We start from the raw sequence: 112,007 nt of genomic DNA on the forward strand, positions 1-112,007 counted from the left end.
CAGCTTGCTGGCTTATCGAACCGGCGCTGACTCGCTCCCAGCTCGACAGCCCCTTTCGCCGCGTCCATGCGGCTCATTCGGCCTGCAATCTTTGTCGGCAATTTTTCTGATTGCGCTCAAGGTCAAAAGACCCAAGACCCAAGACCCAAGACCTAAAAATCATGGTGTTGACCTTGAAGTTTAAAAGCACATTTGAGCTGCCGAGTGAAGAGAGAAGGCAAGGAAAACGGGCAGGACGCCCGTTTTAGGCGCCATGAGCAGGGATGCGAATAAAGCCGTCCGTCAGCCGAAACGATGAGTGAGGGAACCTGCGAAGCAGGCAAGCGATACGTGCGAAGCGCGGGTTTCCAAAGGGGCCACGCTTATGGCCCATTTGGCGGTTGAGGCATCAGAGGTAAGGTAAACACTGAAGCTATAACAACCGAACCGATCACCAAACCGAATATCAACCGAAACTAGATCCGGTCATCTGTTGAAGTATTAGAGCTAAAGTAAACACTGAAGCTATAACAACCGAACCGATCACCAAACAAAACAACCAGAATCACCTGCGAAGCAGACAATCGATCACCAAATTTATCCCCCCAAAACCCCCTTCACTATCTGCACATCCTGAACCCCTAACCCCGTTAAATCCGCTAACGTAAACTGCTGATCATCATCCCGGAAAGAGGCATTTTGCGCCAAAACAACCCCGATCTCCGTCAACGTGTGGTGTGCTAAAAGCTGCTGCTGGAAAGCAGATGAAATTTCACCAAACTCAGTACATTGCGCCCATGAATCCACCAAAATTTTATCGGCCTTTGCCACTAATTCAGGGGCTAATTCATGTTTACCCGCGCCATCTGCGCCAACGGCGGTAATATGCGTGCCGGGCTGAATATCCGCAGCTTGTAAAATCGCCTCGCGGCTGGGCGTGGTGGTCACGATAAACTGGCAGTGACTGGCGAGTTCAGCGGCATCTTGCGTCGTATTGACCTCAAAACCTTCCGTTTGCGCAAATTGCCGATACTCCTCTAATGCCGTTTCTCTGCGGCCCCAAACCCATAACTGGCGGCACGAAATCACACTTTTCAGGTACATCAGATGCAACCGCGCTTGCATACCGGTGCCGATGATACCGATATTGTGGATATGCGCCGGCGCGCAAAGCTCAGCCACAATACGCCCTGCCAATGCGGTACGCAGCGCAGTCAGCCAGCCCTCATCAAGCAAAAGGGCTTGCGGCTCACCGGTCTGGGCCGAAAATGCCATCATCAACCCTTGATTACTGGCCAGCCCCTGAGCGGGATTATCATAAAATCCACCAGAAACTTTCACCACGAACAGGTCATCGCCCTGTAAATAGCCGCTTTTAATACAGCAATCGCCATTGGATTGCGCAAAAAGTAAATGCTGAACCGGTGGCATCTGCACCTGCTTTTGGCTAAACGCAATAAAACCCTGCTTGAGCAACAACGTGATGGCATCTGCATTAAACTTGTCGAGAATTTGTTGCTTGTTCAGGGTCATCATTCGCTAACGGCTCCTAAGTATTTTTCCAGCACAATATTTTTCCCGCACAACACCACCGCAACTTTCTTACCTTGCCATTGTGGTGCCAGCTTCAATGCGGCGGCTAATGCCACACCTGCCGCACCTTCTATCATCCAGCGGTCAGTACGGGCAATCAAACGCATTGCCTCTTTAATTTCTTGCTCAGTCACTAATACTTTCTGATCGATTAACTGCTGGCACAACGAGAACGTTATTGCTCCCGGCTCGACGCCGCCAGCGGTGCCATCCGATAAGGTCTCTTGCTCTTCGACTTCTTGAATCTGCCCTTTTTGCAGGCAGGTATACATGCTGGTGGCATTCGCAGGCCAGCAACCAATCACCTGTGTTTTATCTGAGAGCTTCTTCAATACCGTCGCAATGCCAGAAATCAGGCCACCGCCACCAACAGCAACAAACACAGCATCGAGATCCGGTTGTTGCTCAACCATTTCCATGCCGCAAGTGCCTTGTCCGGCAATAATCTGCGCGTCGTTATAAGGGGAAATATAGGTTTTCCCTTGCTGCTGTGCAGCGGTACCCGCAGCCAACTCTGCATTTAACGCATCCCCCGGTATCAGTTCAATGTGACCACCCAGTGCGCGGATCGCCTCTAGTTTGATGGCGGCGGCTTGTTCTGGTGCATAAATGGTGGATTTAACCCCTGCCAATTTCCCCGCCAGCGCCATTGCCTGACCATGATTACCGGTGGAAGCGGTGATCACCCCTTGCTGACGCTGCTCGTTCGTCAACAACCGCAGCTTATTACTGGCACCACGAAATTTAAATGACCCCGTGTGTTGCAGATGCTCACATTTGAGGTAGATGTCGCAACCACTGTGTTGCGATAGTAACGGACTGAATTCCAGTGGCGTCACTCTCACTTGTGGCCGTAATACTTGGTGGGCCTCTTTGATGGCCTCAAATAATGTATTCATATTGATTCCTTAAATTCTTCAGCAGTTTTTTATTGTTTTTAGCTGGTTGTAAACAGTTGCTCGGCCGATGCCAAGGATTTTTGCGACGTAACCTGCCGCATTCTTGCCGTTAAAGGCCCCTTGCAAGTAGAGCGCTTCGATGAGTTTTCGGCGGTGAACGTTATTCAGTGTTGCTAAGGTTAGCTGCTGTTGTTGCAGCCAGTGATGGGTATAAGTATTGATACGTTCCTGCCAGTCATCCTGAAACAACACCTCAGGCTGGGGCTGTAATGGGTGGCCTGATAGGAACATGTCCAGCGCCGCTTTGGCACTTTCAAATACGGTAATATCCAAATTGATGCACATTAGACCGATAGCTTGCCCATGGTCATCGCGCAGCACGGTACTGATTGAGCGAAGTTGGCGGCCATCCCAGTTACGTTTCTGGTATGGGCCAATCACTTGTGAATGCTGATCAAATTGCAGCTCGCTGAGATTGGAGTCTTCGCCTAATTCACGCTGCGAATAGTTATTAGCGATATAAACCAGCGTCTGGCTGGCTAAATCATGGATAGCGACTTCCGCATAGGGGGAAAAAAGGGTCGCAACGGCATCAGCAATGGGTTGGTATCGGCTAAGCATAGGTCGCATCGATTAGAATAAAAAATCTATATTAGACATTTTATTCTAAATAGCTACCGCTATAGTGATAGCTATTGATTTTGGAAAGCCAGTGATGAGTGTGATGACCAGAATCTGGCGCGGGTAGTAGTGATATAATCCTGATTAATAACCCAGCCCGTTATATTCGCCGGAGCCAGCATGATTAGCCAGAAAGATGCTTCTTATCAGGAACAACAGCTTACCTTTGATCCCCGAGGGCATCAGCTCACTAACATCAATGTCTGGACGCCGGACAGCCAATGGCTGGTATACGATGTGCGGCCGAATGGCGCGACGTTTAGCGGCTTAACAATTGAGCGAGTGAATTGTGCCACTGGACGTATTGAGGTGATTTATCGTGCTCAGCAGGGCGCTCATGTTGGGGTGGTGACGGTTAGCCCAGACCTGCCCGCACGGTATGTGTTTATCCATGGGCCTGAACATCCTGATAGTCATTGGCATTATGACTTTCATCATCGGCGAGGGGTGATCGTCGCAGAACCAGACAGAGAGCTGGCGGTCACACTGGATGCCATGGATATCACCGCACCTTATACACCTGGCGCCTTGCGTGGTGGGACACACGTCCACGTTTTCAGCCCTGATGGTAGCCGCCTCAGCTTTACTTATAACGATCATGTGCTGCATGAACTAGACCCCGCGCTGGATTGCCGCAATGTCGGTATTGCCTTGCCGCTGCACGGCGTTAACCCGCCCAAACAGCATCCCCGTGAATACGATGGTAGCCACTTTTGTGTGTTGGTCAGCCGGACTACGCCCAAGCCGCAGGCGGGTAGCGATCAAATCAATCGCGCTTATGAAGAGGGTTGGATTGGCACGCAGGGATATCTGAAAACAGAGGGTACTCGCCAACGTTGGGCGATTGCCTTTATTGGCGATACCCTTTCAGCGCAGGGGGAGAAAATCCCTGAAATTTTTATTGCTGATTTACCCGAGCATGACCGAGATTATGCTCGTGCTGGCGACGCTCCGCTGGAAGGGACATCCATGACCCTGCCAGCGCCCCCTGCGGGCGTTCACCAACGGCGCGTCACCCATACCGCTGCACGGCGTTTTCCCGGTCTAGCGACCAGTCCGCGCCATTGGCTACGTGCGTCACCCGATGGCAGCGCGATTGCTTGCTTGATGAAAGATGATAATGGCGTTGTGCAGTTGTGGCTGGTTTCCCCTAATGGCGGTGAGCCACGGCAACTAACATCTAGCCCGTGGGGGATTCAATCTGCTTTTAACTGGCATCCGCAAGGCCATTGTTTGGCGTTTGTTTGTGATAATAGCGTGATGCAGTGTGATCGCTCGACCGGTCAACTTCAGCGGTTGACTGAACGCAGTGACATCGCACCTTTAGCGGATGCGGTGGTCTTCTCACCTGACGGCACTCAAATTGCTTTTATGCGGGAAATTGAGGGGTTCGCTCAGATTTTTACCGTCAATGTAGCGTAGGTTATTGCACTGGTGTATCGGCCACGTGAGCTGTTGATTGATTCTCCGTCTCTGATTGGCGCACGCGTTCACGCGGGGAATTGGTCATTTTGTCTTCTTTATCTGAGCGCAAATAATCGTAGGGCAGCAACAGGGTATCCATTACTGCCGAAAAGGGCAGGTCCACCGCCAACAAGGGGCGCAGCGCCCAACCGGTATTATCATCTTTTAGCATCGCCACATTGGCTTCCGTGCCTGAGTAGTAACCCTGACTGCTGCTAGTGTGCGTCATAATGCTGGAGCAACCGCTGGATAAAAGCAGTGAACAACCGGTAACAAACGGGATAACAGTATTTCTCATTGTTTTTTCAGCTCTTATCATCATGCTTGGCAGTGACACACCACGATTGTCAGGTTTTGTCGTAATCTTTTACACTCTCTTACAGACAGTTCTGATGGTCAAAGATTCAATTCTATGGCGGGATTTAACTTAAGTCTAAGTGATAACAGCAAATTTATCGAATGTTAGTAACGGGAAACCCTATAATGGGATTTTTCTCGAAAATTTTTATATTTTTACGCTTGAAAAGAAGTAAACCGACGCCATATTATTATCGAGTCAGAGAGAATACGCCGATAGGGTATTCTGACGAATGGCCGGTCCATATATGGAGGGCTTATTAAAAAACAAGATAACATCCTTGCTAATCTATTTAGGAGGCAGTTTTTATGCGTAATACTGAGCTTGCTCCACTGTATCGTTCAGCGATTGGTTTTGACCGTTTATTTAATCTATTAGAATCTGGACAGAATCAAACTAATGGGGGATACCCTCCTTATAATGTCGAATTAGTTGATGATAACCACTATCGCATTGCTATCGCGGTGGCGGGTTTTCCAGAAAAAGATTTAGACATCACGACACAAGATAACTTGTTGATTGTTCGTGGTTCTCGTGCTGGCGAGCCTGTGCAACGCACTTACCTATATCAGGGTATCGCAGAGCGTAACTTTGAGCGTAAATTCCAGTTGGCTGAACACGTTAAAATTAAAGGTGCCAACTTGGTAAACGGCTTGCTGTATATCGATCTCGAACGTGTTGTACCCGAGAATTTAAAACCACGTAGAATTGAAATTAAATAATTAGCCTCTATATAGAGAGTAAGTTATTTATTTAATGGCGACTGTCTAATAACGTTGTTTTATGACAATGGCTTTATAATGATAGTCGAGTAGTCGTGTTCAGCCTGCCGTAATCGGGGGCTAACCAGCCACGGATTGAGAGATGTAAATACGATAACGTCAGTATTTTGCGTTAGGGGTTTTTATATCATTCATTCGCGGCTGCATATTATCTTAATACCCAAAATATTCTAACTTGTCGGCATCGGCACGTTGAAAATGATGGGGATATCTCGCTTCAAAGAAGGAGTTATATCTATGCGTAACTATGATTTGTCACCCTTACTTCGTCAGTGGATTGGTTTTGATAAACTGGCTAACTCAATGCAAGGCGCTCAGGATGCTCAAGGCTTCCCGCCATATAACATTGAAAAAACGGATGATAACCACTATCGCATCTCACTGGCATTGGCCGGTTTTAAACAGAGCGATTTGGACATCGAAGTTGAAGGTCCACGTTTGACCGTTCGCGGTAAAACCGCACCGGCAGATAAACAGGTTGAATACCTGCATCAGGGCTTAGTCCGTAAAGAGTTCTCACTGACCTTCACATTGGCTGAGCATCTGAATGTGGATAATGCTCAGTTTGAAAACGGTATGTTGCACATTGATCTGCTGCGTCAAGTACCTGAAGCGCTGCAACCACAGCGTATTACTATCGGCAGTGCAGCTCCTCAAGAGCAGAAAGTGCAAGAGCAGCAAGTGATAGAAAGCTCGGTAGCCACTGAGCAGCAGTAATGATGATGACCGATACCTCTGCGTGGGGTATCGGTAACGATAATCCTCTCCTTGTTTTGTCTTTTTAGCGTTTAGCTTTTCCTCGTTAACTTTTTCACCGGAGAGATTCCCCGCTCTCCGGTGCATTTTGTGGTGTATCCCACATTCAACCGTTCCCCCTTCTGACAGAATCCTTACTAATTGTAAGAATTTAAGGCCATGTTTGTATCGCGACACATTCCCGATGGCCGACCCGTTTTTAAACTTAGGCAAGGAAGTGATTTATGAGTGCTATCGCCCTTACCGTCAGTATGTTGGCGCTTGTCGCCGTATTGGGGTTATGGATCGGTAATTGGAAAGTCTATGGTGTTGGGTTAGGTATTGGTGGGGTGCTATTTGGCGGCATTATTGTCGGCCATTTTGCACAAACCTATGACGTGGTGTTGAACGCAGACATGCTGCATTTCATTCAGGAATTTGGCCTGATTCTGTTTGTTTACACCATCGGCATTCAAGTCGGGCCGGGGTTCTTCTCTTCCTTACGTGTTTCGGGGCTACGGCTAAACCTCTTTGCCATTCTCATGGTCGTGGTTGGCGGGATAGTGACGGCGATTATCCATAAACTGTTTGCTGTGCCGCTACCGATCATTCTCGGGGTGTTCTCGGGGGCGGTAACCAACACGCCTGCACTGGGGGCAGCACAACAAATCCTCACTGATTTAGGTTCTCCGCCTCAATTGGTCAGCCAGATGGGGATGGGCTATGCGATGGCCTACCCATTTGGTATTTGCGGCATCTTGTTGGTGATGTGGCTGATTCGCTTATTCTTTAAGGTCAACATTGATCGTGAAGCAAAAGAGTTTGATAGCAGCCACGGGCAGAATCGTGAATTGCTGCAAACCATGAACGTGGCGGTCCGTAACCCCAACTTGAATGGTTTATCCATGCAAGATGTCCCCTTGCTCAACAGTGATGAGGTGGTTTGCTCACGCTTGAAACGCGGTGATCTGTTGATGGTGCCATTGCCTGGTACCGTGATTGAGCTAGGCGATTACCTGCATTTGGTTGGGCAGCGTGAAGCCTTAGATAAAGTGCGATTGGTGGTGGGGGAAGAGGTGGATGTCACCCTCTCGACAGCCAGCACGATATTGCAAACCGCCCGCGTGGTGGTCACCAACGAGGCGGTGCTGGGCAAAAAAATTCGCGACCTTAATCTGAAGCAGAAATATGACGTCGCGATCACCCGTTTGAATCGTGCGGGTATCGAACTGGTGGCCAGTAACAGTGCGAGTTTGCAATTTGGTGACATTCTGAATCTGGTGGGCCGTCCGGAAGCGATCGAGGCCGTGTCTGCCGTGGTGGGTAACGCCCAGCAGAAACTGCAACAAGTACAGATGCTGCCAGTCTTTATCGGTGTCGGTTTGGGGGTGTTGCTAGGGTCAATCCCCTTGTTTATACCGGGGTTCCCTGCGGCACTACGCTTAGGGTTGGCCGGTGGCCCGCTGGTGGTGGCACTGATACTCGGGCGCATTGGTAGCATTGGTAAGCTGTATTGGTTTATGCCGCCGAGTGCGAACTTGGCGCTGCGTGAACTGGGGATTGTGCTGTTCTTGTCCGTTGTCGGATTGAAATCGGGCGGTGACTTTATCAATACCTTGGTCAATGGTGATGGGCTGGCGTGGATTGGTTATGGTGCGATGATTACCGGTATTCCACTGTTGACGGTGGGGATTCTGGCGCGGATGCTGGCGAAAATGAATTACCTGACCTTGTGCGGTATGTTAGCCGGTTCCATGACAGACCCACCGGCGTTGGCCTTTGCCAATGGCATTCATCCCACCAGCGGCGCAGCCGCATTGTCTTATGCCACGGTTTATCCGTTAGCGATGTTTTTGCGGATTATGTCGCCGCAGATCCTCGCGGTACTGTTCTGGACAACGATGTAATTGAGTCGGTGAGTGGTGATCATCAGATTTTAGGGCAGCCAATACGCTGCCCTTTTGACGTTTACTACGTGCCGATTACTGCGCTTCTTGGAATGCCAGCTCAATCTCTTCAGCCAGAATGGCCACCCCTTTTTCAATTTCTTCCGGCGCGGGGACGTAATTCATGCGCATGCATTGATGGGTATGTGGCCAGTCATACTCTAGCCCTGGGAAGAAGTAGTGGCCCGGCACCATCAACACACCGCGTTTTTTTAGGCGTTGATAGAGCAGCTCGGTACTGATGGGTAGGTCTTTAAACCATAACCAGAGGAAAATAGCCCCTTCTGGTTTGTGAATCAGGCAACGTTCTGGCGGCAGGTATTTACGCAAAATCGCGATAGTTTGCTGTACGCGCTCAAAATAAAATGGCCGAATAACCTCGTTGGATAAGCGTAATAAGTCACCACGCTCAATCATCTCAGCGGCGATGGCCGGCCCCATACTGCCCGGCGATAAGCTGATGATGCCATTCATATTAGTGATGGCAGATATCACTTTTTCATCGGCAATAATGATACCGCAGCGTGAACCGGGTAGACCGAGTTTTGATAGGCTCATGCACAGGATGATATTGGGGTTCCACAGCGGTGTTGCGTCGGTAAAAATGATACCGGGGAAAGGCACGCCATAGGCATTATCAATCAATAGCGGGATCTCACGCTGCTGAGCGATAGCATCAAGGCGAATCAGTTCTTCGTCCGTGATGACGTTACCGGTTGGGTTGGTTGGCCGTGAAACGCAGATCAAACCAATATCATCGGTAATATTGAGGTGGTCAAAATCAACGTGGTATTTGAATTGGCCTTCCGGTAGCAGCTCAATGTTAGGTTTGGCGGAGACAAATAAGTCTTCATCTAGACCGGCATCCGCGTAACCGAGGTACTCAGGGGCCAGCGGGAACAATACCCGACGACGGCTACCATCAGCATAGCGGCCTGCGAACAAGTTAAATAAGTAGAAAAATGCGCTCTGACTACCATTTGTCAGTGCAATATTCTGTGGCTCAATGTGCCAACCCAGCTCGTCACGCAGCATTTTCGCCAGCGCTTTTAACAGAATATCTTTGCCCTGTGGCCCATCGTAATTACACAATGCCTCGGTCAATTGCCCACGTTCCAGCATCTCCTGACAAAGCTGTTGGAAGTACGCATCCATCTCTGGGATATGTGCCGGATTTCCGCCGCCGAGCATGATTGAACCTGGGGTTCTCAGTCCGTCGTTAAGGTCGTCCATCAGTCTGGTAATCCCCGCGTAGCGGGTGAATTTGTCGCCGAAAAGTGAAAACTTCATAAATGAAAATTTATTGTTATCCGTAAGTGAACAAGTACCATACTCGCAGATAAAAGCGGGTGCAATGCGGAAAGATTTCTTCCCACCGACTGATAATATCGGTGGGGTTTTTTTTTGCGGGATAATCCGCTGCTTACTCTTTTTTATCGCCCACCCAAACGACTAACACTTTATCGCCCTGATGTTGGCGGCTAAAAGCATAGTAATCAGCTGTTTGTTGTGATTGCTGTTCACCCGCACCGATGGCCGGATGGCGAGCGCGGAACTGACTGACTTTTTGCCAGTGCGTCAACAAGGCACCTTTATCCCCCGCGAGTTCTTGCCAGTTCATATCTGATCGCGTGCCTTGCAAGGGGTCAGAACCGGTTGAGCCGAACGCGCGACCGCTTTCATCACCGTAGAAGATTTGTACCGCTCCCGGTGCAAGTAGCAGCAGATCCCCCGCCCGTTGTTGTTTAACCAATGACTGCTGTGCATCATCGTTAAAAAACAGCCGAGTATCGTGCGACGATATATAGCTCAACACATTGAAACCTTGCAGTTTTTCGGCCATTTGTTGGTAAGTACCGTCAATGGAAGAGAAGCAAGTGAGCGCCGCTTTGGCTTGATCCTGAAAATCAAAATTAATCATGGCATCAAAACCGTTTTGGTAATAATCGCTCTTCATCACGCCATGGCCCCAAGCTTCGCCGGTCATCCAGAACGGTAAGTCATCAAGTGCCTGATCGGGATGAGCCGCTTTCCATGCTGCCAATGCGGCGGTGGCTTGTTGCTTCAGTTGCTGCCAAGCGGGTTTCTCCACATGCTTGGCGGTATCGACTCGAAAACCGTCAATCCCATAATCACGCACCCATTGGCTCAACCAATGCGTCATGTAATCACGTGGTGTGGCGTTAGGTATTTCCCGTGCGGCGGTATCCGGTTTATGGCGGTAAAACACCGGTAAACCGCTGGGTTGAGTCGACTCTGTTTTGATGTCCGGAAGAAAAGCCAGCGACATGGTTAAATCGTCATAACCCGGCGAATCGTAATCGCCAATATCGGTGCGGATCCACTTTTTACCCCACCAATTATCCCATGCGGCTTTATCACCGAAGTTGATGTAATCATTAAAACTATGCCATGTTTGGCCGCTGCCTGGTGTCCAGTCAGTCCAGTTTTTCCCTAAGGTTTTTGTGAGGTTATCGCCTTGCAGATAGAGCGCACCGAATTGATAGCTCTGCATATCTGCCAGCGTGGCATAACCCACATGATTCATCACCACATCAAAGAGAATACGAATGCCGCGCTTATGCGCTTGCTCAACCAGCGTGCGAAGCTCTTGTTCGGTCCCCATATTGGCATCGAGGCGGGTCCAATCTAGCCCGTAATATCCGTGGTAAGCATAATGTGGGAAGTCACCTTTGGTGCCACCACCAACCCAGCCATGGATCTGTTCAAGTGGGGAGCTTATCCACAGGGCATTGACGCCAAGCTGTTGCAGATAATCCAGTTTTTCGGTTAATCCGGCTAAATCACCACCGTGAAACGTGCCGATCTCCTGCATGCCATCACCATGGCGGCCATAGCTATGATCATTGGTGGGATTACCATTTTTGAAGCGATCGGTTAGCGCGAAATAGACAGTGGCATTTTGCCAACTGAACGGCGCAGTTTGCTGGGTTTGCGCGGATTCCAGTAGCAGTAACCCCCCGCTTTCAGGGACTGGCTGCAAGGTGATTTTGCCGAGGGAAACTTTTGCCGTTTGGCCGGAGTAGAAATCCCGTACCAGCTCACCTTCAGCGAAGGTTTTTCGTACATCAATCGTCACTGGCTGGCCATCCCAGCGTTGGCAACTGTGGGCCACGACGCGAACGGTTTCTGCCACCGGTTCTTTGAGGCTTAGCGTCAAGGTTGGGGTGCCACTGCGGGTATCAATGCGTGCTTGATACTGACCATCACGGAACAGCCGCCATTGGATGTCAGCTTGATTTTGGCAAGGTTGCAGCGAAAAAGTTTGGTTTAGCTTCACCGCACCAGTGGGTTGCCAGCACTGTTTATCCTGATAAAACTTGAGCGGGTATTCGCCTTTGGTCAATGTACTGCTACTGAGAAAAACACCGCTATCGTGCTCAGTAAAGGCTGGGAAATGCTGAAGTGACCAATTCGCCATCGCGGTGGGTGCGATAAGGAGTAGCAAAGGAACCGTGAGTTGCCGCATTGCACATCTTCCCTAGATTTGAATAAAGTTTGATGAGTATCAGTCTGCCTTTTGCTGAAGAAATAGCCTCATCCCTGCGTCATCTTTACAGGGAGGAGAACGATGGAGGAGAGGAGATTTGGCCCGCAAGCAGGCCAGTGCAATTATTTGCTGAGCTTACGCTTGCTGCAAAACCTGCGGGTTAACACAGTTTTCTTTGACGGTGCCAGTCAACGCGGCAATCAGGTTATCCACGGCGCAGGCCGCCATGTTATAGCGGGTTTCGTGGGTCGCGGAGCCAATATGCGGCACGGCCACCACATTACGTAAAGCCAGCAGGGGTGAATCCACTGGTAGCGGCTCTTGCTCAAACACATCTAATCCTGCCCCATGCAGAGTGCCGTCTTGCAGGGCCGCAATCAGCGCCTGCTCATCCACTACTGGCCCGCGGCCAGCATTAATCAAAATGGCGCTGGACTTCATTTTGGCCAGTTGTTCACGGCCGATCATATGGTAGGTCTGCTCGGTCATGGGCAGCGTAATGCAGAGGAAATCAACTTCTGCGAGCAACGTATCTAAGTCACAACGGCGCGCACCAAAGCGCGTTTCGGCTTCTTCATGGGGGCGACGACTGGTGTACAGCACCGGCATACTAAAACCGAAGTGTGCCCGTTGGGTCAGTGCCATACCAATCCGGCCCATGCCGAGAATCCCGATGGTTTTATGGTGAACATCCACGCCATACCAATCATCAGTAATACTTTCTCGCCACTCACCGGCTTTGACTCGCTCGGCCAACTCCACCACGCGACGGGCAGTAGAAAGCATCAGCGCCATCATGGTATCAGCCACAGTTTCGGTGAGCACAGTGGGGGTATGCATCAGCGCTACACCACGCTGATTGAGTGCTTCCACATCAAAATTGTCATAACCGACTGAAATGGTTGAGGCGACACGCAGGCGCGGCGCTAATTGCAAAAAGGCGCTATCAATTTTACCGCCAGAACCAATTAGCCCCTGTGCTTGCGCGAGTGCTGATAATAGCTCGGGCTGATTATCCGGCGTTAAGCCTTCAAAACTGTTGACGGTAAAATGTTGCGCTAATCGTTGATGCAGGTCGTCTGGAATACTCTTGTACAGCACAATAGAAGGCTTCATCGCGAACTCCAATTCATTTGGACTGGTGATATCTAAAGCCAGCATAACAGCGAACACATCCGTGTGATCAAGCACTAATCTCCCTGATAATGTTACGGCTTATGAAAATATCACGCCTCGTGACTGACCGTATTCTTGACGGCATGACTCTGCGAGCGGATCGCGGCACAGCGTAGCGCGGTGATCATTGCCAGCGCCGGCGCAATGGCGAACAGGGTAAATAACCAGTGAGCGGTATTCTGTGCGCCGACCACACCGCCGGGAAGATTCAAACCGGAGAGATTGGCGACCATGCCCGCCATCGCGGCACCGACGGCCGTTGCGAACATTTGTACCGTGGTAATGGACGCGCCGGCGATGTCTTTATCTTCGTCAGCAGCCACTTGCAGAATACGGGTCAGCAGGTGCGGCCAGCCAAAACCGATACCAAAGCCCACCATGGTGAGCGCGAGCGCGATAGGCGCCATCTGCTGCCAACCGCCCAGTGAAGTGGCTGGCATCAAGACTGCAAGCCCCACGATCCCCGCGAGAACAATCAGTGGGCCGCTAATGATGGCCCAACGGATACCGGATTTCTTCCAGCCTGCGCTCATCATTTCAGAAATCGTCCAACCTGCCGCCATCGTCGCGGCAATATAACCGGAAATCAGTGGCGATTGGCCGTGTAGTGTTTGCAAGAAGTAAGGGACGAAAATTTCGCAAGTAATACCGACTGCCAACAATGAGATGGTGATGTAAAGTGCCGCCAACGGTGAGCTAAGGCGCAAGGCGCCTTTTGGCAGCAAGCGAGCGGCGGCGCGGGATTCTATGCGGAATAATAGCAGTAACAACAGGATAGCTAGCACCATCCCCGCCATGTTAACCACACTGCTACTCGCAATGCTGCTGGCGGAAATTGTCAGGACAATGGCGGTTAAAAGCACTAATTGCGTGACCGGCAGCGCTGACGCTGTGGTGCTGGATTTGCCCGCAGGCAAGATACGCCAAGTAAAAATGGCATAAATTAGGGTGACGGGTAGCAAGGTCCAGAATGCGAAGCGCCATGCATCCATTTGGGCAAAAATACCGCCGATAGCCGGGCCAATTAGGGTCGCCACCCCCCACATCCCCGATATCAGCGCCATGGCCCGTGGCCATAATGATTGCGCAAAAACCAGATTAATCATGGCGTAAGAGAGGGCAAACAAGAATCCGCCCCCTAGACCTTGCACCGTGCGGCCAATCAGCATCAGCGGCATGTTCGGAGCCATGGCACAGAGTGCGCTCCCTAACATAAAGACCAGCGAGGCAAAAAGGTAGGCGCTGCGCGGGCCGTAGCCACTTAGCAGGCGTGCAGAAAGGGCCGAACCGAGGATGGACGCCGTCACGAATAAAGTGGTATTCCAAGCGTATAGGCTCAGGCCGTCAATCTCGAGAACTACGGAGGGCAAAATGGTGGTCGCGATATAAATATTGATCGCATGTAATACGACACCCCCTGACAGGGCTATGGCAAAAGCCGCATTCTTACCGGAGAACAAGTCACTCCAACGGCTCGCATCATTTGTTATCACGTTTCCATCCTGCCAGTAGTCTGGTTGTTGAGTTAATTTTTTTGTTACGATAAAGTTAAACAAGTAAATTCTTTGAATAAGGTAGGCCAGTCATCGATAATAAGTCAAGCATCTGCTTGGAAAATGTTATGCTGGTAATTATTCATCATAAATTAAAGTTCGCTATGCTACCGGGGAAGATATGAATATCGACCATTCGCCCAGCCCGCCACAGTCTGTTGCCCAGCGCTTGCTCATGCTGCTCAAAACGCGCGGTCCGTTGCAAGCCAGTGATGCGGGGATACTACTGGGAACGACCGGTGAAGCCGCCCGACAACAGTTTGTCAAACTGGCCAAAGAGGGATTGGTGGCTGCCGAAGCGAAAATGCAAGGTGTGGGCCGCCCCATCCAGCTATGGCAGTTGACCGCAGCCGGTCATGCACATTTTCCTGATGCTCACGGCGAATTGACGGTGCAATTGTTACGTCTGATTCGCAACCAATTAGGTGACAGCGCCCTTGAACGGCTGATTGATAGCCGCGAGCAGGAAACCCGCCATCAGTATTGTGAGGCCATGATCGGTGCCGATAGCCTGACTGAGCGTGTGGCACGGCTGGTGGCTATCCGTACCCGTGAAGGTTATATGGCTGAAATGAAGGTCGAGGCTGATGGTACGCTGCTGCTAATCGAAAATCACTGCCCAATTTGTGCGGCGGCGACCCAATGTCAGGGCTTTTGCCGTGCCGAGCTGGCCGTATTCCAGCAAGTACTTGGCGCGCCCGTTGAACGGGTTGAACACATCTTATCAGGGGCTCGTCGCTGTACTTATCGCATCAAACCAGAATAATGCCCGTCCAACCAGAATAATGATGACCGGAAGGTTTGCTGCCCATAAAAGTGCGGATAAACCGGAGTTTTTTATCCGCACGGTCTGATGAGGTTCGCAGTGAATTCACATTACAGCGGGCTTAAGGTGATTTCTACTCGGCGGTTTTGGGCTTTACCGGCAGCCGTGCTGTTGCTTGCCACTGGGTTATCTGGGCCCGCACCGCTGGTGCGGATGCGATTAGCGGCCACGCCTTGCACAATCAATGCGCTGCCAACACTGTCAGCCCGTTGCTGAGAAAGCGTCATGTTATGGGCTCTAGTACCGCTGCTATCGGTAAAGCCTGTCACATTCACGGCAGTTTTATCGTACTCTTTCAATACCATTGCCACGCCCGTCAGGGTATTCGCGCCAGCCGGTTTCAGGTTGCTGCTGTCGGTATCAAACGTGACATTGTTGGGCATGTTCAGCACGATATTGTCGCCTTGTCGAGTCACGCTAACACCCGTACCACTCATTTTGTCACGCAGTTTGGCTTCCTGAACGTCCATGTAATAACCCGCGCCACCGCCCAATGCCGCACCCGCAGCGGCACCAATTAACGCACCTTTGCCACGGTCATGTTTGGAGGATGACAACATGCCGATCCCTGCACCTAAAACGGCCCCGATCCCTGCACCATAACCGGATTTCCCTGCTTGTGATTCGCCGGTATACGGATTGGTCGTACAGGCAGAAAGGGTCAGTGCAACAGTAACGGCGGCCACAGTGGCCAGAATGCGTTTTTTCATCAATTTTTCCTTAAATGGCATTCTATTTCGGCGAAAATCTCAAAATGTCGCCCAATAGCTAACTAAAAAGTCGCGCCTAAATCTTACTGACTGATTTTTGCGAGCCATCGTTATCCGGTAAAAAGGGGGCGAATACCATTGAGAAAACTCTCATAGTGTTGGTCCATTGACTTGCTTGCAGGGTTTATCAGCAAAATCCGCACGTAAAGGCTGTTGGTTGGGGCGTCGCTTGATACAACCCCTATTCATGGCGCAATAGGGGGATACCATTAAGCCGCTAAAGCTCCGAATGAGGCGGAGGTGTCGGGGAGGTGTTATAAAGCCCGTAGACTTCAGGGATGAAAACAAAACCGATGCGTTTTTTCACCATGGCCGATGGAGTCGAAATCACTTCTGCATGAACCACAGAGACACCGTTTACCTTGAGATGCTGAAGCATGGCGTGCAGTGCAGCAGAGCCTGCACCTCTGATAGTGCCTTCAGCTTGAGGCGTTAAGACAAAAGCAGGATCCGTGAGTGTTGCGCTGATCGTGCTGTGTTGTCTTTGCGGGTCGCCCCCAGCAAAATAGTTGTGAGCGAGGCTGGTACTGACAATCCGGTTATTCAATCTCACCACAATAATGATGTTGTCCGAACGAGGATATTGGACGTGACTTCTAATGAGTTGGCTGGTGATTTGCCCTGCATATCTGTTGGTTTCCATGGTGTTGGTGAATTGGCCATGACGATTACAGTAAACCCGCCGTTCGTAATAGGTGTTTTCCCATGCGGCAACAGTTTCGAGCAAATGATAAATACTCTGGCGAGTTTGTTCTCGTGTGCCCTGAATCACTTCAATATCGAATCTTTCTGACGCGACTTGCCATTCGCCATTGATCAGTATGCGGGGTAATACATCTTGATAATCATAAGTAGCAAGTTGCATCTGATAGCTCCCCAGCGGATATTGCTGAGCTTGTCGTGGTGAAGCCGCGCCGCTATCAGAGTCATTTTCGCTTTCACTCTCAACCTCACTCTCATCGTCACTTTCACTGTAGCAGCTCATATCAGCTTGATCGTTGCTGGCACCTTGCGGCTGACTGTTTAGGGCGTATTGCGCGTAATTTTGTTCGGCGTTCAGAAAGGAGTGCGTGATGTGCTCGATGAGCGCTGTACGGTCTTGTTCTTCAGCAACATCGGTAATGGTCTGGATTAAGCGATTACCGACATTTGGCTTTTGAATAAAGGCTTCCATTGCATCACGGTCAGTATCTAAGGCTCTCCTATCCAAAATGCCATTAATGGTCTGAATTAAATATTCCGTTGACCAAGTACGTAAACTGCTCCCGAACAACATCGTAAAATCAGCCAATACTGATGACAACCAAGTCGTACAGGAATATCTAGTCTGGCGGGGATAACGGGCTGCAATCACATTGTCTATCGATGTTTGGCAATATTTTGACACGGCAGGTAGGGTCAGTGATTGACCATGGAGATCAGTTTTTAATTGGGTTAACACGAGTGTCGGGTTTGTGTTTTCCTGTGGCGATTTCTCTGAGTGTGGGGTGGGTTTAAGCGGTTTTGCTGTACCTGCCACGATGCGATTTGACGGATCTTTCCCACTGAAAACCGTCTTAATTTGATGCCACGCAGATTCAACCTGATCACAACGACCTTGGGTGACAACATTGTACAGCGCCAAAGGGCCATTCAGGAAACAGCCCGCGATACCTAACGCCCCGCGTTTGTCTCTATGAGCCTCGCGATGTGTCGCCAGTAGAACTTTTTGCAAGATCAGCGGTTGCCGATCATCACTATTGAAGATCGCTAAATCAATCTCCTCTTGATTAATTGAGTATTCAGACTGCATCGAGATCTGCGGGGATAGATAACGTAATTCACCGTTCACTGTCTCTAAATAGTACAGCGATAATTCTTTCTCATACCAAGAGAATAAAAATGAAATATGTGTTGTATCTTGATGTAATGAAAAGTCAATTTGTGGTGAGTTTGGCGGCAATATTGAAATAAGCCCATTATCGACAGTCACATCCATCAAGTTATTAAACGTGATATCAAAGTTATTATCACGTCTCTCGAAACTCAGTAATAGAGATCTTTCTTGCTGCTGGGTGTCATTTATATCATGAGAGAAAATAGTAGAAATAGGAATGATACTTCTCTGTGTGATAATACATTGTGTATCACACACTAGCGGTTTTTTATCGGTGGCAATAATTTGAGTAATGCCGCCCATGCTGGCTAATTTTTTCCATGCATCCCGTAATATACTGCCTGTTAAGGTAAAAAACCGATCTCCTTGATATACAGTTAGTTGGCTGTTTTCGGGGAGGCGAATAGACTGAATGTCATTAGCACGAACACCAATATTATTTTCTAATGTGAAATCAATCATCATAGGCGGTGTTAAACAAAAAATCTTTTCCTCGAAGAAATCCTCCTTATAGAAACAAGCAGATGACGTTTTATCCGACATTTTTTTAAAATGAGCGGTTATAATACCCATCGAATTTGATAGGTTACCTGCAGCGCAGGATATTTCAGATAATAACAAAATACTCAAAGGTAATAATAGAAATCGCTTATGCTTCATAGCATTCCCCTCTTATTTTAATTGGGCGTTATATTCAACAACAGAGTAATGCTATTGCTAATCCAATGCGTTATTAAAATTTATCAGAGGAGGCTTGAATAAATAGGGTCTATTAATAAAATGCGCGTTCCCAATGCAGCGTTAAAATAGAAGCGTCAGTTTCGGCGTTATAGGTTTTCCCTACCTCAATAAAACCCTGCTTACGATAAAAGTGATAGGCGCGCAGATTCTGTTGGTAAACCTCTAATGTTAACGCGCGGTAGTGCTGTTGCGCGTGGTCCATTAACGCTTTACCCACGTTATGACCATGATAAGGCTGTGCGACAAATAATGCCCCTACCAGTTTTTCTTCCAAGATACTGATAAACCCAGCAATGGGGTTGTTCTCGTCGCAGGATGCTGATAACCCTTCCTGCGGGCAATAAACCCACGTTTTTGCCGCAGGAAGGTAGGTATCGCGTACCAACGGGGCGCTCTCGTGCCAGTACTGCTCTGCCACAAAAGGATGGGCGGCAATGGTACTGGACAGCCACAGTTGCATGAGGGCATCAAGATCGTCCGGTTGATAATCTCTAATCATTTTGCTGTGTTATCTGGGTGGCAGAAACAGCTTGCTAGATGATCGTTCACCAAACCACTCGCCTGCATAAACGCATAACAGATGGTGGAACCGATAAACTTAAAGCCACGTTTTTTAAGGGCTTTTGACATAGCATCAGAGGCAGGTGTGTTGGCCGGGCACTCTGACAGGGTCCACCAATGATTCACCTTGGGTTCACTATCGACAAAACTCCAAATAAAGCGCGAGAAATCCTCACCGTTCGCTTCCATCGCCAAATAAGCTTGGGCATTGGTAATAATGGCCTGAATTTTACCTCGGTGACGAATAATGCCACTGTCTTGCACTAAGGCTTCAATGTCATCCGGCCCCATTTTTGCCACCCGAACGGGGTCAAAATGATGAAAGCACTTGCGATAATGTTCACGTTTCTTCAGCACCGTTATCCATGAAAGCCCAGCTTGTTGGCCCTCTAGACAGAGCATTTCGAACAGCGCTTGGTTATCGGTGCGCGGTATTCCCCACTCGGCATCATGATAAGCAAGATAGAGTGGATCAGAGGTAACCCAACCGCAGCGTTGTAACTCCATAGTCGTACTCCATTTTGGTGCTGAATTTGGCAACGATAGTCGCTGTTCAGTGAATGATATGCAACCTCTCTATTTTATTTCTGACGTTTCTTGCTGAAATAGGCATTTGTACAATAATTGATCTGAGATTGGTTTTGAATTCTGTTTTTAATCAATTAATTAGCACTATTATGAGGTACATATATGAATGTTAGAAATCTTAGTCTAGCCACGATTATCGCTATTGCGCTGTCTGCTATTTTATTTATGGGTATCAGTCCTGCTTCTGCGCAGCATTGTGCGGGTTACCACGACATCATTGATGATGATTGTGTGTTGGAACCCGGTATGGACAGTTGCGAACCTGATATTTTTGGTAAAAACGCCAAAATAGGGCCGGTCATGGCATCTAACAGCGATATTCCGCGTTTTTTATCGCCGCCACCAATTGTTTGGTAGCGGGAAAATTGAATCGTTAGCGCTATTTTTCACGTCAATTCGTATGTGTGACTGGATTCTGGCTGTATATCTTACGGTCAACGGGTATACTGCCTCATTCTATTTTAATCCACTTGTTCGCGTGCGAATCCAACATGCAAAAGTTTGATACCAAGACCTTTCAGGGCCTGATCCTGACGTTACAGGACTATTGGGCGCGCCAAGGCTGCACCATCGTTCAACCACTGGACATGGAAGTCGGTGCGGGTACATCTCACCCAATGACCTGCTTGCGCGCACTTGGCCCAGAGCCAATTGCTGCCGCTTATGTACAACCTTCACGCCGCCCGACCGATGGTCGCTACGGTGAAAACCCAAACCGCCTGCAACACTATTACCAGTTCCAGGTGATCATTAAGCCATCGCCAGACAATATTCAGGAGCTGTATCTAGGCTCGCTGAAAGAGCTGGGTCTGGACCCAACTATCCATGACATTCGCTTCGTCGAAGATAACTGGGAGAACCCAACCTTAGGGGCTTGGGGTTTGGGCTGGGAAGTGTGGCTTAATGGGATGGAAGTGACGCAGTTCACTTACTTCCAACAAGTGGGTGGTTTGGAGTGTAAACCGGTCACAGGTGAAATCACCTATGGTCTGGAGCGCTTGGCGATGTACATCCAAGGCGTAGACAGCGTTTATGACCTGATCTGGTGTGATGGTCCACTGGGTACCACCACCTACGGTGATATTTACCATCAGAATGAAGTGGAGCAATCCACCTATAACTTCGAATATGCCGATGTGGACTTCCTGTTCTCCTGCTTTGAGCAGTATGAGAAAGAAGCCCAGTCGCTGCTAGCACTAGAAGTTCCGCTGCCATTGCCGGCTTACGAGCGTATTCTGAAAGCAGGCCATACGTTTAACTTGCTGGATGCGCGTAAGGCCATCTCAGTGACTGAGCGCCAGCGTTACATTCTCCGTATTCGCACACTGACCAAAGCTGTCGCCGAGGCGTATTATGCCTCCCGCGAGGCATTAGGTTTCCCGATGTGCAAAAAGAATCAGAACTAAGAGGCTGTCATGACTCAACAGACTTTCCTGGTGGAAATCGGTACGGAAGAGTTGCCGCCGAAGGCTCTTCGTTCTCTGGCCGAAGCTTTTGCTGCTAATTTTACCGCCGAGCTGGATAACGCTAATTTGCCTCATGGTGAGGTGATTTGGTATGCCGCACCGCGTCGTTTAGCGGTAAAAGTGATGAACTTAAGTGCTGCACAAGCGGATCGAGAAGTTGAAAAACGCGGTCCAGCCATTGCACAAGCATTTGATGCAGAAGGTAAACCGAGCAAAGCGGCTGAAGGTTGGGCGCGCGGTTGTGGTATTACCGTTGATCAGGCTGAGCGTCTGGTAACAGATAAAGGCGAATGGCTGCTGTATCGCGCTCATGTCAAAGGGCAATCCGCACAGCTTCTGTTAGCGGATATGGTCAATGCTGCACTGAGTAAGTTGCCGATCCCTAAACTGATGCGTTGGGGTGATAAAGAAACGCAATTTGTTCGTCCAGTTCATACCGTCACCCTGCTATTAGGCAGCGAATTAATTCCTGGCACTGTTCTAGGTATCGATTCAGACCGCATTATTCGTGGTCACCGCTTTATGGGTGAAGCTGAATTTGCGCTTGAGAGTGCCGATCAATACCCGCAAGTCCTGTTGGAACGCGGCAAAGTGATTGCCGACTATGAATTGCGTAAAGCGATGATTAAGCGTGATGCAGAATTGGCGGCGCAGAAAATTGGCGGCGTGGCTGATCTGAGCGAAAGCTTGTTGGAAGAAGTGGCATCACTGGTGGAATGGCCGGTGGTACTGACGGCCAAATTTGAAGAGAAATTCTTGGCTGTCCCTGCGGAAGCGCTGGTGTACACCATGAAAGGCGACCAGAAGTATTTCCCTGTGTATGACACAGCCGGTAACCTGCTGCCAAACTTCATTTTTGTGACCAACATCGAATCCAAAGACCCTCAGCAGATCATTTCTGGTAACGAGAAAGTGGTGCGTCCACGTCTGGCTGATGCGGAATTCTTCTTTAATACCGACCGTAAAAAACGTTTGGAAGATAACTTACCGCGTCTGGAAACCGTGCTGTTCCAACAGCAACTGGGTACGCTGCGCGATAAGACGGATCGTATTCAGGCGTTGGCAGGTTGGGTTGCTGCTCAAATCGGTGCTGATGTTAGCCATGCTACTCGTGCTGGCTTGCTATCCAAGTGTGACCTGATGACCAATATGGTCTTCGAATTCACTGACACCCAAGGTGTGATGGGGATGCACTACGCTCGTCACGATGGTGAAGCTGAAGACGTCGCGGTGGCGTTGAATGAGCAATATCAGCCTCGTTTCGCGGGTGATGATTTACCGTCAAATCCGGTTGCCTGTGCACTGGCGATTGCCGATAAGATGGACACGCTGGCCGGTATCTTCGGTATCGGTCAACACCCGAAAGGCGATAAAGATCCATTTGCGCTGCGCCGTGCTGCTTTAGGTGTGTTGCGTATTATCGTCGAGAAGAATTTGCCACTGGATCTGCAAACGCTGACCGAAGAGGCCGTGCGCCTGTACGGTAGCAAGCTGACCAACGGGAAAGTGGTCGATGAAGTGATTGAGTTCATGCTGGGCCGTTTCCGTGCTTGGTATCAGGATGAAGGTCATAGCGTCGATACCATCCAAGCGGTACTGGCTCGTCGCCCAACCAGACCGGCTGATTTTGATGCTCGAGTTAAGGCAGTAACCTATTTCCGCACACTCGATGCTGCTGCCACGCTGGCTGCGGCGAACAAACGTGTCTCGAATATTCTAGCGAAATCGACAGATACGCTGAATGACCACGTTCGTGCCTCAGTGTTAAAAGAGCCTGCTGAACTGAAACTGGCGACTCATCTGGTTGTCTTGCGCGATAAGCTTGAACCGGTCTTTGCTGCCGGTCAATATCAGGAAGCACTGGTAGAACTGGCTGCGCTGCGGGAAACGGTCGATGAATTCTTCGATAGCGTGATGGTGATGGCAGAAGACGATGAAGTTCGGGTTAACCGATTGACATTGTTGAGTAAGTTACGCGAATTGTTCTTGCAGGTTGCCGATATTTCGCTGTTACAGTAAAGCATGTACTTGGCTCGTCACAGGGGAGCGTATATCGCTCCCCTTAGCTATTCTTATCACTGGTATGAGGTGATAAGCGTGGAATTTTGTGAAGATAAGTACCCATTACAGGAGTAGTTTCACATGACTTTTACATTGAATTCGGTTCGTTATTCACGTTGGTTAGCGCCATTTTTAGCGTTACTGGTCGTGTTTCAACTCACTGCTTGCGGGGATAAAGAGCCAGAGCAACGTAAGGCATTTATTGATTATCTGCAAAACACGGTGATGCGTAGCGGGATGAAGCTACCCACGCTGAGTGAAGACCAGAAGCAGAAGTTTGGCCCTTATGTCAGTGATTACGCGATTTTAGTCACTTTTTCGCAGCAATTGACGAAATCTGTGGATGCGAGCCTGACGCCAGCTATTGCACAAATCAATGAGATTCGTGTGGCGCAAGATTATCTTAATAAGCGTGATGCGTTGCAGCAGTCAGCAGGGGCGTTAAACCTGTTGGTGCAACAGATTCGCACGGCGAAAGCACAAGCTGATAACGCGGTTGCCGCGTTGAAACAGCCTGATGACTTGAAAGCGGTGTTTAGCAAAGCCTTTGATAATGTGGTGACTCAGCCTGCCAATGTGCTGATTCCTGCGATTCCGGTGGTTTCTGCTTTTGTGCAAGATTTAGTGCAAGTCGGGGATTTCCTGCAACAGCAGGGGACACAGGTCACCTTTAATAATGGTGGTATTCAGTTCCAGACCCCGCAGCAAGCCGCGTTGTATAACACGATGATGACTAATTTGGTTGCTAAGTATCCAGCGATGATGGCGGCACAAAAGAGTGTGATGAGTGTTATTCAGTGAGGGGTTTAATTTGATTTAATTGAATTAACTTAAATTGAATTGAATTTTTGATCGGATCTGGTTTTCGAACGGTGATCGGTTCGGTTGTTATCACTTCAGTGTCTACCTTGCCTCTGATGCCTCAACCGCCAATGGGGTCACAAGCGCGTGACCCCCTTGGAACCCCCGCGCTAGCGCACGTATCGCTTGCCTGCTTTGCAGGTTCCCTCACTCATCATTTCGGCTGACGGACGGCTTTACGCGGGTCCCTCCGCGCGACGCCTAAAACGGGCGTCCTGCCCGTTTTCCTTGCCTTCTCTCTTCATTCGGCAGCTCAAATGTGCTTTAAACTTCAAGATCAAAACCATGGTTTTTGGTTTGTGTGTTATGTCTTTTGACCTTGAGCGCAATCAGAAAAATTGCCGACAAAGATTGCAGGCCGAATGAGCCGCATGGACGCGGCGAAAGGGGCTGCCGAGCTGGGAGCGAGTCAGCGCCGATTCGATAAGCCTGCGAGCTGCCGGAGGGGATGGCGAAGCCACAATATTTCGCGCAAAGGCGCGGGTGTTGGGCCGCCGCCCTGCGGCCCGACTCGGTTGAGGCGACACAGGTAAAGTGATCACCGAGCGAATATCAACCGAAATCAGATCCAGTCCTCAACCGAACCGTTCACCTAACATCAACCGAAACCAGATCCAATCCTCAACCGAACCGATCACCGACGCCTATCAACCGAAACTAGATCCAGTCCTCAACCAAACCATAATCCGCCCCAACAATTCCCCTCCCTAATGGTTGCCATAAACATATATTGACGGCAAAATAGCCGACCTGACACGCTCTTACTGGCATTCTGCCTGAGCGATGCCCTTTTTTTACGTTTATAATTAATAGCTTAATCTATGCAAACTTCATTATCACCCGCGACGCGTTTAGGTCGACGGGCGCTTTTATTTCCTCTTTGCCTGGTATTATTCGAATTTGCCACTTATATCGCCAACGATATGATTCAGCCGGGAATGCTGGCGGTAGTGGCCGATTTTAATGCCAGCGTTGAGTGGGTGCCGACCTCTATGACCGCTTATCTGGCCGGTGGTATGTTCCTGCAATGGCTGCTTGGCCCGTTGTCAGATCGCCGTGGGCGTCGTCCCGTCATGTTGTTCGGGGTCGCCTTCTTTGTGGTCACCTGTCTGGCTATTTTGCTGGTCAATAGCATCGAGCAGTTTATCGCCATGCGCTTCCTGCAAGGGATTAGCCTGTGCTTTATTGGTGCGGTCGGTTACGCCACGATCCAAGAGTCATTCGAGGAAGCGGTGTGTATCAAGATCACCGCGCTGATGGCGAATGTGGCCCTGATTGCACCATTGCTTGGCCCGCTAGCCGGTGCGGCACTGATCCATGTCGCGCCTTGGCAGTGGATGTTTGTGCTGTTCGCCGCCCTCGGTGCCATTTCATTTGTGGGGCTGTGGCGTGCCATGCCAGAAACGGCATCGCTGAAAGGCGAGAAATTGTCAGCCGCCGCCATGTGGCACGATTATAAGCAAGTGCTCGCGAATCGCCGTTTCCTGTGTGGCTCGCTCGCGTTAGGCTTTGCCAGTCTGCCGTTGCTGGCGTGGATTGCACAATCGCCGGTTATCTTGATCAGTGGCGAGCGGTTATCGACTGTCGAATACGGGGTCTTACAGGTGCCGATTTTCGGTGCGCTGATTATTGGTAACCTGACGCTGGCGAAGTTAAGCGGCAAGGTCAGCATTCCACGGCTGATCCGCTACGGCGCTGGCCCGATGATTGTCGGTTTGGTGATTGCCGCAGCTTCCACGCTTTATTCATCCCATGCGTATCTGTGGATGACCGCAGGGCTAAGTCTGTATGCCTTTGGTATTGGTTTGGCGAATGCCGGTTTAGTGCGACTGACGCTGTTTGCCAGCGATATTAGTAAAGGAACGGTGTCTGCTGCGATGGGGATGATCAGTATGATGGTCTTCACCTTCGGTATTGAGTTTGCCAAACTGGCTTACCTGTGGGGCAACAGCGGTATCTTCAATTTGTTCAATCTGATCAGTGGATTGCTGTGGTTGAGCTTGGTGATGATATTTATTCGTCGCCAACCAGAAACATTAGCCACAGAATAAGACGGCGCGACATCGTCAGTTTCCCCTCGGAATAGATGATATTCCGAGGGGAGCCCCCTGCTTACGATTTTCTCGATAAGCAGGCCGAGCCATACTTTAATGCATGGCCGAAAACAGCCCGCTATCGCGTAATATATGGTCGTTTCCTCGCCGGCGGGTAAACCCACTGCGGTCAAAGAATTCGAGGATTTGAATCGCCAGTTTACGGCCGACCCCCAACCGATCACGAAAATCGGCTGCGCAGGCGCTGCCTTGAGTGCTATCCAGCTCACGGACCAAATCGGCAAACTGCTCAATGCGCTGACTGAGATAGTAACGATCTGGCACGATGGCGGTGATGTGGCCCAGTTGCGCGGCTTTACGCAGTAACGTGCGCATGTCGCCTTCATCCATATGCAGTTCAGCCGCTAAATCACGCACCCACCAAGGGGCATCGGCGAAATAGGGGGCAACTTGCTGCCATTGCGCCTCTTCCTGAGCGGTAAAGCCTAGCCCGTGTGTGGGCAGATGCAGCCAGCCACGGGTATTTTTTAATGTTCCCTGCACGAGCAGGTTATCCATTAAGCGAAAGACCAGTCCTTCGTCCAGCGTCGGCAATGCCATACGCCGCAAACGCGCTCGCCCAAGCCCCATTTGATCGCCATGCTGTTGATGATAAAGACACAGAACGTGCAGTAGGGTTTGCTGCGCCTGTTGCGCATGGGGTTGTGACAGGATGATATCGCCAGCGACAATGTTATCCGTATCAGCCAGTAATGCCGCCATATCCACATCAGTCAGTTGGCGTGCCCAACTGAAACTGCGTAAAGAAAGCGGCCCTTGCGCCAAATGCAGATCGAGCACATCACGGTCAGTATGCGCCTGTGCTAAAGCCGTTAACCAAGCCAAATAGGCCGGTTGCCGCTTACCGCGTTTGGGCACCGCCAGATGAATCACCCGCGCGCCACCCAAGGTTTTCTTCGCGGCAATGTCACGCAGAATCAGGCGATCATTCTCCGCCAGCCACAGTGGGGTATCTAATAGCAGCTCAGCTAAAATCAACGGTGGGGAGTCAGTGACGCTATTCCCATCGGCAGGGAGGCCGTTAGAAAGATCGGTATCATGTGGTGCCGTGAGCAGTGAAAAACGCCCAGTAATATGGCTAGCCGCATGATGTAGATGCAAGGGCTGCCAGTGTTGTATGGGGACATCAGCATCGACGACAACCAATACACGATCCACTGGCTCGGGGGGCTGCTGGGTTAACAACCAGTCGCCACGATTGATCTGCTCTTTGCTGATATCACCGCTGATATTCAGGGCAATACGTTGGCCTGCTTGCGCCTGTTGAGTATTTTGATTTTGAGCGTGGATCCCCCGCACCCGCACGGGGCCATTGCTGCCGGTCAGCCACAAGGTATCACCCACGGCGACTTTGCCCGCCAGCGCAGTACCGGTGACCACCAAACCAGCCCCTTTCACGCTAAATGCACGGTCGATAGCCAGACGAAAACGCCGTTGTAACCGGTTATTGTCGGTATTTTGCTGGTGACAATGGGCCAAATGATCGCGCAACGCACTGATACCCAGATCAGTGGTGGCGGCAGTGACAAACAGGGTGACTTGCTCTGCTTGCCAGCCTTGGGCAGTCAGTTCAGCCATGACTTGCTGGCGCACCTGTGCAATACGGTCATCATCAACCCGATCCGCTTTGGTCAGTGCCACCGTCAGTGTGGGGTGACCCGTCAGCCGTAAAATCGCCAAATGCTCGCGGGTTTGCGCCATAACGCCATCATCGCAAGCCACAACCAGCAACGCATGATCGATACCGCCCACACCGGCCAGCATATTGGCTAAGAACTTCTCATGGCCGGGGACATCAATAAAACCGAGAATATTGCCATCAGGTTGCGGCCAGTACGCGTAGCCCAGATCAATGGTCATCCCGCGCTGTTTTTCTTCCGGCAAGCGATCGGCATCAACCCCAGTAATCGCCTGTAAAAGTGTGGTTTTGCCATGATCGACATGGCCTGCTGTCGCAATAATCATCGAGCCAATTCCCTGAGCAACGCCGTTTCATCCTCCAAACAGCGCAAATCTAACCATATCCGCCCGTCAGCCACACGGCCAATAACCGGCTTATTTAACCCGCGCCAATGTGTGGTCAGCGCTTCTAGCCTGCGCCCGCTGCCGTCGTTAGGCGTAAAGGTGACGGCCCAACTGGGTAACCGGTCAACCGGTAACGAACCGCTGCCTATCTGGGACCAACAAGGCTCCACCGCCAACGTAAAATCAGCCGCATAATGGGGTGCCAGCGCGGACAGGACTCGCTGTGCGCTTTCGGCGATAGCCTCGGCTGGACGAGTCAATAACCGCAAGGTCGGTAGCCTTTCGGCCAGTTTATCGGGTTGTTGATAAAGGCGTAGCGTGGCATCGAGTGCGGCTAGCGTCATTTTGTCCACCCGCAATGCGCGTTTAAGCGGATGCTGCTGTAAGCGCTCAATCCACTGTTTTTTACCGAGAATAATCCCCGCTTGCGGCCCACCCAGCAATTTATCACCCGAGAAGGTGACGAGATCGACACCGGCTGCAATCAGTTGCTGCGGCATCGGTTCTGCCGGTAAGCCGTAACGGGTCATGTCCACCAGCGAACCACTGCCGAGATCTGTCGCCGTCGGGATGGCAAACTCCTGCCCCAATGCCGCCAATTGTTGCTCGGCAACGGCGGCGGTGAAGCCCTCGATACTGTAATTGCTGGTGTGTACTTTCATCAGCAGGCCAGTGTGTTCATTGATAGCCTGACGGTAATCTTTGAGGTGCGTGCGGTTGGTGGTGCCGACTTCAACCAGCTCACAGCCCGCTTGGCGCATCACATCAGGGATACGAAACGCGCCGCCAATCTCCACCAGTTCACCGCGCGAGACGACAACCTGCTTACCTGCCGCCATGACCGTGAGCATCAAAAAGACCGCTGCCGCATTGTTATTGACGATACAGGCATCTTCCGCGCCGGTCAGTTCGCAAAGTAAATCCGCCACTGCCCGATCGCGATGACCACGACTCGCGCCACTCAGGGAATATTCCAACGTGACTGCACCGCGCATAGCATCATTCACGGCCGTAATGGCGGATTCGGCCAGCGCCGCACGACCCAAATTAGTGTGCAGCACGGTACCAGAGAGGTTAAAGACGGGTTTTAACGCGGGTTGACGTTGGTTCAATCGTTGGCGCAGCGCGGTTGGCCAATCTGCACACCAATCCGCCAGCGAATGAAACTGGCTGATGTATTCACGGGCTTCGCTTTGCATCTGGCGCAAAGTCTCGGTCAACAATGCGGGGCCATATTCATCAAGCAAAGGAGCCATTTCTGGCTCCCGTAACAGCCAGTCAATGGCCGGTAACTGTCGGTAAAGAGTGTGCGGTTCAGTGCTCATCATCACGCCGGTCGCCAAGTCGGGAGAGTCGGTTATTCTCCGGGAAACAAGAATGGATTGATACTGCTGCGCGCAAAACCTTCGCCTTCCATTTTAGCGTCGAGAATGAGCGAGGCCAGATCGTCCGCCACAGCTTCGACCAACGGGTCTTTTTCCTGATACAGAATTTTCAGGTAAGTCCCGCAATCACCACAGCTTTCTGCTTTCACGGCCGCCTGTTCGCTGTCTAGCGACCAATAGTTCAAATCCCGCGTTTCTTCGCAGTTGCTGCACTTAATCCGTACCACGTGCCACTCGCTTTCACACAAATTACAGTGCAAATAACGCAAGCCATTATTCGTGCCAATATGGACCACACTGGACACCGGAATGCTGCCGCACACGGGGCAAAACTGACGATGCTCGCCATATTCCGCGCGTGCTTTACCAGGGATTTGGCTCGCCATCTGCGCCCAGTACAATGATAACGCGGCCCAGATAAATGGCGCTTTTTCGCTGCCGATCTGGCCAAATTCGCGATTTAGCAGCGCATCGGCGTAAAGTTCCAGCTCATTGACTGACGCTTTTTCCAGATTATCCAGCACCGCCAAAATATGATCAGGGGCATCGGGGCGTAGTTCAGCAATCAACGCGGACAGCAGCGTGCGCCAATGTTCCGTACGTGGAAAGACGCTGACATCCAGTGGCGGTTTACCGCTGGCCGCTGATTGTTCCAACTCAGCTTTCATGTCCAACACCAGCGGGTGGTCATACAACGCTTTTTGCTGTGCTTGGGTAATTTTCGCCGCGAAATCCAGATAATCAGACAGGGGGTTATCCAACGCGAGTTGCTGTAAACGTTCGGTGCGCCGGGTATACAGGCTTTTTAAATTCGCGAAAAGTAACGGCGGGATATTCCCCGCCGTCGTACCTCTTTCGCTTTGTTTGCCCAGTTGATCTTTAGGGACAATGCGAATACTCATCAGGGTTTCTCTTCCTGTTTTTTCTGAAGTTGCCGTTTGGCATTCACCTCACGATACCAGCGAGGATGGTGTTTTTTCGCCCATGCCGCTGGCACCCAACCTTCCACCATCGCAGTAATGGTGCCCTTCACCCACAGAGCAGCATAGATATGCACCATAATCACGAGAATCAAGCCCACCGCCGCCAGCGAATGCACTAACAGCGCCAGACGAATCAGCGGGATCGGGAATGAAGGCGCAAAGTAAGGCCGCCAAATCACTACGCCACTGAGCAGCAGCAGTACCAGACTGATAATAGCAGCCCAGAAGACGCATTTCTGCCCAAAATTATAGCGCCCCGTGTCGCCGACTTCCTCATTCATGGCGATTTTGTGGATATTTTTAGCCCACTCCAGATCTTCCCTGTTAATCAGGTTGTGTTTCCAGTAGCGGAAAAACATGATAAGGAAAGCGGCGAACATAATCACCCCCGCGAAGGGGTGAAGGATGCGCGCCAACTGTGGCGTACCAAAAATATTCATCAGCCAGTTAAATGACGGGAAGAAGAACCCCAGTCCACTGATCGCTGCCAACATAAAGCAGAAGGCGACGATCCAGTGGTTGATACGCTCCGGCGCACTGTAGCGCTGGATCCGTTTTTCTTTTTTCATTTGCGTGTCTCCCCGTCGTCAGCATGCTCCGCGGTGGTCTGCTCTGGTGCCTTGTCGGTCGTGTCAGAAGGTGTGGCATCTGGCTTATCGCCTTCGTCCTCTTCTTCTTCCTCAACCCGATTCGGACCCACTCCCACGTAGTGGAAGATACTGGCGGCAAAGGTGGCAGCAAAGCCGACCGCTGCCAGCGGTTTCCAGATGCCCTTCCAGAAGGTGACGGTTGGGCTAATGGTTGGGTTTTCTGGCAAGCCATGATAGAGCTGAGGTTTATCCGCATGATGCAGGACATACATCACGTGCGTACCACCCACGCCCGCGGGGTCATATAACCCTGCGTTTTCAAAGCCACGCGTTTTCAGTTCTTCGACTCGACCAGCCGCCACTTCTTTCATCGACTCTTTGGTACCAAAGTGAATCGCGCCCGTCGGGCAGGTCTTCACGCAAGCAGGTTCTTGGCCCACACCCACACGGTCAACGCACAGGGTACATTTGTACACCCGATTGTCGTCTTTGTTCATGCGCGGCACATCGAACGGGCAACCGGCGATGCAGTAGCCACAACCAATACAATGTTCTGATTGGAAATCGACGATACCATTCGCATATTGAATGATAGCCCCTTCCGACGGGCATGCCTTCAGGCAGCCCGGATCAGCACAGTGCATGCAGCCATCCTTACGGATGAGCCACTCCAACTTGCCGCTCTCTTCGTCTTCAACTTCAGAGAAACGCATGACCGTCCATGATTTCGCGGTCAAATCGGCGGGGTTATCGTACACCCCGACGTTATGGCCCACTTCATCACGGATATCGTTCCACTCCGAACAGGCCACCTGACAGGCTTTACAGCCAATACAGGTGGTGACGTCGATAAGCTTCGCCACCTCTTCTTGATGGTTACGATCCTGTGGCGGCGGCGTAAGGGAGTTGGTGCCGGAGCGCCGGATAATGTCTTGTGTTTGCAGTGACATAGGTTCTCTCCGTTACACCTTTTCCACGTTGACCAAGAACGCCTTGAACTCTGGCGTCTGCGTATTGGCATCACCGACAAACGGCGTCAGTGTGTTAGCCAGGAAGCCTTTTCTCGCCACACCCTCGAAGCCCCAGTGAATCGGGATACCGATGGTGTCCACTTCCTGTCCGTGGACATTCAGCGTGCGAATACGCTTAGTCACGACTGCCTTGGCTTTGATATAGCCACGGTTAGAGCTGACTTTCACGGTATCGCCCTGCTTGATACCTTTCTTCGTCGCCAGTTTTTCGCCAATTTCGATAAATTGTTCCGGCTGAGCGATGGCATTGAGCAACGCATGCTTGGTCCAGTAATGGAAATGCTCGGTCAAGCGATACGTCGTACCGACATACGGGAATTGCTCATGCGATCCCATCGCGGCCAAATCGTCTTTAAAGACGCGAGCGGCCGGGTTGGAAACCACATTCGGGTGCAGCGGGTTCGTCCCCAGCGGCGTTTCGAATGGCTCATAGTGCTCAGGGAACGGCCCTTCCGCCATTTTGTCGATGGCAAACAGGCGGCCCATCCCTTCAGGCTGCATGATAAACGGCCCAACATCACTGTCCGGCGCGGCTGCGCTGTAGTCAGGGATATCAATGCCGGTCCACTTGGCACCGTCCCACTCCAACAGCTTGCGTTTCGGATCCCAAGGTTTACCTTGTGGGTCAGCAGACGCACGGTTGTACAGAATGCGGCGGTTAAGCGGCCATGCCCATGCCCAACCTAGCGTGTTGCCTAAGCCTGACGGATCGGCGTTATCACGGCGTGCCATCTGATTACCGGCTGGCGTCCAGCTACCAGCAAAGATCCAGCAACCACTGGCGGTGGTACCGTCATCACGCAGGTGTGCGAAGGTACTGAGTTGTTCGCCTTTCTTGACCAGCACTTTGCCATCAGCATCAGTGATATCGGCCAGCGCGCGACCATTGCTCTCCATCGCCACTTCTTCTGGCTCTGGGTTGTCCGGTGTCAGGTAATCCCAAGTCATATTGAGCACTTGTTCTGGCACTGCACCCCCTTCGCGGCGGTACATCTCACGCAGACGGCTAAAGATACCCGCCAGAATGGCACCATCGTTCAGCGCTTGCCCTGGGGCATCTGCACCTTTCCAGTGCCATTGCAGCCAGCGACTGGAGTTAACGATAGAGCCGTTCTCTTCCGCAAAGCAGCTTGACGGCAAGCGGAACACTTCCGTTTGAATTTTCGATGGATCGACATCGTTAAATTCGCCGTGGTTTTGCCAGAAGTTCGCGGTTTCCGTATTGAGCGGGTCAATCGTTATCAGGAACTTCAGTTTCGACAGGGAAGCCGCCACTTTGTTTTTGTTCGGGAACGAGGCCAACGGGTTAAAGCCTTGGCAGATATAGCCATTCACTTTGCCCTGCGACATCATTTCGAAATACTGCAAGACGTCGTAGCCTTTATCCCACTTCGGCAACCAGTCGTAGCCCCAGCCGTTTTCCTTCTGGGCGTTATCACCATAGAAACTCTTCATCAAACTGACGAAGAATTTCGGGTAATTACCCCAATAGTTTACCTGCCCCGGTAACAGGGTTTTCGGCGTATTCGCCTTCAGGTAAGTCTCTATATCCGGCTGTTTTTCTGATGGCAGGTTCAGGTAGCCTGGCAAGCTTTGTGACAGCAAGCCAAGGTCAGTTAACCCTTGAATATTGGAGTGGCCGCGCAAGGCGTTAATACCGCCGCCTGCCATCCCCATATTGCCCAACAATAGCTGGATCATTGCCATGGTGCGGATGTTCTGCGCGCCGATGGAGTGCTGTGTCCAGCCTAATGCATACAGGAAAGTGGCCGTTTTATTGGGCGCGCTGGTTTCGGCGAGGTATTCGCAAACCTGCAAGAAGTCCTCTTTCGGCGTACCACAAATGCTGGATACCACATCAGGCGTATAACGGCTGACGTGCTCTTTGAGCAGGTTCCACACACAGCGAGGGTCTTGCAGGGTGACATCTCGTTTGGCAAAGCCGTTCTCGTCCAACTGATAATTCCAGCTGGTTTTGTCGTATTTGCGCGCATCGGCGTCATAACCGCTGAATAAACCGTCTTCGAAGGTATAGTCTTCTCGCACCAGCAAGCTGGCGTTGGTATAGGCTTCAACGTATTCACGGTTAATTTTTTCGTGGGTCATCAGGTACAACAATACGCCGGACAGGAACGCGATATCGGAACCGGAACGGATTGGCGTATAGAAGTCAGCCACCGAAGCAGTTCGGGTAAAGCGCGGGTCTATCACCAGCAGCTTAGCATTGTTGTGGATTTTGGCTTCCATCGCCCAGCGGAACCCCACCGGATGCGCTTCTGCCGCATTACCGCCCATGACGATAACTAAATTCGCGTTCTTAATGTCAACCCAGTGGTTGGTCATCGCACCGCGACCAAATGTTGGAGCAAGACTTGCTACCGTTGGTCCGTGTCAGACACGTGCTTGGTTGTCTACGGCAAGCATGCCGAGAGCGCGACTAAATTTTTGGGTCAGATAACCCGTTTCGTTGCTGGATGCTGACGCACACAGCATACCGGTACTCAGCCAACGGTTGACGGTCACGCCAGCATCGTTGGTCTTAATGAAGTTAGCGTCCCGGTCTTCTTTCATCAGCTTGGCAATGCGGTCAAACGCATCATCCCAAGTGATTCGCTGCCATTTGTCAGAACCTGGCGCGCGGTATTCAGGGTATTTCAGGCGGCCTTCACTGTGGATGAAATCCACCAGCCCCGCACCTTTCGGGCAAAGTGCGCCACGGTTGACCGGATGATCCGGATCCCCTTCGATGTGGAAAATACTTTCTTTGGCGTTTTTCGCGCCGTCGCCGAGGCTATACATCAACAGCCCACAACCGACAGAGCAATATGTGCAGGTATTTCGCGTTTCACGGGCGCGCAGCAATTTGTAATTGCGCGTTTCCGCCAGCGCCACTGCCGGCGCAAAGCCGAGTGCCGCAACCGTGGTTCCTGCCATACCGCCAGCACAGATCTTAAAGAACTGCCTTCTGCTGACCTGCATGGGTCTCTCCTTCATTCATCGTCACATTGTTTTACCCTTCATCTTTCAAGTGGCAGGCAGGTGGGCTTACTCGTTCATCCCGATCACTTACCGAGACAAGTTCATCGAGATTTTCTTGTTTACCGCCGTCCTGCATCCTGAAATCGATGGGGTATAGAGTTGCTATTAACCAATTTGGAATTCACGCTTCCCTCAACGAAATAGGAAGCGCTAAAATCGCTGACGCGATATCACGCTTTGCCGTGTGGGATACATATCTTTAAATAGCGATATATAGCCACACGATTCTTAATGTGAATGTTACCACATTGTGATTATGGGTTATAACTTTCAGGACCGCATAGTGAGCCAGATCAAACCTTCAGGAAATGACATCGCTAGCGAAATCTGCGGTGCAAAACAACTTAACGTGCTACAGCGCCACCAAATGGCACAGCCGCAATTGGATTGGCTGGCAGAAGAAGTGCCGGTTGCACTGGTCTACAATGGCATTTCCCATGTTGTGATGATGGCAACACCCAAAGATTTGGAGGCTTTCGCGCTGGGGTTTTCCCTATCAGAGGGCATTATCCAAACCCCACAAGAAATCTATGCGATTGATGCCACTCGCGGCTGCAATGGCATAGAAATTAACATTGAATTATCAAGCCGCCGATTCGCCGGATTAAAAGAGCGCCGTCGAGCGATGGCAGGGCGCACGGGCTGTGGTGTCTGCGGCATAGAGCAACTGGATGATATCTTCCGCCCCATCACGCCACTTCCCTTCACGCAAACCTTTAATCTGAATCAATTGGATAGCGCTCTTGCGCAGCTCAAGCAGGTACAGACGGTGGGTCAACTGACTGGGTGTACTCATGCCGCAGCGTGGATTAATCCGCAGGGTGAGTTATTAGGCGGCTGCGAAGATGTGGGTCGTCATGTGGCGCTAGATAAATTGCTGGGCATACGAGCCAAACAGCCGTGGCAACAAGGCGCAGTGCTGGTATCCAGCCGAGCCAGCTACGAGATGGTGCAGAAAACCGCTATGTGCGGCGCAGAGATTTTATTTGCCGTTTCCGCTGCCACCACCCTCGCGGTTGAGGTCGCCGAACGCTGCAATTTGACGTTGGTCGGCTTCAGTAAGCCCGGTAGAGCAACGGTCTATACTCATCCACAGCGTATTATGGAATAGAAAGACCACACAATTAGTACGGCATTGATAATCATTTTCAATATCATTTAATTAACTATAATGATCCGAATGCTTACGCGGTGCTTACTTTTTTTGCGCCGCCCTACACCTACGGAGACGATGATTATGAGTTACTCACTGCCATCCCTGCCTTATGCTTATGATGCTTTAGAACCCCATTTCGATAAGCAGACGATGGAAATCCATCACACCAAACACCACCAAACCTATGTTAACAATGCAAACACGGTGTTGGAGAGCTTCCCTGAGCTGGCAAAACTGAGTGTTGAAGAACTGATTCAAGACTTGGATAAAGTTCCTGCTGAAAAGCGCACCTTTATGCGCAACAACGCGGGTGGCCACGCTAACCACAGCCTGTTCTGGAAAGGTCTGAAACTGGGTACCACCCTCACAGGTGACCTGAAAGCCGCTATCGAGCGTGACTTCAAATCTGTTGACGATTTCAAAGCAACATTTGAACAAGCAGCAGCAACCCGTTTCGGTTCAGGCTGGGCGTGGCTGGTACTGAAAGCTGACGGCAAACTGGCAGTCGTTTCTACGGCTAACCAAGATAGCCCATTGATGGGTGAAGCTGTTGCTGGCGCATCTGGCTTCCCAATTATCGGTCTGGATGTGTGGGAACACGCTTACTACCTGAAATTCCAAAACCGTCGCCCAGACTACATCAAAGCATTCTGGAACGTGGTTAACTGGGATGAAGCTGCCGCGCGTTTCGCTCAAGCTAAATAATATCACCCATACTCTTCCTATGCCTTAAACGGCGGGGAGTCGGGATTGAATCAATGCCAGCAAGGTCATTCTTGCTGGCATTTTTTATTGTTAAAGTTTAACCAAAGCCTGCCGATAGTTTGTTCAAGAGGGATATGGGTATTTATGGCATGAATATCTGGACTAGAGTCTGGAAATGAAGCCATAAAAACGTTAGGGATAATACTCTTGCCAAGATGATCCCACGTCCAACCCGCCTCTCAACTCCTCTAATAACTAGACCTCCCCCGTTCACCTACGCTGACTAATTTGCAGCAAAGACACCGCATAATGGAGAAGAACATGGCAGCATTGAGCAGAGTTTTTAGTCACTTTGAAAACGTGAAAGTCGGTAAGAAGCTGGGATTAAGCTTTTTCCTGATGTTGTTGTTGGTTGGGCTTATCGCGGGCACAACCGCTTATCATTTTTTCGTCATCGAAGAGCATGCTTACAAAGTCGACCTGAGCTACAAAATTAATAATGAAGCCAATCAGGCAAAATATAATCGTGCACTCTATGAACGTACTTATGATCTAAAGTATATCGGCGAAAACTCACAGCACATCAACAATATAAAAGACCTTCTCGTTCAGAGTGAAAAACTTAGCTGGTCGGAATATAACCGTAAGACCATCAGCAGCATTACTGATGTGGTCGATGAATACCTGCAACAGCAGCGTAATTTTGTTAACGCTGTAGCGCATAAAGACGATGTGCGCAAAAGCTGGAACATTTCTGAAACCCAGAAAAACCTCAATGAGTTACAGCAAAGTCTGCTTAATGAAGGCGCTGATACCAATACGCAAATCCTGTTGGCGGAGATGAATCAGAAACTCATGACCGTGCGCTACAACGCGCGTGGCTTATTGCTGGATCGCAATAAAGAATCGGAATCATCGCTTCTGACATCAATCAATATTGCTAACAGTGCCGCGAATGCGTTTATGCCGGTGTTGTCCGCTGAACAGCAAAAAATATTAGCACCAGTGATAACGAGCCTCAGCACCTACAAAGATAACGTGTTGGCCTATTTACCGGCTTATCAGCAAGAGCTGGAAGTGGGGAAAGTGATGGAAGCTAACGCCAACGAGTTGAATCGGCTGGCAACGTATCTGTTTACCCAAGAACTGCAAGGCACCCACGATGAAATCGATAACGCGCAATTGCAGTTAACTCTGACAGCCATTGCCGCTCTCCTGTTTGGTTTGCTGATCTCTTGGTGGATGACTCGCCAGATTACCGTGCCATTACGTACCACGCTGGCCATGGCCGAGCGTATCGCCACCGGCGATTTAACGGCTGCAACCACGTCGAACCGCACTGATGAATTAGGCTTGTTGATGAATGCGGTGGCCCGAATGAATGAAAACTTGCGCACCATGATAGATGATATCCGCATCGGTGTGAGTCAGGTTTCTCATGCCTCTGGCGAAATTGCAGCGGGGAATACTGATTTGTCCTCCCGTACTGAAGAACAAGCCGCTGCCGTTGAAGAAACCGCTGCCAGCATGGAGCAGTTGAACGCCACTGTTAAGCAGAATGCCGATAATGCTCATCACGCCAATCAGTTGGCGACAGAGGCATCACAGACAGCGCAACAAGGTGGCAAACTGGTAAATGATGTCGTGCGCACCATGAACGATATTTCCGGTAGCTCCAAACGCATTTCTGAAATTACGACCGTGATTAACAGTATTGCATTCCAGACCAATATTCTGGCACTTAACGCCGCGGTTGAAGCCGCGCGGGCTGGCGAACAAGGCCGAGGTTTTGCGGTGGTCGCCAGTGAAGTGCGTAATCTGGCTCAACGTAGCGCGCAGGCGGCGAAAGAAATCGAAGAGTTGATTGGTGAATCTGTCTCTCAAGTGGATGCAGGGACTTCACTGGTGCAAAACGCCGGTCAGACGATGGAGAATATTGTCCGCTCTGTCACCCATGTGCGCGATATCATGGCTGAAATCTCCTCGGCATCTGATGAGCAAAGCCGTGGCATCACGCAAGTGAGCCAAGCGATTTCCGAAATGGACAGCACGACGCAGCAAAATGCCGCCTTGGTGGAAGAGTCTGCCGCTGCTGCTGATTCATTGGCAGAACAGGCTATTCTGCTGGCGCAGGCTGTCGCGGTGTTCCGATTGTCAGATGCGGAAACAAACGCCACTCAAGGGAATATCAGCGCATCAGCAACGAAAAGTCATGCGCCAACCCTACGCCCTGGCACAGACACTCGCCGTGTCAGCCAGCAAGATAATTGGGAAACATTCTAATGATCGGCTGAGCCATGTTTTGAGTGGGAGCATTTGTGAGCAGGAATAGTCAATACGCTTATTCCTGCTCATGCCATCGCGGTACTCGAGCAATCCATATTCCCTTTTACAGCGCCGCTATTAGGCAGGTATTCTGGCTCTCCCCTCTGAACGCAGGCAAGGAGAGCAAATGAAGTATCCGCAGGTTTATATCGGTAATATCGAGCCTTATCACGGCAGTTCCCCCAGTGCGATTGGTAAACGCCAAGTTCAAGGTGGGATCATGCTCACCCCACTAGGATTAGAGGGGGATGAACAAGCGGAAAAGCGCTTTCACGGTGGTCCTGATCGCGCGTTGTGCCATTATCCACGAGAGCATTATGCTTACTGGGCGCAGCAGTTTCCTGAACAAGCCGATCTCTTCTCACCACCGGCCTACGGTGAAAATATTTCGACCCTCGGCATGACCGAACAGAATGTGCATATGGGGGATATCTACCGCTGGGGCGAAGCCTTCATTCAGGTTACTCAACCACGCTCACCTTGCTACAAACTCAATTTCCATTTTGCTATTGAGGAGTTATCCGTTTTGATGCAGCAAAGCGGCCACTGTGGCTGGCTGTATCGCGTGATTTATCCCGGTAAAGTGAGTGAAAGCCACCCGTTAGAGTTGTTAGCCCGCACCAGTGATATTTCCGTCGCTGAAGCTATTGGTATTGCGTGGCATATGCCGTTCGATGAAGAGCAATATCATCGCTTGCTGGCCGTTTCCGGCTTATCGGCCAGTTGGAGCAAAACCATGTTGATGCGAATTGCGGATGGAAAAATTGAAGATTTTAACCGGCGTTTGCTGGGGAAAAGTTAGGTATCAAAGCGCAGTCAACGGCGGCTCTCAGTGCGATGGGCCTTTCAGTGTCTGATGCGGTGCGCTTATTTTTGAATCGTATCGTTACAGATCAAGCATTTCCATTCGAGTTGAAAGTGCCAAATTCTCAAACACTTGCGGCTATGCAGGAAGCAGAAGAGATTGTTCGAACAGGAACACACTCAGAACTTTTTGATTAAAAATCTTCATCAAAACCGGGTGGCGATTTTATCACCCCCCGGATTGATTAACGGCTGTGATCAGAATGCTTTCTTTGCGTAGCCGGTCACTTCTTTCAGGCCCATCTCACGACCCAATGCGGTCATTGGATGAACCACGATGATACCGCGCACGGCTTTTTTCAGCGTGCCCATATCTGCCTGCTCTTTCTTGGTAATCGCACGGCTAAACGGCAGTTTTGCCAATTTCTGGGCTTCAGCACTCAGGTTTTTAACCCGCACTTCTTTCAGGCGCTGAATTTCAGCCGCCATTTTCTCTTTTTCTTTCATGTGCTGCGCGATCAAATCCACATTGCCTTGTTGGATGACGCTAGTGTCTTTGTGGTTCATCGCATCCAGCAAATCGCTTAGACGTTTAATTTCTGCATGTTCTTTCATGGTATTGGCCCGTACATGCCACTGATGGGCACGATATTCGCTAAAGTTGGAGATAGGATAGCACTGATTGTGCTCCGATATGGAGAGTGTATACCCAAAGAAAGTGGAATTGCAGATAGGTGAGGGCCGCAACCCCCCTGCCATACCACGTAAAAAGGGAATATCAAGATACTGGCTTTTCCGCCATTTCAGCCTCTAACGATGGCCACCGCATCCCCGCCGGCAATCCACTGATGTCACAGGCAACAGCCCCCAGCCTTGCCAGCGCTTCGGTATAGCGTTGGTTGAACGGATAGCAGCAGGAGAGGCGAAACGCGTGGCGATAACGGCCGCTGGGCGAATACAGTGTCCCCGGTGTCAGGCAAATCTGTTCTTTCAGCATTTGATGGAAGAGTGCAACGGTATCCACGCTGTCGGGGAATTCGACCCAAAACACGAATCCGCCAGCCGGTTGGGTCACTTTGGTGCCATAGGGAAAGTGGCGGGTGATCAACTGCTGGGCTTGTTGCACCTGTTGCGCATAGCGGCGGCGCAAGCTGCGCAAATGGTGGTCATAGCCGCCAGACTCAAGGAACAGCGCTAGCGTTTCCGATAATAATGTCGATTCCGCCATCGAAGAGACGGCTTTTAACTTATGTAAATCCTCCGTGAAGCGCCCTCCATCTATCCAACCCACGCGGAAATCTGGGGCCAATGTTTTGGTGAAACTGGAGCAAAACAAGATCCAGCCATCGCTATCAAAGGCCTTTACCGCTGGGGATAAGGTCGAGCCAAATTGAATCTCGGCATATAAGCCATCTTCAATCAACGGCACTTGGTGATCGTTCATCAACTGAGCAAGGCGTTTTTTAGCGGCCAATGGCATAGTAAATCCCAACGGGTTTTGCACCGTTGGCATGGCGATCAGTGCGTTTAATCGCCCTTCTTTAAGCAACAACTCCAGTACGTCCAACGATAAACCCTGCTGCGGATCGGTTGGGATTTCGACCGCTTTCAACCCCAGACTGGCTAGCAGTGGCATCAGATAGAAATAGGTTGGCGATTCTAACCCGACGCAATCTCCCGGTTTAGTGGTGACGCGCAATGCCAATTGTAACGCTTCCATGCAGCCATGAGTAATGGTGATATCCGCCGGATTCGCCAACATCCCTAGCGTTATGGCACGGCGGGCGATTTGCTGGCGAAGGCGTTGACTACCAGGAGGCAAGGCGTATTGGCTGATGAGCTGCGGCTCACGGCGCAGTAACGAGGCCATAATACGGCCCAACTTGGCACTCGGATAAAAATCACCCGTCTGAGGACAGGCCAATGAGATATTGGTGAAGCGCGCATTTTGTTGTGCGGCAAAAACGGTATCAATCAAGTCCAGTACTTCATCCACCGGTTTGCCCACGGTGGCGGTCGGCACCACGGCAGTCGATGGGCTACACACGTAGAACCCTGATTGCGGACGCGCCTCAATCAAACCGCGGTCTTCCAACGTCCGGTAGGCGGCCACTACCGTATTGATGCTCACTTGCTGGTTTTGGGCGTAGCTGCGTACTGATGGCAAACGGCTACCGGCCAATAAGCTGCCTTTCTCGATGGCTTGCGCCAACGTCTCTGCCACCTGTAAGTAGCGAATTTCATTCATAACCAGCGACATGGTGACAGTTCTCCACAAGATCAATGGGTACAGTTAGGAAGCAATTAAACTGTACCCATAACAATAGATAACTTCTGCTTCTGACGCCATCACGGATTGATGTTTATGCTGAATCTCTTGGCCGCAGAAATAATATTTCCAACGTCATTGGGGGGTTGTAGGCGGGTGAAACGTGAATTCATCGACAACGCCAACTTACGAGGAAATAAGAGGATTTTTATTATGTTAGACAGCGCTTTCATCAGTTACGTTACCGTCATGTCGATCACCCCTGGCCCGAATAACCTGCTATTGGCGGCATCAGGCGTTAACTTTGGCTTACGTCGTACCTTTCCGATGATGCTGGGGATTACCTTTGGTTGTGCCTTGCAATGCGCATTGATGACCACGCTACTGGCACTCATCCTCAGTTGGATCGGGGTGATTCGCCTGCCGTTGGTGACGCTGGGCTGTGGTTACTTATTGTGGCTTTCATGGAAGATTTATCATGCGGGTAGCCCCAATACTCGAGATGGTGAGCAGCCGATGGGGTTTATTCAAGGGGCGTTATTTCAAGCGATTAACCCGAAAGCCTGGTTGATGGCCATGAATGTCGCCATCTTATTTACTCCTCGGGAAGGGGCGACACTCAGCCACACCTTGTTGATTGTCAGTGGTTTTGCCTTATTGAATTTGCCCTGTGTGGCCGTTTGGGCGGTGATGGGCGATCAGTTACGCCATGCATTACGGGTGAATTGGAAATTACGGTTGTTTAATGGCGTGATGGGTGGATTGATGGCCATCACTGCATTGTGGCTGCTGGTGGATGAATGGCTTAGCGTGTTGCGCTAATTCAGGCATGGCCGAGGGGGGAAAGTTTGGACACTTGTTTCTGGCTGATACGGGAGAGCAGTTCGGTGATCGACAGCACCATGGTTGAACGCACCATTTGTTGATAACGCTGACGTTGCATGGCGATCAATGAAGCGTCTGCTTCATCGGGGCGCAAAAAAGTGGGGACAGGGGGTAACTCAGCAACACAATGTAATTCACCAAATGGCCCGAGGATTTCGTCGTCGGTAAAGCGATACTCGGTGCCATCGTGGTTGAGTTCTTCACGTAGCGCCATCAATAGCTCAGCATCTTCATATTCGTGACGCGTAATCACACCTAAGGCATAAACCAGTTTTAACCGGACAGATAACTCGCCCAACGGCCCATCGCCGACCAACAATGGCTCCACGGCATATTTCACCGCATAGTCATCTTTACGAAACACCTGCACCACGAGAATATTCAGCGCTTCTGCTAATAATTCAACAGCAGCCATCAAGAAACTCCGAACCGTCTTTCCGGCGTTCAGATGTTCAAGTACCCGATTCTCAAATGCCTGTGTTTTTTCAATCATCGCTTGTCACTGGGGTGGTTGGTGAATGCTAAATGCGTCGTCATAGGCCTGCTAGAGGCAACAGGCCAAGACTGAGAATCAGTGCGCCAGCTTATCCTGCATGGCGTTATACACATTCACCGCCTGTTCGACAACCTCGCTATCGGCAGGCAAGCCTGAAATTTGCGCTAACGCAGCTTTCGGCCCTAATTTTGCCAGTAACTCCACCAATTCCTGCGCTTGTGGATCTTGCTCACTGCGATAGCTCATGGCCGCGGCGATGCCGGTCACCAAGTTATCGTGCGGTAATTGATACTCCAATGTCCCCAACAGCGGTTTGATCAAACGGTCACCGGCACTCAGTTTACGCAACGGCTGACGGCCGACGCGCTCAACATCGTCATGCAGGTACGGGTTCTCAAAACGGGAGAGGATCTTATTGATATAGGCTGCGTGTTTCTGTGGATCAAAGGCATAGCGTTTAATCAGTACCGCACCACTTTCTTCCATCGCGCCTTTCACTGTCTGGCGCACTGCTGGGTCAAGAATGGCATCGCGAATAGTCTGGTGACCGGCAAGCTGGCCCAAATAGGCCGTAATGGCATGACCGGTGTTCAGGGTGAAGAGTTTACGCTCCACAAAGGCCATCAAATTATCGGTTAATTCCATGCCCGCGATTTCCGGCGGCTGCCCTTTAAACTGGGTGCCATCGACAATCCACTCGCTAAAGGTTTCTACCGTAACGGCTAAAATATCTGTGCTGCCCGCTTCTGATGGTGGCACAATGCGGTCAACCGCAGAATCGACGAAACCAACATGCTGCTCAACCCACGCTTGCTCACTTTCAGGTAAGGCAGCAAACACATGTTGTTTTAGCTGGCTGGTGCCACGCACCATGTTTTCACAGGCAATAATATTCAGTGGGCGGGTGTTACCTTGTTGATGGCGGGTGATGAGACCCTGTGCCACCGTACCGGCGATGCGGGCGAGAATTTGTGGGCCAACTGCGGTAGTGACAATATCTGCTTCTGCTATCAGGGCAACGACTTCTGGGCTACCACTGTTGACTGCGCTGACGTTGTTAACGTCTTCAACTCTTGCCTGTTCGCCTACCACATTGACCTGATAACTTTTGCGCTTATTCAGTTCATCCAGCAGCGGCTGATTAACATCAGCGAAGGTCAATTGCGCACCGGCATCAGCAAGAAGTTTACCGATAAAGCCTCGGCCAATATTACCTGCGCCAAAATGTAATGCTTTCATAGTTATTTACCTTTAACTGTTTGCTGTAAAAGGGCCGTTTGCTCCCAACGGCCCTATTCAGATTACGGCAACTACCCGACATTGTCGGGTAGTACTTAATGCCATTCAGTTATGACTTTTTGCCACCGAGCAGATCCAAAACTTCTTGCACGCTGGTGGTTTTGCTTAAGCGTTCAATCACTGATTCATCATCGAGTGCGTTTGTCAGGCTGGTAATCACTTGGATGTGCTCATTGTTGCGAGCAGCGATACCAATCACCAAACGGGCCACTTCGTCTTCGTCATCGCCAAAACGCACGCCTTCAGGGTATTGGCAGAACACCACACCGGTTTTCAACACGCGGTCTTTGGCTTCAATCGTCCCGTGAGGCACAGCAATGGATTCACCCAAATAGGTCGAGGTCAGTTTTTCACGTTCTAACATCGCCTCAACATATTCTGGCTCGACATAGCCCCCTTTCACCAACTGCTCACCGGCGAAGCGAATCGCTTGTTCTTTCGCGCTAGCATGTTGGTTGAGGAAAATATTTTCTGCGCTCAAACGGAACAGGTTAGCTTCCGATGCTTCGAAGCTATCGTCCAGCGTTTCAATCACTTTCTGTGTCGTGGCTGTCGCAATACCGGCTTCCACCAAACGGGCAGTCAGGTTGGAATACAACTGGCTGTCGAGGAAGTTAGTCAACGAAATATGCTGCGCTTGTGGTGCATGACGCATCGCACGCTCAGTCAAATCACGATGCGTGATAACCAAGTCCACATCGTCTGGCAAATTGTTGATTGCACAGTTAGTGACAGAGATATGTTTCAGGCCAGCATCTTGCACTTTTTTGCGCAACACACCGGCACCCATTGCACTGGAACCCATGCCAGCATCACAGGCGACGATGATTTTACGCACGGTGCTTAAATCGCCCGCAGCGGCAGCAGCATTCGCCGCTTGTGCGCCTTTAGACTGTGCTTTCATGTCTTGCATACGACGAGTGGCATCTTCCAGACTGTCTTCCTCGTCGTCTTTGATTTTAGAGCTTTTCAGCAGGATGGCTGACACCACGAAGGAGACCGCAAACGCCGCTGCAACCGCCGCAATATTGGCAAAATAAGCGCCTTTCGGGGTCATCGCCAGTACGGCCAAGATAGAGCCTGGTGAAGCAGGAGAAACCAGACCGCCGTTCAGCAGAGTCAGTGTAAACACGCCAGTCATACCGCCCAGAATCACCGCCAGCAATAAGCGTGGGTTCATCAGCACGTATGGGAAATAGATTTCGTGGATACCACCGAAGAAGTGGATGATCGCCGCGCCGCCAGCAGACTGCTTCGCGTTACCTTTACCGAAGAACATGTATGCCATCAACACACCCAAACCTGGACCTGGGTTGGCTTCGATCAGGAAGAAGATAGACTTACCGGTTTCAGTCGCTTGCTGGATACCCAGTGGCGAGAAGATACCGTGGTTAATCGCGTTATTCAGGAACAGGATTTTTGCAGGTTCAACGAAGATAGAGGCCAATGGCAACAGGTTGTTCTGCACCATGATATGCACGCCGGCAGCCAGTACTTTAGACAGTACTTCGACCAGTGGGCCAATCGCCATAAAGGCCAGAATCGCCAACAGCATACCGATGATACCGGCTGAGAAGTTGTTAACCAGCATCTCAAAGCCGCTTTTGATTTTACCGTCTACCCAGCGGTCAAAGCGCTTAATTGCCCAGCCACCCAGTGGGCCTGCAATCATCGCACCGAGGAACATTGGCATGTCCGCACCAACGATCACCCCCATGGTTGTGATCGCACCTACGACACCACCACGATCACCACCGACCAAACGGCCGCCGGTGAAACCGATCAGCAGAGGGAGTAAGTAGGTGATCATTGGGCCAACCAGTTTGGCTAACGTTTCATTTGGCAGCCAGCCGGTAGGAATGAACAGTGCGGTGATGATACCCCAGGCGATAAATGCGCCAATATTGGGCATAACCATATTACTGAGGAATCGGCCAAAATTTTGAATTCTGACCTTTGCGTCTGGTGAAAACATAAAACACCCCTATTGGTACGCGCTAACAATAAGAGCGCGATATAATTGTTTTGTTGAGGCAGTTCTGCAAAACCCGCCGGTGCTATCGAATACAAACACGCTGTATGCAAAACAAACTCTAGCACGCTCCTTTATTCACGCGTAGCTCACGGGTTTTGTGTGATGCATATCACATCAACACCCCCTCCATACGGGTCAATTTGTTGATGGCGATCACACTATTGGGCTGTAAGAAAGTCACATCGGCGTTTTTTTGAGCTAGAAAGTCAATAAAGAGTGACTTAAATCACATTTGTGATGGGTTGGTTTGTTTTGAAAATGTGATGTTAATCACAAGTTATTTTTGCTCGTCGGGACGAGATGTGACATTCGTCTGCTCAATATTGTGTGGTGTAGTTATTTGCAGGATGGAAATGTAAGAAAATGACAGAGGCGGTGATCGGGAATCAAGAAACTGGCGATGAATTTGGTTAAGTTTCGATCCATTCTTCTCTCAGCCGAAACCTGATCCAACACTTAACCGAAAGCCAGTGCGCCATCTAACCCCTCTCTGTGTCTATATCCCAAAACTTACGTTATTATTCGTGCCGTAATTGTTTTCAGACTCACTTTAAGGCAGTCGAGAGTATGCATGACCAATAAGATTGGCTGGATTGATAATCTGCGGGCGGTGGCTTGCATTATGGTAGTGATGATCCATGCCACGACCTATTACGTGACCAGTGGTGCGCGGGTAGGGGAAGTCAATTGGGATGCTGCCAATCTGCTGAATTCCCTCTCCCGTGCCTGTGTGCCGCTGTTCTTTATGATCTCGGGCTACCTGTTTTTCGGCGAAAAAAGTGCAAAGCAAAAGCACTTCACCCGTATCGGGTTGTGTCTGCTGTTCTACAGCGTGGTTGCATTGATCTATATCTCGACACTGACCCCTATCGACGGTTGGGCATCGCTGAAAAATATCCTGCAAAAACCGGTGTTTTATCACCTGTGGTTTTTCTACGCCATCATCGTGGTTTATCTGGTATCACCGCTGATTAACGTCAAACCCGTCACTGGTCGTTATCTCGCTGTGCTCATTTTGCTGCTCGCCGTGTTCGCCAATCCGCAGACCACTAAGTTTTCGATAGGCGGTTTTCATATCCTGCCGATCAACCTCTATATCTACGGTGATACCTTTTATTACTTGCTCTACGCCCTTTTAGGGCGGGCGATTGGGATGCTGGAAACACAGGGGCGAATCATCAGTTGGAGTGCGGCTGCGTTGTTTATCCTGAGCGTCATATTGATTGCGATCTCAACGGAAAAGCAGACGCGGATTAATGGCAGTTTTGCGGATACTTTCTATATGTACTGCGGCCCACTCGTCTTTGTGGCGTCGGTATCGTTACTGGTATGGTTTAAAAACTGCCTTAATCAGCAAATTAGCTGGCTAAGTTGGCTGGCAGGACATTCATTGGCGATTTATGGTTTTCATGCGCTGATTATTCATTTCATTCGCACCCATCATTACGACTTTACCGCCTATCCGATACTGGATATTTTCTATGTCTTCGCGCTGGCACTGGGCTTGAGCACCTTACTGTCGATGGGATTGCAGCGCATTGACCGGCGGCGTTTGGTCAGCTAATCCCCGCCTGTCCGCGCTGTTGTGCGCGCCGTAGCTGGCGACCGGAGGAAAAACCGGCTGCCAGTGCGGCTTTTTCAACATTAAACCCTTCTTGCAGTCGCACTTGCGCGACCGCTACCCGCAATTGCTCGTGGAACTCACGCACGCTGATACCGACATGTTCGCGAAATAGGCGGGTTAAATGGCGGCTGCTGACATGGGCTTTCTGCGCCACTTGCTGTAATGACCACTCCGCTTGCGGCTCCGCTGACATCACATCTTGCGCGCGGTGTACAGCGGGATGGAGATGATTACGATAACGCAGCCAAGGTGAAAGCTGTGGGTCATCGCCAGAACGGCGAAAATAAACCACCATCTCCCGCGCGACCTCTAGTGCGACTTGCGGGCTGCAATAACGGCTAATCAGATGCAATGCGAGATCAATCCCTGCCGTGATCCCCGCACTGGTATACACGCTGCGATCTTCGACAAAAATACGGTTTTCTTTGGTTTGCGCCGCAGGTGCCTGTTGACGCAAACGCTCAAGCACATGGTGGTGAGTGGTGCATTGATAACCGTCCAGTAACCCTGCTTGCGCAGCCAGCAATGACCCAGAACACACACAGACCAATATCGTTTTTTGCTGCGCAATGGCTGTTTTCTGCTGTTGTAACCACTGGCGTGCTATCGCCGCCGTTTCTGTCGCAAAGTAGTGGCGAGAATCGCTCACCCCTGGCACCACCAGTAAACTGCCTTCTGGTAAGTGGTCGGGGAGTGGTTGCAACTGGCCCAACAGCATTCCAGTGGAGGACATGACCTCTGGTAGTGGGCTGATGTAGCAAAGATTAAACGACCCTGCCAGCCGTAAAGTTTCAGCAGGGCCAGTTAAATCCAGCGACAGCACGCCGGGCAGCAAGAGAAAATAGACATTTCGTTGCATGGTTAATCCACAGTCACCGTCAAATAGCGGTTCATATAGGCCGGAATATCCGGTTTATTCTGTAGCAAAGTATCAACAAATGCGTCGCGCTCAAAGGCCATTACTTGTAAATCCCACACACAGAATGATTCATCCCGCGCTGCTCGCCAAATTCCTTGCTCTTGCACCCAAACTTTCACCCGCATTTCATTCTCGTTATCCCACCATCCGACAATCAAGTAATTCAGTGTTTTTCCCTGATGTTCAATCACTAAGCCGACTCCGGGGCGATTAACGGTTTCGGCCTCAGTCGGTAACCATTGTCCGACGAGCTGATAAGCGGGTGTGTAATCCGGTGTGGCACCTTGTGCCTGCGAATAGCGAATTACATAACGCTTTAATTGCCATTGATTAAGAATTTTAATGCCAGCAGGCGTGATAGCCCGAGGTAAATAAGGTTGTGGTTGCCAATGGACGGCTTTGTCTGTCGTGGCGACAACAGGGTGTGAATCCAGAGCGTCCAGTGTCTCGGCAACAGTCCGAATGGCAGCAAACCGATCGACTAACACCGTTTCCGTCCGCAGTTTCAATTCTGAGCTGCTTAGCACCACGCCATTGGGCTGTGTCATGGGGAAGGTCAGGGTGGCCTCGGTCACAAAAGTCACCTGATAACCCAAGTCTGATGCGACTCGCGCGGTGGTCTCACAACATTGCTCTGTACGCATACCGGCAATAATCAAATGGTCGATATTTCTTTCTTTTAACCATTCATCCAGCCCTGAATCGGTCAGCGCATTATGTACCCGTTTTTGTACCGAAATATCTGCCTGATGGGAAACCAGTGCCATCGGCTTAACATAGCCTGATGCCAGTGAGAATGGGCCTTCAGGTGCGACATGAAACACATCCACCAGTGCGACCCCGCGCAGCTTGCAGCCCCTAATGAGCTGATTGAGCGCAGTAGAAAATGCGGGCACATCTTGCTGCTGCCAAAAAGGTCTATGTTCGAATGATTGTTGGACATCGATTATCAAAAGTGCGCTGTTGGTCATTTTCGGCCCTCCGCCGTGTGGGTGTGGAACCATCATGCAAGGGTTCTCACTCAAACGGAATGCCAAATCCGGCCATCATAGGGGAATAAAAGGACTCATTTCCCATTTTCGTTTGTTGTTCTATACTTCTTATACAATGATCTTATTTATATCTTCGACTATATTCTATTTAATAACAAGTGTAGGAATATTCATACAATAAAATCGCATCGTCTTGTTTTATTATGTACGAATATTCCGCCACCCAGAAAGATTGCTCTGATTTATCGATCTGGTTACGATTATATAAATATCTGTGATTACAAAACTATTTGAACTATAACCTCGCTCAATGCCAATCAATCAGAGATAAAACCCAATTCAATAGGGTGTTTATGGAATAAATCACCATTTAAAATGAAATGGACGGTCTATTCGGTCGTAAAGACACGCTTTACTAGATAAAAAGATCGCGTATATTTCACTCGCATAGAAAATGTGTGAAAGAAAATAACAAAAGCGAACTTCATTCACTTTTAAATGATATTTCACCGAGCCAAATTAATGGTTATTTAAGAGGTTTATCTCTTTTAAATTCTTAAATTTCATTTTTGGCCGGCTTTTCTAATTGATAATTAATATTATTTGATGATTTACAATCATGTCATTGTTAATTTGTATTAATAGAATTCTCATGGCTGTTTTCTTCAATAATAACGACGTGTCGTTGGTAGTCATTTATCAACGTACTTCTTCATATGTGGTGTTTAAATAAAGGTTTTTAATATGTTCAATTTCAAGAAAAGTGCATTAGTTATTGCGTTGGCATCTTCAGCTTTCATTTCTCAGGCATTTGCTGCGGATGAAGGTAATGGCCGTATCCATTTCACTGGTACTGTAATTGATGCACCTTGCTCCATCGCACCAAACTCTACTGACATCAACGTAGATATGGGACAAGTGGCGAATAAAGTATTGGAAACAGGGAATAAATATTCTCAAAACGTTCAGTACAGCATCGATCTGCAAGACTGTGATTTGACTGAACAAACTGCGGGTTCAGTGACCTACCCAGCACAATCAAAAGTCAGCGTTACTTTCGGCGGTGTTTCTGATGCCACTTCTCCTGCATTGCTGGCTAACACCGGTAGCGCTGGTGGCGCGGGTATTCGTCTGATTGACACTAACGGCGCACTGCTGAAAGTGGGCGATAAAGGTGCTGATGTGAACCTCGTCACCGGCCCTAACCAGATCGTATTTGCTGCGCGTGTTGAAGCAACTGGTGCTCCAGTGACGACAGGGACAATCGTATCTCAAGCAACTTACGCATTGAACTATAAGTAATATTAATTCTTTGTGCTGAAACTACAGCATGGATCGCTGTTTATTCTAGTTGTAACCAAAGGGGAGGAGACTCCCCTTTATTGACTATTTTTCCATAAGACATTGATTTATTTATGAAATACAATTCAAAAAGAAAAGAGATGATCTTTCGGATGGTGCGAATATTTGTATTGGCAGGCATGGGTCTATTTTTGCCTCAATGGGCTGAGGCCGTAGAATTTAATACCAATATTATCGATGCAAAAGATCGCGATAATATCGATCTCTCTCGATTTGAAGTTAGTGATTACACCCCACCAGGGAATTACTTGCTCGATGTTTTTATTAATGGTCGATTATTACCCAATAGTTATTTAATCACTTATTTACCTATTGATGAGGGAAAATCAAGCAGAGTATGTCTGTCCCCAGAATTAGTTGACCAATTAGGTCTATCCCCCGCTGTGCGTGAGTCACTGACATTATGGCACGACGGTCAATGTGTTGCTCTTGATGAAAAAGAAGAAATAACCGCAACCTACGATAAAGAGAAGCAATATTTAATTATTTCCATCCCGCAGGCTTGGTTGGCTTATAGTGATCCGAATTGGGTGCCACCTTCACAATGGGATAACGGTGTGACGGGTGCACTATTAGATTACAACCTTTTTGGCAGTCGCTATGCACCGAAACACGGTGATAGTTCGACAAACTTTAGTAGCTACGGAACGGCGGGGGCCAATATGGGTCCATGGCGTATTCGTGCTGACTACCAATATATTAATAATGAAACTAGCGGTTCGCAATACAGCAACTTTAACTGGTCGCAAGTTTATGCTTTTCGCGCCATCCCTTCGATAGGGGCTAAATTTGTCGGGGGCCAAACTTACCTGAGCTCCAGTATTTTTGACTCATTTCGTTTTCTTGGCGCATCGCTTTCCAGTGATGAGCGCATGCTGCCACCGACGATGCGCGGCTACGCGCCTCAGGTCATCGGGATTGCGCGGACCAATGCCAGAGTGGTGTTGAGCCAGAATGGCCGTACGCTTTATCAAACCAATGTTGCGCCGGGTCCCTTTGCTATTCAGGATATTAGTGAAGCGGTACAGGGCAATATTGATGTTCGAGTTGAAGAGGAAGATGGTCGAGTCACCACTTTCCAGGTTAGTGCTGCGACAGTGCCATTTTTAACCCGAAAAGGGGCTATTCGCTATAAAACGGCGTTGGGCCGCCCAACGCAGGGCAGTCATAACTCGGTTAGTGACCCCAACTTTTTCAATGGTGAGGTGTCGTGGGGGGCATTTAATGATGTTTCCTTGTATGGCGGGCTGATAGCGACATCACAGGATTACACTGCCGTTGCTTTGGGTGTCGGACAGAACTTGCATGAATTTGGCGCATTGTCTGTCGATGTGACGCACTCGCGCGCTCAGTTACCCAACGAAGCGAAAAAAAGCGGCGAAAGTTATCGCGTTAACTATTCCAAACGTTTTGATCAGACCAATAGTCAGATTACGTTTGCCGGATACCGTTTCTCGGAAAAGAATTTCATGAGCATGAACCAGTATCTGGATCAGCTCAATAATAATGATTATCTACAAAATGATAAGCAGACATACACCGTTACCGCTAACCAGTACTTAGCGTGGCCAGATATCACGATGTATCTCTCGGCAACCCATAAAACGTATTGGAATGATGCTTCCAGTAATAACTACGGTGTTTCTGTGAGCAAAATATTCGATATTGGTGAATTTAAAGGAATTTCGGCAACGCTTTCTGCCAACAAAGTGAAATACCAATACGAAAATGAGAATCAGGTTTTCTTCTCATTCAGCCTGCCCATTGGGACGGGGCAGCAAGTGAGCTATGACGCGCAGCACGATAAAAACAATGGCTACTCGCAAAACGTTTCTTATTTCAACAGCCAAGATCCACGAAATATTTGGCGAGTCAGTGCCGGTGGTGCCAGCCCAGAAGTGCAACAAGGGAATGGCGTTTTCCGTGGTGGATATCAGCACCGCTCTCCTTATGGTGAGTTTGGTATTGATGGTAGCCATAAAAATAATGAATACAACTCAGTGAATACTAACTGGTACGGTTCGATAACGGCGACAGCCCACGGTATTTCCGCTCATCAAAACAAATCAGGTAATGAGCCACGGATAATGATCGATACCGGTGATGTTTCAGGCGTGTCTCTGAATAATAATTCCGCAATGACTAACCGATTTGGTGTTGCGGTTGTGAATGGCATTACAAGCTACCAGCAGTCAGATGTTCGAGTCGACGTACAAAGTTTGCCGGAAGATATTGAGGTTTACAGTACGGTTATTCAAAAAACGCTGACTGAAGGAGCGATAGGCTACCGAGAAATAAGAGCGGTAAAAGGCCAACAAATTATGGCCATTATCCGCCAAAAAGAGGGCAGCTTCCCACCATTAGGCGCATCGGTTATTGCCGATAAAAATGGTGCAGAGGTGGGTATTGTCGGTGACGGTGGATTAACTTATTTAGCTGGATTAGAAGAGAGCGGAAACTTAACCGTTCAATGGGGCAAGCAGCAGTGCAAGATAGTCTTACCGAAAAATAGTGACATGAATTCAGGAAAGATTTTGCTTCCATGTCAGTAAGGTAAAATTACTTTGAAATTTGACTCATTATTTCCAGCGTTTGACCGAAAACTAAGATTGATGACAATTTTTAATCACAGCATAGCCGTAAAAATTAGAGTGAAATAGAACATGAAAAATATGAATAACCCTACCTGTACCCGAAAAAACGGGCCATTGAGTACCGCCTTGGTCGGCGTCACATTATTGTTGACCTCCCTAGTGAGTGAGGCCGCGATAAATCTGGATCGCACGCGGATTGTTTTTAATGATACTGACAAATCTGCCAGTATTATTTTGGTGAACCAGAGTACTACTTCCCCTTATCTGGCGCAGTCTTGGATAGAAGACAGTGCAGGGCAGAAAGTGGATAGTCCGCTGGCGGCATTACCGCCGATGCAACGAATCGATGCCGGGCAAAAAAGTCAGGTTCGCATAATGAAGCTCGCTGACGTCAGTAAACTACCGACGGACCGTGAAACATTATTCTATTTCAATGTGCGGGAAGTGCCGCCGAAAAGTGATATGTCTAATGTGGTACAAATTGCTATCCAAAGCAGAGTGAAATTATTTTACCGACCGTCAGCAATCAAAGCGGATTACAACAATGTCTGGCAGGAAAAATTACAACTCACTAAGCAAGGTGAAAGCCTCAAAATCAATAACCCGACGCCGTATTACATTACGTTGGGCTATTTAAGTCAGGACAATCGCGGCAATTTCCCGGGCTTCGATAGCGTTATGATTGCGCCTTTTGGCACCGAGACGGTTAAGACGCCAGGTTACAGTGGTAGCCATTACACCATTGGCTATATGGACGATTTTGGTGGCATGAAAATGCGCACGTTTAATTGCTCTGCGGTCGATTGCCAAATTCAGCCCGCTGAAAAGAAAAAATAACAGATGCGATCCGTCTCTGGCCCAGAAAAGGAATAACAATGACTCATGTGATTTTAAATAAAATGGGCCAGCTAGGCGGCTTGTTCGTGACTTTATTCGCGGCACTGCTGTTTTCACAAGCCGTATATGCGCTCGATTGCGTTGAGAAAGGCACGGGCACTGTGATTAAGCCGGCTATCCCTATCGGGCAATTAGCCATCCCTTCGAATGTGCCCGCAGGGACGAAAGTTTGGCAATCAAATGATATTACGGTCACGGCCTATTGCGATAATGTTTTAGGGTCAGTAACCGATCAGGTGTGGTTTTACTTTAATCCGCTACACCAATCATTAGGACAGGGTTTGCAATTAGGTGTCAGTTATAATGGCCAAGACTTAGAAACCAACTCGGCCCGCTTAAATACCAATACAACCCCAATAAGAACAGGGCAAAACGTCACAGTGACGGTAACTTTCCGGTTATACATTAAAGTTACCGGTAATCCGCCTTCAAGTGGTTATTATGTTGGCGCAGATAATTTTACGGTATTCCAGCTTGATGGTTCAGGCGGTTTGAATCTATGGCCAGGCGCGAAGAATTTACGTTATGCTTTGTCGGGATTAACGGGAGCACGCTTTATTGCCTGTGGTGCGGATTTAGTGGTTTCTCCGGCATCACAAATTGTGAACTTTGGCGTTTTCAATCGGACGTTACTGCAAAACACGGGGAATAATATTAGTCAGCCTTTTTCCATCACGGCAGTGAAGCAAGGCTGTTTATCCAATTTTTCTATTCAAGCCGAATTTACCACGACCAATCCATTAATTGGTAACAATGCGGTTGATATGCGAAATGGCACCAAACTCACGATATATAACGATGCTAATCAGGCGATTGTTTACAATCAGTATGCGAATTTTGCTGAGTTAAACAATGTTACTCAGGTGACAAAAGGGTATACCGCCAGCTTAAATTCAATTGCAGGTCAAACCGTGCAATTGGGCCAATTTGATGCGACGGCCATTGTGAAGATTAACTATTACTAATATTCACTATTCCTGATGTAAACAAGGGGCAGAGAGAGGATATCTCACCGCCCCTTGTCGTTATTGGTCTATTCAGTTATTGATGTGCCTCGTGATGTTCATCGACCTAAAAGCATAATGGCTCCAATTGTTGATAGAGCTTTTTAAAGATTATCCGACGAGCAGCGTAGTCTTGATGTCGTTGTGTATCCGGAATATGGGTCTGTTCCAGTGGCAGTGCGGGTAATAAATCCGCTAAAGATTGGTGCGGATTCAACGCAATTTGTGCCAGCCGTGCTGCACCTAGCGCTGGGCCAACATCACCACCAGTGCGATATTCCAGAGTCTGACCACTGATATCGGCTAGCATCTGCCGCCAATAGGCGCTACGCGCACCACCGCCTATCAAGGTGACCGATTTCGGCTGTAACCCACTGGCATGCAAGGCATCCATTCCATCGGCCAAAGCAAATCCTACCCCTTCCAACACCGCTCGGGCTAAATCTGCTCGGCCATGTTCGTGGGTAAAGCCCCAGAATGCCCCTTTGGCATTGGGATTGTTATGTGGTGTGCGCTCGCCCGAAAGATAGGGCAGGAACCAAACTGGGGTCGTCGCGGGAAGGGTATTTTCCACTTCATTAATGAGGGCGGGCACACTCTCGACGCCCGTGAGTTGGCAGGCCCAATCCAGACAGGAGGCTGCACTGAGCATCACGGACATCAAATGCCATGTATTTGGCAATGCATGACAAAAACTGTGAACGGCACTGGCCGGATTACTGAGAAAACCGTCGCTAACCGCGAAATAGACGCCAGATGTTCCCAATGACAGCATCGCCTGACCTGCCTGGTACAAACCAACGCCTATCGCACCCGCTGCATTATCGCCACCACCGGCGACAACCGGTATGGTGTTAATGCCCCAACGCTGCGCAATTTCAGCGCGGACATGGCCCGTAATCTGGCTACCTTCAAACAGCATTGGCATGTGCTGCCGGCTTAAATCGCAGGCGGCCAGCATGTCATCACTCCAGTCACGCTTAGCCACATCCAGCCACAGGGTACCTGCGGCATCCGACATATCGCTGGCAAAGTCGCCACTGATCAGAAAACGCAGATAATCTTTGGGTAGCAGGACTTTATTGATGCGGTTGAAGACCTCGGGTTCATGCTCTGCTAGCCATTTTAGCTTCGGTGCAGTAAAGCCCGGCATCATTAGGTTGCCCGTAATTTGGCGCGACGCGGGTACTGCGGCCTCTAATGCATGGCACTGCGCAAAACTGCGACCATCATTCCACAAAATAGCCGGACGCAGCACTTGATGCTGCTTGTCCAGTAAGGTCGCACCATGCATTTGCCCCGTCAGCCCAAGGGCTTTTACCTGTTGTAAATCATGTGTGGCGGCAAGTGATTGCATCGCCTGATCGGTTGCCTGCCACCAATCGGCAGGGTTTTGTTCAGACCATAAAGGATGGGGGCGCGAGACAGACAATGCCGCACTTTGGCTCGCAATGACTTGACCGTTTTCGGCCAGTAGGATGGCTTTGACGCCGGAAGTACCCAGATCGATGCCAATATACATGTAATCTCCTCTTCTGAAATGCCCTGAACAAATCCGTTATCGATTCATCAAATCGTTCGTCCAGAACTTGGCGCTGCCGTTAACTCACGGCAACGCCAAGCTCGAGAGGAATATCTGCCGGTCACCGATCGAGCATTAACCGAAGATATAGCGGTTAACTTGATTTTCCAGTAACTCCTGATGACCGCTTTGGTGACGAGGATTCAGATTTTGTTGAGCAGCATAACGCGCCAGATCTTCTAGCGACATTTTCCCTTTCAGAATCTGTTGGCCCAACTCAGTGCTCCAACCGGCATAGCGCTTGGCAACTTGTTGATCTAATTGGCCATCTTCAATCATTTTGGCGGCAATTTTCAGTGCCAATGCCATGGTATCCATCGCCCCAATATGACCGTAGAACAAGTCATATTTATCCGTACTTTGGCGGCGCACTTTGGCATCAAAATTCAAGCCACCGGTGGTAAAACCACCTGCCTTGAGAATTTCGAACATCACTAGCGCATTTTCTTCCACGCTGTTTGGGAACTGGTCGGTATCCCAACCCAATTGTGGATCGCCACGGTTAGCATCGACGGAACCGAAAATACCCAATGCAATCGCACTGGCAATCTCATGATGGAAAGAGTGCCCAGCCAAGGTGGCATGGTTGGCTTCAATGTTAACTTTAATCTCTTTTTCCAGCCCGAACTGCTTGAGGAACCCGTAAACCGTTGCGACATCATAATCGTATTGGTGCTTGGTCGGCTCCTGCGGTTTTGGCTCGATCAGCAGCGTGCCTTGGAAACCAATTTTATGCTTATGCTCAACCACCATCTGCATAAAGCGGCCAATTTGCTCACGCTCTTGGCGTAAATCGGTATTTAGCAGGGACTCATAACCTTCACGGCCACCCCATAACACATAGTTTTCGCCGCCGAGTTTTTGCGTTGCATTCATGGCAGTGAAGACTTGGGTTGCCGCCCAACTGAAAACTTCGGGATCTGGATTCGTGGCAGCCCCTGCACCATAACGTGGGTGGGTGAAGCAGTTAGCGGTGCCCCATAATAATTTTACGCCGCTGCTTTCTTGTTTCTCAGCCAATACATCGGTCATGGCGGCAAAATTACTCAGATACTCTTTTAAGGATGCGCCTTCAGGTGAGACATCCACATCATGGAAGCAGTAGTAAGGCACATTGAGTTTATGGAAAAACTCAAAAGCGATATCGGCTTTGTGTTTTGCCAGCGCGAGTGCATCGCCGGGTTGTTGCCATGGGCGATCAAAGGCATTACTGCCGAACATATCGGCTCCGCCCCAGCAGAAGGTATGCCAGTAACAGGCCGCGAATCGTAGGTGGTCGGCCATACGCTTACCAAGGATAATTTCATCCGGATTGTAGTGATGAAACGCCAATGGATTAGCGCTTTGGCTGCCTTCGTAACGCACTTGTTCTAATTCATCAAAATAAGATTGCATGCAATACTCCTTGGAAGCTGGCCCGCATAATTGGGCTAGTGAGCTTTTATCTTCGGAGTTGTTTGTTATTCTCTCAATTACGTTATTTCACACTCAAATTCAGAGAATTATTAATTGTGGCGTAGATCTCATAAATAACCGAATAATGATAAAAACGGCTTAATAATCATTATGTGGATAACATCTCTTTGCCGAATTATGCATTTCACAGGGAAGAAAACATGATCGTTATCATAAAATTAACATTAAACCAAAAAACATAATTGGTGGATGAAAATCTGTAATTGCCGATGTGCAAATAAGCGTCAACAATCCCTATTGCAGTTGATGTTTACCGTTTCTCTTACCCTGCTTGCACAATAAGAAAGGTACCGAAAGATGAAATTTAAGAACATTTTACTCTCCGCATGTGCCGCACTGGTGATGTTTAGTCAGCCAGGATTCAGTAAAGAAATTAAAATCGGCATGGCGATAGACGATCTTCGTCTTGAGCGCTGGCAGAAAGACCGCGATATTTTTGTTAACAAAGCTGAATCACTCGGCGCTAAAGTATTTGTTCAATCCGCAAACGGCAATGAAGAAACACAAATGTCGCAGATTGAAAATATGATTAACCGTGGTGTCGATGTGCTGGTTATTATTCCTTATAACGGGCAAGTACTCAGTAATGTGATTGCTGAAGCTAAACGGGAAGGGATAAAAGTATTGGCCTATGACCGTATGATTAATAATGCGGATATTGATTTTTATATCTCATTCGATAATGAAAAAGTGGGTGAATTACAAGCCAAAAGTTTGGTTGAACGGGTGCCACAAGGTAATTACTTCTTGATGGGGGGATCACCGGTAGATAACAACGCCAAATTGTTCCGCCAAGGGCAGATGACAGTACTTAATCCACTGATTAAAGAAGGTAAAATCAAAATTGTCGGCGACCAATGGGTTGACGCATGGTTACCTGAGAATGCGTTAAAAATCATGGAAAATGCGCTCACGGCCAACAATAATAAAATTGATGCGGTGGTGGCATCGAATGACGCGACTGCTGGCGGGGCTATTCAAGCATTAGCCGCACAAGGTTTGGCGGGTAAAGTGGCTATTTCTGGTCAGGATGCTGATCTGGCAGCAATAAAACGTATCGTTGCCGGTACGCAAACCATGACCGTCTATAAGCCCATCACTAAGTTAGCCAATGACGCGGCTGAAATTGCCGTCAGTTTGGGTAAAGGTGAGCAACCTAAAGCAAACAGTCAATTAAATAATGGCATTAAAGACGTGCCCGCTTATTTGTTAACACCGATCCAAGTCGATAAAAATAATATTGACAGTACCATTATCGCCGATGGATTCCACAAAAAAACAGATGTTTATTAATTAACGACGCGGAAGTTATTTTCAATAAACAGCCGATGAATTGAACGATTAACGTAATTAATAGATTATTGCTAATCAGATAGACCATTAATCTGTCAGATATTAATCTAACGGGCTGAAAATCTAATACGCTGTTAATCGAATGGATTATTCATCTGGTTATTGCCAATAATATACCCTGCGAACTTGAAGCCGCAGGGTATATGGGGGAATTATGCCCTACCTACTCGAAATGAAAAATATCACCAAGCAGTTTGGTGTCGTTAAAGCCGTTGATAATATCAGCCTGACACTGGAGGCTGGGCAGGTATTATCGCTATGCGGCGAGAATGGCTCGGGGAAATCCACACTAATGAAAGTGTTATGTGGTATTTACCCTACAGGTACCTATCAAGGGGAAATAATTTTTGCGGGTGAAACGCTTCAGGCCAAAAATATTCGTGAAACCGAGCAAAAAGGTGTTGCGATAATTCATCAGGAATTGGCGTTAGTGAAACAAATGTCCGTGCTGGAGAACATGTTCCTCGGCTCAGAATGGGGTCGGTACGGCATCATGGATTTCGACGCCATGTATCTCCGCTGCCAACGGATGCTGGCACAGGTTAAATTAGCCGTCGATCCCTATACGCCGGTCGGTGAATTGGGCCTTGGACAGCAACAGTTGGTCGAAATTGCGAAAGCACTGAATAAGCAAGTTCGGCTGCTGGTGCTGGATGAACCCACGGCCTCACTGACGGAAAGTGAAACGGCTATTTTGCTGGATATTATCCGTGACCTACGCAATCACGGTATTGCTTGCATCTATATTTCGCACAAACTTAACGAAGTGAAAGCGATATCGGATCATATATGTGTGATCCGCGATGGCCGCCATATCGGCACGCGTTCTGCGGCCAGTATGAGCGAGGATGACATCATCGCGATGATGGTGGGCCGCGAGCTAAAAGAGTTGTATCCCCATGAAGCACACAACATCGGCGAGGAAATTCTTCGGGTGGAAAATCTGTGCGCTTGGCATCCGGTCAACCGCCATATTCGCCGAGTCGATGACGTCTCTTTCTCCTTGAAAAAGGGGGAGATATTAGGGGTGGCAGGGTTAGTGGGGTCGGGCAGAACAGAAACAGTACAATGCCTGTTTGGCGTCTATCCGGGCCGCTGGCAGGGCGATATCTTTATTGATGGCAAAGCCGTCACCGTCAGCAATTGTCAGCAAGCCATGAAATTGGGTATTGCCATGGTGCCGGAAGACCGCAAAAAAGATGGCATCGTGCCCGTAATGGGGGTTGGGGCCAATATCACACTGGCGGCATTAGCAGATTTTACCGGCACGTTGAGCGTGTTGGATGATGCTAAAGAGCAATCCACCATTGTGCAGTCTTTGGCGCGGCTAAAAGTCAAAACCTCTTCTTCTGAGCTGGCGATAGCTCGGCTCAGTGGCGGCAACCAGCAAAAAGCCATCTTGGCGAAATGCCTGCTGCTTAACCCACGGATTTTAATCCTCGATGAACCGACGCGCGGTATTGATATCGGCGCAAAATATGAAATTTATAAACTTATCAACCAATTGGTCCAACAGGGGATTGCGGTTATTGTGATTTCCTCTGAACTGCCGGAGGTCTTGGGATTAAGTGATCGAGTGCTGGTGATGCATCAGGGGCGCATCAAAGCCGATCTCATTAACCAGAACCTGACTCAAGAACAGGTCATGGAAGCCGCACTCAGGAGTGAAACCCATGTCGCAAGCTAATCAATCTGATGTTAATGCATCCGAAAATGGCGAAAAAAAGCCATTTTTTCGGCTAAAGTCCGTGAATTTGCAAGTTTTTGTGATGTTGGCTGCCATCGCCATCATTATGTTGTTCTTTACGTTCACCACTGAAGGGGCCTATCTCAGCGCCAGAAATATTTCGAATCTACTGCGCCAAACGGCGATCACCGGCATCCTCGCGGTGGGAATGGTGTTTGTCATTATTTCTGCGGAAATCGATTTGTCCGTGGGGTCGATGATGGGGTTATTAGGCGGAGCCGCTGCTATTTTTGACGTCTGGCTCGGTTGGCCGCTTCCGCTAACCATCGTGGTCACGTTGGCTTTAGGGTTGGTACTGGGGGCATGGAACGGTTGGTGGGTCGCGTATCGCAAAGTGCCTTCGTTTATCGTCACGCTGGCGGGGATGCTGGCTTTTCGTGGCATCTTGATTGGTATCACCAACGGCACCACCGTCTCACCAACCAGTAATGCGATGTCGCAAATCGGCCAAAGTTACCTGTCTAATGGCCTTGGGTTCGGCATTGGTGCGATTGGCTTGATGCTCTTTGTGGCTTGGCAGTGGCATCGGCGCAGCAACCGCATCCGGCTCGGTTTGCCTGTCGCCGCGCCACAAGGGGATGTGACGCGCCAATCTATCACCGCCGTTATCGTTCTTGGCGCAATATATTTATTGAATGATTATCGCGGCGTCCCTACACCGGTATTGATTTTGACGGCGCTGATGCTGGTCGGGATATTTATGGCGACCCGTACTGCATTTGGCCGCCGGATTTACGCTATTGGTGGCAATATCGATGCTGCCCGTTTGTCAGGGGTGAATGTCGAGCGCACTAAATTGGCGGTATTTGCAATCAATGGCTTGATGGTCGCTATCGCGGGCTTAATTCTCAGTTCACGTCTGGGCGCTGGCTCACCTTCGGCGGGTAACATTGCTGAACTGGATGCCATTGCCGCGTGTGTCATCGGTGGCACTAGCCTTGCTGGCGGTATCGGCAGTGTCGCGGGCGCTGTAATGGGCGCATTTATTATGGCTTCTCTCGACAATGGGATGAGCATGCTAGATGTGCCGACGTTCTGGCAGTACATTGTCAAAGGCGCGATTTTGCTGCTGGCGGTATGGATGGATTCAGCCACAAAACGCCGAGTTTAATCCGCCCCCCTCGCAGAGAGATCAATGCCATACTGCATTGATCTCTCTACCGATTCAGTGTCGATATCCCCCCACTTCAGGAGCCACTCCCATGTTTGAGAAACGCTACCGGATAACCTTGCTGTTTAACGCTAACAAAGTGTACGACCGGCAAGTGGTGGAAGGCGTCGGTGAGTATTTGCAGGCTTCACAATGTGACTGGGATATTTTTATCGAAGAGGATTTTCGCTGTCGTATCGATAACATCCGCGATTGGTTGGGGGATGGTGTTATTGCTGATTTTGATGATCGACAGATAGAGCAACTGCTGGTGAATGTCGATGTCCCTATTATCGGTGTTGGCGGGTCATATCATCAGCCGGAGGACTATCCGGCAGTTGATTATATTGCGACGGATAACCGAGCCTTGGTCGAGGCTGCATTTATGCATCTCAAAGAGAAGGGGCTAAACCGTTTTGCTTTTTACGGCCTTCCCGCCAGCAGTGATAAACGCTGGGCGCAAGAGCGGGAATATGCCTTCCGTCAATTAGTGGCGGCGGAGCAATATCAGGGTGTGGTCTACCAAGGGATGGCTACGGCACCGGCTAACTGGCAATACACCCAAAATCGGCTGGCTGATTGGGTCCAGACTCTTCCTCATCAGACGGGGATTATTGCGGTGACAGATGCACGTGCGCGTCATTTATTGCAAGTGTGCGAACATCTGGATATTGCCGTCCCAGAAAAACTGAGTGTCATTGGCATCGATAATGAAGAGCTAACGCGCTATTTGTCACGTGTCGCGCTTTCTTCAGTGGCGCAAGGCACGCGGCAGATGGGGTATCGGGCGGCTAAGTTGCTGCACCAACGCTTAAACCAACGTCAAAAGCAGCAAGAGATGCAGCCGTTGCAGCGGATTTTGGTACCGCCAGTCAAAGTTATCGCCCGTCGTTCAACAGATTTTCGCTCGCTGCGCGATCCCGCCGTTATTCAGGCGATGCATTACATTCGTCATCACGCTTGCAAAGGAATTAAGGTTGAGCAGGTGCTGGATGCGGTCGGCATGTCGCGCTCAAATCTGGAAAAACGCTTTAAAGACGATATTGGGCAGACGATCCATGGTGTGATTCATGAAGAAAAGTTGGATCGGGCGCGCAATCTACTCTCTGCGACCTCGTTACCCATCAATGAAATCTCGCAAATGTGTGGCTACCCGTCACTGCAATACTTCTATTCGGTATTCAAAAAGGGCTATTCCATCACACCGAAAGAACACCGCGATAAATATGGCGAAGTCAGTTATTAACCCTGCAGTGCCGCGATACATTTATATTTAGCCAGTCTCGGCGCGTGATTTACCCACCGGCTCGATCTAATGAATAGCGCGCTACCATAAACGCGCTATAATCACCGACTTAGATCATCATATCTATGGAAGATCATCGTCCCCGGTGGGGCGGCTGGACTTCAAATCCAGATGGGGCCGCCAGCGGTCCTCGGCAGGTTCGACTCCTGTGATCTTCCGCCACTCGATATCTTCTGAACTTTCCCAGCGTCAATTAAGTCCCCGTTAAACCCTTATCGCTTACGCCAGAGCAAACTCAGGCCGTCAAAGCGTTATAAACGCTAAACGCGTAATGAGCTTCAACATGGATCTCTGGCATACTACGCGGATACAGCGTTGTTAGTCAGATTAAAACGGAGGCGGCATGACAGATAAATACTTAACCCAATCCCCGGCAGGCGAATTTGTTATGTTTGCCAGCGGTGATGGAAAGGTGCGCGTTGAATGCCGCTTTGAAAGCGATACCCTGTGGCTATCCCAGGCGATGATCTGCGAACTGTACGGCAAAGCTAAAGCGACTATCAGCGAACACATAAAAAATATCTTTGCAGAAGGTGAGCTGATCGAAAATTCAGTTGTTCGGTTTTACCGAACAACTGCCAGTGACGGGAAAAATTATCAAGTTCAATATTTTAGCCTGCCGTTGATACTCGCAGTTGGCTACCGCGTCCGTTCCCCTCGCGGCACCCAATTCCGCCAGTGGGCGACCCAAACGCTTCAGGAATATCTGATCAAAGGCTTCGTGATGGATGACGAGCGGTTGAAAAATCCGCCGGTGGGTTCATCCGCAGTACCCGATTACTTTGATGAGATGCTGGAGCGTATCCGTGATATCCGTGCCAGCGAGCGTCGGGTGTATTTGCGGGTTCGGGAGATTTTTGCCTTAGCTGCCGACTATCAACCTTCACTGAAAGAAACCACGCAGTTTTTTCAAACCATCCAGAACAAGCTGCATTTCGCCTGTACCGGCCACACTGCTGCCGAACTTATCTATCAGCGTGCTGACGCCAGCCAACCCCATATGGGGTTGAGCAGTTATAAAGGTGAAGAGGTGCGTAAAAACGATGTGACGGTGGCAAAAAACTACCTAAACCAAAACGAAGTTGGTGAGCTCAACCGCGTCGTTAACATGTGGTTGGATTTCGCTGAAGATCAGGCACGGCGGCGTCAACAGGTTTTCCTGCGTGACTGGCAGGATAAGCTGGATCAGTTTCTGCAATTCAACGATCGTGAGGTTCTACAAGGGGCTGGCACGGTCAGTAAGAAAGTGGCCGATGAAAAAGCGCAGGCGGAATATAGTCAGTTTGCCGAGCAACAACGGCGCTTAAAAGAAGCCGAAGGTGAGAAGGATATTGCTAGTTTGCTACAGTGGAAAAAAGAGCCTAAAAAGTAACTCTGGATGCCCGCAAACCCCGCAAGGAAAACCATTTGGGGGGGCTTACGGGGGTTACTCAGTTATCCAATAAAAAATCAATTTCAAATCAAAAAACTAACCATCAAATGCGACTCCTGTGTCAGGTTACATCCACAAATGCGGCCCTTTTCGCATTCGCAAAAATGTTTGTCCTAATTTACTACTGGCTAATTGAACAGTAGGGAATGGCCGGATATAGTGCCCCCGCAGCGGCAAAATCTGCTGCCGGGTTTAGCAGCCTGAGACAAAACAGAGCGCACAACCGTGTAGGCGGTTACTATGTGCGGGTACAGTTACACCTAAGAAAAATCAATGGTGGGCTGGACGGGGGCATCGCAAGATGCGCCGGGTTCTCTGTTGACCGGTCTGCTAACCCTGTTCAGTCCACCACCCAAAGGGATTAGCAGCTCTTGGTGGTGGGATAAAACCATCAACTGAGAGGTTGTCATCATGAATTCGACGACTACAGCCCACAGCAACATCGTTGTTCTTTGCCTGCCAGTATCATTAGCCGCCACTCTCTCGCTGGAGGTGCAACATGTACGATAAGACGCCTCGCGAGTTAGAAGAAGTCATTGATCACTGCCGTGCGCTGATTTACGCCATCGTCACACTCGAATCGCAGGAAGTGAAAGAAATACTCAACTTTGTTTTATGGCAGCAAATAGATCTACTGCACCAAACCTATCAGCGGGATCTAAACGAAGCGCTCGTGGCAGCTTAACTCCGCTATGTAAAAAGGCATCGTCAGATGCCTTTTCTGCAATGATTTACTCATCAATAAATGAGTTGATACTCCTACAGGGTAGGACTAATATTATCTCAGCCTAAGTAAAGGTGATGTCAAGGATGACTACGTAATGGATTTTTTACAGTTCATTGAAACTCCGTTCTTTTCTAAGCAACGGGAAGTATTACTTACCGAAGATGAGTTCAGGGAGCTTCAGCAAGTCTTGTTATTAAACCCATCTTCGGGTGCATTGATTGTCGGCACCGGCGGTGTGCGAAAGGTAAGATTTGCTATCGGTCAGAAAGGGAAACGTGGTGGTGTTCGCATCATTTATTACTATCAAGAACCACAAAGCAGGATATGGCTTTTTACTGTCTATCCTAAAAATCAAAAAGATACACTGACGAGTAGTGAGAAACAGCAATTCAAAGATGTGATAATACAAATCAAAGGGAGTATGGCATGAGTGATTTTTTCAATGATTTAATGACATCCGCGAAACAGGCTGTCGCCATTAGTCATGATGAATTAAAGGCGGGTAGAGTCACTGAGGTTGCTATCCCTGATGTAAAAGAAATTAGAAAAAAAACAGGGTATAAGCAAAAAGACTTCGCGCTCCTTGTGGGTGTGAGCCTTTCGTTGGTTGAAGCATGGGAGCAACATAGAAGAATTCCATCAGGCAGTTCACTCAAGCTATTGGTCATGATTGATCGGTATCCTTCCCTGATTAATGAGCTTTCAGGAATTTAGCACTCGAGAGAAAGTAGGTAAAAGCCGATGGGGGATACAAACAAATGATCGACGAAAATTGTTTATGGCAGCAAATAGATCTACTGCACCAAACCTATCAGCGGGATCTGAACGAACCGCTCGTGGCAGCTTAACGCCGCTATGTAAAAAGGCATCGTCAGATGCCTTTAAATATTCAGAATCACTCACTCCCGGCAGGGAAGAACACTCGATAAATCCCAAGAATCAGTCAGTAAACCTCTAAATGTTAAATTGCCCGTGAATATCACTTTTTTGAATAATGAAATGAAGTACCATTTTAAATGGTTTGTTATTTCATTATAAAAAAGGAGACAGATAATGAAGATTATTTCATTCACTGCCAGCACGGTCATACTGACTTGTTTTGCCTTTAATACCCTTGCCGCACCAGGTTTGGATGGTTTTGCTGACGCAATCCATCATTATCAGAACAAAAATGGGAAGGAGTATCAGCGCCTTTCTGAAAATGATGTCAAAGCCATATCTGAGAATGTACTTTTATATCAGAAAGAGGTTGGCGGCTGGATTGAGAATCAGGACCCATTGAGAATTTTATCACCAGAAGAAATACAGTCATTTCAAAAAGAAAAAGATAATATCAGAGTTTCATTTGATAACCGAAATACCTATTCTCAAATCGAATATCTTTCCCAAGCATGGGCCGAACTGGGGGATAAACGTTATAGCGATGCGGCATTACTGGGTATTCGCTATACCCTTAATCAACAATATAAAGTTTGTGCTGGCTGGCCACATACCATCCCGCCTAAAAGTATCACTGAGACAGAAAACACCAGTTATCAACGTTCCATTACTAATGCGGATGACGTGACATCCGGTATATTACGGATGTTTAGAAATATACTTGGCGACAAGAAAACCTATGGCTTCGTTGATAGTGAAACACTGGCCTTAATCTCTGATGCGGTATCCAAAGGCGATCAGTGCTTGCTGGAATTACAGATTGTACAAAATGGGATAAAAACCGGCTGGGCGGGTCAGTATAATCCCGAAACACTGACACCTGTTGGCGGCCGTTCATTTGAATTACCCGGCATATTGTCCGAAGAAACTGTTGGTGTGCTTGAATATTTAACTTCCATTGATAATCCATCCCCCGAAATCATTAAAAGTATTAATGACGCGACACAATGGTTGGAGAATTCTGCATTAACTGGATTCAAAGTCGTTAAATTTGAAGCACCGGAAGAGAAATATGCTTGGCACTCCAGCAAATGGGACCGCCGAATTGAATCAGACCCTTCAGCACCTCGGATTTGGGCAAGATTTTATGATTTAAATGATAATTCTGTCATTTTGGCTAATCGCGATGGGAAACGTGTGGCTAAATACGAGGATATCGCAAGAGAACGCCGGACAGGTTATGGCTGGTATGGCTATTACGCGGAAGAGTATTTGTCGAAAACCTATCCTGAGTGGGTAAAGAAAATGGCGTTAAAACAAATAGCGTTAAAACAATAATACTGTTACCAAACGGGTATCAATATTTGTCGCTGCCACAAGACTGATAGGTAAAGCACTCTCACGGGAGTGCTTTTTTCATGGGCAACGCTGCTGTAGGTTATATGGGCCGCGATTGATGAGTGACTCAGCAATATGACATGCTTGGCTGCCAATACGAGACATTGAATCTTCATCATTTTGTCTGGACATCAATACTGACCAAATGGAATTAGCTTAATTCCACGCACTTTTTGAGGCTTCTGGGTAGACTTCTGCAATGCGTAATGTGTAGATCATGGTGGCGTTCGGTGGCACTTTGGGTGGATAACCTTTCTCACCGTATGCCAGTTCTGGCGGTACCACCAAGGTCATCGAACACGTGACATATTCGCTTTCTATCACATATCAAAATACGGCAGTCGTCTGCGGGGGCGGTGTGCTGGTTCGACGATGGCCTTGGCAATGGCTGATCCGATTTCTGCACAAACAGTAAGGCCCTGCACAAAGGGCTGGTCGTGCATGAGATAGGGTAATGCGCCAAATGCAATACGCCCGCGAGCGCAGTCTGGTGACAGGAGCGTATAATCGTTGCCCACATCCGGAATCTCGTCACCGCAAGACTGGAGTTGCTTTTTTAATGTTGGGAACGGCAGATCTTTCGTCTTCAGCGGCTTTTGTCCTCGTGCATCGATAAAAATATCGAACTCAATGGTTTTCCCATTAGCAGAGATAACAGTCTGATGTTTTTTTACATCCATTTTGTAATCAGGCCCAAGCGCGAGAATGCTGATTATCCCTGCTTCACGTAATGCCAATAATCGGCGAATCGATTGTGAGGGAATAGCCGCATAGTTATCGATGAACACTCTGGCGAGACCAGAATTGAATCTTTTGCTGTCCTCTTCATCCAAATAAGGGACGATTTCCTGTACAACTTCATGTAACCGAAGGATCACGTAACGCCATGGCACCGTGCGTTTTGCGCGCTTGTTGCGCTCGACTTCGTTAAGATTTGAGTAGGCCCATCGGAACGGATCGTGCTGATGTCGATCGGCAAACCATGCGTCGGAGAAGCTGTCGGCATCAAGCGTCTGAAGGGCGATATGCTCGCTCCATATTGGGTCCGCCAATTCAATTTCTGCCACAATGAGTTTGAATACGCGGTCGAGTAAACCCTCTGATCCAGCAGAAATTTCATTTTTGATCGCGTTTTCTGTCACGACGCTTAATGGTTGATAGGGGATTGGGCAGTAAAAATCAGCTTCCGGCAGGATGCCCGATCGGGACATCAACGTGATTTTAAGCGCCTCACTTCCCTCATCAAGCGTGAACTGAATATGCTCATCATCTGCTTCGACAAACTGACCATGCTGGACCACCACAGCCATCGCGGCGTCAATGGCACTCAGTGAAGTCCCCATAATGCCGATTTTGCACGCTGGGATTTTGGCTTCCATCAGCCCAGACCAAGGGCTCGGGAAGAATGTGCGAGTCGATTCACTTTCATCGGGCCACACATGGCCCGTGGCGATGACGGCGAGATCAAACAGTTCTGCTGCCGGTTCATCCTTCGCCCACAGTCGGACGCCATCGGTGGTGGCTTCAAGGTCGGTAACTTGGCAGGATTCATGCACATTCACCGTGAAACCTTGCTGTTTTGCCTTTGTCACCAGTGCTAGAAATTGGTCGCGATAATACTCGCCCAGAAGAATACGCGGTAGGAACTGGCGGATATGAAGAGAATTCGGATGAATACCATAGCGGGCTAGATGGCGTGCGCTTTGGCCTTTTAACCAGTCGATATAAGTCGTAAAGATAGGGGGGATCTCGATGCTGGCGATGTTAGCTAACATCATCTTCGAGTTTTCTTCGTTGCTGTAAGGCATGCCAACACCGGCCTCACTGCCTTGCTCATAAATAGAAATTGAAACGGGCACTTTGAGCTTTAGCAGGGCGTCAAAGGTATAAATCCCCGTGGGGCCAGCACCAATAATAGCGATCTTTTTCATCGATATTCACCCCAGGTTAATATTCGCTTTTACATTTATAGGCTGGGAATAGGGTTTGCGTTAAGGGCAAAAACCGTCAATAGCTTTCGTGCAAAAACATATTCTCGCGGGGTAAGTGTGGTTGAAAATACCTATTGCGCCAAGTCATCTAGTTCTGATGAGCGTTAGCTTTATAGAATTAGGGAATAGCGGCCAAATGACCTACCAGCCGATAGGTCTTCCGCAATCGGTGCTATTATCCACGCAACCTCGGCTGCGAACGTTCTCCATACGTCTGTCCCTTCTTAAATTCCCTTTATCATCAACAGTATATATTGGATTGGAGCCTATCATTATTGGCTTCTTATCCTGTTGTGCATTGTAATCGTAGGGAGCACATGAAACGAGGCTGGCAGAAAGTAATACTGAGGGCAGCAAGCGTAAATACATTATTTTGGCTCCACCTAAAAAGAGTGTGAATAAGGATTTATAAGGCCGGTAAGGCTAGCACATCAGCAACATGGTGGCGGCCAGAAGAGCAGCTCGATTGAAGGTCTGTTTACGCGAGTCTGATACATGCCTACTATTGCCGAGGCATGTACCTTAAGCACTATAGATATACTGAAGTGTGAACCGTAAATATGCAGTTTGCTACATCCATATCAATTGGATAAAACAGTCTCGCTGTGCACGATATTCGCGAAATCGGCGGCGAGCAGCGCCATCGTGACCTCAAAAATAGTATTAGCTGACAGGTTGGCTGAAGGCATACCAAAGCCAAGCACGGCATCTTTTACGACCGTCATATTGAAGCCAAGATCAGCCCCTGCCCGAACGGTTGAATTGACACAAAAGCCAGCAACCGCCCCTACGACCACTAAATCATCGATACCGTTTTCCCGTAAATAGTTGGCTAAGTCAGTGGAGGCGAAGCCTGATGAAGTTGTTTTCACAAACACAGGTTCATCTGCAACCGCTTGTGCGCATGGCATAGGTGCGTATCCAACGGCGCATGGATTAAAAGGCGATTGCGGATTTTCCTCAGCGTGCCGGATATGCACAACAGGAAGGCCTCGTTGCCTAAAGGCGGCTGAAAGCTGGGCAATCTTTTCAAGCGCATCGGTGTTTACGTGCTCCTTGCCTGATTCAATCCGATGTTGCATTTCCATCTGCATATCAATGATGAGCAAAGCCTGCATAAACCATTCTCCTGTTGGGGGCTGCGGTTCTTTTTACGGATAGCTAGTTTAATCGACGGCTGCTTATGGCCGCCATCAGGAAAGGTCCCTTGCTAAAAAGCCCGTTATTATGCGGGCTTGGTGGTGTGGATGAGATTGGGCTAGCTCGCCAAATATTTTACTCGATGTTGAATCTGTTTGTAGAGCAGGTGGCTTTACTCTTTGTATTATAAGGGGTTGTGATAATGCGATTGACCTTTATGTACACACTAAAATAGAGTGTTCCACCGTTAAGGCTATTTGTCGCCCAACTTTTTGGCTGCAGTTTCAATCTGTTTGATGCTCTGTTCTGGTACTGGGAGATTTTCTGGCATTGTCCCCCCAAGCTCTTTGATTGTCTGCCTTACTTTCCTGCCTACATCGAAATGCGTTTGGTTTGCCTGCTGTTTCGAATTAACCTGATCTCTGATTAACTTCTCTTCCGCTTGAGTTGCTCTAAATAGGTTTGCCGCAAGTTCCGTTGACCCCATGTGATCTAAGATTTTTTGGCTCTTTTTTAATCCCTTTCGCTGGTGGATTGCTTTCTGGTCTAAGCCACCATACAAACCTTGGTAGCCATGATTTTGGAATATGGCAAAATCTAATCCGGTTTCGACGCCAGCCTTTTGTGCTACCTCGACTAACTGTTTGTTATGTTCCTTTAGTTCACTTCTAAGAAACAGACGCTTTTCATCTTCGCGTAGTCGTTTGAAAGTTTCATCATCGGCCAGTTCTTGACGTCTAGTCTGGATTGCAAAGTATGTTTGCCCAGCCGCAATAACTGGCTTACTAGGATCACCATTCTGTACAACGAGATAACATGCATATCGGGATAAATGAACGTCTTCCAGCTCCCGTTGGGCACTGGACCCCAGCACAACCATTTTGGTGGCCTCAACGAAATGGTCTGCTACCTCTAGGTTACTGGCTTCACAGGCTTGTGCTGCTCTGGATAAAACATTCTGAAAGTTCCTCCAATCTTTATAATCCAGCAAAGGAGCCAAATCTCTTGCAGACCAATATTCTTGTCCTTCATTTCCGTATTCCCGTAAATCCTCGAATGGTTGGTGATGCTCGTTCATTGCTCACTCCATATATATTGTGCTGTTAGGGGGGTATCTACCTGATGCTGTGCTGGTTCCAATATCTCACATCCAGATTATTGTATAACAGTTCTATCCTACAATAAGGAATCAGCTAGCCATGAGAATGACCGCCCATAAGAAAGAAATCCTGACTTATTACGAACCGGATAACCTCGAATGGGTCACTGGGGAAATCGGCCCGCCGCCTTTCGACGTATCCGACGTTGCTTATCTGGTAAGGGTCGGACTCCTTCAACTCAAAACATCCTTTGAAATCCGCGCGGCGAACGCTGGGAGCAATGGTTCGTGGTGGCCTGTTAGATCAATGCTATGTATGACACAAAGGCGTTGACTGAAAATATCTCGGTTCTGTCGCTCTGAGTTCATGACGACGATACTCGTAGGAAAGAACCGTTCTAGATACTACGAAAAACGTAGCGAATATATTTGAATAAGAATGACAGCAAATCTAATAAAATAGCCCGTAAATTTATTACGGGCTTTAAAGGAATTTTGCGACGTACTGAAATGCGGTGAGAAGTTACTCGATATTCTGAATCTGCTCGCGCATCTGTTCGATAAGCACTTTTAGTTCGATGGCGGAATTGGTGACTTCGGCATTGATCGATTTCGAGGCTAGCGTATTCGACTCGCGGTTGAATTCTTGCATCATAAAATCAAGGCGGCGGCCGACAGCTTCTTTCTTCTTCAAGATATTGTGCGTTTCTTTGACGTGCGCTTCGAGGCGATCCAGCTCTTCGGCGACATCGACACGCTGTGCCATCAGCACTAACTCTTGTTCCAGACGGGTATTTTCCAACTGGACTTGTGCTTCTTCCAGCTTGGTGAGCAGGCGCTCGCGTTGCCACTGCAAGATATTGGGCATGTGCGCACGCACTTTAACCACTTCCGCACTCACACCGTCTAGGCGCTGTTCGATCAGCGTTTTTAATGCTGCGCCTTCGGTTTCGCGAGAAACGATAAAGTCATCAAGAGCCACATCCAGTGCGAGCATTAACTCAGTGCTAATGACATCCAGATCTTGCTCTTCGGCTGACATCACACCCGGCCAGCGCAAAACATCAAGTGGATTGATCTCGCCCTCATCACTTTGCATTTTGACCCAGTTCGCGGCTTCAACCAGTTGCTTAGCCAGTTTTTCATTCAAGATCAACGAACTTTGCGCTGCGGTATCCAGCTCAAAACGCAGGCTACACTCAATCTTGCCTCGTGTCAGACGGGCGCGGATACGTTCGCGAATGACGGGCTCTAAGCTGCGGAACTGTTCAGGCAAGCGAATATAGGTTTCTAAATAGCGTTGGTTAACGGAACGTAGCTCCCAAGCTGCGCTGCCCCATTCGCCTTTAATATCACGCCGAGCGTAGGCGGTCATGCTGCGGATCATTGTGCGTACCCGTTTTAATTAAAGAAAAGATGCAGGGATTATAGCCTCCGAGGCGCAGGCAGGATAGGCATTACATCACTAAGGCCGTATAATGCGCGACCAATATCGATTTAAAGCCGGAGAAAGCCCATGCGTCCAGCAGACCGAGCAGCACAACAAGTCCGCCCATTAACCCTGACCCGTAATTACACGAAACACGCTGAAGGTTCCGTGTTGGTTGAGTTTGGCGATACCAAAGTATTGTGCACCGCCACGGTGGAAGAGGGTGTTCCGCGCTTTCTAAAAGGCCAAGGTCAAGGCTGGATAACCGCTGAATACGGCATGCTGCCACGTTCTACCCATAGCCGTAATGCTCGCGAAGCGGCAAAAGGTAAGCAAGGTGGGCGTACATTAGAAATTCAGCGCCTGATTGCCCGCTCTTTGCGCGCCGCTGTCGATTTGAAGAAGTTAGGTGAGTTCACCATTACTTTAGACTGCGACGTTTTGCAGGCTGATGGCGGCACGCGTACTGCTTCTATCAGTGGCGCTTGCGTCGCATTGGCTGATGCCCTGAATAAATTAGTGGCTAGCGGTAAATTAAAAGCTAACCCAATGAAAGGGCTGGTTGCCGCTGTTTCTGTCGGGATCGTGAAAGGTGAAGCCCTTTGCGATCTGGAGTACGTGGAAGATTCTGCGGCAGAAACGGACATGAATGTGGTGATGATGGAAGATGGCCGCATGATTGAGGTGCAGGGCACCGCAGAAGGCGAACCTTTCAGTCACGAAGAATTACTGGCGTTGCTGGCGTTGGCTCGTGGGGGGATAGAAACTATCTTCCAGGCGCAGAAGGCGGCGTTAGCGCAATAGTTGATTTAGGCGACTTAGTAGTCGCCTTTTTTTTGCCTGCAATTTGAGGCACCCCATAAATAACCCGAGTGGTTAATGTCGGTAGTCACAATCTGGAAAGGAGAAGTCCCCATGAAAGCCTATCAGCGCGAGTTTATTGAGTTTGCGCTTAACAAGCAGGTGTTGAAGTTCGGCGAATTTACCCTGAAGTCTGGGCGAATTAGCCCTTATTTCTTTAATGCAGGGTTGTTTAATACCGGGCTTGATCTGGCAAAACTCGGGCGTTTTTACGCCGCAGCATTAATGGATTGTGGTGTGGAGTTTGATCTCTTGTTCGGGCCTGCCTATAAAGGCATCCCAATTGCAACCACAACGGCAGTCGCATTGGCAGAGCATCATGCGCGCGATGTACCTTACTGCTTCAACCGCAAAGAAGCGAAAGACCACGGTGAAGGCGGCAGTTTAGTGGGGAGCCCGTTACAAGGGCGAGTCATGCTGGTGGATGATGTTATCACCGCTGGCACTGCGATTCGTGAATCAATGGAAATCATTAATGCCCAAGGCGCAACACTGGCCGGCGTGATGATTTCATTGGATCGTCAAGAGCGCGGCCGTGGTGAGATCTCGGCGATTCAAGAAGTTGAACGTGATTATCACTGCAAAGTCATCTCGATTGTGACGCTAAATGATGTGGTGAGTTATCTGGAAGAGAAGCCGGAAATGGCCGACCATCTGGCGGCGGTACACCGTTATCGTGAACAGTATGGCATTACCCTTTAGTTGTTGGTGATGAGTGGTGGAATAGTTATTGATGATGAAGAGTTATTGGTGACGAGCCTTCGTCACTAATACGCAATATTGTTGAGTATCGTGCTGTATTTCCTCTGAGGGGCGGTGCAGTACGATATTCGTTTTTGATTTTCCTTCCCGCCAAAATACGCCCTACCATTGCTCCCCATTGCAGAATGACTGCAAAAATCCGCATTTACCTCTTCTGACACTTTGAATAGCTGCTTTTTCATACATTTTCCTCATTAATCATTTTGGGGTATTTGTCTGGTTGATCTCACTGCATTTCTGTTGTTGCCCCCGCTTGAAGCGTTTCAGTTCTTAATTTCGAGTTAAGGGTGCAATCCAGTACAACTAATAATTTCCATATTGTTATGAGGGTGTTATTTTCCGCGCAAGCACGGATAAAAAAGAAGTGACACTCAATCATCAATGAGAACAAAGCGACAGGCTGCCGTGTATTTCTCCAAAAGGACATAGTTATGAAAGCTTCAATATTTAAAAGTCTTTATTTTCAGGTGTTAACGGCGATTACACTGGGCGTCTTATTAGGTCATTTCTATCCTGAACTTGGCGCTCAGATGAAACCACTGGGTGATGGATTTGTTAAACTAATTAAAATGATTATCGCACCCGTGATTTTCTGTACTGTCGTGACCGGCATCGCGGGCATGGAGAGTATGAAGGCCGTAGGCCGTACCGGTGCGATAGCGTTGCTCTATTTTGAGATTGTTAGCACCATCGCACTACTGATTGGTCTGGTGATTGTGAACGTGGTGCAACCCGGTGCTGGCATGAATATCGATCCGGCGACACTGGATGCCAAAGCGGTTGCGCTTTATGCTGAGCAAGCCTCGCAGCAAGGGATTGTACCCTTCTTACTCGATATCATCCCTGGCAGTGTGGTAGGGGCGTTTGCGAGTGGCAATATTCTGCAAGTGTTGCTGTTTGCGGTGTTATTCGGCTTTGCGCTGCATCGTCTGGGTGAGAAAGGCCAAATCATCTTCAATGTTATCGAAAGCTTCTCCCGCGTTATTTTCGGTATTATCAACATGATCATGCGCTTGGCACCTCTTGGGGCGTTCGGTGCGATGGCTTTCACTATCGGTAAATACGGTGTGGGTAGCTTGGTGCAACTGGGGCAGTTGATTGTCTGCTTCTACGTCACCTGTATCCTGTTTGTGGTGGTTGTGCTCGGCTCGATTGCCAAATTTAACGGCTTCAACATTTTCAAATTTATCCGTTACATCAAAGAAGAACTGCTGATCGTCTTGGGGACATCATCTTCTGAATCCGTGCTACCACGTATGCTAGATAAGATGGAAAAAGCCGGTTGTAAGAAATCGGTGGTTGGATTGGTTATTCCGACGGGTTACTCATTTAACCTGGACGGCACGTCTATCTACCTGACGATGGCCGCGGTCTTTATTGCACAAGCCACCAACACCCATATGGATGTGATTCATCAGGTTACCTTATTGGTGGTGCTGTTACTCTCCTCCAAAGGCGCGGCAGGGGTGACGGGCAGTGGCTTCATTGTGTTGGCAGCAACAATTTCTGCGGTAGGGCATTTACCACTGGCTGGGTTGGCACTGATTCTGGGTATCGACCGCTTTATGTCAGAAGCCCGTGCGTTAACTAACTTGGTGGGTAACGGTGTCGCAACCATCGTGGTAGCGAAATGGTGTAACCAACTGGATAACGATCAACTGCAAGCCGTGTTATCGAATAAAACGCCGCCGAATAGCGAAATAAAAGGCAGTGTTTCTTCCTCTTGATCGATAAATAACCCATTTATCGGCGAGTTTCAAAGATTCAGACTTTTCACATAAAAACCGTCAGTGGCTAGCTGTCACTGGCGGTTCCTACGTAGATAGAACATCCCATCCCCCGTTTTTTTGTGTTTATTGTCCTTTAACTACTATTTTTTACACTGATGAGTGACATCCGCAAAAGCACGCGGTCTAACACAATGGTACACTCCCATCTCCGGTTTTCACGGTGGTGATAGCCGTTGATTTTTAACCTAATGATGTCGGCATATGATGTGCTTTTGAACGTGGGATGACTCATCCCTGCCTTTATGGCTGCGATATCGAGCATGGGTCGCGGATATGCTGAGCATTAGACGTTCACGTTAAGCACAAGTGACTTACGTAAAATTGTATTATTTATACCCGAGGTAATTGGCGTTGCAGGTAGGCCGTTAGCGATGCACTGACTTCAGTCAGGGAAGGCAGCTAACCGCACTGTAGCTTCAAACGAGAAGGGTTAAAATTGGATAGATTATTAAGTAGGGGTTCACATGCAGGGCACCAGAATTCGTCTTATAGTGGGTGGATTATTGTTGGCGGCCGCCAGCAGTAATGCGCCGGCTGAAGCACTACAACCCGATCCTGCTTGGCAGCAAGGGAAGTTAGAAAACGGGTTTTCATGGCAGATGCTGGCAACGCCGCAGCGCCCAAGCGATCGAATCGAATTACGTCTGGTCGTCAATACAGGTTCATTAGCAGAAAGCGCGCAGCAAGTGGGTTTTGCCCATCTGTTGCCACGCTTGGCATTATTGAGCAGCGCGAGCTTTACGCCTGCCCAACTTCAGTCGCTGTGGCAGCAAGGGGTCGATAACGAACGCCCGTTGCCACCGGCGATCACCTCTTATGACTTCACGCTATACAGCCTGAGTTTGCCTAATAACCGCCCTGATTTGCTGAAAGAAGCATTGGCTTGGTTATCCGATACCAGCGGTAAGTTGGCCGTCAATGAGCAAACGGTGAATGCGGCGCTAAACAGTGCCACCGATCCGATTGCCACTTTCCCGCAAAATATTCAGGAGCCTTGGTGGCGTTACCGGCTTAAAGGTTCTTCGCTGATTGGGCATGATCCGGGCCAGCCGGTGGCGCAACCGGTAGATGTCGAGAAGCTACAACAGTTTTATCAGCAGTGGTATACCCCTGATGCCATGACATTGTACGTGGTGGGGAATGTGGACAGCCGCAATATCGCGGCTCAAATCAGTAAAACTTTCTCGGAACTGAAAGGGAAGCGCACGACACCGGCCCCGATTGCGATGTTAGCGCCATTACCGCCAGAGCCGGTGAGTTTGATGGGTGAACAGGCGACGCAAGATACGTTATCACTGATGTGGGATACTCCTTGGCATCCGATTCAAGACTCCGTTGCATTAAGCCGCTACTGGCGCAGTGATTTAGCGCGTGAGGCGTTGTTCTGGCATATCCAACAAGTGCTGAATAAGAACGATCAGAAGAACCTGAAGTTAGGCTTTGATTGCCGTGTGCAATATCAGCGTGCCCAGTGTGCTATTCATTTGAATACGCCGACGGAAAATCTCACGTCGGGGATGACGTTTGTTGCCCGTGAATTGGCCGCATTGCGCACCAATGGCTTGAGCCAGGCTGAGTTCGATGCGTTGATGGCGCAGAAAAATGAGCAGCTCAGTAAGCTGTTTGCGACCTATGCTCGCACTGATACTGACATTCTGATGAGCCAGCGCCTGCGTTCACAGCAAAGTGGTGTGGTTGATATCGCGCCAGAGCAGTATCAAAAACTGCGGCAAGCATTTTTGTCGGGCTTAACATTGGCAGAGTTGAATCAGGAATTGAAACAGCAGTTATCGCAAGATACCACGCTGATTCTGACGCAGCCAAAAGGCGAGCCGGAAGTGAATGTGAAGGTGTTGCAAGAAGCCTATAACGCAATTATGACGCCGCATACGGTAGTGCCAGAGGATGCGGTACCAGTCGCGAGTGCGGAGGCGGTGCCGCCGACGCCAACGACCGCTCAGTGATTTTCTCTGATCGGCTACTGCGCTTTGCCATTTTAGGATTGGGCAGTGCTCGTCATCCTCACGTACTGCGTGTACGCTCCGGTGACTGTGCGCTGTCCGCACCTAAACTGTCTTTGCTCGCAACGCCTTGATAAATTTGAAAACGATTATTGATCATCTACGGCTGAGCCTCTGATGGCTCAGGCGTAGTAGGTTGGGCTTTTTGATGGCAAATGCTGAGCGAAGGGGAAACGTGCCGTTAACCCCTTCGAACGCGATCCTGAGTTAATCAGACCGCAGGCATTGCCGCCAATGGGATGATGGCACCACGATACTGAATCACTGTACTGGCCGTTAAGTGGCCACGTACGGCTGCATCATGGGCGCTGCCACCGGTCAGGCGAACCGCCAGATAACCGGCACTGAAAGAATCCCCAGCGGCGGTGGTATCCACCACTTTTTCTTTCGGCAATTTGACCGCCGGAACATCGTATTGGTGTGCTTCAAAGCCGTCTTTTACCCAGACGATGCAAGAATCCGCGCCACGCTTGATAATGATCTCACTCACGCCCAATGCTTGAGTACGATCAATCACCTGCTCTAATGGCTTCTCGCCCCACAGCATGTCTTCATCATCCAGTGTCAGGAAGGCGATATCCGTACAGGCCAACATGTCACGGTAGGCTTCTTGAGTCTCTTCTTTGCTCTGCCACAGACGTGGGCGGTAGTTGTTATCAAAGATAACTTTGCCACCATTTGCTCGACAGGCTTGCAGCAATTTCAGTAAGCGCTGGCGCGAGGCGCTGTCCAGAATCGCCAAACTGATGCCACTGAGATACAGATAATCAAATTTTTCCAAACGTTGGCAGATATCATCTGCTGCTGGGCTGGTCAGCCAGAAACGCGCAGCAGCATCATTACGCCAGTAATAGAAGGTACGCTCGCCAGTGCTATCGGTTTCGATGAAATATAGTCCTGGCAACTTATTATCCATACGCTGGATAAGGTCAGTATGGATCTTCTCTTGCTGCCAAGCGGTCAACATCTCTTCGCTGAAGCTATCAGTGCCGAGTGCCGTCACATAGTGCACATTCAGCGCCTGCTCAGAAACCTGACGGGCAACATACACCGCTGTGTTCAGCGTATCACCGCCAAAGCCCCGGCTAAGGTCGGAACCTTTTTGTGACAGTTCAATCATGCATTCGCCGATAACGGCAATATTTTTGCTAGTCATGGAAAGCTGGCCTATTCCTGAATGTGTCTGTGATGAGAGTGGTTTAGGTTAGTCTCACTGCTGACTCCGCCAGAGTCAATAGTATTAAAACGACGTTTTAGATTTTTTATGATATAGGTTGGGAAACTGGCAAGTTTCCCACGCAGATGGGCAAAATTATGACGATTTTCGAAGGTCAGTGACACACTGACCCCCAATCCCCCAGTTATCGGTATCCACCTCATCAATCACCACCACGGTCGTTGCTGGGTTTTTACCTAAGGTGTCGACTAAGAGTTGAGTCACGCCAGCGATCAGCTGTTTTTTCTGTTCAGCCGTGGCCCCTTCGCGAGTAATCTTAATATTTACATAAGGCATATTCATCTCCATTAAGTGTAATGGCATTATTGAGTTATCTACTATAGATGGCTTAAAAGTACCGCGCCAACTCGCCTGAGAGCAAGAATCTGTCATGACACAATATAAAGTTATGGTCTCTGGAGTCGATAACATGTCCAGAAGGAATCACCTTTACCACAGGATGTCATCGAACGGTCGGCGGTACGAACTGCCATTAGGGTCTGATGACATAAAACATGGCGACTAAACTGATGATGACGAATAAAGTATCAGGTTTGCTAGCGCCATCCTTTGCCGCCATTGATCGTAATAAAGGACAGAGCTTCTGGCGGCAATGTCAGCGTCGGTACACTTTTCAACCTATCTATCGCACATCCGGAGCGTTACTGGCGATCGAGTTACTCACGGCTGTTTTTCACCCTTCATCGCCGGATACTCGCCTGAATCCGGAGGATTACTTCAATGCCATCAGTATCGGTGACCGCTTAAATGTGGTGCTGGAACAACTGAACATGATCAAGCAGTGGCACGCAATATTTGTTCACCACTCAGTGTTGGTGTCGATCAACATCGATGGTCAGGCGTTAATGGCGATGCAAGATGACAGACAGGCCAAACTGCTGATAGACGCTATGCCTTATGTCCGCTTTGAATTACTCGAGCATGTCGATACCTCCCTTGATACCCCCTTTGCGCGCATTGCCGAAGCTGATCGACTGTGGCTGGACGATTTTGGTAGTGGGATGGCGAATTTCACGTCATTTCTGAGTTGGCGCTATGAGTACATCAAAGTTGCCCGCGATCTGTTTATCGTTTTGCAAGAAAGTGATGTTGGGAACCAACTGTTTTTCACGCTAATCACCTTGATGGACCGCTACAGTAAAGGGGTGATTGTCGAAGGCGTAGAAACCTCACAAGAGTGGGCTATGGTACAACGTTCTGATGCCGCAGCCGCGCAAGGTTATTACCTTTCTCGACCCACCTCATTTGATCGATTACAGGCGCTGCCAATGCTGTTTTGTGGCTAATGTTTTATGAGTGCTAATGTTTTATGAGTACTAATGTTTTATGAGTGCCAATGCTGTGATTTCCCCGCTGTTGCCTCTCCAGCGTCACGGCATTGATCTGCCCAAATAATGGATTCTATCCCATCATCGACTATGGTTAGTGTAGTCTTCTAAATCCACAGTATTCATCGGCTCATCACTTTCCTGACTGATTTTTCGACTAAAATACCGCAAAGTGACCCTCGAATAAGCACACCATAACGGTGGATTTAGCATTATCTTCTGATGACTGGCATGGAGCTATTATGACCAAAACTGGAAAAGTGCTCACGGGCATTGGCGGCGTGATTGTTCTGTTGGTGGTGGCGATGATTGTGTTTGTGATGACTTTCGACTGGAATCGCCTCAAACCAACGATTAACGAAAAAGTGTCCACTGAATTGCAGCGACCATTTGCCATTCGTGGCAATTTGGGGGTTGATTGGTCCCGAAAAGGCGATGAACCAGGTTGGCGCGGCTGGGTGCCTTGGCCACATATTCATGCAGAAGATTTGGTGTTGGGCAATCCACCGGATCTAGTGAGCGATAAAAAGGCCGACGATAAAACCGATTCTACAGCATTTCCCTCCGGTGAAATGGTCATCCTCAAACGAGTCGATGCGAGCATCGCACCGTTAGCCTTACTGGCGAAAGAAGTCTGGATCCCCCGAATTTGGCTAACACAACCGGATGCTCACTTGTTGCGGCTAGCTGACGGCAAAAATAACTGGACGTTTCATCTGGCCAATAGCCCAACAGAAGGTGAGAACACCGCATCCTCTTGGTCGGTCAATATCGACGATATCGTTTTTGACCGTGGTGAAATTAACCTGAACGATGCCACTTTAAAAGCGGACCTGCGCGCTGTGATTGATCCCTTGGGTAAACCTTTGCCATTCGCCGAAGTGACCGGCACGGACAACAAAGAGAAAAAAGGCCAGCAGGCTGCAAATAACGGGCAAAGCAACACGGAAGACTATATTTTCGGTTGGAAGGTTGACGGCAAGTATCAGGGCCAGCCATTGACGGGCAGTGGCAAAATTGGCGGTATGTTGTCGATGAGTGACGCGAGCCGGCCATTCCCGTTGCAGGCTGATTTACGCTCGGGCTCAACTCGAATCGTGGTGGCCGGTACTTTAACGGACCCGGGCAATCTGGCGGGTTTGGATTTGCAATTGAAATTCTCGGGTGCGAGCTTGGATAACCTCTATCCGCTTATCGGTGTATTACTGCCCGCGACGCCGCCTTACAACACCGATGGCCGCTTAGTCGCGAGCCTCAAGCAAGCGGGTGGCGCAGTTTATCGCTATGAAAACTTTAACGGTAAGATTGGCGACAGCGATATTCACGGTGATTTGACCTATGCCGCCAGCCAACCGCGCCCCAAATTAACCGGCAAAATGTCATCAGAGAAATTACGCTTTGCCGATTTAGCGCCATTGATTGGGGCTGACTCCAATCAGGAAAAAGCGAATCGTGGCGAGCGAAATCGCCAACCGGCTAATAAGGTCTTACCGACTGAAAAGTTTGATACCAAAAGCTGGGACGTCATGGATGCCGATGTGACCTATGCAGCGAAACGTATTGAACGCGATAAATCATTGCCGCTGAGTAACCTGTCGACGCATGTGGTGCTGAATAATGGGGAGCTGTTACTCGATCCATTACGCTTCGGCATGGCAGGGGGGAACTTGAATGCGACACTACGGCTGAATGGCAACAAGAACCCGATGCAAGGCAAGGTTGATCTCCATGCCCGCAAGCTGCAATTGAAAGAGCTATTGCCAGAGGTCACGGCGATGCGTAACAGCTTGGGGCAACTGAATGGCGACGCGTCCTTTACGGCGAGCGGTAACTCGGTTGCCGCCCTACTGGCCACCAGTAATGGCAACCTACGTTTGCTGCTCAACCAAGGATTGATCAGCCGCAGTTTGATGGAGTTACTGGGTCTGAATGTGGGTAACTATGTGGTGGCGAAGTTGTTTGGTGATGATGAGGTGAAGATTAACTGTGCAGTGGCAGATATTCAGCTACGTAATGGGCTAGCCACACCACGGTTGTTTGTCATCGATACCGAAAACGCCATTATCAGTGTGACGGGCAATATTAACTTCGCGACCGAACGATTGGATTTATCCATCGATCCAGAGAGTAAAGGGCTGCGTATTCTGACCTTACGTTCCCCGCTCTATGTGAAGGGGACGTTTAAGCAACCGGATGCGGGAGTCAAAGCGGGGCCATTGATCGCCCGAGGCACCATTGCGGCGGTGTTGGGGGTTGCGCTGACGCCAGCGGCGGCATTACTGGCACTGATTTCCCCCAGCGAAGCTGAAGAGAATCAATGCACACCCTTGCTGAATAAAATGAAGCAGAAAAAATAACTAGCTAGCTAGTGTATCGGTGGTTGGGGAAGCAACTGACAAGCGTGATCCTGCAACTCCTCCACTGATGCACGGTGTAGCTTCGACACACTGGCTTTACTGGCAAGCAGCAAAAATTCACCGTTCGGCAAAGCCGTCATGGCTAAACCATAACTGCCCATCTGATCTTTTGCCCCAGAGACTTCATCGGCGAGTAAGCGAAACGCGCCTAAATGTTGTAATTCGATTGCTGTGGTGCGCCGAACTAAATAATCATGGCCCAATAGGCCACCGGTTAAGGGTTGCCATTGTGGGCTGAAATTGGCCACATGTGCTGCTAGCGCCTTTTTTACCTCTGGTTTCAGGCAAGAGATATGAATATGTAACTGGTTCTGAGAGCGGCCAAATTGCGAATTAATGGTGAGGGAGATAATTGAATCATCAATGGGCGCGCCATATTTATCAGCCATAAAGTGGCGAGCTTGCCAAGCATCCCAAAAGTAGTTCGGGCTGTTGGCCGCGAGTATCTGAGGGCTTTCTATACCTGTGACTTTTTCCGTCGGCATCAATAAATATTGCAATGGCCCATGCATATCTTTGTACACCACAAATCCCCCCTGAGTATCAACCTCAACGCAAGGCTGCGGGTCATGATTGGCTTCCATATTCGGCACGCATTGTTGGCTGACAATTCGCCACAATGCATCGGCATGATTAGAGCGCGTTTGGTAGGCTGCAAGCAGTCCAATAACCGCTATCAACACCAATATAATCCCTCTAAATTCCGTTTTTTTTATCGCGCGTGACATAGGTGGTCCTTCACTTTAGATGATGGGCCATCAGTGTAATGACAAATTTGAAACAAGGGCAGACCCCATGATGCTGAGTTAGCATTATGGGGTGTTGGCCTTAGTGGGTAGGGGGTTAACGCACTAACGTGTTTTTTCGCCTGAACTTGGCGGTAAGGTGTCGTCCTCAGCATATTGGGCCGTGGCAATCCAAGCGGCGCAAAAGAGGGTCAATCGAGCAAAGAAGTAGAAAAAAGCCATCAAACCAATAACGGAACCAAATGCTGCGCCAGATGGTGAACTGGCAAGGCGTGGCAGCATCATGGTCATAATAAATTTGATAATTTCAAAGCCGATAGCCGCAATTAGCGTACCGCGCAGCAGGGCTTTTTTCTTGGGTTTATGTCGTGGCAGAATCCAGAATATCCATAAAAATAACAGATAATTAGCGGCTATCGAGATCGACATTGCAATCAAGGTCATGGCAGGTCGTAGCCATTCAATATCCCCCAGCCCTAATGCGTTGACGATGGCTGATTGCGCCGCACCCGCGATAGACGTCAGTGAGAGCGTGATAATGAGCGCGACAACTAACCCGATGAGCGAGACAAAATCGCGAGCATAGCGATAATAGAATCTCTCCTGATCCTGCGGGTTACGTTCCCAGACATCCCGTGACTGAGCGCGGATAGCTTCACGTAAATTCCCCATCCAACTGATACCGGAATAAAGCGCAATCGCCAAGCCGGTCAACCCGACCGTGGTTCGCTGCTGAATAGCGGTATTGACCGTATTTTTGAGGGTGGCCGCTAGCGAAGGATCACTGATGGTATTCACGATTTTATTAATCAATTCAGCCAGTAGGTCAGGGTTTGATGCCAGAACAAAACCCACGGCGGCGAAAGAAACCATCAAAATGGGGATCAGTGACAAAAACGAAAAATACGTAATAGCAGCCCCAAACTGGCTACCTAATCGGTCATTAAAACGATCTGTGGCACGGATAAGGTGGGCGACCGCCGGATATTTTTTCACTCGCAGTGTCATTCGTGTCATATAAGAAATCGCTTTCTTACCCGATTCAATGCTCGACGACAGTGGTGCGGCGCTGTTTTTCGGTGCGTTCGGCATAATTCTCCTTAAATGCATTAATCCATGCCTTATGCAGATGATTCCTCTACAAAATATGACATTAGCTGATAAGTAATCTGTTGATAATAGCAGAGTCGATAGTTATCACAAATGCAGTGGACAAAATCTAGCGTTAATCTATTTAAAAATTATCACTAATACGCTTATTAAGAATCACCATTAAATCTTAAATAAAAATCTTAACGCCTATATTATAGAAATATATCTCTATTAGCGGTTGCGCATTCTTATATTAAATATATAGTTAAAATTATATTTCCAATTAACTGAAATGATTGCTTATGGAGAATTAACCTCTCCGTCAAACAACTATCGTAAAAATAAAATAATCAATAAATCTAAGATTTTCTTCCCTTCATTTATTTATATTTGGGTTGTTAATATGAGAATAAATAAAACAGCAGCTCGACCCTATTTCAGCAAAACACTTCTTGCCACTTTGCTATTACCCACTTTTAGCCCCCTTGATAGCTGTGTGGCACAAACTATCAGTGTCACTGATGGTCGTACCGTCGCGATTTCAGGGGATTACGACTCAAGCGGTCACTACCAGCCTGCGGTGATAGTGAAGGGGGTAGGCAGCACCGTGACTGGGGCGTCAGACCTCGCAATATACACCACTGGGCGAGTCGGTAATGGCGTCAACCTCTCTCAAGGCGGAGCCCTCAAATTGCAGGGTTCCATTATTAGGACGGAAGGAGAGTTCGCTGCGGGTATTCGTAACAGTGAGGGGACGATTAATCTGCAAGGGGGGGTAATAATGACGAGTGGCGATAAGGGAAGTGGTATTTATTCCGCGGGAATCGGTAGTCGAGTGAATATTAATGGCACCGTCTTGAATATTTCAGGCGACCACGCTAATGCAGTGGAAGGGTTTGATGGTGCAAAATTAACCTTGAATAATACGATAATGAATATCAGTGGTGGGCATGGTATTTATTTGGATGATTTTGGCACCACATTAACCGGTACAAATAACGCTATTCACAACACCCATTCTGACAGGGAGAGCGGCATTGGCGTTTATATCGCCAATGGTGGATTAAATGCCACATTGGATAACACAACGTTGAATATGACTGAGGGATATGCCGGTGTCGCTGTCGGGCAAGACTCCATGATCACGATGAATGGCCTGACCGTCACGGGTACGATGAATAACGTATTTGATATCAATGGCAGCGCCAATATCAGTAATGCCAATATTGATCTCGTTTCTGGCGCAGTACTGCGTGCCGCAGGCGACAACCTGGGGAATAAAGCCGTTATCGTTTTCAATAACGTCAATGCGATTTCTCGCGGTGGGAATTCTGCGCTGGTAGATGTAAATTCGTACACCGATGTCACGCTTCATGGCGGCTCGTACCATACTAAAAGTGCTTATGCCACGGGGGTTTGGGTACCGGATAACACATCATCAGTAAATATTAGCCATGCCACAGTCATGACGGATGGGAACAATGCGATTGCCATTGAGAACCGAGGAACCGCAGTCGCTTCCCATACCACGGTAAAAACCACGGGCGATAACGCCCATGGCCTTTATTCTCAATCAATATTTAATGCCACCAATATGTTTATCTCGACAATGGGGAATGGCAGTGCGGGGGCCATCACGGCTAAACGGAGTCACCTCAATCTTGATGGCGCAACGGTCCAGACGATGGGCGATGCGAGCATGGTATTAGGGACTTTTGTCGGGTCATCCATCAACGCCAACAATCTGGTCGGCACATCCAGTGGCACCAATGCCTATGCACTGTGGACGCAAGCCCGTGGCACCATGGTGTTGCAGAACAGCCAAATAACCACGACGGGTATGGATGCGGGCGGTATTTATGCCGCCGGTGCTGATGCGATTTACAGCGAAGTGACATTAGACAACGCTCAAATTGTCAGTGAACAGGGGACTGGGGTTCGGGCCATTGGTGCCAATATCAATATCGAGCTAAAAAATGGGTCGCAGCTCGTCGGCGGTAACGGTTTGCTCGTGAATGCCAATACCCATGTCGGCACAACGGCCTCACCGCTAAATATCATCAGCAACGTCAATTTGAAGGCGGACAACCATTCTGTTCTGGTCGGCGATATTCAGGCGGATGCCAATAACAATGTCAGTCTGACGCTAACAAATAACGCAACTTGGACCGGGGCGGCACTTAACGCCGCTCATATTGATATCGACCAGAGCAGCCGTTGGAATGTGACCAGTGATGCCGATGTGAGATCACTAAATGTGTTGGGCCAAGTGAATTTTCTTTCTACGGCCAACCGTGGCGCGGCTACAGCTCGGAGCCATGATTTCAATACCTTAACCGTGAACGGGGACTTAACCGGCAATGGTCGTTTTGTCTTTAATGCACGGCTAGGCGATGACAACTCACCGGCGGATAGGCTGCATGTGACAGGCAATGCGACAGGTGAACATAATGTCACGGTGGTGAATCAAGGAGGGCTGGGCGCATTAACCACCGGTTCAGGGATCCCATTGATTCGCGTTGACGGCGATGCCCGCTATAGCCAGTTTTTGATGAGCAACCTCGTGACCGCCGGCGCCTATAAATATTATTTATACCAAACTGATGAACACAGTTGGAATTTACAATCTTATCTGTCACCGGTCGACCCTGCTGACCCTGCTGACCCTGCTGACCCTGCTGACCCTGCTGACCCTGCTGACCCTGTGGGCCCTGCGAACCCAGCAGATCCTGGCAAACCCATTACCGTTATGCCGAGCCGCCCAAAGCAACCTGTGATCGCCTATCGTGACGAAGTGGCTGGCTATATTGCGGCTCCTTGGCTTAATGCCTTTTACGGTTTTACAACATTAGGTCGTTTAAACGAGCGCCGTGGTTCAGTTAAAGGGGCCACGAATGGTTTCAATCAAGCATCTTGGGGACGAATCAGTGGGCAGCATAACCACTTTGATGCGGGCCGTTTTAGTTATGGCTCAGATATTCGCTTTGCGCAGTTGGGTCATGATCTTTACCAAGCTGAAAATACGCTGGGAACGCAGGTCACGGCAGGGGTGATGATGACGCTTGGTCAGCAGAAAACCGATACGCAGGATAAAGCGCGTGCGATACGTCCAGAGTTATCAATTGATACCGGCAAAATCACAACTGATGCCTATGGCGTAGGAGGCTATTACACACTAATCACCTCGCAGGGTGGCTACGTTGATCTCGTCGGGCAGGGAACGCTATACCGCAACCGCTATCAAAGCCAGCATGATGCTAGACAGAATGGTTATGGGGTAGCGATGTCTGCCGAAGTCGGTCAGGCATACCTTATCGCCAATAACTGGAAAGTCGCTCCACAGGGCCAGTTGAAGTACCAATACTTGCATCTCAGTGGTTTCAGCGATGATATTTCTGGCGTTAATGGCACCCATTATTCTATCGGAGAAGCTCGTACAGGCTTGCGAGTCTTCCGTGAGGCAACCCTGTCACAAGTTATAACGCCTTATTTCTCAACGGACATCGTGTATCAACTGGGTGATAACCCCGAAGTGACCATTGATACCGCAAGCCTACGCCCGACATTCAGCCAAACCTACTGGCAGGGCGGTGCAGGGGTTAATGCCAAAGTGAATAGCAACGTTGATATTTATGTAGATGCTAAATATCAACGCGCCTTTGATGGCGAGATGGACGGTTATACGGGCAACTTGGGAGTGAAAGTCAGTTTCTGAGTGATGGAGGTGAACTAACGAATTCTTGATCGCTAATAATAAAAAGGCTTTAGAAACGACGAAGCCCACCTAGGGTGGGCTTCTATAATCGCTTTGCCTATTATGTACGCAACTAGTACCTACTGAGTAGGGGAAGTAGACAGTACAGGCTCTTGAGTCACAGGATAGGGGGCTATGATGGGGCCGTCAAGCCTAAAATAATGCTATGGTATGCGCAAAAAAATAGGGAGACTTGAACATGCCGTTACCCATTGATTACAACTATAGCCCTGTCATTGCTCTTATCTCTAGTCCTCGATTAGCAACTTATGGCGCAGCTTTTAAAACCACTTCTGACGATGAACTCTATGGAATTTATGTTTGGTCGCAACATGCTGCGTCTGCCCTATACCCATTATTACAGAACTTAGAAATTTCATTACGTAATGCCGTCGATCAGGTCGCAAAGGAACGTTTTGGCGAGTTTTGGTGGGAGCATATTCGGTGTGCAGAACAAACTGAAGAGAACAATTTTTATCGCAATATAGAAAAGGCAAAGCTATCACTGACAAAAAACTGGCAGAAGATGGAGAAGCGCCGTCGAAGGGCGGGGAAAAAGGCCGAGCAAGTTCCTGAATGGAGCCATGATCAGATTATCGCCGCAACAGATTTTAGTACGTGGCATTTTATCCTGAATAACTGTTTCTCCGCTTATCATCCAGTGGATAATGCCTACTATCTATGGCCAAAATCTTTAAGTAAGGTATTTAGGCATTACGCATCTATCAATCGTGACCAGAAGAAAGTAAGAAAAGAGCTCACTGACCTACTTTTTGAAATGAGAGAATACCGAAATCGCGTATTTCATCATGAACCCATTTGGGCTAAGGCTCCCGATGTAAATGATGCAGCGAGTGCTATCGGCACTATTATTTTAAAGATCGAAAAACTGGAAAAACTCATTGGTGCAATAGAACCTAGACTCCTAAAAACGATGCAGATGGCAGGTCTTTTTAATCATGCAAGACGAGTTTGCTCAATAAAAGAGCTAAATATTTATAAAAATAGAGAGTCAATGTGTGAGCTAACTTCTGAACAAAAAGATGTGCTCTACTCCCATTGCATGGCGTCAATGGCGCGAAATGAAACCTTGATCTGGCAACAGGATAACTCAAAGTTTGGGTTACATTTGATTAATTAGTAAGAAGGTTGAGTGGTGAGAAAGAAGGGGAACGAAAAAAGGCTACAAACCCAAGGGGGCTTATAGCCTTTAACGATAGTTTGCCGATGTTATCGGCAGCTCACGCTTAGCGCATGGTGACAAACTCTTCGGCGGCGGTTGGGTGGATAGCGACAGTGTTGTCGAAATCTTTCTTGGTCGCGCCCATCTTCACGGCTACGGCGAAGCCTTGCAGGATCTCATCCATCCCGAAACCAATACCGTGGATGCCAACAATCTTTTCTTCTGCGCCCACGCAGACTAACTTCATGCGACAAGGCTGGCGGTGCTGAGTGACCGCGCTGTACATTGCCGTGAACGACGACTTGTACACTTTCACCTGATCGTCACCAAACTTCTCGCGAGCTTGCGGCTCGGTCAGGCCAATGGTGCCGATAGGTGGGTGGCTGAACACTACCGTCGGGATATTGCTGTAGTCCAAATGCTCATCAGGCTTGTTATTGAACAGGCGCTCAGACAAGCGGCGACCTGCTGCGACTGCCACAGGGGTCAGTTCAACTGCACCGGTGTTATCACCGACAGCATAAACACCAGGGACGTTGGTATTCTGGAACTTATCAACCTCGATATAGCCTTTATCATTGGTTTTGACGCCACTGGCAGCCAGATTCAGGTTGTCTGTTGCCGGTTCACGGCCAATCGCCCAAATGAGGTGATCGACAGTCACTGCTGTGCCATTTTCCAATTGCAGCGTTAGGCTGCCATCTGCATTTTTGATGACCGCTTTAGGGACAGATTCGGTATGCAGTGTCGGCCCTTCGGTGTTCATCACTTCCAGCAGCGTGTCCACAATCAACGGATCGAACGAGCGCAACGGTGCATGTTTGCGAACAAACAGGTGCGTTTCTGTGCCTAACCCATTGAGCACACCCGCGATTTCGACCGCGATATAGCCCGCGCCCACGACAGCAACGCGTTTTGGCATTTCATCCAAATCAAAGAAACCATCGGAATCGATACCATATTCAGCGCCGGGGATATCCGGATGGCTCGGGCGACCACCGGTGGCGATCAGAATGTGATCGGCGGTGATTTTTTCACCGTTAACTTCCACGGTATGTGCATCAACAAAACGTGCAAATCCTTGAATCACATCCACCTTATTATTGCCTAAACCACGCTCATAAGATTGGTGGATACGATCAATGTAAGCCGTACGATTGGCGACCAGTTTCTTCCAATCGAAATGATTCACGGTGGTATCAAAGCCGTAATCAGGGCCATACAAGTGAATGGCTTCGGCAATTTGTGCGGCATGCCACATCACTTTTTTCGGCACACAACCGACATTCACACAGGTGCCACCGAGCTGTTTAGCTTCGATCAGCGCACATTTTTTACCATACATGGCTGCCCGGTTGATCGACGCAATCCCGCCACTGCCACCGCCAATTGCTAGATAGTCGTAATGTTTGGTCATCAGGGTCATTTCCAATATTCACCCGCAAATTACTGAGGGTAGAGTTGTTTAAAATTTGCCTAAGAGTTTAACGCTTACCAGCGTTTTGTCGCAAAGGTTGCATCAATGGCTCTGATTCGCGTGACCAATTGATTTAGGCTGTGCTTATTCAGGTACTACCCATTTCACCAGTGTATGACCATGGCCGGACGGTACGAGTGCCTTGTGTAGCCATGGCAACAGCGTGTTCATTTGCTGTTCCAGTTTCCAAGGTGGATTGATCACAATCATGCCAGAAGCCGTCATACCGTGCTGATCGCTATCAGGGCGAACCGCCAGTTCAATTTGCAAAATACGGCGAATACCTGTGGCTTCAAGATCTCGCAATAAGCGTTTGATTTGCTGACGCAAGACCACTGGATACCATAAGGCATAGGTGCCGGTTGCAAAGCGCTTATAGCCTTCCTGAATACCTTTCACCACGTCCTGATAATCTGTCTTCATCTCATAAGGGGGATCAATCAGAATGAAACCACGGCGAGACGCAGGCGGTAACTGCGACTTAAGCTGTTGATAGCCATCGGCGCGTTGAACTTTTGCACGCTCATCTTTGGCGAATTCATTGCGCAGCAACGGATAATCGCTCGGGTGCAGTTCGGTCAGATGAATTTTGTCATCTTCACGCAATAAATGGCGTGCGATCAATGGTGAGCCTGGGTAATAACGCAACTTCTCGGCACGGTTAAAATAGTGGATAGCGCTCATGTACGGGGATAAATCTTCCGGTAAATCATCGCGTTGCCACAGTTTACCGATGCCCTCAAGGTATTCACCCGTGCGTTCTGCATGCTCACCACTCAACTGGTAGCGACCGGCACCCGCGTGGGTATCCAAATACAGAAAGGGTTTTTCTTTCTCTTTCAAAGACTCAATAATCAGGCTTTGAACGGTATGTTTAAGGACGTCGGCGTGGTTGCCAGCGTGAAAACTATGGCGGTAACTGAGCATATTATTTTAACCAATTGAGATTTTGTTCATTGCGGCTGTGCTTATTGCGGCTTTTCTCTGTGAATGCAACAAAACATCATCGTCAGACACCGCAGCCAACACATTATGGCCACTAGTATAAACTGTCTGATGGATAAAAAGTGAAAAGCATTAAATTGCGCTGAATAACGCATCATTCGGTGAATATTTTATCGAGATACCCTAGGGAAGAGAATGAATAATAAGATAATTGCACAGCGATACCCTGATACCTTGCAGTGGGCGTTTGGTGATAGCCCTGAAATGGCAGATGAGCTGGCACAACTGGTCATTAGTGGTGCTAAAACAGCGACATGCGGCTCTTATACGGCCTATAAGTCAGAGGCTTCGCCGGGCATTGGCGATCATAATGTTGTCTTGAATAGCCGCAATGAGCCGGTTTGTGTTATTCAGACAGTGGCCTTAACGCTGGTCCGTTTTTGCGATGTGACCGCAGAGATGGCCGCGAAAGAGGGGGAGGGTGATAAAAGTCTGGCGTACTGGCAGAAGGAACATCAGGCCTTTTTCACCCGCGAGGGGGATTTCTCGCCTGAAATGTTGCTGGTCTTTGAAGAATTTAAGCTCATTGAGATTTTTGATTAGCGAGTTGGGGCTGGGTGCCATTGATTTTTATGCGAACAGACCTCATGTTAATTATTCATTCATCACTTATTTTCCGGCGTTGGACCCGCTCTAGCGCTGGTATTCAAAATTATAATTAGGACTACCCTATGACAAATCCGCTGTTGACCCCGTTCTCCCTGCCGCCATTTTCTGCTATTCGCCCTGAAGATATCGTGCCTGCGGTGAAATCCGCTCTGGATGAATGCCGTCAAACGGTGGAGCGGGTTGTTGCCCAATCAGGGCCTTTCACTTGGGATAACCTGTGCCAACCATTGGCTGAAACAGATGACCGCTTATCACGGATCTGGTCACCGGTTGGGCATTTAAACTCCGTGAAGAATAGTCCGGAATTACGGACTGCTTATGAACAAAGCCTGCCGCTGCTGTCGGAATACGGCACTTGGGTCGGGCAACACAAAGGTTTGTATCAAGCCTATGTCAGCCTAAAAGAAGGGCCAGGGTTTGAGGCGTTGACGGCCCCGCAGCGCAAAGCCGTTGAAAACGCACTGCGTGACTTCCAGTTGTCCGGTATTGGTCTGGCACCTGAGCAGCAAAAACGCTATGGCGAGATTGTGGCTCGCCTGTCTGAATTAGGCTCGACTTATAGCAATAACGTGCTTGATGCCACTATGGGTTGGAGCAAGCTGATTACTGATGTCGAGCAACTTAAAGGTCTGCCAGAGAGTGCATTAGCTGCTGCTAAAGCGATGGCAGAGGCCAAAGAGCAAGATGGCTGGTTGTTGACGCTGGATATGCCAAGTTATTTGCCAGTACTGACTTATGCTGATAACGCCGAACTGCGCGAAGAGATGTATCGCGCCTTTGCAACTCGCGCCTCTGATCAAGGGCCAAATGCAGGCAAGTGGGATAACAGCGAAATCATGGCTGAGATCCTCACGTTACGCCATGAATTGGCACAGTTATTGGGCTTTAATAGCTATGCCGATAAATCGCTGGCGACCAAAATGGCCGAGAACCCACAACAGGTATTGGGTTTCTTGAATGATCTGGCGAAACGCGCCCGCCCACAGGCGGAGCAAGAGCTGGCACAGTTACAGGCATTTGCTGAAAAACAGTATGGTGTCAGTGAGTTAGCAGCTTGGGATATTACCTATTATTCCGAGAAACAAAAACAGCACTTGTTCTCCATCAGCGATGAACAATTGCGGCCTTATTTCCCAGAGCAGCGTGTGGTTGAAGGGCTGTTTGAAGTGGTTAAGCGCATTTACGGGATCACCGCGAAAGAGCGCCACGATGTCGATACTTGGCACCCTGATGTGCGCTTCTTCGAACTCTATGACGCCAGTGGCGATCTGCGTGGCAGCTTCTATCTTGACTTGTATGCCCGTGAACATAAGCGCGGTGGCGCTTGGATGGATGATTGTGTCGGCAGCCTGCGTTTGGCGAACGGCCAGTTACAAAAACCCGTGGCCTACCTGACCTGTAACTTTAACGGGCCTGTCGGCGGTAAACCGGCGCTCTTTACCCATAACGAAGTCACCACGCTGTTCCATGAATTTGGCCATGGCTTGCATCATATGTTGACCAAAATTGATACTGCGGGTGTGTCGGGTATCAATGGCGTGCCGTGGGATGCGGTCGAATTACCAAGCCAGTTTATGGAAAACTGGTGCTGGGAGCCGGAAGCGCTGGCATTTATTTCGGGTCATTACGAAACTCACGAACCGTTGCCGCAAGAGATGCTAGATAAACTGTTGGCGGCAAAAAACTACCAAGCGGCACTGTTTATTTTACGCCAACTGGAGTTTGGGCTGTTTGATTTCCGTATGCATTACGAGTTCGATCCACTGACGGGCGCACAGATCTTGCCTATCTTGTATGAAGTGAAAAAACAGGTCGCGGTTGTGCCATCGCCAACGTGGGGCCGCTTCCCACATGCCTTTAGCCATATCTTTGCTGGGGGTTATGCCGCCGGTTATTACAGCTATCTGTGGGCAGAAGTACTTTCGGCTGATGCGTTCTCGCGCTTTGAAGAAGAAGGGATTTTCAACGCAGCAACGGGGCAATCCTTCCTCGATGAAATTCTGTCCCGTGGCGGCTCAGAAGAGCCAATGACGTTGTTCAAGCGCTTCCGTGGTCGTGAGCCGCAGTTGGATGCTATGCTGCGCCATTACGGTATCAAGGGCTAGAATGTGTCACAGGTAAGTATTTGTCTATTGTCTGAAGCAGGCGCCGATACCGGCGCCTTGTCTATTCTGGCTGAACGTTGGGGCTTAGTCTCTGATGAGCAAGCCGTTATGGCGCTGGTGTTGACACCTGAACGCCTTGAACTGCGCAAACGAGATGAGCCAAAACTGGGCGGCATTTATGTTGATTTTGTTGCTGGCACACAGGCCCATCGTCGCAAGTTTGGCGGCGGGCGGGGTGAAGCTGTCGCTAAAGCGGTAGGGATTAAAAAAGGTTATCTTCCTCGGGTGGTTGATGCTACGGCAGGTTTGGGGCGGGATGCTTTCGTATTGGCCTCGCTAGGCTGTCATGTGCAAATGCTAGAGCGTCATCCGGTGGTGGCGGCCTTGCTAGAGGATGGTTTACGCCGTGGGTATCAGGATGCTGAAATTGGTCCTTGGTTACGTGAGCGCTTAACACTGCTGCATGCTTCCAGCCTGACGTCGCTCGCGGCGATTGAGCCTCGGCCAGAAGTGGTTTACCTCGATCCGATGTACCCGCACCGGCAAAAAAGCGCCTTGGTTAAAAAGGAGATGCGGGTGTTCCAATCGCTGGTGGGTGCAGATGAAGATGCTGATGGTTTGCTGGCTCCGGCCCGAGCATTGGCAACTAAGCGGGTGGTGGTTAAGCGGCCCGATTATGCCGAGCCTCTGGCGGGGATTGCGGCTCAGGCAGCGGTGACAACGAAAAGCCACCGTTTTGATCTCTACTTACCTTAGCCGCTCTTTATTTCAATTTCAGGCTACCTCACGATAAAGTTGGTAGCCTGAATTTGAATATTGATAAGTTATTACGCAGTCAGTTGTGGGCTAACAATAAAATTATTGGTTGTCAGTTGATGTTTGCCAATAAGCGAAATTATCATGTCGGTTTCATGCACATTATTGTCAAAATCAATCATGAGATAAGTGATATCTCTTAGCTCATGATATTTTTGTATTATTTCCGTTTGGTCACTAGAACTGAATCTATCAACAAGCGCAATGCCGCTGCTGCCAAACAAGATAGGCGATAAGTCAATTTTATCTTTATCTGACTTAAAGTCATGTAGGGTATCTGGGCGTGTCGAGATGGATTCACTCGTCCTGTTGTAACGGAAGATATTATTTCCTCCATTACCCCACAACTGATCGGCACCAGCACCGCCGGTCAGAATATTATCCGCTTCGTTACCATATAATTTATCATCTCCATTGCCGCCAATGGCATTTTCAATCACAACATCCGCAGCAATTGAGATATTCCCCATTAGTCCACCGACATCCGAAAAACTCATTTCCTGAAGGTTAATAGTTTGATTCTCGCTATATCCGGAGAAATCGAATGTATCAATGCCACCCGCATCCCAAACACAAAATATCAACTTATCTGATGCTACGTTTGCCGAAAGAAACTCTCTTTCGCTATTAGAGTTGAAACCATAGACGGTATCACCAGTGCGGGTGTTCATGTTCGCCCCATAGAGGTGTTGGAGTGCGGCGATATCAAGTAATAGTGGTGTTGTTGGATCGAATGTACCAAAATCCCCACCTGAATAACGTTCTGAACGGTAACTCATGATGCTGATTTGTAGAGTGTGTTGCTTTTGTTTCGGCTTATTTATTAAATTGTGGGTGTGTTTTAGCCCAACAGCATGCCCTATTTCATGAGCCAATACATGACCTCCGAGATTAGAATTCACAGGGCTATTATTTGCGTCAAAATACGTATTGATGCTTACTGAAACAAATTTTTTGTAGTTCGGGAAATTGGCGATACCAGAGAAAGTAGATTTTTGGTGATGATTATAAAATCCGATATTTACATGTTTATTCTCCGATGACTTAACAAATGAAATGTTAGCTACATCAGAAAAATACGGCATTAATTTTTCAGTGAATAAAATTTGTGATGGACTAAATAATGATATGGGGCTGCCTCTAAGACTTGCGATCGTTGATTTTTCTGTTGGATGAGTAAATGAATATATTAACCTAATGCTTTTCCCATATATTTTTCTACCGTTAAATGTGTATTCCGATACTACTTTTTTTACTAGTTTTTTTGTTGCTTTCTTTTTTATATTATTTTTGTAATTCATAGTTTTTCGTATGTCTTTAGGCTTGATATATATGACTTTCTCATTGATGGCGTGCATAACTAACTTGACCTTATTAAATAGCATAATACTAGTGAATAAAAACAGGTCATTATATTAACAATAAATTTTACTTTTTTAATGAATGGCGTCTTAAATTGTTTGCAAAGTTATTATACTTAAAATTATAAGTCATTATATATATGAATACCCATATTCTTTATTTATATATCATAAAGAATATGGGGTCATATTGTATTATTTACAGTACGCCTTGGGCCAACATAGCATCTGCCACTTTGACAAAGGCGGCGATGTTCGCACCGTGTACATAGTGAGTTTGCTTACCTTCACCACCGTACTCAACACATGACTGGTGAATATCCAGCATGATGTGATGCAGTCGAACATCGACTTTCTCAGACTTCCAGCTCAAGCGGGCCGCATTCTGCGCCATTTCCAGACCAGATGTTGCCACTCCCCCTGCATTCGCGGCTTTACCCGGCGCGAAGAGAACACCCGCTTCCAAAAATGCATCCGTTGCCTGAATGGTCGTTGGCATATTTGCGCCTTCGGCCACAGCTTTCACGCCATTAGCAATCAACTGACGCGCCGCCGGCAAGTCGAGTTCATTCTGCGTCGCACAAGGCAAGGCGATATCAACGGGGACGCTCCATGGCTGTTGGTCCGCCAAATAAACCAGATTACGTTCACGGGCATAGTCTTCAATGCGGCCATAACGTTTGTTTTTAATTTCAGACAAATGGGCCAGTTTTTCTGGTGTGAAGCCCGCTTCATCAACCACGGTACCGCCTGAATCTGAGGCAGTGATCACTCTGGCACCCAGTTCCATCGCTTTCTCAATGGTATATTGCGCGACGTTCCCAGCACCGGAAACGGACACTTTGCGGCCTTCAAAACCTAAACCATGGCGTTTTAACATCGCATCTGTGAAATACACCAAGCCGTAGCCTGTTGCTTCTGGGCGAATCAAGCTCCCCCCGAAGGACAGCCCTTTGCCGGTAAATACACAAGCGGTGTTATTTGATAGCTTTTTCATCATGCCGGACATAAAGGCCACTTCACGGCCACCAACGCCAATATCACCTGCTGGGACATCCGTATCGGGGCCAAGATGGCGATACAGTTCGGTCATCAGTGCCTGACAAAAACGCATGACTTCAGCCTGACTTTTACCTTTTGGATTAAAGTCAGAGCCGCCTTTACCCCCCCCCATAGGTAGTGTGGTCAGGGCATTTTTGAATGTTTGTTCAAATCCGAGGAATTTGAGAATTGATAAGTTGACTGATGGGTGGAAGCGCATCCCCCCCTTAAAAGGACCAATTGCAGAGCTAAACTGAACGCGCCAAGCGCGGTTAACTTGCACTTTGCCTTGATCGTCCGTCCAAGCCACACGGAATTGAATCACCCGCTCTGGTTCGACTAAGCGCTCCAGTAGACTCTGTTCACGGTAATGTGGGTTCTGTTCCAGAAAGGGCCAAAGCGAGGTGAACACCTCACGTACCGCTTGTAGATATTCTGGTTGATTGGCATCACGTTGTTGTAACGATTCTAAAAACGACTCCAGAGAGTTTAAATCATTCATTACTAATCATTCCTTGTACAAATTAAGACTCTCCTTACGATCATTTCTCAGTATTATTTTTATCAAACAAAGTAAGGAGACGATGTTGTGCATCGTCGACTATATCACTGCTTTATATTCATACAGCAAGGGATTTTGAGAAAAAGTTAGCGTGGTTATCAATGAGTGGGGAAGGGGGTTAGGTTATCGATAGCACCATAAAAAACGCCCGCAAAAGGCGGGCGTGAGGGGTAACAACGTTAAGCCTAATTGCGTGCTTAATCGTCTTCACCATTTTCATCATCGCGCAGAGGCACGATAAGCATGTCAACATGCACGGTATTGATCAGCTGGCGAGCTGAGGACATCAACTTACTCCAGAAGTCCTGATGATGGCCGCATAATACCAAGTCCATGTCATATTTCTTAATCGCATCGACCAAGACCTGACCCAAATCACCACTACCGCTGAGGGTTTGCTCAATAGGATAGCCTGCATTTTGAGAAAGCTCAGTCAGTGCGTTGTGGGTTTCTTCTGAGATGCGTTTTTGCATATCGCCAAGATTAACGTCAATCAAGCCGGTATAAAGATCAGAGTAGTTAACATCGACATGGATCAAGGAAACTTTGGCATTGTACGGTTTGGCCATGGAGACCGCCTTTTCCACCAACACCTTACTTTCCGGAGATAGGTCAACCGCAATCAGAATGTGTTTGTAAGCCATAAGTAAACTCCTTCCATAATGTTAATTAATGGGTAAGCAAACATTCAACCTGTTGAACGGGTGCTAACACGATATCTACATACTAGCATTGTGACCCCTAACTGAAGTGTTTCACGGATCACAACACACTGTTTTGACGATGATCACTAAAGTAACCGTATGTCATTTGACCTCAATTCTCGCTGAGGCATAACCCAATTTTGCCATTCGACAACCAGAATTTAAAGTAGATCATTGTCTTAAGTATAGCGCTGATAACACATCTGAATGAATGGAATTTCATATTTGTGATGCAAATATAATTTAGTGAAAACAGCAGCCAAAGATATTCTTTTTAGTTAAGAAGAATTAATGATTTGTCATTTTGATCTGTTGAAAGCGGGTTTTTAGCTGATAAATTCGATATAAGTTAATGCTAATCGATACTTAACAAATGCCTAAATAGACTTAATTTAGAGATTATCAGGCTATTTCCCAATTCATTTCCTACACTCATAAAGGGAGTCCTACACGTTCGGATAGTGTGTTGAGCAAATGGCACATCGAATAACAGTAAGAAAGCGAACTAGAGGGTGGCTTTTGGGCCCTGGGGGTGTTTGTATCGGCTAGAGTGAGCGATAACGCAAAGGTTCCGTAAACAATGCGTTAGAAATCGCTGGGAGGATAATTATGATCAGTACCGTCGCGCTTTTTTGGGCTTTATGTGTGGTATGTGTGATTAATATGGCACGCTATTATTCATCATTACGTGCTTTGTTAGTGGTATTACGTGGCTGCGACCCGTTGCTGTATCAATATGTTGATGGTGGTGGATTCTTTACCTCCCATGGTCAGCCGAGCAAGCAGATTAGATTAGTAGGTTATATCTTTGGTCAACGCTATCTCGATCATCATGATCCCGAGTTTATCCGTCGCTGTGAACGGTTGCGTGGGCAATTTATACTGACCAGTGCGTTATGTGGCTTGGTCGTGGTGAGTTTGATGGGGTTAATCTTGTGGTATTAGCATGAAATACGGGCGGAGTAGTATTTAAAAAGGCGACCTGACTAGGCCGCCTTTTTATTTATTGCCTACTGCTTTTTATTTATTGCTTACAGTAGCAGCGCTTAAATGAACTTCAACGCTACCCAGTACAACCCACCGGAAAGAAGAATAGAGATTGGCAGAGTTAATACCCAAGCCAACATAATGTTCTTCACCGTCTTACTCTGTACACCGCCGCCATCAACTAACATCGTCCCGGCAACAGCGGAAGAGAGCACTTGCGTGGTTGATACTGGCATCCCAGTATAACTCGCAATCCCGATGGAAACCGCCGCAGTCATCTGGGCAGAAACCCCTTGCGCGTAGGTCATGCCTTTCTTACCGATTTTTTCACCGATGGTCACTGCAACACGTTTCCAGCCAATCATGGTCCCCAAAGAGAGGGCCAGAGCAACGGCAACGATAATCCAGGTCGGTGCGTATTCCACGGTTTCTAACAAATCTGTACGCAGATTGTTGAGGAAACGACGGTCTTGAGCACTGGTCTCTGGCAGCTTGGCAACAGTCCCTGCCGTTTCTGCTACACACATTAGCAAGCGACGCATATGGCTGCGTTGATCAACCGTCAGGTCGTCGTAGCTTTGCAGATTAGCCAGCAGCGTTTGCGCATGATCAATGGCTATCATGGCGCGCGAGCTATCACAGTGGAATTGTGCAGGGGTATTTGGCAAAGTTTCTGGCGCCGGTACCAGCGGTTTCAACGCAACGGCATGAGGCAATACCTCAATGTGTTGCTGATAAAAATGTTGCAGATTAGTCACTGCATCGCGGGTGCGGGCAATATCATAACCGGTCGCATTCATATTCACGACAAACCCAGCCGGAGCCACGCCGATTAGTACCAGCATGATCAAGCCAATCCCTTTCTGACCATCGTTAGCGCCATGAGAGAAGCTCACGCCGATAGCGGAAATAATCAGTGCAGTACGGGTCCAGAATGGCGGCTTACGTTTACCGTCTTTCTTTTCACGTTCAGCAGGTGTCAGGTGAATACGTTGCTGCTTTTTAGTCCCGTTCCAGTAACGACGTAGCAGGAACACCATCAAACCGGCAATAACCAGACCCACTATCGGGGATAAGATTAATGACAGGAAGATTTGGATCATCTTAGGAACGTTCAGCGCATCTACCACAGATGTACTGGTCATTAATGCATTGGTTAAACCAATACCGATGATCGCACCAATCAGCGTATGAGAACTGGAAGCCGGGATACCGAAATACCAAGTCCCCAAATTCCAGATAATCGCGGCCAGCAGCATTGAGAAGACCATAGCCAACCCATGTGCCGAACTAACGTTTAACAGCAGATCAGTAGGCAATAAATGAACAATGGCATAGGCCACGCTCAAACCGCCCAGCATCACGCCGAGGAAGTTAAACACCCCCGCCATCACAACAGCAACTTGTGAACGCATGGCACGGGTATAGATTACGGTCGCAACCGCATTGGCTGTATCATGAAAACCATTAATGGCTTCGTAAAACAGCACGAACATCAAAGCAAGAACTAACATTAGGCCGGTATGGAAATCCAGGCCAGCGAAAAGATGTAGCATAAGCGTTACGCCAGTTAGTGGACATGAACGCGGCGCATTATCAGTGACAATGGGGGGTGGGGAAAAGGAAAATATGACCTTTTTTTGACATGGCCGCAGACGAACTGCGCTTTTTAAACAACATATGTATGTTATATCAGCAAGTTACTTAATTTTACCGTATGAGACATTTTCTTACTATGGCGATCTTTTGGAGCGCGACTTACAATCCCCCTCCGCTATTTTGTCGGTTGAATGACTTAAATTGTCTAAAAATAAGCCGAAGGCGCGCAAATTGACAGCAATGAAGAATTTACTCAATGAGGCTCTGTGTGGAACAGTTTGATGTGGTAGTGATAGGTGCAGGTGCTGCAGGGCTATTTTGTGCGGCTCAAGCCGGACAAGCAGGGCGTCGAGTGTTATTGGTTGATAACGGCAAAAAAGCGGGGCGCAAAATTTTGATGTCCGGTGGTGGTCGCTGCAATTTCACTAATCTGTACGTAGAACCTGCCGCCTACCTGTCGCAGAACCCTCATTTCTGTAAGTCTGCTTTAGCACGCTATACCCAATGGGATTTTATCGATCTGATGAATCGCCATGGTATCGCTTGGCATGAAAAAACGCTGGGGCAACTCTTCTGTGATGATTCTGCTCAGCAAGTCGTCACGCTGTTGCTGAAAGAGTGTGAATTAGGGCAAGTGACGATCCGGCTGCGCAGTGATGTACTGTCAGTGGTAAAAACGGAAAACGGTTTTGTGCTCAATATCAATGGCGATGAAGTGAACGCTCACTCACTTGTCGTGGCTTCAGGCGGGTTATCCATGCCCGGCCTTGGCGCTTCCCCGTTTGGCTATAAGCTGGCAGAGCAGTTTGGTTTGAACGTTTTGCCGACTCGCGCGGCATTGGTGCCTTTTACCTTACATAAGCCCTTACTGGATCATCTACAAACACTCTCGGGCGTTTCAGTTCCAGCGGTGGTCACGGCGGAGAATGGTGTGAGTTTCCGCGAAAGTATTTTATTCACTCATCGTGGGCTTTCTGGCCCAGCGATATTGCAACTTTCAAGCTATTGGCAGGCTGGCGAGTATGTGAGCATTAACTTACTTCCTGACACTGACCTAGACGCTTTCTTGAGTAGTGAGCGACAAGCGCACCCTAATCAAACGTTAAAAAACACATTGGCTCAACTATTGCCTAAGCGTCTGGTGGAGTGCCTACAGACATTGGAGCAATTGCCTGATGTCACGCTGAAGCAATTAAATGTACCGCAGCAGGCGGCGCTGGTGGCCCATCTTCAGCAATGGCAAGTGCAGCCCAATGGAACCGAGGGTTACCGTACTGCTGAGGTCACGATTGGCGGCGTAGATACCCAAGCGCTTTCCTCCAAGACGATGGAGGCCCAAAAAGTGCCGGGGTTATACTTTATTGGTGAAGTGGTTGATGTCACAGGTTGGTTGGGTGGTTATAACTTCCAATGGGCGTGGAGTTCAGCCTGGGCCTGTGCGCAAGCATTGGCAGCTTTGAAGTAAAGATAATAAAAGAATTTATAAGCTACCAAAGTCATCGATCAGGTTTACATCGGCTCAACTCAGCTTTCTAAGCGATATACCTGTGGGGATCTGCTCGGATGATGGCACCACTGTTAATGTCTGCCGTGCTGATGGAGGTCGTCGAATGTAAGTAGTACGAGTGCTACAGCTTCTGGCTCCTCCTATCTATGATTGATATCGTCATCAACTCACATATTTATAAGTCAATTCAAATGTATGAATAAAGTAAGTTACTCGTGAATATTCAGGTTGCATTATATAAATCACCGGTGGGTTAATAAAGAAACAAACAGATTAATTATGAAGTGAGATTCATCGCTTATTACTTAAAAACATTATATTGTGTCGCAACATTCTATTTTCAGGGTGTTTATACTATTTGTTGTTGCATATAGTTAATATTTTTTTTGTTTCTTAAATTGAATAGAATGATGGCAAATCGAATTAAGATATAGAATGACGAGTTAAAGATGTCTCTCCCTCCTCCCCTGCATGAAAATTAATACAAGAAAATTCTCAATAATTAATTATTCTAAGTTGGTAGTTACTATGCGATACAATGCGCTTTGCAATAGACGAAACTAAAACAGCATGTACTTTTTTTAAGTGGTAATTAAGTTAATTAATCTAGTTAATTGTATTTTGTTAGTTCTTTAAGTGGAAAATTATCATTGAAGCGGAATTTAAAATCGAATATACTGCAAATCAAAATTGCATAATGCTCTCAATTTGACTCTTAATAAATATCATTTTAGATGGAGGGGAATCCCCGAGCAGACAGATTTTAGGGTTTGAATGATTAATATGAAAATATAGGGTTTCAGTGCATCTTTAATAAAATGACTGATATCCCTTCTGTTTCTGTGCATCAAACTTAATTTTATGATTATCGCTAATAAACTTACTTCACAAAAAACGTGATGCAATCACTAATTGCTCTTTCAAATTTGCATGTTGCCGATAATCACTCCCACTCACTGGAATATAGTAATGATGAAACCACTCCTATTTTCAGTCGCTGCATCACTACTGGTAGGTTAAGGTATTTAATCAGGGAGCTCGTTGGGTGAATATGCAGAAACTCTTTTCATGATTTTATAAAAATCAAATTATTTCAATAAGATAAAATATATTGTCTTTCGGGGGTAGACCGTGAATAACGTACTCATTTTGGCTTTTGATGAACACCCTTTAATCAGGTATGCAGTGAAAAATCTGATTGTAAAGAGAGGTTGGCAGTTTTTGGATACAGGATGCCAAAAAAAAACGCTCAAATTAATATCTACCTATAAGCCTAATCTCATTATTTTGGACATCCTTATGCAGGGGTGCTTGGGGCTAAACTATATAAAAAAAATCAGGCAGTTGTCTCCTACGTCTAAAGTATTGGTATTCAGTTCCTTACTTCCTACATTTTTTATTAAGAGATGTCTGGAGATAGGCGTCCATGGCTATGTCTATAAAAAAGATGATCTTTATAATCTAGACGGCGCCATTGATGCAGTGTTATCTGGTCATTGCTGTTTTCCTGATATTGATGTGAACGGCGAAGATTCGCGAGTGCCCTTGGGGATGTATTATCATGAGGAATAACTTGTTGTCTTCATGTGACGACAAAAGGAGATACTTATTTTTCTCTGATACCTTCTCTTTCTTTACTCATGATATCTGCGTTCATCACTATGAACAGATGACAGAACCTCTCCCAATCTCCATGACATGGCTGAAATCATCTATCCACTGCACTGGAAGATGATTCGACAGAAATCTTTATAGTTCTCTTATAAATATATTGGAGTTTGCCCATGGAAACAGGTAACGCTTTAGTTTTTGACAGACACCCGTTAATTAGAAATACGCTCAGAACATTGCTGATGGCCAGAGGTTTCGCTGTTTTTGATACTGGATCAGAAGTCGAATTATTAAAAATGGCATCAGAGCAAAAACCAGAAATCATCACTCTAGATATTCCCTCCCGCGTCACGGCAATAGATACCCTGATCAAAAACTTAATTCGAATTACCTCCTCGTCATCAAAAATATTGATCATTACCTCCCAACCTACCGAATATTATTCTGCTTGCTGTGTACAGGCGGGAGCATCGGGCTTGGTCTCCAAGAAGGCCAGAATGTCCTGTCTCAATGCCGCAATAGATGCGGTTATCCATGATTATATTTTCTTTCCTTCCAAAGACTTACTGCTAGTTTCCTCAGATAACGTGGCATTTAACAAAAATCAGCGCGAGTCCATTGACTGCTTAACTGGCAGAGAAAAGGATGTCTTGTATAAAGTTCTGCAAGATAAGTCTTTGACACAAGTGGCTGAAGAATTGGGCGTGAGTATCAAAACCATTAGCACTTATAAGAGCAGGATATTTAAGAAATTGGATGTGACGAACCTTGTTGAGCTTTCTTTACTTCTAAATCGGATTTTGCGCAGAAACAGTGAGCGGGCAGATCATGGCTTATCTGTATCAAGCGATTGATTTGCAATAAGGCAAGGGTCATTTTATGGAAGAAAAACTAAAAAAGTATGACATCCGAAAGTCACGGATTTTGAACGTACTCAAGACGATGTGCTCAGAATACACAGTAATAGAAAAATCGCTGCTACTCCCTCCTGTAGAGGTATGGCCAAAAACTAGGGACCTGGCCGATAGATGTGGAGAAAGTATCTATTCAGCGCGCTCATTGCTGATCGCACTGGAAAATGAAGGCAAAATCCACTGTTTCCATCGGCGCATAAATAACTCTTTGTGTTGGTTTGTATGTACTGAAGAGAAGGAGCATTAACCCTTGGGACATTAAGTACAGCCGCAGCCCCTTTACGCTAAATACCATTCAGGGCAACAATAGGGGCTGTGAGCTACTAGGCAACTGCACCACTCTTCCCCAGAAATGTTCGACAAGACCACCCACATCACTTCCGGCTGTTATTCTTTTTCAATCGCTGCGGTAGGCTTGGGCTTTGCGTTCCAGCCAGATTCGGCATGGCTTGGCGCATAATATCCAAAAATGCTCGTAATCTGGCGGGGTAAAAACTGGCGTGGGGATAGACTAAATACAGCGGTAAGGGCAATCCTCGCCAATCTGGTGTTAGGTGCACTAATCGGCCCTGATCAATGTCATCACTTATCATCCATGTAGAGGCAATTCCTGCGCCTAATCCAGCCAATGCAGCGTTACGCAGCGCATACAAACTGTCGGTACTCAGTTTCGGTTGAATCGCGAGACGATAGATCTCATCCTCTATTTTGTGGCTCAATACCACCTCATGACGGTAGAACGAGTTAAATGCCAACCATGGAACATTTTGCAGTTGTTCCGGGTGTGTCGGAAGCGGGTTATTGCCCAGTAACTCGGGTGCAGCAACCACGATACGCGGTATCTCAGCCAACAAAATGGCCACAACAGAAGGGTCAGTGACTGCGCCGACTTGAATGGCACAATCAATACCTTCTGCAATAAAATCAGGGCGACGATCACTCAGCATCCATTCAACACGCATTTTCGGGTAACGATGCAGATAGTCATTAAGTGGTGGAATTAACTGGTCTTGGCCAAATGCATGAGGGACCAAAACTCGCAATAGCCCTCTCGGTTCATCCGTTGCACCACGCAGGTCATCTGCCATGGTATCCCAGCTATTCACTAACGCTTTGGCGTGAGCATAACAGCGCTCTCCATCATCGGTTAATTTCATGATGTGTGTCGTGCGTTGCAGTAATTTGAGCCCCAGTAGGCGCTCGAGTGTCTGTAAGCGCCGGCTTATCGTTGGCTGACTCGTCCCCAAGCGTACGGCTGCTCCGGATAAACTCCCCGCCTCGACGATACGTATAAATGTTTGCATCAACTCTATACGGTCAATGCTTGCTAAATTAGATTCTGTCATACGCTCAGCGTATAACAATTTTACTTTCTAGGCGACTACCAAGATGGAAGAGGGCACGCAAAAATAGCGGCTCAATATCATTACAGGTGACCATCATGTCAGTCATTCAAGCCATATCTAGCCAAACAGAAAGCGCCGAGCGTCCCCTTTCCCGTCGAACAGTTCTGATGTTGGCAACCGGCGCAGGTCTTAGCGTTGCATCAATTTATTACAGTCAGCCACTATTGGGTGTAATGGGAAGTGACCTACAGGCGAGCGTAGGTGCGGTGGGAATGGTGCCGACATTGACTCAAATTGGTTATGCGTTGGGCATTCTGTTACTGGCTCCATTAGGTGATCGTCACGACCGTCGGATTATCATTTTATTGAAAGGTATTTTGCTAACAATCGCACTACTGCTTAGTGGTTTTGTTCATGACATCAGCGGGTTATTAATCACCAGTCTTATTGTCGGAGTGGCAGCCACTATGGCACAAGATATCGTACCGGCATCCGCTTCGTTAGCGTCGGCTGCGCAACGAGGAAAAACAGTGGGTACGGTCATGACGGGCTTACTGTTAGGCATTTTACTGTCACGAGTGTTGAGTGGTTTTGTTGCCGAGTACTTTGGATGGCGCACATTATTTATGGGGGCATCGCTGTCGATTATTGCGATCACTTTGGTGATATGGCGTAGCTTACCGCAGGTTCCTGCCACCTCAACGTTGAGCTATCCGGCACTGTTCGTCTCAATGAGCCACTTATGGCTTCAGTATAAAGATTTGCGCCGTGCCGCGCTGTCACAGGGCTTGTTATCCATTGGCTTCAGTGCATTTTGGTCAACACTTGCTGTGATGCTACAAGATACGTATCACCTAGGGAGCGCTGTTGCAGGGGCATTTGGTCTGGCAGGCGCCGCAGGTGCATTAGCCGCACCTTTAGCCGGTATGCTCGCCGATCGCCGTGGGCCGCAAGTTGTTACCTTGATTGGCACGGGGTTGGCGACGGTATTTTTTGCTGCTCTGTTCCTATTGCCGCTGCTGCCATTTCATTTGCAAATAGGGCTTATTGTCATCAGCGCGGTTGGGTTTGATTTTGGTGTTCAGGCAACATTGGTAGCGCATCAAACGATTATTTACAGCTTAGAACCCGCCGCGCGTAGTCGGCTTAATGCTCTACTTTTTACCGGTGTATTTGTGGGTATGGCCGTGGGCTCTGCATTGGGTAGCTTGATTTTAGAACAAATAGGGTGGACGGGGGTTGTTGCCCTTATCAGCATCGCGGGTATGGCTAGCTTGGCAGTCAGATGGAGTGGCCGCCGTGCTTGATGATGAGTATTTCGGGAGGCCTAATTGGCTAGGCATCCCGAAAACCCCGCTCTCGTTTTATCTGTGGCACTCAGTTTTTGCGCTTAGTTTTAGTCTTCAGTTTTAACACTCATTTTTAATACCCAGTTCTAGCATTCAGCACGGGCACTTAACGAGAACAGGTAGAGCCAAATCATTAGCGTCAACAAGCGTTACT

At 48.5% G+C, this 112,007-nt stretch carries 91 protein-coding genes, 1 tRNA gene and 2 pseudogenes; 51 read left to right on the forward strand and 43 right to left on the reverse strand.

Annotated features, from left to right (window positions below; all coding sequences use genetic code 11):
• A partial coding sequence (locus BN68_RS24385) for a hypothetical protein (RefSeq protein WP_231294046.1) occupies positions 1–184 on the forward strand: 184 nt, incomplete at its 5' end.
• A 392-nt stretch (positions 185–576) separates the two neighbouring features.
• Here BN68_RS24385 and BN68_RS18445 read toward each other — a convergent pair.
• The 3 genes from BN68_RS18445 to BN68_RS18455 are packed head-to-tail and all read right to left on the reverse strand — an operon-like array spanning position 577 to position 3,092.
• Complete coding sequence (locus BN68_RS18445; RefSeq protein ID WP_019212661.1) at positions 577–1,515, reverse strand: ornithine cyclodeaminase family protein; 939 nt, start codon at positions 1,513–1,515, stop codon at positions 577–579.
• A complete protein-coding gene (locus BN68_RS18450) occupies positions 1,512–2,471 on the reverse strand; it encodes a threonine/serine dehydratase (RefSeq protein WP_019212662.1) in 960 nt (319 codons plus the stop codon). The genes BN68_RS18445 and BN68_RS18450 overlap by 4 nt, the downstream gene beginning before the upstream one ends.
• An 18-nt stretch (positions 2,472–2,489) precedes the next feature.
• Positions 2,490–3,092, reverse strand: coding sequence for a helix-turn-helix transcriptional regulator (locus BN68_RS18455; RefSeq protein WP_019212663.1), 603 nt, complete (start codon positions 3,090–3,092; stop codon positions 2,490–2,492).
• Between the two features lie 180 nt (positions 3,093–3,272).
• Here BN68_RS18455 and BN68_RS18460 point away from each other — a divergent pair, with 180 nt between their 5' ends.
• Positions 3,273–4,574 (forward strand): DUF3748 domain-containing protein, encoded by a 1,302-nt coding sequence (locus BN68_RS18460; RefSeq protein ID WP_019212664.1) that lies wholly within the window; start codon positions 3,273–3,275, stop codon positions 4,572–4,574.
• Position 4,575: 1 nt separating this feature from the next.
• On the opposite strand, the gene BN68_RS18465 is transcribed toward BN68_RS18460, so the two are convergent.
• The gene (locus tag BN68_RS18465; protein ID WP_019212665.1) at positions 4,576–4,914 is read right to left on the reverse strand and encodes a YceK/YidQ family lipoprotein; all 339 of its coding nucleotides are present in this window, start codon (positions 4,912–4,914) and stop codon (positions 4,576–4,578) included.
• A gap of 368 nt (positions 4,915–5,282) precedes the next feature.
• Between BN68_RS18465 and ibpA the strand changes: the two genes are divergently transcribed.
• From ibpA to BN68_RS18480, 3 genes are all read left to right on the forward strand, one after another.
• On the forward strand, positions 5,283–5,696 hold the full coding sequence (gene ibpA / locus BN68_RS18470; RefSeq protein WP_019212666.1) for a small heat shock chaperone IbpA: 414 nt from the start codon (positions 5,283–5,285) through the stop codon (positions 5,694–5,696).
• 297 nt (positions 5,697–5,993) lie between these two features.
• Positions 5,994–6,473, forward strand: coding sequence for a small heat shock chaperone IbpB (ibpB, locus tag BN68_RS18475; RefSeq protein ID WP_019212667.1), 480 nt, complete (start codon positions 5,994–5,996; stop codon positions 6,471–6,473).
• A gap of 263 nt (positions 6,474–6,736) precedes the next feature.
• Entirely contained in the window at positions 6,737–8,398 is a 1,662-nt protein-coding gene (locus tag BN68_RS18480; protein ID WP_019212668.1) for a putative transporter, read from the forward strand.
• A gap of 75 nt (positions 8,399–8,473) precedes the next feature.
• On the opposite strand, the gene BN68_RS18485 is transcribed toward BN68_RS18480, so the two are convergent.
• From BN68_RS18485 to BN68_RS18500, 4 genes are all read right to left on the reverse strand, one after another.
• Positions 8,474–9,727, reverse strand: coding sequence for a valine--pyruvate transaminase (locus BN68_RS18485; RefSeq protein WP_019212669.1), 1,254 nt, complete (start codon positions 9,725–9,727; stop codon positions 8,474–8,476).
• Positions 9,728–9,860: 133 nt separating this feature from the next.
• The gene (locus tag BN68_RS18490) at positions 9,861–11,927 is read right to left on the reverse strand and encodes an alpha-amylase (RefSeq protein WP_019212670.1); all 2,067 of its coding nucleotides are present in this window, start codon (positions 11,925–11,927) and stop codon (positions 9,861–9,863) included.
• 156 nt (positions 11,928–12,083) lie between these two features.
• Entirely contained in the window at positions 12,084–13,064 is a 981-nt protein-coding gene (gene ghrB / locus BN68_RS18495; RefSeq protein ID WP_042806988.1) for a glyoxylate/hydroxypyruvate reductase GhrB, read from the reverse strand.
• A 110-nt stretch (positions 13,065–13,174) separates the two neighbouring features.
• Positions 13,175–14,617: an MFS transporter gene (locus BN68_RS18500; protein WP_019212672.1), complete on the reverse strand. Its 1,443-nt coding sequence runs from the start codon at positions 14,615–14,617 to the stop codon at positions 13,175–13,177.
• Between the two features lie 181 nt (positions 14,618–14,798).
• On the opposite strand from BN68_RS18500, the gene BN68_RS18505 reads away from it, so the two are divergent.
• Positions 14,799–15,443 carry a helix-turn-helix transcriptional regulator gene (locus BN68_RS18505; protein WP_019212673.1) on the forward strand — a complete coding sequence of 215 codons (645 nt, stop codon included), beginning with the start codon at positions 14,799–14,801 and terminating at the stop codon, positions 15,441–15,443.
• Positions 15,444–15,553: 110 nt separating this feature from the next.
• On the opposite strand, the gene BN68_RS18510 is transcribed toward BN68_RS18505, so the two are convergent.
• From BN68_RS18510 to BN68_RS18525, 4 genes are all read right to left on the reverse strand, one after another.
• The gene (locus BN68_RS18510) at positions 15,554–16,213 is read right to left on the reverse strand and encodes an OmpA family lipoprotein (RefSeq protein WP_019212674.1); all 660 of its coding nucleotides are present in this window, start codon (positions 16,211–16,213) and stop codon (positions 15,554–15,556) included.
• 277 nt (positions 16,214–16,490) lie between these two features.
• Positions 16,491–18,614, reverse strand: a complete 2,124-nt coding sequence (locus BN68_RS18515) for a hypothetical protein (RefSeq protein WP_231294047.1) — start codon at positions 18,612–18,614, stop codon at positions 16,491–16,493.
• Positions 18,615–18,921: 307 nt separating this feature from the next.
• The gene (locus tag BN68_RS18520) at positions 18,922–19,389 is read right to left on the reverse strand and encodes an N-acetyltransferase (RefSeq protein ID WP_019212676.1); all 468 of its coding nucleotides are present in this window, start codon (positions 19,387–19,389) and stop codon (positions 18,922–18,924) included.
• Positions 19,386–19,958, reverse strand: a complete 573-nt coding sequence (locus BN68_RS18525) for a DNA-3-methyladenine glycosylase I (RefSeq protein WP_019212677.1) — start codon at positions 19,956–19,958, stop codon at positions 19,386–19,388. The genes BN68_RS18520 and BN68_RS18525 overlap by 4 nt, the downstream gene beginning before the upstream one ends.
• Before the next feature lie 183 nt (positions 19,959–20,141).
• On the opposite strand from BN68_RS18525, the gene BN68_RS18530 reads away from it, so the two are divergent.
• From BN68_RS18530 to BN68_RS18550, 5 genes are all read left to right on the forward strand, one after another.
• Positions 20,142–20,396, forward strand: a complete 255-nt coding sequence (locus BN68_RS18530; protein WP_019212678.1) for a hypothetical protein — start codon at positions 20,142–20,144, stop codon at positions 20,394–20,396.
• A gap of 134 nt (positions 20,397–20,530) precedes the next feature.
• Positions 20,531–21,445, forward strand: a complete 915-nt coding sequence (gene glyQ, locus BN68_RS18535) for a glycine--tRNA ligase subunit alpha (RefSeq protein WP_019212679.1) — start codon at positions 20,531–20,533, stop codon at positions 21,443–21,445.
• 9 nt (positions 21,446–21,454) lie between these two features.
• A complete protein-coding gene (gene glyS, locus BN68_RS18540; RefSeq protein WP_019212680.1) occupies positions 21,455–23,524 on the forward strand; it encodes a glycine--tRNA ligase subunit beta in 2,070 nt (689 codons plus the stop codon).
• Between the two features lie 123 nt (positions 23,525–23,647).
• The gene (locus tag BN68_RS18545) at positions 23,648–24,367 is read left to right on the forward strand and encodes a DUF3053 domain-containing protein (protein WP_019212681.1); all 720 of its coding nucleotides are present in this window, start codon (positions 23,648–23,650) and stop codon (positions 24,365–24,367) included.
• 881 nt (positions 24,368–25,248) lie between these two features.
• Positions 25,249–26,478 (forward strand): MFS transporter, encoded by a 1,230-nt coding sequence (locus BN68_RS18550; protein WP_019212682.1) that lies wholly within the window; start codon positions 25,249–25,251, stop codon positions 26,476–26,478.
• A 96-nt stretch (positions 26,479–26,574) separates the two neighbouring features.
• Here BN68_RS18550 and selB read toward each other — a convergent pair whose 3' ends face one another.
• Genes selB through fdnG form a run of 6 tightly spaced genes read right to left on the reverse strand, consistent with a single transcriptional unit; the run spans position 26,575 to position 35,534 of the window.
• Positions 26,575–28,506: a selenocysteine-specific translation elongation factor gene (gene selB, locus BN68_RS18555; RefSeq protein ID WP_019212683.1), complete on the reverse strand. Its 1,932-nt coding sequence runs from the start codon at positions 28,504–28,506 to the stop codon at positions 26,575–26,577.
• Entirely contained in the window at positions 28,503–29,891 is a 1,389-nt protein-coding gene (selA, locus tag BN68_RS18560; RefSeq protein WP_042806974.1) for an L-seryl-tRNA(Sec) selenium transferase, read from the reverse strand. The genes selB and selA overlap by 4 nt, the downstream gene beginning before the upstream one ends.
• 32 nt (positions 29,892–29,923) lie before the next feature.
• A complete protein-coding gene (gene fdhE / locus BN68_RS18565) occupies positions 29,924–30,853 on the reverse strand; it encodes a formate dehydrogenase accessory protein FdhE (RefSeq protein WP_019212685.1) in 930 nt (309 codons plus the stop codon).
• Positions 30,853–31,503: a formate dehydrogenase cytochrome b556 subunit gene (gene fdoI / locus BN68_RS18570; protein ID WP_019212686.1), complete on the reverse strand. Its 651-nt coding sequence runs from the start codon at positions 31,501–31,503 to the stop codon at positions 30,853–30,855. The genes fdhE and fdoI overlap by 1 nt, the downstream gene beginning before the upstream one ends.
• Positions 31,500–32,474, reverse strand: a complete 975-nt coding sequence (fdxH, locus tag BN68_RS18575; protein ID WP_019212687.1) for a formate dehydrogenase subunit beta — start codon at positions 32,472–32,474, stop codon at positions 31,500–31,502. Before fdxH ends, fdoI begins: the two co-directional genes overlap by 4 nt.
• Positions 32,475–32,486: 12 nt before the next feature.
• Positions 32,487–35,534 carry a formate dehydrogenase-N subunit alpha gene (gene fdnG, locus BN68_RS18580; RefSeq protein ID WP_145494560.1) on the reverse strand — a complete coding sequence of 1,016 codons (3,048 nt, stop codon included), beginning with the start codon at positions 35,532–35,534 and terminating at the stop codon, positions 32,487–32,489.
• Between the two features lie 316 nt (positions 35,535–35,850).
• Here fdnG and fdhD point away from each other — a divergent pair, with 316 nt between their 5' ends.
• The 5 genes from fdhD (at position 35,851) to BN68_RS18610 (ending at position 40,782) form a co-directional block, all read left to right on the forward strand.
• Positions 35,851–36,705, forward strand: a complete 855-nt coding sequence (gene fdhD, locus BN68_RS18590) for a formate dehydrogenase accessory sulfurtransferase FdhD (protein WP_019212690.1) — start codon at positions 35,851–35,853, stop codon at positions 36,703–36,705.
• Between the two features lie 126 nt (positions 36,706–36,831).
• On the forward strand, positions 36,832–37,455 hold the full coding sequence (gene sodA, locus BN68_RS18595; protein ID WP_019212691.1) for a superoxide dismutase [Mn]: 624 nt from the start codon (positions 36,832–36,834) through the stop codon (positions 37,453–37,455).
• A gap of 321 nt (positions 37,456–37,776) precedes the next feature.
• Positions 37,777–39,738 (forward strand): methyl-accepting chemotaxis protein, encoded by a 1,962-nt coding sequence (locus BN68_RS18600; RefSeq protein ID WP_019212692.1) that lies wholly within the window; start codon positions 37,777–37,779, stop codon positions 39,736–39,738.
• Positions 39,739–39,907: 169 nt separating this feature from the next.
• The gene (gene yiiM / locus BN68_RS18605; protein ID WP_019212693.1) at positions 39,908–40,582 is read left to right on the forward strand and encodes a 6-hydroxyaminopurine reductase; all 675 of its coding nucleotides are present in this window, start codon (positions 39,908–39,910) and stop codon (positions 40,580–40,582) included.
• A 2-nt stretch (positions 40,583–40,584) separates the two neighbouring features.
• The gene (locus tag BN68_RS18610) at positions 40,585–40,782 is read left to right on the forward strand and encodes a type II toxin-antitoxin system RelB/DinJ family antitoxin (protein ID WP_051144578.1); all 198 of its coding nucleotides are present in this window, start codon (positions 40,585–40,587) and stop codon (positions 40,780–40,782) included.
• 60 nt (positions 40,783–40,842) lie between these two features.
• Here BN68_RS18610 and BN68_RS18615 read toward each other — a convergent pair whose 3' ends face one another.
• Positions 40,843–41,199 (reverse strand): YibL family ribosome-associated protein, encoded by a 357-nt coding sequence (locus BN68_RS18615; RefSeq protein ID WP_019212695.1) that lies wholly within the window; start codon positions 41,197–41,199, stop codon positions 40,843–40,845.
• 163 nt (positions 41,200–41,362) lie between these two features.
• Positions 41,363–42,844: an aminotransferase-like domain-containing protein gene (locus BN68_RS18620; protein ID WP_019212696.1), complete on the reverse strand. Its 1,482-nt coding sequence runs from the start codon at positions 42,842–42,844 to the stop codon at positions 41,363–41,365.
• Positions 42,845–43,066: 222 nt separating this feature from the next.
• Here BN68_RS18620 and BN68_RS18625 point away from each other — a divergent pair, with 222 nt between their 5' ends.
• Positions 43,067–43,675 carry a LysE family translocator gene (locus BN68_RS18625; RefSeq protein ID WP_019212697.1) on the forward strand — a complete coding sequence of 203 codons (609 nt, stop codon included), beginning with the start codon at positions 43,067–43,069 and terminating at the stop codon, positions 43,673–43,675.
• A gap of 1 nt (position 43,676) precedes the next feature.
• Here BN68_RS18625 and BN68_RS18630 read toward each other — a convergent pair whose 3' ends face one another.
• From BN68_RS18630 to BN68_RS18640, 3 genes are all read right to left on the reverse strand, one after another.
• Positions 43,677–44,231, reverse strand: a complete 555-nt coding sequence (locus BN68_RS18630) for an MltR family transcriptional regulator (protein ID WP_019212698.1) — start codon at positions 44,229–44,231, stop codon at positions 43,677–43,679.
• Between the two features lie 78 nt (positions 44,232–44,309).
• Positions 44,310–45,473: a mannitol-1-phosphate 5-dehydrogenase gene (locus BN68_RS18635; protein ID WP_019212699.1), complete on the reverse strand. Its 1,164-nt coding sequence runs from the start codon at positions 45,471–45,473 to the stop codon at positions 44,310–44,312.
• A 109-nt stretch (positions 45,474–45,582) separates the two neighbouring features.
• On the reverse strand, positions 45,583–47,508 hold the full coding sequence (locus tag BN68_RS18640; protein ID WP_019212700.1) for a PTS mannitol transporter subunit IICBA: 1,926 nt from the start codon (positions 47,506–47,508) through the stop codon (positions 45,583–45,585).
• Positions 47,509–48,139: 631 nt separating this feature from the next.
• Between BN68_RS18640 and BN68_RS18645 the strand changes: the two genes are divergently transcribed.
• Positions 48,140–49,132, forward strand: a complete 993-nt coding sequence (locus BN68_RS18645; RefSeq protein ID WP_019212701.1) for an acyltransferase — start codon at positions 48,140–48,142, stop codon at positions 49,130–49,132.
• On the opposite strand, the gene BN68_RS18650 is transcribed toward BN68_RS18645, so the two are convergent.
• Both BN68_RS18650 and BN68_RS18655 read right to left on the reverse strand, forming a co-directional pair.
• Positions 49,125–50,051: a GlxA family transcriptional regulator gene (locus BN68_RS18650; protein WP_019212702.1), complete on the reverse strand. Its 927-nt coding sequence runs from the start codon at positions 50,049–50,051 to the stop codon at positions 49,125–49,127. The two genes, BN68_RS18645 and BN68_RS18650, sit on opposite strands and share 8 nt — an antisense overlap.
• 2 nt (positions 50,052–50,053) lie before the next feature.
• Complete coding sequence (locus BN68_RS18655; RefSeq protein ID WP_019212703.1) at positions 50,054–51,082, reverse strand: isochorismatase family protein; 1,029 nt, start codon at positions 51,080–51,082, stop codon at positions 50,054–50,056.
• Between the two features lie 765 nt (positions 51,083–51,847).
• On the opposite strand from BN68_RS18655, the gene BN68_RS18660 reads away from it, so the two are divergent.
• The 4 genes from BN68_RS18660 (at position 51,848) to BN68_RS18675 (ending at position 56,921) form a co-directional block, all read left to right on the forward strand.
• A complete protein-coding gene (locus BN68_RS18660) occupies positions 51,848–52,405 on the forward strand; it encodes a fimbrial protein (RefSeq protein WP_019212704.1) in 558 nt (185 codons plus the stop codon).
• A 152-nt stretch (positions 52,406–52,557) separates the two neighbouring features.
• Complete coding sequence (locus BN68_RS18665; protein WP_226720534.1) at positions 52,558–55,017, forward strand: fimbria/pilus outer membrane usher protein; 2,460 nt, start codon at positions 52,558–52,560, stop codon at positions 55,015–55,017.
• A gap of 111 nt (positions 55,018–55,128) precedes the next feature.
• Complete coding sequence (locus BN68_RS18670) at positions 55,129–55,896, forward strand: fimbrial biogenesis chaperone (RefSeq protein ID WP_019212706.1); 768 nt, start codon at positions 55,129–55,131, stop codon at positions 55,894–55,896.
• A gap of 38 nt (positions 55,897–55,934) precedes the next feature.
• The gene (locus BN68_RS18675) at positions 55,935–56,921 is read left to right on the forward strand and encodes a fimbrial protein (protein ID WP_019212707.1); all 987 of its coding nucleotides are present in this window, start codon (positions 55,935–55,937) and stop codon (positions 56,919–56,921) included.
• Between the two features lie 106 nt (positions 56,922–57,027).
• Here the strand turns inward: BN68_RS18675 and xylB are convergent, their stop codons facing one another.
• Entirely contained in the window at positions 57,028–58,482 is a 1,455-nt protein-coding gene (gene xylB, locus BN68_RS18680) for a xylulokinase (RefSeq protein ID WP_019212708.1), read from the reverse strand.
• 135 nt (positions 58,483–58,617) lie between these two features.
• The gene (xylA, locus tag BN68_RS18685) at positions 58,618–59,937 is read right to left on the reverse strand and encodes a xylose isomerase (protein WP_019212709.1); all 1,320 of its coding nucleotides are present in this window, start codon (positions 59,935–59,937) and stop codon (positions 58,618–58,620) included.
• Positions 59,938–60,315: 378 nt separating this feature from the next.
• Between xylA and xylF the strand changes: the two genes are divergently transcribed.
• The 11 genes from xylF to pelA all read left to right on the forward strand — a co-directional run bounded on the left by xylF (position 60,316) and on the right by pelA (position 69,950).
• Positions 60,316–61,311 (forward strand): D-xylose ABC transporter substrate-binding protein, encoded by a 996-nt coding sequence (xylF, locus tag BN68_RS18690; protein ID WP_019212710.1) that lies wholly within the window; start codon positions 60,316–60,318, stop codon positions 61,309–61,311.
• 214 nt (positions 61,312–61,525) lie between these two features.
• Entirely contained in the window at positions 61,526–63,058 is a 1,533-nt protein-coding gene (locus BN68_RS18695; RefSeq protein WP_019212711.1) for a xylose ABC transporter ATP-binding protein, read from the forward strand.
• Positions 63,045–64,229 (forward strand): xylose ABC transporter permease XylH, encoded by a 1,185-nt coding sequence (gene xylH / locus BN68_RS18700; protein WP_019212712.1) that lies wholly within the window; start codon positions 63,045–63,047, stop codon positions 64,227–64,229. Before BN68_RS18695 ends, xylH begins: the two co-directional genes overlap by 14 nt.
• A 91-nt stretch (positions 64,230–64,320) precedes the next feature.
• Positions 64,321–65,514 (forward strand): D-xylose utilization transcriptional activator XylR, encoded by a 1,194-nt coding sequence (gene xylR / locus BN68_RS18705; RefSeq protein WP_019212713.1) that lies wholly within the window; start codon positions 64,321–64,323, stop codon positions 65,512–65,514.
• A gap of 127 nt (positions 65,515–65,641) precedes the next feature.
• Positions 65,642–65,736: transfer RNA gene (locus BN68_RS24035), tRNA-Sec, on the forward strand.
• Between the two features lie 181 nt (positions 65,737–65,917).
• On the forward strand, positions 65,918–66,946 hold the full coding sequence (locus tag BN68_RS18710) for a virulence RhuM family protein (RefSeq protein ID WP_019212714.1): 1,029 nt from the start codon (positions 65,918–65,920) through the stop codon (positions 66,944–66,946).
• A gap of 333 nt (positions 66,947–67,279) precedes the next feature.
• Entirely contained in the window at positions 67,280–67,405 is a 126-nt protein-coding gene (locus BN68_RS24450; protein WP_019212715.1) for an ash family protein, read from the forward strand.
• A 100-nt stretch (positions 67,406–67,505) separates the two neighbouring features.
• The gene (locus tag BN68_RS18715) at positions 67,506–67,691 is read left to right on the forward strand and encodes a hypothetical protein (protein ID WP_019212716.1); all 186 of its coding nucleotides are present in this window, start codon (positions 67,506–67,508) and stop codon (positions 67,689–67,691) included.
• Between the two features lie 136 nt (positions 67,692–67,827).
• Positions 67,828–68,163 (forward strand): type II toxin-antitoxin system RelE/ParE family toxin, encoded by a 336-nt coding sequence (locus BN68_RS18720; RefSeq protein WP_019212717.1) that lies wholly within the window; start codon positions 67,828–67,830, stop codon positions 68,161–68,163.
• A complete protein-coding gene (gene nadS, locus BN68_RS18725; protein WP_019212718.1) occupies positions 68,160–68,447 on the forward strand; it encodes a NadS family protein in 288 nt (95 codons plus the stop codon). The genes BN68_RS18720 and nadS overlap by 4 nt, the downstream gene beginning before the upstream one ends.
• 339 nt (positions 68,448–68,786) lie before the next feature.
• A complete protein-coding gene (gene pelA, locus BN68_RS18730) occupies positions 68,787–69,950 on the forward strand; it encodes a pectate lyase (RefSeq protein ID WP_019212719.1) in 1,164 nt (387 codons plus the stop codon).
• 216 nt (positions 69,951–70,166) lie between these two features.
• Here the strand turns inward: pelA and BN68_RS23480 are convergent.
• The 4 genes and pseudogenes from BN68_RS23480 to dinD form a co-directional block, all read right to left on the reverse strand.
• Positions 70,167–70,307 (reverse strand): annotated as a pseudogene (locus BN68_RS23480) (FKBP-type peptidyl-prolyl cis-trans isomerase); the annotation flags it as partial.
• A gap of 23 nt (positions 70,308–70,330) precedes the next feature.
• Entirely contained in the window at positions 70,331–71,941 is a 1,611-nt protein-coding gene (locus tag BN68_RS18735) for an FAD-NAD(P)-binding protein (RefSeq protein WP_019212721.1), read from the reverse strand.
• Positions 71,942–72,582: 641 nt separating this feature from the next.
• Entirely contained in the window at positions 72,583–73,119 is a 537-nt protein-coding gene (locus BN68_RS18740; RefSeq protein ID WP_019212722.1) for a cysteine hydrolase family protein, read from the reverse strand.
• A gap of 275 nt (positions 73,120–73,394) precedes the next feature.
• Entirely contained in the window at positions 73,395–74,219 is an 825-nt protein-coding gene (dinD, locus tag BN68_RS18745) for a DNA damage-inducible protein D (RefSeq protein WP_019212724.1), read from the reverse strand.
• Between the two features lie 121 nt (positions 74,220–74,340).
• Here dinD and BN68_RS24390 point away from each other — a divergent pair.
• Positions 74,341–74,557, forward strand: a pseudogene (locus tag BN68_RS24390) (hypothetical protein); the annotation flags it as partial.
• Between the two features lie 206 nt (positions 74,558–74,763).
• Here BN68_RS24390 and BN68_RS18755 read toward each other — a convergent pair.
• The gene (locus BN68_RS18755) at positions 74,764–75,627 is read right to left on the reverse strand and encodes a YicC/YloC family endoribonuclease (RefSeq protein WP_019212725.1); all 864 of its coding nucleotides are present in this window, start codon (positions 75,625–75,627) and stop codon (positions 74,764–74,766) included.
• Between the two features lie 129 nt (positions 75,628–75,756).
• Between BN68_RS18755 and rph the strand changes: the two genes are divergently transcribed.
• From rph to BN68_RS18775, 4 genes are all read left to right on the forward strand, one after another.
• Positions 75,757–76,473, forward strand: a complete 717-nt coding sequence (gene rph, locus BN68_RS18760) for a ribonuclease PH (protein ID WP_004705100.1) — start codon at positions 75,757–75,759, stop codon at positions 76,471–76,473.
• 111 nt (positions 76,474–76,584) lie between these two features.
• Complete coding sequence (gene pyrE, locus BN68_RS18765; RefSeq protein WP_019212726.1) at positions 76,585–77,232, forward strand: orotate phosphoribosyltransferase; 648 nt, start codon at positions 76,585–76,587, stop codon at positions 77,230–77,232.
• 491 nt (positions 77,233–77,723) lie between these two features.
• Positions 77,724–79,019 (forward strand): dicarboxylate/amino acid:cation symporter, encoded by a 1,296-nt coding sequence (locus BN68_RS18770; RefSeq protein ID WP_019212728.1) that lies wholly within the window; start codon positions 77,724–77,726, stop codon positions 79,017–79,019.
• 527 nt (positions 79,020–79,546) lie between these two features.
• Positions 79,547–81,046, forward strand: coding sequence for a M16 family metallopeptidase (locus BN68_RS18775; RefSeq protein ID WP_019212729.1), 1,500 nt, complete (start codon positions 79,547–79,549; stop codon positions 81,044–81,046).
• Between the two features lie 268 nt (positions 81,047–81,314).
• On the opposite strand, the gene kdgK is transcribed toward BN68_RS18775, so the two are convergent.
• Entirely contained in the window at positions 81,315–82,259 is a 945-nt protein-coding gene (kdgK, locus tag BN68_RS18780) for a 2-dehydro-3-deoxygluconokinase (RefSeq protein WP_019212731.1), read from the reverse strand.
• Between the two features lie 156 nt (positions 82,260–82,415).
• Positions 82,416–82,616 carry a 2-hydroxymuconate tautomerase family protein gene (locus tag BN68_RS18785; protein ID WP_019212732.1) on the reverse strand — a complete coding sequence of 67 codons (201 nt, stop codon included), beginning with the start codon at positions 82,614–82,616 and terminating at the stop codon, positions 82,416–82,418.
• Positions 82,617–82,834: 218 nt separating this feature from the next.
• Here BN68_RS18785 and pdeH point away from each other — a divergent pair, with 218 nt between their 5' ends.
• On the forward strand, positions 82,835–83,626 hold the full coding sequence (gene pdeH / locus BN68_RS18790) for a cyclic-guanylate-specific phosphodiesterase (RefSeq protein ID WP_019212733.1): 792 nt from the start codon (positions 82,835–82,837) through the stop codon (positions 83,624–83,626).
• Between the two features lie 284 nt (positions 83,627–83,910).
• Complete coding sequence (locus BN68_RS18795) at positions 83,911–86,025, forward strand: AsmA family protein (RefSeq protein WP_019212734.1); 2,115 nt, start codon at positions 83,911–83,913, stop codon at positions 86,023–86,025.
• 8 nt (positions 86,026–86,033) lie between these two features.
• On the opposite strand, the gene BN68_RS18800 is transcribed toward BN68_RS18795, so the two are convergent.
• Together BN68_RS18800 and yhjD are read right to left on the reverse strand one after the other, a co-directional pair.
• Positions 86,034–86,813, reverse strand: coding sequence for a CDP-diacylglycerol diphosphatase (locus BN68_RS18800; protein WP_019212735.1), 780 nt, complete (start codon positions 86,811–86,813; stop codon positions 86,034–86,036).
• Between the two features lie 123 nt (positions 86,814–86,936).
• Positions 86,937–87,923 (reverse strand): inner membrane protein YhjD, encoded by a 987-nt coding sequence (gene yhjD / locus BN68_RS18805; protein ID WP_019212736.1) that lies wholly within the window; start codon positions 87,921–87,923, stop codon positions 86,937–86,939.
• A 403-nt stretch (positions 87,924–88,326) separates the two neighbouring features.
• Here yhjD and BN68_RS18810 point away from each other — a divergent pair, with 403 nt between their 5' ends.
• Together BN68_RS18810 and BN68_RS18815 are read left to right on the forward strand one after the other, a co-directional pair.
• Positions 88,327–91,638 (forward strand): autotransporter outer membrane beta-barrel domain-containing protein, encoded by a 3,312-nt coding sequence (locus BN68_RS18810; RefSeq protein ID WP_042806991.1) that lies wholly within the window; start codon positions 88,327–88,329, stop codon positions 91,636–91,638.
• Positions 91,639–91,876: 238 nt separating this feature from the next.
• Positions 91,877–92,818, forward strand: a complete 942-nt coding sequence (locus BN68_RS18815) for an Abi family protein (protein ID WP_019212738.1) — start codon at positions 91,877–91,879, stop codon at positions 92,816–92,818.
• Positions 92,819–92,924: 106 nt separating this feature from the next.
• On the opposite strand, the gene gorA is transcribed toward BN68_RS18815, so the two are convergent.
• Together gorA and BN68_RS18825 are read right to left on the reverse strand one after the other, a co-directional pair.
• Positions 92,925–94,277 (reverse strand): glutathione-disulfide reductase, encoded by a 1,353-nt coding sequence (gene gorA, locus BN68_RS18820; protein WP_019212739.1) that lies wholly within the window; start codon positions 94,275–94,277, stop codon positions 92,925–92,927.
• Positions 94,278–94,421: 144 nt separating this feature from the next.
• The gene (locus BN68_RS18825) at positions 94,422–95,264 is read right to left on the reverse strand and encodes a 23S rRNA (adenine(2030)-N(6))-methyltransferase RlmJ (RefSeq protein WP_019212740.1); all 843 of its coding nucleotides are present in this window, start codon (positions 95,262–95,264) and stop codon (positions 94,422–94,424) included.
• Between the two features lie 213 nt (positions 95,265–95,477).
• On the opposite strand from BN68_RS18825, the gene BN68_RS18830 reads away from it, so the two are divergent.
• The 3 genes from BN68_RS18830 (at position 95,478) to rsmJ (ending at position 98,812) form a co-directional block, all read left to right on the forward strand.
• Positions 95,478–95,885, forward strand: coding sequence for an ASCH domain-containing protein (locus BN68_RS18830; protein WP_019212741.1), 408 nt, complete (start codon positions 95,478–95,480; stop codon positions 95,883–95,885).
• Positions 95,886–96,013: 128 nt separating this feature from the next.
• A complete protein-coding gene (prlC, locus tag BN68_RS18835; RefSeq protein ID WP_019212742.1) occupies positions 96,014–98,056 on the forward strand; it encodes an oligopeptidase A in 2,043 nt (680 codons plus the stop codon).
• Between the two features lie 3 nt (positions 98,057–98,059).
• Entirely contained in the window at positions 98,060–98,812 is a 753-nt protein-coding gene (gene rsmJ / locus BN68_RS18840; RefSeq protein WP_042806979.1) for a 16S rRNA (guanine(1516)-N(2))-methyltransferase RsmJ, read from the forward strand.
• A 71-nt stretch (positions 98,813–98,883) separates the two neighbouring features.
• Here the strand turns inward: rsmJ and BN68_RS18845 are convergent, their stop codons facing one another.
• The 3 genes from BN68_RS18845 to uspA form a co-directional block, all read right to left on the reverse strand.
• Complete coding sequence (locus BN68_RS18845) at positions 98,884–100,173, reverse strand: M57 family metalloprotease (RefSeq protein ID WP_231294049.1); 1,290 nt, start codon at positions 100,171–100,173, stop codon at positions 98,884–98,886.
• A gap of 259 nt (positions 100,174–100,432) precedes the next feature.
• A complete protein-coding gene (gene gdhA, locus BN68_RS18850; protein WP_019212745.1) occupies positions 100,433–101,776 on the reverse strand; it encodes an NADP-specific glutamate dehydrogenase in 1,344 nt (447 codons plus the stop codon).
• Between the two features lie 257 nt (positions 101,777–102,033).
• Entirely contained in the window at positions 102,034–102,480 is a 447-nt protein-coding gene (uspA, locus tag BN68_RS18855) for a universal stress protein UspA (RefSeq protein ID WP_004874931.1), read from the reverse strand.
• A 669-nt stretch (positions 102,481–103,149) separates the two neighbouring features.
• Here uspA and uspB point away from each other — a divergent pair.
• The gene (uspB, locus tag BN68_RS18860; RefSeq protein WP_019212746.1) at positions 103,150–103,485 is read left to right on the forward strand and encodes a universal stress protein UspB; all 336 of its coding nucleotides are present in this window, start codon (positions 103,150–103,152) and stop codon (positions 103,483–103,485) included.
• Between the two features lie 101 nt (positions 103,486–103,586).
• Here uspB and pitA read toward each other — a convergent pair whose 3' ends face one another.
• The gene (gene pitA / locus BN68_RS18865; protein ID WP_019212747.1) at positions 103,587–105,083 is read right to left on the reverse strand and encodes an inorganic phosphate transporter PitA; all 1,497 of its coding nucleotides are present in this window, start codon (positions 105,081–105,083) and stop codon (positions 103,587–103,589) included.
• A 311-nt stretch (positions 105,084–105,394) separates the two neighbouring features.
• On the opposite strand from pitA, the gene BN68_RS18870 reads away from it, so the two are divergent.
• The 4 genes from BN68_RS18870 to BN68_RS18885 all read left to right on the forward strand — a co-directional run bounded on the left by BN68_RS18870 (position 105,395) and on the right by BN68_RS18885 (position 109,405).
• Positions 105,395–106,591 (forward strand): BaiN/RdsA family NAD(P)/FAD-dependent oxidoreductase, encoded by a 1,197-nt coding sequence (locus BN68_RS18870; RefSeq protein ID WP_019212748.1) that lies wholly within the window; start codon positions 105,395–105,397, stop codon positions 106,589–106,591.
• Between the two features lie 1,173 nt (positions 106,592–107,764).
• Positions 107,765–108,205, forward strand: a complete 441-nt coding sequence (locus tag BN68_RS18875) for a response regulator transcription factor (RefSeq protein ID WP_019212749.1) — start codon at positions 107,765–107,767, stop codon at positions 108,203–108,205.
• Between the two features lie 212 nt (positions 108,206–108,417).
• Positions 108,418–109,098, forward strand: coding sequence for a response regulator transcription factor (locus tag BN68_RS18880; RefSeq protein ID WP_019212750.1), 681 nt, complete (start codon positions 108,418–108,420; stop codon positions 109,096–109,098).
• Between the two features lie 88 nt (positions 109,099–109,186).
• The gene (locus BN68_RS18885; protein WP_226720621.1) at positions 109,187–109,405 is read left to right on the forward strand and encodes a FaeA/PapI family transcriptional regulator; all 219 of its coding nucleotides are present in this window, start codon (positions 109,187–109,189) and stop codon (positions 109,403–109,405) included.
• Positions 109,406–109,532: 127 nt separating this feature from the next.
• Here the strand turns inward: BN68_RS18885 and BN68_RS18890 are convergent, their stop codons facing one another.
• On the reverse strand, positions 109,533–110,504 hold the full coding sequence (locus BN68_RS18890; RefSeq protein WP_019212752.1) for a LysR family transcriptional regulator: 972 nt from the start codon (positions 110,502–110,504) through the stop codon (positions 109,533–109,535).
• Between the two features lie 95 nt (positions 110,505–110,599).
• On the opposite strand from BN68_RS18890, the gene BN68_RS18895 reads away from it, so the two are divergent.
• Positions 110,600–111,811: an MFS transporter gene (locus BN68_RS18895; protein WP_019212753.1), complete on the forward strand. Its 1,212-nt coding sequence runs from the start codon at positions 110,600–110,602 to the stop codon at positions 111,809–111,811.
• Positions 111,812–112,007: the final 196 nt, after the last annotated feature.

This window comes from Yersinia massiliensis CCUG 53443, assembly GCF_000312485.1.
GTDB classification, from domain to species: Bacteria; Pseudomonadota; Gammaproteobacteria; order Enterobacterales; family Enterobacteriaceae; genus Yersinia; species Yersinia massiliensis.

What these genes read in the sequence shown, in the direction of transcription:
- BN68_RS18480 (WP_019212668.1), top strand. Translation starts at nt 6,737, where the DNA reads ATGAGTGCTATCGCCCTTACCGTCAGTATGTTGGCGCTTGTCGCCGTA.
- dinD (WP_019212724.1), bottom strand. Translation starts at nt 74,219, where the DNA reads ATGAACGAGCATCACCAACCATTCGAGGATTTACGGGAATACGGAAAT.
- gorA (WP_019212739.1), bottom strand. Translation starts at nt 94,277, where the DNA reads ATGACCAAACATTACGACTATCTAGCAATTGGCGGTGGCAGTGGCGGG.
- BN68_RS18510 (WP_019212674.1), bottom strand. Translation starts at nt 16,213, where the DNA reads ATGAAAAAACGCATTCTGGCCACTGTGGCCGCCGTTACTGTTGCACTG.
- kdgK (WP_019212731.1), bottom strand. Translation starts at nt 82,259, where the DNA reads ATGACTAGCAAAAATATTGCCGTTATCGGCGAATGCATGATTGAACTG.
- fdhE (WP_019212685.1), bottom strand. Translation starts at nt 30,853, where the DNA reads ATGAGTATTCGCATTGTCCCTAAAGATCAACTGGGCAAACAAAGCGAA.
- pdeH (WP_019212733.1), top strand. Translation starts at nt 82,835, where the DNA reads ATGGCGACTAAACTGATGATGACGAATAAAGTATCAGGTTTGCTAGCG.
- ibpB (WP_019212667.1), top strand. Translation starts at nt 5,994, where the DNA reads ATGCGTAACTATGATTTGTCACCCTTACTTCGTCAGTGGATTGGTTTT.
- selA (WP_042806974.1), bottom strand. Translation starts at nt 29,891, where the DNA reads ATGAGCACTGAACCGCACACTCTTTACCGACAGTTACCGGCCATTGAC.
- BN68_RS18675 (WP_019212707.1), top strand. Translation starts at nt 55,935, where the DNA reads ATGACTCATGTGATTTTAAATAAAATGGGCCAGCTAGGCGGCTTGTTC.
- BN68_RS18520 (WP_019212676.1), bottom strand. Translation starts at nt 19,389, where the DNA reads ATGATTAGAGATTATCAACCGGACGATCTTGATGCCCTCATGCAACTG.
- sodA (WP_019212691.1), top strand. Translation starts at nt 36,832, where the DNA reads ATGAGTTACTCACTGCCATCCCTGCCTTATGCTTATGATGCTTTAGAA.
- BN68_RS18490 (WP_019212670.1), bottom strand. Translation starts at nt 11,927, where the DNA reads ATGCGGCAACTCACGGTTCCTTTGCTACTCCTTATCGCACCCACCGCG.
- BN68_RS18880 (WP_019212750.1), top strand. Translation starts at nt 108,418, where the DNA reads ATGGAAACAGGTAACGCTTTAGTTTTTGACAGACACCCGTTAATTAGA.
- BN68_RS18640 (WP_019212700.1), bottom strand. Translation starts at nt 47,508, where the DNA reads ATGTTTTCACCAGACGCAAAGGTCAGAATTCAAAATTTTGGCCGATTC.
- BN68_RS18825 (WP_019212740.1), bottom strand. Translation starts at nt 95,264, where the DNA reads ATGCTCAGTTACCGCCATAGTTTTCACGCTGGCAACCACGCCGACGTC.
- BN68_RS18770 (WP_019212728.1), top strand. Translation starts at nt 77,724, where the DNA reads ATGAAAGCTTCAATATTTAAAAGTCTTTATTTTCAGGTGTTAACGGCG.
- rph (WP_004705100.1), top strand. Translation starts at nt 75,757, where the DNA reads ATGCGTCCAGCAGACCGAGCAGCACAACAAGTCCGCCCATTAACCCTG.
- BN68_RS18460 (WP_019212664.1), top strand. Translation starts at nt 3,273, where the DNA reads ATGATTAGCCAGAAAGATGCTTCTTATCAGGAACAACAGCTTACCTTT.
- BN68_RS18715 (WP_019212716.1), top strand. Translation starts at nt 67,506, where the DNA reads ATGTACGATAAGACGCCTCGCGAGTTAGAAGAAGTCATTGATCACTGC.
- BN68_RS18810 (WP_042806991.1), top strand. Translation starts at nt 88,327, where the DNA reads ATGAGAATAAATAAAACAGCAGCTCGACCCTATTTCAGCAAAACACTT.
- BN68_RS18735 (WP_019212721.1), bottom strand. Translation starts at nt 71,941, where the DNA reads ATGAAAAAGATCGCTATTATTGGTGCTGGCCCCACGGGGATTTATACC.
- BN68_RS18485 (WP_019212669.1), bottom strand. Translation starts at nt 9,727, where the DNA reads ATGAAGTTTTCACTTTTCGGCGACAAATTCACCCGCTACGCGGGGATT.
- BN68_RS18695 (WP_019212711.1), top strand. Translation starts at nt 61,526, where the DNA reads ATGCCCTACCTACTCGAAATGAAAAATATCACCAAGCAGTTTGGTGTC.
- BN68_RS18515 (WP_231294047.1), bottom strand. Translation starts at nt 18,614, where the DNA reads ATGATGATTGATTTCACATTAGAAAATAATATTGGTGTTCGTGCTAAT.
- BN68_RS18645 (WP_019212701.1), top strand. Translation starts at nt 48,140, where the DNA reads ATGACCAATAAGATTGGCTGGATTGATAATCTGCGGGCGGTGGCTTGC.
- xylH (WP_019212712.1), top strand. Translation starts at nt 63,045, where the DNA reads ATGTCGCAAGCTAATCAATCTGATGTTAATGCATCCGAAAATGGCGAA.
- xylA (WP_019212709.1), bottom strand. Translation starts at nt 59,937, where the DNA reads ATGCAATCTTATTTTGATGAATTAGAACAAGTGCGTTACGAAGGCAGC.
- BN68_RS18815 (WP_019212738.1), top strand. Translation starts at nt 91,877, where the DNA reads ATGCCGTTACCCATTGATTACAACTATAGCCCTGTCATTGCTCTTATC.
- BN68_RS18795 (WP_019212734.1), top strand. Translation starts at nt 83,911, where the DNA reads ATGACCAAAACTGGAAAAGTGCTCACGGGCATTGGCGGCGTGATTGTT.
- BN68_RS18755 (WP_019212725.1), bottom strand. Translation starts at nt 75,627, where the DNA reads ATGATCCGCAGCATGACCGCCTACGCTCGGCGTGATATTAAAGGCGAA.
- BN68_RS18740 (WP_019212722.1), bottom strand. Translation starts at nt 73,119, where the DNA reads ATGCAGGCTTTGCTCATCATTGATATGCAGATGGAAATGCAACATCGG.
- ibpA (WP_019212666.1), top strand. Translation starts at nt 5,283, where the DNA reads ATGCGTAATACTGAGCTTGCTCCACTGTATCGTTCAGCGATTGGTTTT.
- yiiM (WP_019212693.1), top strand. Translation starts at nt 39,908, where the DNA reads ATGAAGTATCCGCAGGTTTATATCGGTAATATCGAGCCTTATCACGGC.
- fdoI (WP_019212686.1), bottom strand. Translation starts at nt 31,503, where the DNA reads ATGAAAAAAGAAAAACGGATCCAGCGCTACAGTGCGCCGGAGCGTATC.
- ghrB (WP_042806988.1), bottom strand. Translation starts at nt 13,064, where the DNA reads ATGAAGCCTTCTATTGTGCTGTACAAGAGTATTCCAGACGACCTGCAT.
- BN68_RS18615 (WP_019212695.1), bottom strand. Translation starts at nt 41,199, where the DNA reads ATGAAAGAACATGCAGAAATTAAACGTCTAAGCGATTTGCTGGATGCG.
- BN68_RS18785 (WP_019212732.1), bottom strand. Translation starts at nt 82,616, where the DNA reads ATGCCTTATGTAAATATTAAGATTACTCGCGAAGGGGCCACGGCTGAA.
- uspB (WP_019212746.1), top strand. Translation starts at nt 103,150, where the DNA reads ATGATCAGTACCGTCGCGCTTTTTTGGGCTTTATGTGTGGTATGTGTG.
- fdxH (WP_019212687.1), bottom strand. Translation starts at nt 32,474, where the DNA reads ATGTCACTGCAAACACAAGACATTATCCGGCGCTCCGGCACCAACTCC.
- BN68_RS18620 (WP_019212696.1), bottom strand. Translation starts at nt 42,844, where the DNA reads ATGTCGCTGGTTATGAATGAAATTCGCTACTTACAGGTGGCAGAGACG.
- pelA (WP_019212719.1), top strand. Translation starts at nt 68,787, where the DNA reads ATGAAGATTATTTCATTCACTGCCAGCACGGTCATACTGACTTGTTTT.
- BN68_RS18845 (WP_231294049.1), bottom strand. Translation starts at nt 100,173, where the DNA reads ATGAATTACAAAAATAATATAAAAAAGAAAGCAACAAAAAAACTAGTA.
- xylF (WP_019212710.1), top strand. Translation starts at nt 60,316, where the DNA reads ATGAAATTTAAGAACATTTTACTCTCCGCATGTGCCGCACTGGTGATG.
- BN68_RS18665 (WP_226720534.1), top strand. Translation starts at nt 52,558, where the DNA reads ATGGTGCGAATATTTGTATTGGCAGGCATGGGTCTATTTTTGCCTCAA.
- BN68_RS18775 (WP_019212729.1), top strand. Translation starts at nt 79,547, where the DNA reads ATGCAGGGCACCAGAATTCGTCTTATAGTGGGTGGATTATTGTTGGCG.
- BN68_RS18505 (WP_019212673.1), top strand. Translation starts at nt 14,799, where the DNA reads ATGAATATCGACCATTCGCCCAGCCCGCCACAGTCTGTTGCCCAGCGC.
- BN68_RS18635 (WP_019212699.1), bottom strand. Translation starts at nt 45,473, where the DNA reads ATGAAAGCATTACATTTTGGCGCAGGTAATATTGGCCGAGGCTTTATC.
- BN68_RS18600 (WP_019212692.1), top strand. Translation starts at nt 37,777, where the DNA reads ATGGCAGCATTGAGCAGAGTTTTTAGTCACTTTGAAAACGTGAAAGTC.
- glyQ (WP_019212679.1), top strand. Translation starts at nt 20,531, where the DNA reads ATGCAAAAGTTTGATACCAAGACCTTTCAGGGCCTGATCCTGACGTTA.
- BN68_RS18630 (WP_019212698.1), bottom strand. Translation starts at nt 44,231, where the DNA reads ATGATTGAAAAAACACAGGCATTTGAGAATCGGGTACTTGAACATCTG.
- xylB (WP_019212708.1), bottom strand. Translation starts at nt 58,482, where the DNA reads ATGTATATTGGCATCGATCTGGGTACTTCCGGCGTCAAAGCCATCCTA.
- prlC (WP_019212742.1), top strand. Translation starts at nt 96,014, where the DNA reads ATGACAAATCCGCTGTTGACCCCGTTCTCCCTGCCGCCATTTTCTGCT.
- gdhA (WP_019212745.1), bottom strand. Translation starts at nt 101,776, where the DNA reads ATGAATGATTTAAACTCTCTGGAGTCGTTTTTAGAATCGTTACAACAA.
- BN68_RS18445 (WP_019212661.1), bottom strand. Translation starts at nt 1,515, where the DNA reads ATGATGACCCTGAACAAGCAACAAATTCTCGACAAGTTTAATGCAGAT.
- BN68_RS18670 (WP_019212706.1), top strand. Translation starts at nt 55,129, where the DNA reads ATGAAAAATATGAATAACCCTACCTGTACCCGAAAAAACGGGCCATTG.
- BN68_RS18650 (WP_019212702.1), bottom strand. Translation starts at nt 50,051, where the DNA reads ATGCAACGAAATGTCTATTTTCTCTTGCTGCCCGGCGTGCTGTCGCTG.
- BN68_RS18710 (WP_019212714.1), top strand. Translation starts at nt 65,918, where the DNA reads ATGACAGATAAATACTTAACCCAATCCCCGGCAGGCGAATTTGTTATG.
- BN68_RS18465 (WP_019212665.1), bottom strand. Translation starts at nt 4,914, where the DNA reads ATGAGAAATACTGTTATCCCGTTTGTTACCGGTTGTTCACTGCTTTTA.
- uspA (WP_004874931.1), bottom strand. Translation starts at nt 102,480, where the DNA reads ATGGCTTACAAACACATTCTGATTGCGGTTGACCTATCTCCGGAAAGT.
- BN68_RS18830 (WP_019212741.1), top strand. Translation starts at nt 95,478, where the DNA reads ATGAATAATAAGATAATTGCACAGCGATACCCTGATACCTTGCAGTGG.
- BN68_RS24450 (WP_019212715.1), top strand. Translation starts at nt 67,280, where the DNA reads ATGGTGGGCTGGACGGGGGCATCGCAAGATGCGCCGGGTTCTCTGTTG.
- nadS (WP_019212718.1), top strand. Translation starts at nt 68,160, where the DNA reads ATGAGTGATTTTTTCAATGATTTAATGACATCCGCGAAACAGGCTGTC.
- yhjD (WP_019212736.1), bottom strand. Translation starts at nt 87,923, where the DNA reads ATGCCGAACGCACCGAAAAACAGCGCCGCACCACTGTCGTCGAGCATT.
- BN68_RS18655 (WP_019212703.1), bottom strand. Translation starts at nt 51,082, where the DNA reads ATGACCAACAGCGCACTTTTGATAATCGATGTCCAACAATCATTCGAA.
- BN68_RS18895 (WP_019212753.1), top strand. Translation starts at nt 110,600, where the DNA reads ATGTCAGTCATTCAAGCCATATCTAGCCAAACAGAAAGCGCCGAGCGT.
- BN68_RS18800 (WP_019212735.1), bottom strand. Translation starts at nt 86,813, where the DNA reads ATGTCACGCGCGATAAAAAAAACGGAATTTAGAGGGATTATATTGGTG.
- BN68_RS18545 (WP_019212681.1), top strand. Translation starts at nt 23,648, where the DNA reads ATGACTTTTACATTGAATTCGGTTCGTTATTCACGTTGGTTAGCGCCA.
- glyS (WP_019212680.1), top strand. Translation starts at nt 21,455, where the DNA reads ATGACTCAACAGACTTTCCTGGTGGAAATCGGTACGGAAGAGTTGCCG.
- pitA (WP_019212747.1), bottom strand. Translation starts at nt 105,083, where the DNA reads ATGCTACATCTTTTCGCTGGCCTGGATTTCCATACCGGCCTAATGTTA.
- xylR (WP_019212713.1), top strand. Translation starts at nt 64,321, where the DNA reads ATGTTTGAGAAACGCTACCGGATAACCTTGCTGTTTAACGCTAACAAA.
- BN68_RS18525 (WP_019212677.1), bottom strand. Translation starts at nt 19,958, where the DNA reads ATGGAGTTACAACGCTGCGGTTGGGTTACCTCTGATCCACTCTATCTT.
- pyrE (WP_019212726.1), top strand. Translation starts at nt 76,585, where the DNA reads ATGAAAGCCTATCAGCGCGAGTTTATTGAGTTTGCGCTTAACAAGCAG.
- fdhD (WP_019212690.1), top strand. Translation starts at nt 35,851, where the DNA reads ATGGGTTATAACTTTCAGGACCGCATAGTGAGCCAGATCAAACCTTCA.
- BN68_RS18450 (WP_019212662.1), bottom strand. Translation starts at nt 2,471, where the DNA reads ATGAATACATTATTTGAGGCCATCAAAGAGGCCCACCAAGTATTACGG.
- BN68_RS18530 (WP_019212678.1), top strand. Translation starts at nt 20,142, where the DNA reads ATGAATGTTAGAAATCTTAGTCTAGCCACGATTATCGCTATTGCGCTG.
- BN68_RS18660 (WP_019212704.1), top strand. Translation starts at nt 51,848, where the DNA reads ATGTTCAATTTCAAGAAAAGTGCATTAGTTATTGCGTTGGCATCTTCA.
- BN68_RS18885 (WP_226720621.1), top strand. Translation starts at nt 109,187, where the DNA reads ATGTGCTCAGAATACACAGTAATAGAAAAATCGCTGCTACTCCCTCCT.
- BN68_RS18720 (WP_019212717.1), top strand. Translation starts at nt 67,828, where the DNA reads ATGGATTTTTTACAGTTCATTGAAACTCCGTTCTTTTCTAAGCAACGG.
- BN68_RS18550 (WP_019212682.1), top strand. Translation starts at nt 25,249, where the DNA reads ATGCAAACTTCATTATCACCCGCGACGCGTTTAGGTCGACGGGCGCTT.
- BN68_RS18455 (WP_019212663.1), bottom strand. Translation starts at nt 3,092, where the DNA reads ATGCTTAGCCGATACCAACCCATTGCTGATGCCGTTGCGACCCTTTTT.
- selB (WP_019212683.1), bottom strand. Translation starts at nt 28,506, where the DNA reads ATGATTATTGCGACAGCAGGCCATGTCGATCATGGCAAAACCACACTT.
- BN68_RS18625 (WP_019212697.1), top strand. Translation starts at nt 43,067, where the DNA reads ATGTTAGACAGCGCTTTCATCAGTTACGTTACCGTCATGTCGATCACC.
- BN68_RS18890 (WP_019212752.1), bottom strand. Translation starts at nt 110,504, where the DNA reads ATGACAGAATCTAATTTAGCAAGCATTGACCGTATAGAGTTGATGCAA.